The organism is Paenibacillus jamilae (assembly GCF_050482105.1).
Lineage (GTDB): Bacteria > Bacillota > Bacilli > Paenibacillales > Paenibacillaceae > Paenibacillus > Paenibacillus jamilae_B.
Genome location: NZ_JBCNHI010000014.1, coordinates 56862 through 172204, shown reverse-complemented (window position 1 = coordinate 172204; position 115343 = coordinate 56862). Strand labels below are relative to the sequence as shown.

Sequence of the window (115343 nt, the reverse complement as noted above, 5' to 3'; positions counted from 1 at the left end):
TCTATGTGCAGCAAATGCAATCATTTTTTTGGAATAAAAAAGCCCCTTTCGGTATAGAAAAGAGGACTCCATTGCATAACAATTCATTCCATATATTCAAGTCTTTTTAAGCTTCCAGTGCAAATAATTTAGAGCAACTTATCCGAAGCTTGTGGTCAATCTGTTCCAGCTCAGATAAAGTACGCGCCAGATTCCGCTCGTCAAGTAACGAATTAATGAGATTGTATACATCTGATATTTCATTTTCGACGTTCTGGTGCTGAAAAAGCTGTTGCAGTTCTTGCACTGTATTGCTATTTTCAAACACTAGCCTAGAGCCTTCCGCATTCTTTTCCATAATTTTGCGAACTGTACCTTCATTATAAAAATACACCATAGTGAATCCTTGATACACTCGGTACACCATACCTTCACCCTTAAAGCGAACAAATAGTCGGCGTATGAACAGGGTTAGCTGGGGATGAATTAAGCGGCAAGTCAATTCACAGACAATCGCTCCCTCTTTGGCTTCAAACAACAAATGAACTTCCTCACCTGCAGTATGCTCCAGAACGATTTCCTGTCTTCCGTGATCCAGAACTTTAATACGATAATGCACCTGGGGATCATCCACTGCCTGCAAAAATTCGTCCATTTGAGTTTCTGACAAGGTCAAAGTGGTTTTTACATACTCTGTGGCTAGCCGCTGTGCCATACCAATCTCCTCAATTCTTTCCTGAACCTTTATGTAAGCTTTATCCTTTATTATACATCACACCTGCAGTGCTTTTCTTGCACAACAAATATAGATATCCGCCATTCATCGGAAATAAACGGAAAATAACGGAGTAGTGACTACATGATCCACCATATGCTCACTTTTACACTTAAATCCCACGATTTCCTTTAGTGATTATACATTTTTCCTACCTATTTAGTGGTTTTTATATTCCCTTGAATTCAATATCATGAAAAAAGGACGTCCTTAAGGACGTCCCTAACCTTACAATTCCGTCTGCTCTTCGTCATCATTCTCTATATAGCTGGAGATGACCGACCACAGCTCTTCCTTGCCCATGCCTTCTTCGGATGAAAAGGGGATAAACAAACCCCCAGGAAGTATTCCAAGTTCCTGCTTGATTACCTTATAGTGCTTTTCTCGCCGTGTTTTAGGGATTTTATCTGCTTTTGTGCCTACGACGCAGACCGGAAGCCCGTTATGACGCAACCAATCGTACATCATGATATCATCCTTGGACGGTGGGTGGCGCAAATCTACCATTTGAAGCACCAGCTTGAGTGGCTCACGTTCCAGCAAATAAGACTCAATCATCTGCCCCCAAGCCTTGCGGGACGTTTTGGATACCTTAGCATAACCGTAACCGGGAAAATCGACAAAATAGAGTTCATCATTAATCCGGTAATAATTGAGTTGCTGGGTTTTACCCGGCGTAGAACTGGTACGAGCCAAATTTTTACGGTTAATCATCCGATTAATCAGCGATGACTTTCCAACATTGGAGCGCCCCGCCAGAGCAATCTCTGGCAAAGCGTCCACAGGAAACTGACTCGGGCCAACCGCACTTATTATAAATTCTGCTTTTGTTACTTTCATTATGTCCTTAATTCCTCTCTAATGTACCCTTGCCTGCTCAACCAAAGCATGCTTTAACACCTGATCCATATGGGCAACGGGAACAAATTCAACATCCTGCCGGATACTGTCGGGAATATCCTTCAAATCCCGTTCATTATCTTTGGGAAGCAGAATTTTTTTGTAGCCTGCCCGATGGGCAGCCAGCGACTTCTCTTTCAAACCACCAATCGGCAGTACACGACCGCGCAGTGTAATTTCGCCCGTCATCGCTACATCCTTGGATACATGACGATTGGTCAAAGCTGAAATCAATGCGGTAGCAATCGTAATCCCGGCAGATGGACCATCCTTAGGAATTGCTCCCTCAGGAATATGAATGTGGATATCATTTTTCTCATAGAAGTCCAATTCAATGCCCAGATCGACTGCTTTGGAGCGAGTGTAGCTGAATGCCGCCTGCGCGGATTCTTTCATAACGTCCCCAAGCTTACCTGTAAGAATCAGTTTCCCGCTACCAGGCACGACCGTCACTTCAATCATCAGTGTTTCACCACCAACCTCCGTCCATGCCAAGCCTGTAACCGTACCGATTTGATCCTCCAGCTCTGCTACACCGTAACGGAATTTGGCGATGCCCAAATAATCTTTCAAATTATCCGGTGTGATTTGAATTGGTCCTTCGCCACCGGATACAACTGACTTCGCTGCCTTTCGGCACAGAGAAGCCATTTGCTGTTCAAGATTCCGCACACCGGATTCACGGGTATATTCGCGAATGACACGCAGTAGCGTATCCTCCCCAACAACCAACTGTTCTTCTCCCAAGCCATGCTCTCTCTTCTGCTTGGGCAATAGATATCGATTGGCGATTTCCAGCTTCTCGAGTTCGGTGTAACCGGGAATATAGAGTGTCTCCATGCGATCCATCAGCGGACGCGGGATATTATGTGCAGCATTGGCCGTCGTTACAAACATTACATTGGACAGATCAAACGGCAACTCGACAAAATGGTCACTGAACGTGTTATTTTGTTCAGGATCAAGCACTTCGAGCAAAGCCGCGGATGGATCGCCTCGGAAATCGGAAGCCATCTTGTCGATTTCATCCAACAAAAAGACAGGATTAGATGTTCCTGCAGTCTTCATCCCTTGAATAATCCGTCCCGGCATCGCGCCGACATAAGTCCGGCGGTGACCACGGATTTCCGCTTCATCCCGCACGCCTCCGAGAGAGATGCGGACAAATTCCCGACCCATAGATTTGGCAATCGAGCGAGCCAGCGAGGTCTTGCCGACTCCTGGCGGACCTACGAGACACAGAATGGGTCCCTTGATAGTCTTCACCAGTTTGCGTACGGCCAAATACTCCAACACCCGCTCCTTGGGCTTATCCAGTCCATAGTGGTCGTTATCGAGTATTTCCTCTGCTTTAACGATATCGAGATCATCATCGGTAAACTTGTTCCAAGGCAAGCTTAACAGCCAATCGACGTAATTGCGGATGACACCACCCTCGGCAGAGCTTGCTGGCATTTTTTCCAGACGGTCAATTTCCTTTTCGATCTTCTCTTTGACCGGAACAGGCAACTCCCGTTCACTTAGCTGGTTGCGTAGTTCTTCAACCTCTCCCGCGCGACCTTCCTTCTCACCAAGTTCCTTCTGAATCGCCTTCATTTGTTCACGCAGATAATACTCCTTCTGCGTCTTTTCCATCTGCTTCTTCACACGCTGGTTAATTTTACGTTCCAGCTCCAGCACTTCACGCTCATTGTTCAAAATATCCATGAGCTTCTCCAGACGCTGAGTTACGTCGATCGTCTCCAATATATCCTGCTTTTCCTTAATTTTGAGCGTCAAATGGCTTGTGATCACATCAGCCAGCCGTCCTGGCTCCTCAATATCAGATACCGCAGCGAGAGTCTCCGGTGTTACCTTTTTGGACAAGTTGATATAATGCTCGAACTGAGTTAATACAGTGCGCATAAGCGCATCCGTTTCAGGCTGTACGTTTTCTGCCTCGTGCAGTTCCTTCGCCATTACCTCGTAATATTCTTCATTGTCCGTATATTGAATAATCTCAGCGCGTTCCAGCCCTTCCACAAGTACTCGAATGGTTCCGTTGGGAAGCTTGAGCATTTGGCGTACTTTGGCTACCGTGCCGACTCGAAAAATATCCTCTTGTGTGGGTTCTTCAATATTAACTTCTGATTGAGAACACAGGAGAATCAAATTGTCTTCAACCATCGCTTTTTCCAAAGCCTTGACCGATTTTTCCCGGCCCACATCGAGATGCAGAACCATGCTCGGGTAAACCAGAAGTCCTCTTAAAGGCAGCAAAGGAAAACGACGACCTTTTGTCTTGGTGGGTCCCATCGCTTTCGCACCTCCAGTGATTCTCAGGTTCCGGATTTTACAATCCTCACGTTGTTATCTTTCATATTTTATCAAATGTTTTATAAAAAAACCAATGAAAGACTAGTTCATTAGCAAGACCCTGTATCTGAAATCGTCCCATTATGCGTTCCATCCGCCTGTAACAAGGAGGATTGAGATGGGTGAAAAGTCTCAATTGGCGCATGTACAGGCGCCTCCGTGGTCATCTCTTCTCCAAACACATGACGGAACACTTCGGTAACCGACTGTACAGGGATGACTTTTAGACCCTCAATGCTGTCAAAAAGAGACTGCCAGTTGTCCTGCGGAATGATCACTTTTTTGGCACCAGCCTGAAAAGCAGCCTCCACCTTGGCTAATACGCCGCCAATCGGCTTCACTCGGCCATGGATGCTAATCTCGCCAGTCATGGCAATTTCATGATCCACCGGAATTCCCCGCATGGCCGAGGCAATAGCTGTTGCCATCGCAATCCCTGCCGACGGACCATCTACTGGCGTCCCCCCAGGAAAATTAATATGCAGATCGTAATTGGACGGAGACAAACCGAGCGTACGCAAAACAGTCAGAACATTTTCCACAGAGCCTTTAGCCATGCTCTTACGACGCAGTGTACGGGAGTTACCTCCAATCTCTTCTTCATCCACAACACCCGTAATGTTATAGCTTCCCTTTCCTTCGGGAACCGGAACCGCGGTAACCTCAATTTCCAGCAACATACCCATGTTCGGACCATATACAGCTAAACCATTAACGAATCCAATTTGCGGCAAGCCCGGTATTTTTCGATCAGGACGAGGTTGAATTTGGCTGCTACCCGCTACCCACTCTACATCCGAAGCATCGAGTCGTTCCCTTTTCTCGGTAAGTGCCAAACCAGCAGCAAGCTGGATCATATTGACTGCCTCCCGGCCGTTGGTCGCGTAACGCTGTACAACCTCGACTGCCTCTGGACAAGGGCCAAAGCCCAGCTTGTGTACGGCATCTTCAGCAATACGAGCAATCTCCTGTGGTTGCAGGGCACGGAAATAAATCTCCATACACCGGGATCGAATAGCAGGTGGCAGCTCATGCGGTGAACGGGTCGTTGCACCTACCAAGCGGAAATCCGCAGGCAGACCGTTTTGGAAAATATCGTGAATGTAGGCAGGCGTATGCGAGTCTTCTGAATTGTAATATGCGCTTTCCAAAAATACCTTCCGATCCTCCAGCACTTTCAGCAGCTTATTCATCTGGGTTGGATGGAGCTCGCCAATCTCATCAATGAACAGCATTCCTCCATGTGCCTTCGTTACAGCTCCGGGTTTAGGTTGAGGAATACCCGCTACCCCCATCGCTCCTGCCCCTTGATAGATTGGATCATGCACAGAACCAATTAACGGGTCCGCGATGCCACGCTCGTCAAAACGGGCTGTCGTGGCATCAATCTCCGTGAATTTGGCATCTCCCTTGAACGGGGAGGACTGATTTTTCTTAGCTTCTTCCAGCACCACACGTGCCGCAGCCGTTTTCCCTACACCGGGGGGGCCATAAATAATGACATGCTGCGGATTCGCACTGCATAACGCCGCCTTGAGCGCACGCAGTCCGTCCTTCTGACCGACAATATCCTGTAACGTAGCAGGTCGCGTGCGTTCAGCCAGCGGCTTGGTAAGTGAAATAGAACGTAATTTGCGCAGCTTATCCAGTTCCTTTCGGGATTCCCGATCCACCGCACTACGGTTCGTTTTCTGGCTCCGCAGAAGGTTCCAGAAATACAGTCCAATGACAATCCCGAAAAACATTTGCACCAGTAACAATATCATAGTCAAGTCCATCGTATTTCCTCCGTTTCTCATCTCAGCAATTTGAAAATGCTGTTCTATGAAAGACAGTATTTCCTTTTCCACGAGAGCTAAACGGCTGTCTTTCAAAAGATCAGAGAGAAATACAAAAACACCGTGAAGAACAGTTCTGTAGCAGAGCTGCTCTCCACGGCGCTTTAACGATGACAATAGCTTATGATTATACCTGTTTTAAAAAGACCGCTTTGGCCTACACCTTCTCAGCAGTGTGACGCTCTTCACGTCCCGGTATTTTACCTGTTTCCTCATAAGCCTTGACGATGATATCAATTTCTTTTTTCAATTCGTCAACCATTTCAGCCTCAGGGACTTTACGAATCATTTTTCCATAACGGAACAACAAGCCTTCTCCGCGCGCTCCGGCAATTCCGATATCGGCTTCCTTCGCTTCACCCGGACCATTAACTGCGCATCCCAGTACGGAGACTTTAATCGGCACCTTGAGTTTTGCAATGTAATCCTCTACCTCGTTCGCAATAGAGAACAGATCAATGTCGAGACGTCCGCAGGTCGGACAAGAAATCAATGTAGCTGCGTTCGTGATCAACCCAAACGTTTTGAGCAACTCCCGTGCTACCTTCACCTCTTCTACCGGATCGGCACTTAGCGAAATACGCATGGTAGACCCGATACCTGCTGATAGTAAGGCTCCCATACCCGCTGCGCTTTTGACCGTTCCAGTAAAGAGTGTACCAGCTTCGGTGATGCCCAAATGAAGTGGATATTTAATAATTTCAGCTGCCTTCGTGTAAGCAGCAATGGCCATCGGAACGTCCGAAGCCTTCAGTGATACGATAATATCATGGAAATCAAGTTCCTCGAGTATCCCAATATGGTACAGTGCACTTTCTACCATCGCTTCTGGCGTAGGGTAGCCATACTTATCCAGTAAGTGCTGTTCCAATGATCCGGCATTCACACCAATCCGAATTGGAATCCCTTTTTCTTTACACGCCTTAACGACAGCCTCCACTTTTTCACGTCGTCCAATGTTGCCTGGATTAATCCGAACCTTGTCAATCCCATTCTCAATTGCAAGTAGAGCCAGCTTGTGATTAAAGTGGATATCTGCAACCAGCGGAATATGAATCCGCTTCTTAATTTCCTTAATGGCTGCGGCAGCTTCCTCATTGTTGACGGTAACCCGCACTATTTGACATCCAGCTTCTTCCAAGCGAAGAATCTCAGCTACTGTAGCTTCCACATCTGCCGTTTTGGTTGTACACATGCTTTGGATGATGACTTCATTGCTGCCGCCAATCGTCAGATTCCCGACTTTAACGGGACGTGTGTCTTGTCTTAAGAACATGTACTTTTCTCTCCCATTAACGCCAAACCTCCACCCCATAAAACCTCATACGGGTTTAGTGAAGTGGAGATCTGGCTTCTCATATTGTAGAGATCGCGAAGTATCAATCCTTAGGCGCTCTCTTCTTGTTTTTTATCCTTATCTGTACCACCGAGTTCCGGTGCGATTTTGTCTTTTACGACCTGCTCGTTGATGACGCAAGTCGTCACATCATCACGGGAAGGAACTTCGTACATAACGTCGAGCATAATGCCTTCAATGATTGCACGAAGGCCACGGGCACCCGTGTTACGCTTGATCGCCTCACGAGCAATGGCTTCCAGAGCATCTTGCTTAAACTCCAGTTGCACATTGTCCAATTCCAGCATCTTCTGGTATTGCTTGGTCAAGGCATTTTTCGGTTCAGACAAAATACGAACCAATGTCTTCTCATCAAGCGGCTCCAGCGTAGAAATAACTGGTAAACGTCCTACGAATTCCGGAATCAGACCGAATTTCAACAGATCCTCAGGCAATACCATGGAGGTATATTCGCCTGGTTTCAGATCTTTTTGTTCGCTAGTCGCATTAAAGCCGATGACCTTCTTACCGATACGACGTTTGATCATTTGCTCCAGACCATCAAAGGCACCGCCGCAAATGAACAGGATATTCGTAGTATCAATTTGAATGAATTCTTGATGCGGGTGCTTACGTCCGCCTTGCGGAGGTACAGAAGCAACCGTACCTTCCAAAATTTTAAGCAACGCTTGCTGTACACCTTCCCCTGATACGTCACGCGTAATGGATGGGTTTTCGGATTTACGAGCTACTTTATCAATTTCGTCAATGTAGATAATGCCACGTTCTGCTTTTTCTACATCATAATCGGCAGCTTGAATCAGTTTCAGCAAAATATTTTCAACGTCTTCACCCACATAACCCGCTTCCGTAAGGGAAGTGGCATCTGCGATAGCAAAAGGAACGTTCAAAATTTTAGCCATCGTTTGCGCAAGCAACGTTTTACCCGAACCTGTAGGTCCAAGCATCAGAATGTTACTTTTTTGCAATTCCACATCATCAATTTTGTTTTGTGTATTAATACGTTTGTAGTGATTATACACCGCAACAGACAATGATTTTTTCGCTTGATCCTGACCAATAACATATTGGTCCAAAATTTCACGGATTTGCATTGGTTTCGGAATGTCTTTCAGATCTACTTCTTCCTCATGACCCAATTCTTCCTCTACAATTTCCGTGCACAACTCGATACATTCGTCACATATATATACGCCCGGTCCGGCAACAAGCTTGCGAACCTGATCCTGAGATTTACCGCAGAAAGAACATTTTAATTGTCCTTTTTCATCATTAAATTTAAACATAGAGCCACCCCTTTACAGATTAATCGGTTTAGACAGCACCTGGTCAATGATACCGTATGCTTTCGCCTCTTCCGCTTCCATGAAGAAATCCCGGTCAGTATCACGTTCGATTTTTTCGAGGGGCTGACCTGTACGCTCCACATAGATTTGATTCAGCTTGGCACGTGTTTTGATAATCCAGTCCGCATGAATCAGCATGTCGGAGGCTTGCCCCTGAATGCCGCCGAGCGGCTGGTGGATCATAACTTCACTATTGGTAAGTGCATATCTCTTGCCTGGCGCACCAGCTGTAAGCAATAAAGAGCCCATGCTAGCAGCCATGCCTACACAAATCGTCGATACGTCCGGCTTAATGAATTGCATTGTATCATATATACCCATGCCCGCAGTTACAGAACCGCCTGGCGAGTTAATGTACAAATTAATATCCTTCTCCGGGTCTTCCGCAGAAAGGAACAACAGCTGTGCAATGACGAGATTGGCGACATCGTCATCAATCGGGCCACTTAGGAAAATGATGCGATCCTTAAGCAACCGCGAGTAAATATCGTAAGATCGTTCTCCTCGATTCGTTTGTTCCACAACCATAGGGACGAGACTCATCACGACCAACCTCTTTTCTTTATTAAAATGAACACCTGTATTCATCCGCTTCCTTATGTCCCATTAAAACGAAAGCGGCAATCATGAAACGTGAACACCTTACAAAATATTTTAACATGTTCAGAGTCTCGTGTCATATTTGCCTGTGCTCATATATAAAATACAGGCTATTTACAGACGTCCTGCCGAGACCTTCTCATATTTAACCATGTTTCGTATGTATGTGCAAATGTACGGTAGTGACTTATGTAAAACAGAAAACACCATTCACAGCGCTTTCCATAAACGACTAAAATTTGGATTGTCTAAGGTAAAAATAAGGCACGTAACTTTCACTACGTGCCTTATCCTTATCTAATTACTACGTTGCAGCCTGTTACAGCATACACCGTATATTTTATCGTTTAAATTACTCAGCAGCTGCAGCTGGCGCTTCAACTTCTTTGCTGTTTTCAACCAGCAAAGTGATTGTTTTGCGCAGTGAGATCTCTTCTTTCAAGTTAGCGAACGAGCCGTTACTTTCCAGAATGCTGCGGATCTCTTCTACAGAACGTTTGTAAGCATCAGCCATGTTTTGCAGCTCTTCATTAATTTCCGTTTCGGAAACTTCGATGTTTTCTGCTTTAGCCACTTGCTCCAACACAAGGTTGTTGCGTACGCGCTTCTCAGCATCAGCTTTCATTTGCTCTTCCAGGTCTTCTTTGCTTTGACCGGAGAAGCCGAGGAACATTTCAAGGTTCATGCCTTGGCTGCGCAGACGGTTGTCGAAATCGCGAACCATGTTTTGCACTTCACTCTTAACCATTGCCTCAGGAATGTCGATTGTTGCATTTTCAGCAACTTTCTCCACTACAGCGCCCTCACGAGCTGCTTTTGCTTCGTTTTCTTTGCGATCCAGCAATTGCTTTTTCAAGTCTTCCTTGAATTCAGCAAGTGTGTCAAATTCACTTACATCTTTAGCAAATTCATCGTCCAATTCAGGAAGAACTTTGCGTTTCAGTTCATGAACTTTCACTTTAAATACAGCTTGCTTACCAGCGAGGTCAGCAGAATGGTAGTTCTCAGGGAACGTTACTTCAACGTCCTTGGAATCACCAGTATGCAAACCAATCACTTGATCTTCAAAGCCAGGGATGAAGGTATTGGAACCCAGTTCCAGAGAATACTTCTCAGCTTGTCCACCTTCGAACTGTACGCCGTCTACGGAACCGTCGAAGTCAATGATAGCTGTATCGCCGGATTGAGCTGCATCTTCATCAACGACAACCAATTCAGCATGACGTTGTTGCAGACGCTCCAGCTCTTGAGCCAGTTCTTCGTCGCTTACTTCGATTTTGCTTACAGGCACTTCTACGCCTTTGTAGTCGCCCAAAGTTACTTCAGGTTTAACAGTAACTTTTGCTTTGAATTTGAAAGTTTCGCCTTTAGCAAATTGATCAATTTCAACATCAGGGCTATCTACTGGGAAGATGTCTGTTTGCTCTACAGCTTGGCCGTAAGCTTCTGGCAGCAGGAAATCAATTGCATCCTGGTACAGACTTTCAATACCATAGCGTTTTTCAAAGATAGGACGTGGTACTTTACCTTTACGGAATCCTGGTACGCTTACTTGTTTAACCACTTTATTAAAAGCTTTGTCGAGTGCAGCGGCTACACGATCCGCGTCTACCTCAACTTCAAGAACCCCAAGGTTCTTCTCTATTTTCTCCCAAGTTGCTTTCATTTTATGCTTTCCCCTCCAACAAAATCTTCACTTAGTTTTCATTACAATCAACGCACACAAAATAACCACTATAGTATATCTAACATTACTGTCTTTTTCAAGAGCAGCCCTTGAATGCTTTAACAGGTAAACGTTTCCGGTCATTAAGGAGTGTTCATTCCCGCCGCTACGAATAATCGCATGGACCGATACGCCTGCTCAAAACGGAAGCGCAGTGCATCTGTAATGCCATAAATAGCACGGGTTTCTTCCTCATTATTGTTCCCGTTTAAACTTTCCGAAACAGTCTGATGGAGTGCTGCCGCCCAAATATCTGGCATTCCGTCCTCTTCTACCAACATCGATCTGTAATCTTTCGTACCGTACACGGCCATCACAAACTGTGACCACAGCTCCTGTGCAAAATAGAATAGCGTAGGCTCATGCACCTCAGTCTGATCGGCTACCCGTTCCAAAATACGCATAATCGCCTCTGGAAAATCATCCGGCTGTAACGGAACCGTTTCAATATCGATTTCCGTCTGTTCATCACCCCGTCTGATTTCTATCGTTCCTTCCATCCCGCGGCGTCTCAATGTCTGCAAAACACGGAATTGGAGAAGAGGATGGATTTCCCGTTCCGTAATCCAGCGAAGCAAAGCATCGTCGATCTCCGGCAGCTCCAAGTAGGATAGCTGCTCCAATGCGAGAATCGTCTGTTCGGACAACGGTTGATCCATAGCCATCTGCAAAAGCTTGTTACCGTAGCCTGCATCCTGTTCCTGCTTAAAGCGTGCATGACGGCGAGCCAACTCTACTTCACTGACTTCGTCTTCTTCCGCAGAATTCGTTACCGCCCCACTATCAGCGTACTGTGGAAATGCAGCTTCCAACCATTGTAATAAAGCATTCCATTCATCGTATTGTTTCTGCTCCTGCCCCTGACACTGCATTAAAAAGCGCAGCATCGCCATCGCTTCTCCATAACGTTCGTTTTCCAGCATCACCGTAAGTTGAATTTGATAGTAGTCCAGTGTCTTCGGAAACAATACGATATTATTTTCTTTTGTCGTCACCTTGGAGTCGTTTATTTTCAAGGCACCCCCTCTCCTCCGCAAGCTAAAGTATTTGTAGATTATATGAGAAACAGCAGCCGAAGTTCAACCACTCGTCTTCAACATATTCACCTGTATTCTAACATACCCTTTTATAAGGCAAAAAAAACGATGTGTAGCCTGAATTAATGTGGTGTAAAGCCTAAATAAGCGATATATACAAAAATAAAGCTTGAATCTTTTCCATCCATATGATATATTAATATTCGCTTGAATTTTATGTCCCAGTAGCTCAGCTGGATAGAGCAACGGCCTTCTAAGCCGTCGGTCGGGGGTTCGAATCCCTCCTGGGACGTATAGCCGAAGCTTCCTATTTAGGAAGCTTTTTTTATTTTCCAACTACGTAAGATCTATCATGGACGTTGGAACCTATCTTGTATTACAACCTATTTTAATGTAGAAAAGGCTGTTTCCGTCGTGCTGTCGAGCGCTTGTCTGGAACAGCCTTTTAATCTAGAATATGGCCATTACAACGCTTGACTGCGTGGAGTAGTAAGGAGTTTAGTCAAATGAAATTAATATCTTGGAATGTAAATGGCTTGAGAGCCTGTTTAAACAAAGGATTTTATACTTATCTAAAAGAAACGAATGCTGATATTTTCTGCGTACAGGAAACGAAACTTCAAGAAGGACAAATCCTCATGGAGAACATGGAGGAATACATGCAATACTGGAATTATGCTGAGAAAAAAGGGTATTCCGGCACAGCTGTCTTCACCAAAATCAAGCCGCTCTCTGTGCATTATGGACTTGAAAAAAATGAAGAACCGGAGGGGCGAACTCTTACGCTGGAATTCGAAAAATTTTATCTTGTCAATGTATACACACCGAATACGAAACGAGACTTATCCAGACTGCCATACAGGCTCGAATGGGAAGACCGTTTTCGCAACTATTTGCAACAACTAGACGCTCTGAAGCCTGTCATCATTTGCGGGGACTTGAACGTGGCTCATCAGGAGATCGATCTCAAGAATGCCAAAGCCAACTACGGAAATGCTGGCTTCACACCCGAGGAACGAGACCGCATGTCACAGCTACTCGACGCTGGATTTATAGACACCTTCAGATATTTTTATCCTGATCGAACAGATGTTTATTCCTGGTGGTCCTATATGCCAAAGGTGAGGGAACGGAATATCGGCTGGCGGATTGATTACTTCCTCGTCTCGGAGCGGCTTCGTCCACTATTAGTAGATGCGAGTATTGATTGCCATATTACAGGCAGTGACCACTGTCCTGTGATATTGAATTTGCAAAATATCTCCGCGTAATTCCGCACTAATACAAGAAATTAGGGTCTTAAAAAGCCGTCATGCTCTATTTGCAGCATGACGGCTTTAAAATGAATTAAAGCGAACTCTCCAGATGCACCTCGATACGAGAAACCAGCCGATTTCTCACATCCTGTGCCTCTTTTGGGTCTAATACAGCTTGGTTTATTGTCTTCTGTTCAGCGTTGCTGTAATGCAGTATATACTGTTTCACTATGCAGTCCTGCGCGTAAGTATCCATACGACTTGTATTATAATACGTCACTTGGCAGCTTCCAAGAAAGCAGAAGGTTAACTCACCTGTAGCTGTGAACAGCCAGCCTGGCAACTTGGGCTCCAGCTTCAAGGTAAGCCCCCTAGAATCATAGCCAAATGGCTGCCCACCTGTCATCATCCATAGCCACATATGAATAAATTCTGCTGTAGATCCACTCAGCCTCGCAATATATCCCGTTCCATGCAAACTTGCATCAGGATTGGCACTGCTAGCAATAAAGGAACTGTTTTCCAGCGTACTTCTTCCATAGATCGCAGCATCCATAAAAGGGGGTAGCACTTTTTGGATATCTGCAAAAAATTCAGTGTATAGACCCACCTTTAAACACTCAAGTAAATATTTATATTCCATATGCATAAATATCGATTCATTTTCCAGCCACCCTGGCGTAAAAGCTCTGGAACGGCCAAGCTCAAACGGCTGCCCCGCCAGACTCTCATTCACTTTATACATCCCTAGCTTTCTGTCGTAAAGCTCGCTCTGTCTGATTTGTCGATACAGCTTCCGCCCATTTACAATGTCGCCAGTTACTTTCATAGCCCGGGTTGGTCCTTCCAGAAAGAACGGTATATCCTTGCGTTTAAAGGAATGTATATTTACAAACACCCCCCCGTCCTCATCCTCCTGCGCCTCGAATTCTCTAGCTTCATAATAAAAGAAGGTTGGGTATATCCCTTTTCCTATATGCAGAGCCTTATCCATCCCCTCTTGAATCTTACGCTCAGCCCGCTGCAAAAACTCCAGCACATCAGCAAACGACAATGCTGCTTCTGTCCCTTCAAATCCAAAGCGAACCGTTTCACGATATGCTTCTCTAGCATCCGAAATTCGTGACCAGAAGCTATGATCCCTACATCTATTCCCAGGCTCCGCATCATTAAAATCGTGGTAGTACTCTTCAATTGCAAGCCCTAATTCTTGGATCAACCTGGCTACCTCTAGCGGTAGCCTCAGCACAAAGTCTGCCGAGAGCTTCATCTGTGCATGTATTAAAAATCTTACGAGTCGCTGTAACTCGCATAGCTCACTAAAGCCCGAAGCAAACAGGCCCGGAAGTCCATTCATGGAATCATTCCATCCCGGTTTCCCCGCCTCCATCTCAATTCCCAAGCCTTCTGGGTCTAATGTAGACAGCTTGATGGCAGCCAAGGACAGCAGCTTCTCGTACAAATTGGACTTGTAAATCTCTCCGTTGCCTCGTCCGGTTCGAACCCAGTGAACATCGCGGCTCCGCGTGTGAAGTTGAGCCTTCTTCTCCTTGCTTTCTATAACCGCTCCGTACTGACGAATACGTCCATCCTTCATCTGCACGTATTTGTTTCGGCGCGGCTGTACCCATGCCGGACTGTCGTAATACATGTACTCTCTGGTCATGAGCAGGAGTTCTTCTTGTTTGTCTGGAAAGATACTCAAATAGCTTTCGATTAGATCCATATTATAAGTCCAATGGTCGATCCAGAAGCCTTCCCCAAAATCAGCCTCATAGCATTGTTCGGAATGCTTGAGGGCTTCGGTCACAAATGTTTCCATCGTTTGCTTTAGTCCAATATTGTCATGAATGATGTGCTGAATCAGCTCGCCCGGAGTGAATGACGATTGAAAAAAAGCACGTAAAGACGAATGGTCCGCCACTTCCACCTGTTCCAGCAACGGTTCGAGCTCTCGTATTTGAAATCTACAGCCTTTTACAACAAGAGGGTTATAGCCGTCCGGCTGAATCAGGCTCATAAACAAACGAATATTAAAGTCTCCGACTCCCGGGTTAAACCACACATCATTTCTCCGATTCTGGTTCGCATCGCGGAAATTACCATTTCCTTGCGAATAATACCCCGGCTGGAGTTTGAAAAAATTATAGTCTCGTTCCAGATCTCCATGCTTGCGCGAAAATACATGGTACACAAAGGGTTGCTCCGTGCCATTGTCCAGCAATAATGGATAACCCCCACGTAGCAGATTATCCAGATAGCTTTGACGGCAGTATTCGTCAAACAATGGAATGGATGTCTGCGTGGCCATTCCATCCGTCAACTCTTCGATTAACGTTTTAGCTTCCTTCGCCTTTTGATCAATATAAGACATCGTTGCAATTTCTGTAATCCGTTCATTGATCAATTGAATATCATCCACATGCCCGATGACCGAACAGTGATTTACAGCTGTCCCTGCCGCCAATCGTGCCGTATAACCGCTAAACCCACAAGGCACTTTATTCGTCGTCACTGGCTGCTGTGATATCAGGTCTTCGACACGTGTATGGATAAAGCAATCAGGGAAAGTCAGGGACGTATTTTCACCAAATATAATGGACGGATCGACAATGGGACGTACTAGTCTGGCCTTGCCATCCTGCTCCACAAAGCTGTACATAAAATGTCCCGCCTCAATCTGATGAACCTCACTTGTATCCGCAGTACTTCCACGTACCTTATAGTAAGGTATGCTGTTATTGAGGTTATACACATCCATCCAGCTTTTCAGTGTATATCCAAGCTCCTTGTAAGCTGTATTGTCAATACCGAAGGGCAGCACAGCCGGCATGCCGTCCAGCACCTCCAGCTCAAGTTCTTGGTCGGAATGATTGACAATCTCAACCTTGCGTACTAGAGCAGCGTAGCTTTCATGAGGAAGCGTAAAATATTGCACACGCACCTCCAGCCCTATATCTGGATGAGAGCTATTGATTTCCAGCATATGGCGGGATATTAACATTTTTTGTTGCTCATGCTCTAAAGGACGCACAGCCGAAAATGGCTCCATATACCTCCACTCATCCTGCGTTTTTATCTTTAAAAAGGTACGGAAGCCGTGGATCGGTACGAGACTATAGCTGCGGTTAGCCGGAAAAAATTCCATGATCGCTCCATTTTTATCCTCCACACCAAAGCTCGCAATTCCTTGTCCACGATTAACATAATACGCCCACAGGGGAATCCCCTGAACACCAGCAATGCCGGGCAAGAAGCTGGAAAAGGGCTTGGCATGCGCAAAATTTTCAATCACAAAACGCCCTTGATTGTCAAAATAATACGGCTGCATCGTATCCCCCTTTTCTATTTAAAATCCGTTCTTCGCCATCATTTGCTTGAACCATAGCGCACTTTGTTTGGGAGTCCGTTCCTGCGTCTCGTAATTGATATACACAATGCCAAAACGCTTACTGTAGCCCCAGGCCCATTCAAAGTTATCAAGGAAAGACCAGACAAAATACCCCTTGAGCTGACCTCCCTCTTCAATGAAGCGATGACAGGCCTTTAAATGCTCTTCAATATAGCGCTGACGCCCGGTATCCTCAATCTGCCCATTTACCAGTTCATCCCTCATCGCTGCTCCATTTTCCGTAATCAGAATGGGCAAGCCCTTGCTAAAATCCTTTTCAATCCGCGTCAGCAGCTTATAAAAGGATTCAGGATGAATCTCCCATCCCATGTCCGTTACTGGCTCCTCCATGTGAACCTGCTCTACTTGCAGCAACGAAGCGTCGTTCGTTGATCGAATGATGCTGCGGGTATAATAGTTAATGCCCAAAAAATCCCCCGGCTGCTGAATCAGCTCCATATCACCAGGCTGTACAAAATCCAATCCATTCAGATACGTTCCGTACCACTCCACCATATCTTCAGGATACTTTCCGTTAAACAATGGCTCCGCAAACCAACGATTAATAAAGCCATCTCTTCTGATGGCAGCGGCCACGTCCTCAGGTCGCTCGGAAGCCGCATCCACATGTTCCATATTCAGCGTAATGCCAATCTTACCTGGCAAGCCTTTTTCCTTATGCAAATTGCTGGCAATCCCGTGACACATCAAAATATGATGCGCGGCAGTAAAGGCTTTCCTCCAGTTCTCATGACCAGGGGCATGCTCTCCCGTACCATACCCTAAAATAGAGGCGCAATAAGGCTCATTGATCGTATTCCACCAGTTTATTCGTTGGCCAAATCGATCCATGATTACAGAGGCATACGTTTTAAAATATTGGATAATTTCTCGCTGCGTCCATCCACCCTCGTCCTCAATCCACTGCGGTAGATCCCAATGATACAGCGTCAGCATCGGGATCAGTCCAGCCAACTCAATCTCATCCAGCAGATGCTCGTAGAAGAGCAACCCCTCTTCGTTAATAATGCCAGGCGCGGGCATAATACGTGGCCAAGCTACAGAAAAACGATAATGCAAAAAACCAAGCTGTTTCATTAATTTCACGTCTTCTTTAAAGTGGTGAAAATGATCACATGCTACATCTCCACAGTCCCCTCCGATTACCTTCCCGGGGATTTGACAAAAAGTATCCCAAATGGAGGGCGTTCTGCCGCCCTCATTTGTGCCACCTTCAATTTGATAAGAAGAGGTTGAAGTGCCCCACATAAACGTGGCAGGAAATACAAAGGTATTCTCGCTCATACACGGTACCGTCCTTTCAGGAATCAAGACTTCACAGCTCCAGCCATTGCACCGCCAACAATAAAGCGCTGGAGGAAAATATACAAAATAACCAGCGGTAGTGTAACAATCAGGATACCGCAAGCAAGCAGCGGCCAGTTGTTCATGTATTGTCCGTAGAAGGAGAACAATCCCTTGGTCACTGGCTGATATGCGGGATCAGACAAATAAATGGTAGGACCTATAATATCGTTCCATGCCCCAATGGCCGTCAAAATGATGCCTGTCGCCAACACGGGCTTCATCAGCGGTACAAGAATCGTAAACAAATAACGTGAATACCCGCACCCGTCCATTGCAGCCGCTTCATCCAGTTCTCGGGAGACAGACTTGATATACCCCACAAACATCAGGAAAGCGATGCCGGTACCTGTTGTTTTCAGCAAAATAAAACCAAGCTGTGTATTGTACAGTCCCAGACTATTAATAAGGGCAAATTGCGGAATTAGCGGATTAGGGAGATACATGGATATCAGAAAAAATACATAGAAGAAGGTGCTGAACTTAACATATCCCCGTGCCAGCGGAAAGGCGGCAAACACGGATATAATCAATGTTAATAACGTAGATACACCTGTATACAAAATACTGTTCCACATATATTGAGAGAAATTCCCTTTCTCCCAAGCATCTATGAAATTCTCCAAACGCAGACTCTTGGCTAGCGCTACAGGATCCATCAAATACTCGCTTTGCGTCTTCATTGATACGTTAAAAAGGTAGAAAAGCGGGAGTACATATAACGAAAGCATGAGCAGTACGATGGTGTAGCTCACTATTTTGGTTCCTTTGCTACTGCTCATTACATTTCCACCTCTCTTCTGCGCAAGTAATAGAGCGCAATCATTGATACCGTAAACACGAATACAAACTGGATCATCGCAACTGCGGAAGCAAGACCATAATCTGATGTCCCGGAGCCGAAGGCTGTGGCATATACATCAAATGCAAGGGTCGTCGTGTTGAATTTGCCGCCTGTCAGCACATAGATAATGTCAAAGGTTTGCAATGCACCGATAATGGACAGCAGCATATTGACGGTAAAGGACGGTGCAATCATTGGAAAGGTAATATTTTTGAACGCTTTCCATCCGGATGCACCGTCCATATAGCCCGCTTCATATAAATCACTAGGGATGGATTGGAGCCCAGCTAAGAAAATAGTCATCGAGTAGCCCATGTACATCCAAATTTGCACAAAAATAATGAGCTCAAATGCAATATTGTAATCCCCGAAGAAGTTGGAGCTGGTTCCGAAAAAGTTCATCAAGGCTTGCGCAGGCCCCCCAAGCGGGTTGGCTAACAGCTGCCAGATCAGACCGGATACCGTTACTCCGAGCACAACAGGCAGAAAAAATACAGAGCGATATAAAACATCACCTTTAAGCTTTTTGTTAATAAGGATAGCCATGAACAGCCCAACTGCGTTTTGAATCACCACCACCGCTACGGCAAAATATAAGGAGCGGCCAATGGAAGCAATGCGATCGCCAGAATCGGAGGAGGTAAAAAAGGTCATGTAATTCTCAAATCCGATAAAATTCCACGTCTGGCCGGGAACCCCGGTAGCATCTGTAAAGGAAAATAGTACGGTTACCATAGAGGGTCCAAAACCAAGAAGCAAATAGAGCAGCACCGGAATACTTAGCAAAAGATATGGCATTATCCGGGCAGCACCCTTTCCAAAGGGATACATGGGTCTCACACCTTTTTACATTATTATGGGAGCTTTACAGTTACTATTGGTGTTTTTGTCAAAGCCATAGATTATTTAGGCGCTGCCGCATCCCAGTCTGCCTGAGATTTCTGTGCAAGCTCCAAAGGCGTCTTTAACGGACCGGCAGGCGCCAAAAATTCCGCATGTACACTAGCCTCTTTAATGTACTGTCCGACATTTTTACGATTGATAAACAACTGATCCCAAGAGAGCTTGAAGTTTTCTAGAGAAGGCTGGATTTCATTAACAAAATCGCTGCTTATCTTCACATCGGACTGTGTAGGCAAAAAGCCGGCGGCATTCACAAAATCTGTGTAGTTCTGCTTTTCAGAGAGCATTTCAAGCCATTTGATCGCATACTCCTTGTTTGGTGATTTCTCTAATACCATCCAGGTCATATCATATTTGCCTGCAAGGTTTTTATTTTTGGCAGGATCGTTACTGCCTGGGATCGGGAAATAACCAAATTTCAGCTCTGGATTGGCTGTCTGAATCGTAGTTGCATCCCACGTACCATCTGCAATCATCGCTACACGCCCGGAAGCAAATAAGCTTGGCAAGGTTCCATAGTCAATCCCCATAAATCCGCCAATGGCGTTGTTCATCAAAATTTGTGTTTTTTCCAGCACCTCAAGCTGGACAGGATCAGTCAGTTTGGTCTTGCCTGTCCACAGCCCTTTGATATATTCCAGCTGATCATCATGGATAGAGGCTTGAAGTCCTTGGACTGCAAGATTAATAGGCCATACATCCTTACCGCCGAAACCAATCGGTTCCACGCCGTTATCCTTGAGCACCTTCATAACATTCACCAGTTCGTCCCATGTTGTGGGCACAGCAAGCTTATACTTTTCAAAAATCTCTTTGTTGTAAAACAGACCTGTCAGTGCCACCTTGCCCATATTCACACCGTATACTTTGTCGTTGTAGGTCATGGCATTTTTGACATCTGAAGGATTATAGTTTTTGATAAAAGCCTGGTCTGACAGGTCTGCAATGAGTCCTCCGTCAATCCACTGCTTCCACATCGGATCAGCAGCCCCCTTAGACCATTCCTGCGGCGCGCCTACAAAGCTGAATTTCAGAGGAATAATGTCTGCATCACCGGTTGAGCCCGCATTCATACGCGTTTGCATCAGTTGATCGTAAGTGGAGTCAGCAGGAACCGTTGTATATTCCACCTGAACATCTGGATACTTCTCTTCAAACCTTTTATTAAATTCCTTGATGTAGTTATTGATGTTCTCCTGCTGCCAATGAATAATCTTTAATGTGACCTTTTTACTCCCGTTCTGTCCAACTTCGCTGCCTTTGCCGCAAGCGGCTAACAACACAACTAAAGCGGTTACAATAAATAAAGAAAGACACTTTTTCAGCATTGCAAAATTCCCCCTGTAATCTTAGAATAGATGCATACACCTTTACGAAAGCGGTTTAGTTAATTACAGCTACTATTATGTATCGAATAGCCTGTATTTGTAAATAGCGATTTAAAAATTATTATAAAAAATACAAATCACCGTTACATTATCGTTATTACTCCTTAAAATATTAGGGTATATCCTTTAATAGCTCTGTTGACTCTCTTCTATGAGGTAGCATAGAATACGAGTAATCATTGAGTTTGAAATGTAAGATCAATTCAACTAAATCAGTTTAGTTACGGAGGATTCCATGAATATAAAAACAATAGCTAGCATGGCAGGCGTTTCAGTAGCAACGGTTTCGAAAATCATAAACAATTATACCGATATCAGTGAGGAAACCCGGCAGCGAGTCCTTAAAATTATGGAGGAAACAGGCTATAGACCCTCCTCCTCGGCTAAAACGCTTGCTACCAAAAAGTCCAATCTGGTAGGCGTTATATTCGCTGGCAAGCTGAATGTTGATTTTAGTCATCCTTTTTTTGTGGATATCATTAATGTATTTAAAAAGCAGATTGGCTTGCTCGGTTATGACCTGCTGTTTTTTTCAAATGAGAAATTTCTGGATAATGGTGAGGACTATTTGGCTCGCTCGAAATATTTTTCTGTGGACGGGTGCATTATTATTGCTGGAGACGAAGTGGAAAAAAGTGTTTTTGATCTCGACGCCAGCCCCATCCCCTGCATCGGTGTCGATATTGAGCTAACTGGAGCCAGTTCCTGTTACATCATGTCCGACAATCAGAAGATCTCAATGAAGGTTGTTGAACACTTTTACATGAATGGATACCGCGAAATGGGTTTTATAGGTATTGAACGCCCCTCCTTGGTTATTAAAGAGAGAGAGGAAGCATTTATCACATCACTAAAACGGTTTAGCCTTGATGTCAGACCTGAGTGGATCGTGTATGGTAAAGACTATGCGGCAGAGGATGGATACCAGATCGCGAAGGCTTGGATACAGCAAGGAGATTTACCAAGGGCTATTTTTGCGGCTACTGACCTGCTTGCCTTTGGTGCCATTCGTGCTTTCAAGGAGAGCGGCTTGAGGGTACCCGAGGATATTGCCGTAGTAGGATGTGATGATATTGAAGCCTGTCGTTATACCGATCCTCCACTGACGACTGTAAAACAAGACAAGCAAAAAATAGGTCGTCTGGCCGCTATGGTGCTGTTTGACCTGATGAATAAACAAATGGAAACGAAATGTATTAAAGTAGAGCCCGAACTCGTCATTCGAACCTCCTGTGGAGCCCGGCAAAATTGGAACCATACGAGGGTCAAGGGATAGCACATACCTAAAAAAGGTGACTTCTGTTAAATTCAGAAGTCACCTTTTTGCAGTTTAAATATCTAAAGATTCTTCGTTCAGGTTATTACTTGAAGGCCATCGTTGCATTCACGGCCTTTTTCCAGCCTTCATACAGGCTGTCACGTGTTGCTTCATCCATCGTAGGGGTAAAGGAAGTTTCCACTCTCACTCGCTTACGAAGCTCATCTGTACTCTTCCAGTATCCAATCGCCAAGCCTGCCAGACATGCGGCACCCAGCGCCGTTGTCTCATGGATAACTGGCCGTTCCACCGTCGCATCCAGAATATCGCTCTGGAATTGCATCAGGAAATTGTTCAACACAGCTCCTCCATCCACTCGCAACATTTTCACGGTAATACCTGAATCAATCTCCATGGCTGTAAGCACATCCTTGGTTTGATAAGCGAGCGACTCCAGGGTAGCGCGGATAAAATGCTCTTTTGTAGTCCCCCGCGTCAGACCAAACATCGCTCCACGCACCTCACTATCCCAGTAAGGGCTGCCTAGTCCGACAAAAGCAGGTACAAGATACACCCCTTCTGTAGAGGAAACACGGGCTGCATAAGGCTCACTGTCCTTCGCTTCACGGAACATGCGCAACCCGTCTCGCAGCCACTGGATCGCCGAGCCCGCAACAAACACACTCCCCTCAAGTGCGTATTGCACTTTGCCTTCCTCCAGTCCCCAAGCGATGGTCGTGATCAGACCGTGCTTGGATTCAACCGGCTGATCTCCTGTATTCATCAGCATAAAACAGCCTGTGCCGTAAGTGTTTTTGATCATTCCTTTTTCATAACAAGCCTGACCGAACAAGGCTGCCTGCTGGTCACCCGCAGCACCGGCGATCGGTACATTCTGACCAAAAAAATGATAATCCACGGTATACGCATATACCTCGGAAGAAGGCCTTACCTCAGGCAGCATAATTTTCGGAACACCCAGAATGTCCAGCAGCTCTTCATCCCACTTAAGCTCATAAATATTGTACATCAGCGTTCTGGCCGCATTGGAGTAGTCCGTTACATGGGCCTTTCCACCGGATAGTTTCCAGATTAGCCACGAGTCAATCGTACCGAATAATAAGTCACCTCGTTCCGCCTTTTCCCGCGCTCCTTCTACATGATCCAGTATCCACTTTACTTTGGTGCCTGAAAAATACGGGTCGATTAATAGCCCTGTTTTGCTGTGAAACAACTCCTCATGCCCTTGCCGCTTCAATTCTTCGCAAATATCCGAGGTTTGGCGTGATTGCCATACGAGCACGTTATACACGGGTAATCCTGTATTTTTGTCCCACACGGCCACCGATTCCCGCTGATTGGTAATACCGATGGCAGCAATTTGGTTTGCTTTTACACCGGATTCGGAAAGACAGGAGGCAATAACGCCCAGAATTGAACTCCAGATTTCATTCGCATTCTGCTCTACCCAGCCTGGGTGAGGAAAATATTGCGGAAATTCCCGTTGGGCTGAGTACACCACATCTCCTTCGCTATTGAACAAAATCGCTCTTGAACTTGTCGTTCCCTGGTCTAGTGACAAAATATATTTTCCCATGTTCATCTCTCCCCGTGTAAATCCATCGTTTTTACGCTGTAAGCTTGTGATCGATTTTGTGATTTTTATAAGTATGACTGATACGGTAGGTAATCAAGAGTACAACTACGATGACCCCTAATAAAATCCAGAAAGCCGGAGTCACACTCCCCTTAAAAACGGCCTGATAAAATGGCCCTGCGAAAGATCCCCCCAATAGCGGTCCTACAATGGGCACCCATGCATATTTCCAGTTGGACGTTCCCTTACCGGGAATTGGTAGCAAATAATGCATCAGACGCGGCCCAAAATCCCTCGCTGGATTGATGGCATAGCCTGTTGTGCCTCCAAGGGATAAACCGATACTGACAATCAGAAAACCAACAATTAGCGGTTTAAGGCCATCTGTAAACGAATTGGCACCAAACGACAGCAAAGCAAGAACAAAGATAAAAGTACCTATTATTTCACTAAGCACGTTACCAAACGGATGATCAATAGCTGGTCCTGTCGCAAATACACTGAGTTTGGCTGCTGTGTCCTCCGTCTCTTTCCAGTGAGGCCAATAATGCAAAATAACGATCACTGCACCCGCCATGGCTCCAAGAAGCTGAGCCACAATATAACCGGGAACATCCTGCCATGGAAAACTACCCTGAAATGCCAACGCGAGGGTAACTGCCGGATTCAAATGCGCTCCGCTAATTTGACCCACCGCATACACTCCAATAGCTACCGCAAGCCCCCATCCCATTCCGACCACAATCCAGCCGGACGCGTGGGCAAACGACTTTTTCAGGGACACACCTGCGCACACTCCGCCACCTAGGGCAATAAGAATCATTGTCCCTATGAATTCGGCTGCGTATGGCGACATACAACCAACCTCCTCAAATAGATCATCCGATTTTGATCGTTTTCATCGCGCAAAAAAAGAAAAGCCATCACAAACCAACCCTGTGCTATACCATGGGATGTCTGCGTGGCTCTCTCGTCTCCGTCACGATTATTAACTTAAATTTGATATTATATAAGCATGTAAGCGATGTCAACTGCGGATTTACGTCTTCTTATATCCTAAAATAATCGTTGACCATGTAAGACTGCCCGATTTATGATGTAAAAAAATGGCTGGATGTAAGGGTTTCAGGATGAATACGACACTCCCAAACTTGATGATGAAGGGAAGAATGTTATGCTGAAATTTCTGCAAAAAATCGGCAAGTCGTTAATGCTTCCAGTAGCTACATTACCCGCCGCAGGGATTTTGCAAGGACTAGCTCTCATTAATTATGAAACGGACATTCCGCTTGGCCCTGGAGTTGGTGGATTTCTGAATCACTATGTCACTCCTTTTCTGAATGAAGGGGCGGGTGCCATCTTCGGCAACCTGGCGCTCATTTTCTCCATCGGTGTTGCTATTGGCCTGGCAGGCGACGCGGTAGCCGCACTTTCGGCAGTCATTGCCTACTTGGTGCTAACCCGTATTTTAGCGGCCGTACCAGGCATATTCGCGTATATTCCAGATGATGTAAAGCTGGATATGGGCGTATTGGGCGGTATTTTTATCGGTGGATGGTCCGCTTATCTGTTCAAGAAATATCACAATATTCAACTTCCAGATTGGCTTGGCTTTTTTTCGGGCAAACGCTTTGTCCCCATGATTACAGCCTTCACCACCATGATTTTAGCTATTCTGCTTGGCATGATCTGGAGTCCGATACAAGATGGCATTGCAGCCTTCGGCAACTGGATTGTTGGCTTTGGCGGAATCGGGTCAATGGTGTTTATGATTGCCAACCGACTGCTGATCCCGCTCGGTCTGCATCATGTGTTGAACTCAATCGCATGGTTTCAAATTGGTGACTATACCAATGCTGCAGGCGAAGTTGTTCATGGTGACCTGACGCGTTTTTTCGCAGGCGATACATCGGCGGGTATGTTCATGTCCGGCTTCTTCCCCATTATGATGTTCGCTCTGCCAGCGGCGGCTCTTGCATTCATCCATACGGCCAAACCGGAAAAACGTAAAGCTGTCGCTTCCATCTTTATCGGCTCTGCACTAGCGTCGTTCCTGACCGGAATTACTGAGCCCCTCGAATTTTCTTTTATGTTCGTTGCACCTCTGCTTTATGGCGTTCATGCTTTGCTAACAGGTCTGAGCGGCCTAGTCGTATACCTACTGGATGTCAAACTCGGCTTCTCCTTTTCAGCAGGACTCATTGACTATCTGGTCAATATGAAGCTCTCCACCCATCCATTGCGAATGATCCCGATTGGGCTTGTCTTCGCCCTCGTCTATTATTTTCTGTTCCGCTTCATCATCCTCAAATTCAACCTAAAGACTCCCGGGCGCGAAGACGATATAGATGACAATCTCCTGTCTGAGGCGACTGAATCCGTACCCGTTGGAAAAGCAAGCGCCTCATCTGGCACTCAGCCCAGTCAGGCAAGCAAAGTCCTAAGCTATCTCGGCGGTCCAGACAATATTCAAAGCATTGATGCCTGCATTACGCGGCTACGGCTTGTTGTCAAAGACGACAAAGCGGTTAACGATCAAGCTCTTAAGCAGCTCGGAGCGTCAGGAATTATCAGGCTTGGGAACGGTACCCTACAGGTTATTTTCGGTACTCGATCCGAAGCTCTGAAAGATGAGATACAACGATTGATGTTATGAAGCTAATCCCCTGCCTTAAGCACGTGCGATCTTCCTATAACAGACGCACGTGCTTTTTATTATGAATAAACGTTTCAAATTTTTTGTTTTTGGTTAAGGCAATGCACATAAATGGGTAACAGCTTCATATGATTGTACTGGAATGTAGCACTACCGATTTTACGTCCTGCGTTCGCTTTTCTCGGCGCATTTACCTTTATAGGAGCTTGGAATGATTACTTATGGCCGTTAATCGTTTTAACGGATGAGCGCAAATTCACCCTCCAGATTGCATTGTCGCAGTTGAACGGGATTTACAATACGGATTATGCAATGGTCATTGCTGGCACCCTGCTGGCTGTACTCCCGCTTATTATTTTGTTTCTTTTCATCAGCCGCCAATTTATTTCCGATCTTGCCGCCGGAGCGATCAAAGATTAGCTTTGCTTGATTCCCCTTATTCTTTTCATGTATAATTGTTAATCGTCATTTCAAATAGCTTACATGGCCAAGTCAGATATTCTATGAGCTAGTCAAGATAAGAGATTACAATTTGAACATGAACTATAAACCGAGGGGAAACTTCCAGATGAACAAATTCACATATTATAATCCCACCAAATTAATTTTTGGAGACAATCAAATTGAACAATTGCAGCAAGAGCTGTTGAATTACGGCAAAAACATTTTGCTGGTATATGGAGGCGGAAGTGTCAAGCGAAATGGTTTGTATGACCAGGTATTAAACGCGCTGGAACCTCTGCACCTCAGCATTCATGAATTGGCCGGCGTTGAACCCAATCCACGCTTGTCCACTGTTAAGAAGGGTATCGAGATTTGCCGAAATGAAAAGATAGACTTCCTGCTTGCAGTGGGCGGCGGAAGTGTTATTGATTGCACCAAAGCCATCGCAGCAGGAGCTGAATATGACGGCGATGTGTGGGATATTATCAATAAAAAACATATGCCGACCCAGGCTTTGCCATTCGGTACCATCCTTACACTCGCCGCAACTGGTTCAGAAATGAACCCGGATTCAGTTATCACCAGCTGGGAAACGAATGAAAAATACGTGTGGGGCAGCGCGGTGACGCATCCAAAATTCTCGATTTTGGACCCGAAAAATACCTTCTCTGTACCACGTGATCAGACGGTGTATGGCATGGTGGATATGATGAGCCACGTGTTTGAACAGTACTTTCACAATGTCAAAAATACACCACTGCAAGATCGTATGTGCTTTTCCGTACTGCAAACCGTGATCGAAACGGCTCCTAAGCTGCTGGAGGATTTGCACAGCTACGAGCATCGCGAAACGATATTATATGCTGGGACCATTGCCCTGAACGGTACGCTGCAAATGGGTTACTTCGGGGATTGGGCTTCGCATACTATTGAACATGCATTATCTGCTGTATATGATATTCCTCATGCTGGTGGTCTGGCGATTCTGTTTCCCAACTGGATGAGACATACGGTGGATCAGGACACCGCACGCATGAAGCGGCTGATGCTCAGTATGTTTGACTTGGACACTGTAGGTAAAACAGACAGAGAAATTGCCTTGGAAGGTATTGACCGTCTAAGTGCGTTTTGGACAAGTCTTGGTGCCCCTTCTACCCTGGCCGATTACAACATTCATGATGAGCAATTGGAAAACATCGCTAACATTGCGGCCCGTGAAATGGAGCATGGAGGTTTCGGTAATTATCAAAAGCTAAAACAGGAAGATATTTTAGCTATACTGCGTGCATCGTTATAACATTCAAAAAGGAGTGCCCTCAAGCCTGTGATGGCTGAGGACACTCCCTTTTAGTATTATGAATTCACCGTTTGTCCTTTTTCTTCTACCTGAATAGCCGCCCCTACGTTGGCACCAGCAAGAATACCCTTGTTCTTATTAGGATACAAAGAATTCATATAGGTGCGGGTTTCGGCAACGACAATTCCCGATAAGCCAAGCAGAGCAATCAGGTTCGGAAAAGCCATCATGGCGTTAAAAATATCTGCCAGCAGCCAAATGGCATCCAGTTTAATGAACGCGCCCCCGCCAACCAGTACAATGAACAGATAACGATAAGGCTTGATCCACTTAACCCCAAGCAAGTATTCAACACAGCGCTCCCCGTAATAGTTCCAGCCAAGCATGGTGGTGAATGCGAACATAATCAGGATGATGGTGAGCAGTTCTGCTCCCAGCGGAAATGCACTGGAAAATGCTTGCTGAGTCATCAAGCCTGCATCGGTAGGCCCGCTCCACACCCCGCTAACCAGTAACGTCAACCCAGTCATCACGCAAATAACCATCGTATCAATAAACACGCCTGTCATGGAAATCAGCCCTTGTTCCGCAGGCCATTTGGTTTTGGCAGCTGCGGCTGCAATCGGTGCGCTCCCCAATCCAGCCTCATTGGCAAAAATACCTCTGGCTACCCCGCTGCGCATGGCCAGCATAATCGTAGCTCCTGCAAATCCACCCGTTGCCGATGTAGTTGAAAATGCTGAATGTAGCACAAGCGCGATTGCGGCAGGCAGCTGGTCAGCAAACCGAATCAATACAATGATACAAATCAGTACATATAGTCCTGTTTTAAAAGGAACGACCTTCGTCGATACCTTGGCAATACTTTTGAGTCCTCCAATGGTGACTAGAGCTGTAAGGATAGCAATCGTCAGTGCCGTTACAATCGGCGGAACGCCAAAACTGTTTTCAGTCGAAGATACAATTGCCTTGACCTGAGGAAATGTTCCGATCCCGAACAATGCTACCAGCATCCCCGAAAAAGCAAACAGCATCGCCAACGGTTTGAAACGACGTCCCAAGCCTTTTTCAATATAATACATCGGGCCTCCGGAAAATTGTCCGTTTCGATCCTTCACCCGGTATTTTACCGCTAGCACACCTTCCGCATATTTCGTTGCCATTCCAAAGAAGGCTGCAACGACCATCCAGAACAAGGCACCCGGCCCCCCCAGCTTAATGGCTGTCGCTACACCGACAATACTTCCTGTACCCACGGTAGCCGCCAGTGCCGTACTCAAAGCCGCAAAGCTGCTTACATCCCCGCTGCCTTCGTTCGGTGCCTTACCGATGAGCTTGATCGCCAGGGGCAGACGGAATACCTGCAACATTTTCAGACGTATGGTCAGCCATAACCCCGTTCCCATAACAAGGATGATAAGAGGTGCCCCCCATATCCAACTGCTAATCGTTTCTAACACATGTACCAAATTCATTTCAACCCGCTCCTCCAGCATATTAGAAAACAAAAAAGAGTCAAATCTGTTGATTCGACTCCTGGAGAGGTTAAAGGCACGAAAAAATACAACCATCTTGTGCAGGATTTCACCTTTAAAAGCTCATAAAAAGCCTAGGGCTATCCCTGTCACAGGTTATTCGCGTCTCTGTCCTTTTGCCTGAGAGTTTAAGCAGATGTGATTCTGCGGTGCACCTTCGGCGCCCAATTAAGGGTCTCTCCAGAGTTCTGTCCGTTTACGGTCCCTGCTCGTTGCTGTAACCAGCTTAAGCACCTGAGAGTTTTGCCCCTTCGGTCGGAACTTTCGTTCCATCTCCCGCAAACATCAACCAGACATATGAAATTTTTATTTATTATACAGAAAAATTTCAGCATATTACAAGTGAAAAATTTGTGAAGCCCTCTGACAAATCAATAGGATGTCTATACAAAAAAGCGGGTACAGCAGATTGCATCCTTCGGATTTTATCTGCCGTACCCGTCAAAGTGATATGCAATTACAATTCTTCACCATTGGTTGCTATCACATTTTTATACCAGTTAAATGAGTCTTTTTTGGAGCGTTTGAGCGTTCCGTTACCATCATCATCCAGGTCAACGTAAATAAATCCGTAGCGCTTGGACATTTCGGACGTAGACATGCTCACAAGGTCGATCGGACCCCAGCTGGTGTAACCAATCAGATCAACACCGTCAGCAATGGCTTCCTTCATTTGGGCAATATGCTGACGCAAGTAATCAATACGGTACGTGTCATGCACAGAACCGTCTTCTTCTACCTTATCATACGCACCCAAGCCGTTTTCCACGATGAACAGTGGCTTTTGGTAACGGTCATAAAACGTATTCAGTGTAACACGCAGGCCGATTGGATCGATCTGCCATCCCCAGTCGGAGGACTGCAAATACGGATTTTTTACACCGCCAATCAGATTCCCTGCTGCTTTCTCTCCCTCTGGCCCTGCCGATACAGTCAAGGTCATATAGTAGCTGAATGAGATAAAATCGACCGTGTTATTTTTCAAAATTTCGGCATCGCCGGGTTCTGTCTGGATCACAATATTATTTTCTTCAAAATAGCGGTTCATATAGTTGGGATATTCCCCACGAGCATGCACATCCGTAAAGAACAGGTTCATTTGATTTTCATGCTGTGCTTTCAGAATATCCTCTGGGTTACACGTATGTGGGTAGCTTTCAATGCGGGCCAGCATACAACCGATCTGAGCGCCCGGAATGATCTCATGTCCCCGCTTGGTCGCCAATGCACTTGCTACAAATTGATGATGCAAAGCTTGATATATCGCTTGTTGCTTGTTTTCTACTCGGTCAATAACCACACCGCCGCCTGTAAATGGGCTCATGGTCATCACATTGATTTCATTAAAGGTCAGCCAGTATTTTACTTTGTCTTTATAGCGTGTAAATACCGTTTCAGCATAATTTACGTAATGATCTACGACTTCGCGTCCCAGCCAGCCATTATACTTCTGAGTCAGACCTAGCGGTGTTTCATAATGCGACAATGTCACCAAAGGCTCAATGCCATACTTGCGCAGCTCATCAAATACATTGTCGTAGAATTGCAATCCTGCTTCATTCGGCTCGGCATCATATCCATTCGGGAAAATCCGCGACCAGTGGATCGACATACGGAATACTTTAAAGCCCATTTCTGCAAACAAGGCAATATCCTCTTTGTAGCGGTGATAAAAATCCACACCTTCACGCTTTGGAAAACGGGCGTTTACCTTCCCTGCCAAGATGTCCTCCAATCGTTCGGACGAAACTTCTATAGCATGATCGTTCTTACGTTCCGCTTTGGGTACATAGGCAATCATGTCTGCACTAGACAATCCCTTTCCATCTACGTCAAAAGCACCTTCCAATTGGTTGGCTGCAGTTGCCCCGCCCCATAGAAAGTTTTTCGGGAATCCTTTTAGCGTCTTCGTCATGGTATGAAAACCTCTTTCCTTAATTTAATGTTTTCACTTTAGTCAGTAACCCGTCAGGTGCTGCGATGCCAATCCATAACTAACGGTAACCGTTCTTCTTTGAAATGCATCGACAGATGCTTTAAAATAGACGTAATGCCCTCATAAAGCATCCTAATTGTTGTAACGCGTTTCATGTCAAGTATTTTTTTCTTAGGTGAGGAGAAGCATCATGTCGAATCTTGATCAAATTGCAAAACTGGCGGGCTTTTCCAAAGCTACGGTATCCAGAGTGTTAAATCAGTCCCCCCATGTAAGTCACGAAACTAGAGCTAAAATTTTAAAAATCATGCAGGAATTAGATTATGTTCCTAATCGGAATGCGATCTCTCTATCCAAGGGTCAGACGCTTCAGATTGGTATCATCACTTCAACTATTAATGAAATTGTTTTGGCATTTTTGGACAGCTTTGTGGAAATTGCGGGGCAATATGAATTCCAAACCATTATCTACACTTCGGGAGAAGACAAAAAGAAAGAGCTTCAAGCTTTTGAGGATTTAAAAAGAAAACGAGTCGATGCGCTAGTTATCATTTCCTGCGTGAATGACACTGATTTTTTGAGTACCTATTGCAAATATGGACCGATCGTGGCATGGCAACGCATGGAGCATACCGATATTCGCTCCGTCGCAATGGACCAGTATGAAGGATACATGTTAGCGTTAAAACATTTGATACAAAAAGGCTATACACGTATAGCCAATGCTTTTGGTCGTCCAAGCAGCATCAATACTCAAAGCAGACAGCGAGCCTATGAGCAAATTATGAGCGAACATAATCTGCCAGTGTTGCAGCATTGGAACTACTCTTCTATTTATAACATTCGTGACGGTGAACAGGTCGTGCGCAATTTGCTACAGCATCGGGAGGAATTTCCGGAGGCTATTTTGTGTGCTAACGATTATGTAGCAGTGGGCATTCTCTGCGAAGCGCGCAGACAACTGCTGAAGGTACCGGAAGACTTGGCGATTGTTGGGTTTGATAACACGGAGCTGGCGCACACCATGGGCATTACAACGGTTCAAAATCCCATTATGGCTCAGGCGGAAAACGCTTTTTTCATGCTTTCTCCTCAGCTGATTGGACGCCAGATGGAGCTTCATTCACTGGAATACAGTCTCATTGAGCGTACAACCACTTAAGAGGACTGTTGACTCGCAAACTAAGCAAATGGGCCTTAATATGAAATATTTTTTGTCGAAAGAGAATAAAATATGTTGAAATCGCTTTTTTTTGTGCTACAATAGCACTATATCGAAGGATTGTGACCGGTGATGCGGGCAATGCCTGAGTTCAATTGAGTGCTATTGCTAACAATAGTGTTGAATTGTGCTTGGGCATTTTTTATTGGTAAAGGATGGGAGGGGGAACTTCAATGATTATTGAGAAGGTGCTCAATAACAACGTCCTGTTGACTAAAAACGATAAAGGCAAAGAGGTCATCGTCATGGGAAGAGGTATTTCCTTCAAAAAGGTGGCTGGCGACCAAGTCGATGATCATAAAATAGATAAGATTTTCATGTTAAATGAAAACGAGTTCACGGCCAGATTAACTGAGCTGCTGAACGATATTCCTGTATCTCATCTGGAGGTCGTGAATGAAATCGTGACCCATGCAGCAGAAGTGCTGGATACGGAGTTAAGTGATAACATTTATTTAACATTGACCGACCATATTCATTTTGCCATACAGCGGGAAGAAAAAGGATTAGCACTCAAAAACGCGATGCTGTATGAAATTAAACGCTTTTACAAAAAAGAATTTGCAGTTGGACTCGATGCTCTGCAAAAAATTGAAAATACGCTCGGTGTAAAGTTGGGTGAAGACGAAGCGGGATTTATCGCATTGCATATGGTGAATGCGCGAATCGACGGTAACGAAATGAAGGCTACACTAAAAATGACTGAGATTGTCCAACATATATTGAACATTATTACGTACCATTACGGGATTGTGCTGGATGAGTCTTCTTTTAGCTATTCGAGATTTTTGACCCATTTGCAATATTTTGCAATGCGAGTGATTCGCAAAGAGGTCATTCACAGTGGTGAAGAATTTTTGTACAACCAGGTAAAGCAAACATATACCGAAGCTTTTGCTTGTGCTCAAAAAATTAATGAATATCTGGAAAAAACATATGATCAATATTTAAGCAAGGATGAATATGTATATCTAACGATTCACATTCATCGGGTAACTGAACGTAATAACATATCAGGCTAAAAACTTCATATCCTCATCGTTCATGGATTGTGACTGGTAAGGCAGGCAAAACCTAAACTGATGGTGAAATCAACGTTCCCTATATAGGAGGAGTGCGTCGTTTTCACCACGAGTTTAGGTTTTTCTTGTTTACAAGGTTAAAAAGATGCACGCCGGCGCATCTTAGCAACAAGTGTAAACGGTAAATCCTATCAGTAGCAAGAATAACACTTAAGGAGTTCTGAACATGAGTGATAAAGAGCTAGCCAAAAAAATCGTGACTCTCGTTGGCGGCGAAGAGAATGTCAATTCGGTATTCCACTGCGCTACACGCTTGAGATTTAAATTAAATGATCGCACAAAAGCGGACAAAGCTACGCTGGAAGCAACGCCTGGTGTCATTACAGTCGTGGAAAGCAGCGGCCAGTTTCAAGTGGTTATCGGTAACAATGTAGGTCAAGTCTTTGAACATATGATGGCAGAAACAAATTTGCAGGATGCGGACAATCCAAATACGAAAAACGATGAATCTTCCGAGAAAACGAATTTTCTTGGCAAAGCAGTCGATATTATTTCTAGTATTTTCTCCCCTCTCTTGGGCGCTCTTGCTGGAGCAGGTTTGCTCAAAGGGATTATGGCCTTAATTTCGTCGCTTCATTGGATTGATACTGCAAGTGGTACGTATCTAATTCTGAACGCTGCTTCGGACAGTGTATTTTATTTCTTGCCTATATTCTTGGCTATTACTTCGTCCCGTAAATTTAAGACCAATGCCTTTGTATCGGTCGCAGTTGCTGGAGCACTCGTCTACCCGGATGTTATAGCAGCGGTGGACAATCCGGCAAAACTGGCTTTTCTCGGGATTCCAATCATTTTAATTAAATACAGTTCCAGCGTAATCCCAATTATTCTTGCGGTATGGGTACAATCTTATGTGGAACGCTGGTTTAATTCCTTTGTTCATCAATCGGTAAAAAACATTATCGTCCCTATGCTATCGCTGCTGGTCGTTGTTCCATTGACGTTTTTGGCCTTTGGTCCAGTCGGTAACCTGATCAGTCAAGGCTTGGCGAACGGTTTTACATGGGTATACAATTTAAGCCCATTGATTGCCGGAGCTGTGGCCGGGGCGTTCTGGCAAGTATTTGTTATTTTCGGCGTACACTGGGGCTTCGTTCCAATCATGCTGTCCAACATTGCAACACTGGGTTATGATACGATGCTTCCAATGCTTACAGCAGCTGTGCTTTCTCAAGCAGGTGCAACACTGGGGGTATTCCTGAAATCACGAAATACTCAAATGAAGGCTTTGGCTGGTTCTTCTACACTGGCAGCTGTATTCGGGATTACCGAACCTACAATTTATGGTGTAACTTTGAAATTGAAAAAGCCTTTCATTTACGCTTGTATTTCAGGTGGTATCGGGGGCGCGATTATCGCTTCCGGCGGAGCAACTGCAAAATCCTTCTCCCTGCCTAGTTTACTGGCGTTGCCAACTTATTTTGGAGCTGGATTCTTATGGGTTGTTATCGGCTTACTGGTTGCCTTTGTACTCGCAGTTGTATTGGTTATGATTTTGGGCTTTGATGATCCAAAGGAAGAAGCTGCAAAAGCAGAAACAGCACCTGTAAAGAAAGAGGCAACAATCGAAAAAGAAATTCTTGTAAGTCCGCTTCAAGGTAAAGTGCTTCCATTGGAACAATCTTCTGATGTTGCCTTTGCTTCAGGTGCTATGGGGAAAGGAATCTTGATCGATCCTACAGAAGGTGTGCTGACATCTCCTGTTAACGGAACGATTACGACAGTATTCCCGACCGGACATGCCATCGGTATTACTTCCAATGACGGAGCAGAAATTCTGATTCACGTTGGTGTTAATACAGTGAAGCTGAAAGGACAATTCTTTGACAAGCGCGTCAAAGAGGGTGATGTGGTGAAACAAGGGCAGTTGTTGCTCGAATTTGATATCGAACAGATTAAGGCGGCAGGCTATACAACAACTACGCCGATCATCGTAACCAATTCCGCTCAATACCTGGACGTCCTGAAAACAATAGAAACAGAAGTGAAGCGTGAAGATTACTTGCTGACCGTTGTAGTCTAACGTTTAACTTGGAGACTAAAAGAAGCTTTCCAAATGGAAAGCTTCTTTTTTATGCATTATGAGACAAGTGTTACAGCTAATAATGGAAATATCATATATTGTAAGTTTGAGATTGTAAAAAAAGGAGGATTTCTGTGAAAAAAGGATATATCGCCGGGTTAAGTGTCATTGTGTTGCTTATCATTGGTATTGCTATTTCAGCTGTAGTTAAATTTCAAGATCTGGAGCAGGTAGTTCAGCAGAAAGACAATGAGATCCAGGCAAGCAAAAGCAATTACCCCGAAATATATGACCATTTGAATGCGGTTACAGTTGAGGGCTTTAAACAATTGATTCAGCAGGATCAAAGTGTATTTGTCTATGTTGGCAGACCTAGTTGTGGCGACTGCAATCGGTTTGAGCCTAACTTTAACAAGATGATTGAACAGTATAATCTGGGCTCCAAAATTACTTTTTTAAACGTTCACAAAATTCATAAGGACAAATCCCAATGGAATAAGTTCAAAGCAGATTACAACGTAAAATACACCCCCACGATTGCAGAATTCAGAAACGGCAAGCTGGTGGATAAAATAGAATGGACGCCAAAAAGAGATCTCAGTACAGATGCCGTAAAAGAATGGCTAACCTCCAAAAAGCTCATTTTATAAGCCTCTTTTTTATCCATTTCATTGAGAAGAATAGAGTTGTTCATGCAAAAAAGGTATTCAAGCGAACAACGCATGAATACCTTTTTATGGAGAATGTCCAAATCATCAAGCTGATTAAAAAATAGTTCCTAGCGCTCTTCACTGGCTTCGGATAAGCCTTGTTTACACCCATCCGTTCCTATATTGCAGACGCATTATACAGTACGAGCATCCATCAAATCGGGAAATTCATATCGGATAATATCTGTTTCGGATACGATATGTCCGATCTGTGACTCAATGAATTCCAAATCTCCCGCTATCGCTCTTATAAAATGCTGGGTACCAGGTTCTATAACGATGACCATACCAGGACTGACGGTCTGTGTCATCCCATTAATACAGACGCTTCCGGTTCCTGAAACGATGGTCCAAACCTCTTTGCGGAACTGATGCTCATGATAGCTGATAAATCTCCCGCTCGATATAACAACACGTTTGGTGACCGTTTGTAGCCCGCTCGCCGCTTGTTGATGGGATAAGACCGTTTGCCTCCCCCAAAAGCGCTCCTCAAAACGCGGTCCAATTTCAATTTCAGCCACCATATCCTTAATTCCCGTTGATGATTGTCGATCCGTCACCAGCACACCATCCGGACCAGCAACGACAATAATGTTCGGGACATTCCAGATGCTAACCGGAATTTCCAGTTCATTGATGATATGCGAGTCATGTGATGCTTCCGAAATATATCCGGGACCGCTCAGCTTTGAACTTACTTCCCGCACCAACGAATCCCACGTTCCCAAGTCCCTCCACTCTCCATGATATGGGAGCACAGAGAGCTTACGAGTGTGCTCTACTACCGCAATATCAAAACTGGTTTTAGGCAAGTCTGCGTAATTTGTCGAAAGGGTTTTATAATCGGCTGGTAAACTCATTTGCGCCAGCACATCCAATAAAAATCCAAGTCTAAAAGCAAACACTCCGCAATTCCATAAAGCTCCTTCACGGATCAATGCTTCGGATCGAATCAGATCAGGCTTTTCTACAAATGAACTCACCCTATAATATTCCTGGTCAAGTAAGGGATCTGAAGGCACAATATATCCATATTTATCTGAGGGCTCCGTTGGAACAGCCCCCATCAACGCGATATGGCTTCCTGATTGCTCTAATATGGAAGGAAGCCTGCGCAGGTGCTCGAAAAATTCATCCCCCGCATAGCCATCCACCGGCATGACCCCTATGATTTCGTCACGTGATGCGCCTGCAACGTCATGCAAGTAAGCCGTAGCCAGGGAAATGGCCGGAAAGGTATCCCGCTGAGTCGGCTCTTCAATTACTACAGCGTCTCCGCCAATTTGTCCCTGAATCAGTTCGGCCTGAGTTCCGCTCGTAGAAAAATAAGCTTGATCTGCCAAATTCGCCTCCTCTAACTGCCTCCATATCCGTTGCAGCATGCTTTCTGGTCGCTCGTCATGACGTAGGATGGAAAGAAACTGCTTGGGGCGGTTCACATTGGATAAGGGCCATAGACGTTTACCCGAACCTCCGGATAATAAAATCATTCGCAAAGATGCAACCTTCTTCCTTTAAATTCATATTTTTCTTGCATTATAGGACTGTTTGCTTTTCGTGCTTTTGCCGAATACATAAGTATGTAACATCGTAGAAAATACATAGTTATGCCATGTTAATGGTATCTTTGTCCGTACAGGAGATGTCCGTCATGTCTACAAAAATACTCATCATTGAAGATCAAAAAAGTTTGGCGGATATGATAGCTCTTCATCTTCAGGAGGAAGGTTATCATACCGAACTAATTTATGATTGTAAACTCGCAATTCCTACCTTAATGCACTTTAAGCCGGCCATTATTGTGACCGCCCTAATGTTTTCCGGTAAAGTCGAATGTGAGCTGATCAGTCACATCCGTCAATTTACTACAGTTCCTGTGCTCGTCATCTCTAATAACACCCAGCTGAATACAAGAATAAAAGCTCTAGACGACGGAGCGGATGACTTTTTATGCAAACCCTTCAATCTGCGAGAGTTAAATGCCCGCATCAAAGCCTTGCTGCGCCGCAGTGGCAGCAACATGCTCACTAAATCACAAGCGATAACCCAAGAGCTTAAAAAGGTAAGAGTTTGGGTGAATGATTACCGTCATAGCCTGTTGGTCGATGAACAAGAAATCGAAGTTACCCACATCGAATTTTCCATTATAAAAGAGATGTCCTGTAATCCAGGAAAAGTCTTCACCCGTAGCGAGCTAATGGATCGGGTCAAAGGCGGAGACGGCGCTTATCTGGATCGTACCATCGACGTGCATATCTCCAGCCTCCGCAAAAAAATTGAACGTGATCCTAAAAATCCTCAGCATATCCGTACTGTTTGGGGCAGAGGCTACAAATATGAGATGTAACCGTATCGTAGCTGTCTGGTTCTCTCTGGGCAGCTACTTCTTAGGGAAGCTTCCGCTTTGTCCATCGCCGATAAGGAAGAAAACAAGCTGCTCCACCCACTATCCCTATGACAAACAATACCCAGCCGAAACGATAGGCTGAAGCCAGAATAATGACAACCTTACCATTTCCGCTGCCATTCGTTATGAATCCGGTCGTTACTCCATTTACAGACAGACGCGCCCGCTGATTTTCGCTATCCAGTCTGAACTCCCATAGTGGATTAGGGGATTCAGTCTCCCGGATGAGCACCTGCTGATGCATGGGATTATATAACGTAAAGCTGCGTTCCATTGAATTTTCACGAGTAGCCTGAATGCTTTCGGAAGCGTGTGGTGCCATAAAAAAGGTATCCATATCCGTTCCCTCAAACAGCGTAAATTGATCCACTGTAATCATCGCTTGATAAGGGATAATGGAATATTGCTTCATTTGAAATAAGCCTGACTGCTTCTTGTGCGCATGCGCCAGTATCTGAAACTGCATTAAGGCGGTTCCTGCTGGCGCCTTCACTATTTGGTCATAATGGTTCCATTGCTCCTTATCTCTCTCCTCTACCTCATCAATATAGGAGGTTTGCAGAATCTGGGACGCTTGATTCAAAAAAATGACCTTCATATGCCGACTTCCAATTTGTTCAGATCGGGCATTCAGTTGCACGGCGTACTCTTGCAGTGGCTCCGCCTTCATTTTTGGGGACGCATAAATATTCCAGTCACAGGAATAACTAGGCGCATAACGGATAGACAGTTCTTTGTCCTTGATGGACAGATCCGTCTGACCAGGTCCAATATCTGCTACACATCCGACATCCGTGCTCAATGATTCCTTTGTGTCCTGCCCAGGCATGACAGTCACTTCCTGCCCATCCATTCGATGAATATCTTCAAAACGGCTCAATGACGGTACCTGACTGTCCAGGACAAGGGCTAAGCGATATTTTCCCTTGGTTAAGAACAGGTTTTTAAATTCGACTCGACCATAATCGTTCAGCAGACCGGGAATTTGTATGATTTTCTTGGCAAAGCCATCCTGATTGGGCACCGTTTCAATCACCTGCTTTTCGGATAAAGAGGTAGCGGGTAACCGCTTGTACAATTCACCCGTATGAATCGTTCTGATCAGCATCTCTCCAGTCTCTTCATTCCCCCATGTCATGGTTAACGATCCATTATATCCGGCAGGTAAATTAGCCAAAATTGCTGTGGTATAGGTTCCCGTTTTGGCGACTTCCACCTCTCTGCTTAACGTCCCTTTTTGGTAGCTGATTCCCCGTCCCATACTAAGTCTTGGCAACGCACGTTCCGTCTGCACATTCCCTTGGGCATTAAAATCGTTCTCTGCCTCCAAAGTGAAAAAGAGCTTGCCTCGCTTCAATGCCTGCTCCACCGGAAAAGATAGCTGATCCAGCTGATCCACAGGGACAATTGCAAATTGATTAACCGCATTAAAGCCTTGCAGGTTATTAACCGTAACCGGAGTATCTCCTTTGGGAAAAACATGCTCTCCCAGATCGACCCATTGAAATTGGTTTAATCCCTCATCATGGGTCTTGATGTTAACCACACCATCCGGCAGTGTAACCTGCAGTTTTCCGCCTGCCTTATTCATGAACACTCTAGCATATACATGCGAGGCTTGAGGCTGATCCAATTTTTTGTGCATCGTAAACGTGTTGGGCTTGCTGTATTGCCCCAAATCACGCAGCTGAATATCGTGAATCCACCAGTAATTTTTTTGCTGCGGTCGCTGTAGGGTTAGCAAATCCATTCTCATCCAATAGCTTCCAGGTGGTGAAACGTATTCCCCGTAAAATTTTACACTGTCAAAATTATAGCCCTCGGAAGGTGCCACGACATAGCTGACCCCCAGCTCATGCATTTGCTTATCATAAAACCTCATTTTTACATGCATTTTGTTCGTCCCGCGACCAGAAACAGTGATGTGGAACTGATACGGATTATTTTCCTTGGCTTCCAGTAATCCAGATCTGGCGACCTGCCATATATTGCTCGGATCTCCCTTCATAATCTCACCGTGCAGAGTGGGCACATTGTTTGATTCCTCACGGGGGTTAGCCTGCACACTGAACAACTGCGGATTATCAGCCTTGAAAAAGGTTTCCGTTCTCAGCATAGAGTCAAAATCCAGTACCGTGTTCCCTTCAATGCTGCTCATCTGATAGGGTGCTACATCCAGCTTTCTACTGGCAAAGGTGACCGCAATCCCTGCATCCATTTCCATATCGAACGGGAAGTTCCGTATATTTTGAGAGGATAAATACCACAACCAATCGTTGGTTGATGCAAAGGTTTTGGACCATTTCAAAAAAGCATTGCCATCCTCAATAGCATCAAAAGGCCGCAAGTAATCCTCTGCCGGGAGCTGGGACAATAGCAAGTCATTAAAGGAGGCTGCCTCCACATAATCCCCTTTGTTGACCGTTTGAATGGTGTTTAGCTCAGGCTTCAACGCACTGAATAGCACCCCAAAGCGGCTGAAATCAAAACCAGGCAGATGACTGTAGCTCTCCAGTCGGCTAAATCCGTAAGGTGTCACAATTTTACTTGCAAGAATATTCATATAAGGCGGTGCCTGATCAAGATTGAATATGGAAAATAAGTCGTTCTTGTACGTCCGTTTCAGCCCGGTCTGACCTTCCAGCTGAGACAGGTGAAAATCCTGCCGCTTCTCTTGTCCCTCATATTCGTCATGGTAAACCAACTGGTTGACCCCAAAAGTAGAGAAAAGCCACCCTAATCGCGAGCTTAATCCGTTGTCCATAACATACTGCAGAAAATTCATATAGTATGTAATACCGGGATCATTGCCTTCATGATGAAAGATCGTATTTTTAGGAGAAGAGTATACCTGAAAATCCCCAGTCGCCTTCTCCGTTGCCGTTTTTCCTTTATTCCATTTGGGCGTCGCTACTCCGTTATAGCTTTGAATCATATTATCAGCAATCGGAAAATAAAGTGCCTTGCTATCAAAACGATCTGAGTCAGTCAGCTTTTCAGCCATTTGACTATAAGCCTTCGGCACTTGTACTGGCTTGTAATACCCTTCAATGAACTGGGTACGCAAGGGAGCAAAATACACGCCCAGACACAAGACGACGATAACAACCGCCAGCTTTTTATACCCCCGCTGTAGCGGTGATGATCCAAACCATTCCATACATTGAATGACGCCAAAGGTCAGCAACACACCGAAATTAAGGGAAAGCAATCCAATAAATTTGTTAGGATCACGGAAAACCGAACCAATCACAGGGGTTTTCGTAACCAAAATAACAAACCACTTGGCAATGGACGGAAATGTCGTTCCAGTCGCTGCAACCATAAATAACAGCGTAAGGAGCGAAAAAATCAGAATAATCGGGTTTTTATGTGAACGTGTCACCATCGCATATCCGATCAATAGCAACAAAAATCCCCCACCTACATAAAACATCGCAGGCAATGAGGAAAAAGAGAACATGGGCCACCAATAGCTCAGTAAATAACCCACATTATATAAACTGCTATTACGGCTGAACAGAGACAACGTATCCACGACGTTGATATTATGCTGAGACGCTTGAGCGTCCATCAACATGCTACCTACATACAGGGACAACCAGTAAAAACTAAGCAGTCCGAAAAACACGCCAAAAATCATGCCTTTACGCAAAAAATTACTGTATAAGGGCTGTAAATAGGCGCGCCCGGCCTTACGATGAGTCCAGGTCAGTTTGAGCAGGAGCAGCATGGTGAATAATCCTAAATAAATCATCCCGAAGAAAAAATAATGAATGGCCGCAGCACTAACAGTGAATACTGCAGCCAGCAGGAACAGGTCAATCCAGTTCCTCTGATACAACTTATGGGGATGATAGTTTTTAATTTGTTGAATTTGAAACTTGGGGTCCACCGCACTGAAAAAGAATCGCAGCATTAACGGAAATAAACTATACCCACAAAGCAAATAAATATGCTGGATGCGAAAAATAACCCACGGATTCAGTGCGTAAAACAACGAACCAACCATGATGGCAAAAATACGGGTTTTCGTAAAACTTGGTGAATAATACACGCTGACCAGTCGCTTGGCAAAGGCATACATCGAAAATGCCGAGACAAATAACAAGCCTGTGATAAACGACTTGAGCAAGACCGGGCCGCTTTCGTCAAATAATAGTGAAAGTCCATAGAAGGGCAAGATGTACAGGATACGTGGAGCATTGAACAAGGTCGAGGTAGACCATCGTTCGTTCCATACCCCGGTTATTTCCTCCAGATACCGATGAGAGGTGGCTCCAAAGGCAATGTCACTGAATACGATTTGTCCTAATCCATAGATGGGGGCAAGATATGCGACAATCGCAGCCAGCATCAATAGGATTGCCGCCATATCGTAGCGGTAGCGAAATATCCACTTTTTCATGCTTGTCCCCCTCTCTTGAACTTCTTGTGTGTCTGCCGGTTATCTTAACCTATCTTCTCAAATGAACGATGGCCTGCAATCCCTGATCGGTGTTACGCAGCTTTAAGCGACCACCTATAGTCTTCAGATATGCATCCATGTGATACAGGCTGAATGTATGCTCCTGCGCATTTTGAGAATAATTCGGCTGGAAATAACTCCAACGCATTTTATCATCAATCCCGCCGCCTGTGTCTTCAATGATGACTATAATTTCAGCTTCTTCCAGCCGTGAGCTAACCTTAAGCATATGAGATTGCCGCTTGGACCGCAGACCCGTTCGGCCCCGTTCCTGATCCTCCAGCTGCTCTCCATCTTGGTTCATGGCCTGCACTGCATTTTCCAGCAACCCCTGTATCGTTTTGTACAGCATGGGTGCTTGTGCTGCAATGGATGGAACTGGCTCTTGCCGCAAGATCACTTGAATGTGCTTCATATTCAGCGAACGGTTCGCCCATTTCAGCGATTCGGACAATACCTCATTCATATCGGTGAAGCTAATTCCGCTATTATCATGCATTTTCTCTTCCAGCTCATCACGCAAACTACGGACGCCTGTCAGTAACTCTCCTAGTGAGGATTCCTGTCTGAGACGACCCTGAATGAAATTTTCATTCAGTTCGCGGAAATACTCCAGTTCCTCATGAGATGCTCCTTTTCCCTGACTGGAAGACACTTCAAAGCGGTTGGCTAGATCTTGATAAAATCCCAACAGCTTTAAATCATCGCCGCCTGTGAGACGGCTCGTCTGTTCTTGCAGCTCTTGCAGTTGTTGCTCAATCGTCTGCATTAACGGCAAATAATACGTGTCCTGCTGCTGGCGCATATCTTCATCCCGTCGCTGGTCACGCACTTGACTGTTCACGATAGCATCTTTCACAATCCGTTTGCGAAACTGGATGAGCATGGCCCACAGAATAATGAGTATTAGAGCCATCACCATCCATAACTGTTTGCGAAAAGTGCTAATTCGCTGGGCAGTGCCCTGGCTGGTATCCTTAACCGATATGTAAAGGGCCTCTTCCCCAATACGGCTGAATCCTATCCCGTACTTCTCTCCACGCTCTTCAACGATCCCCGTATTGCCCTCCAGCAGCCTGCGGGTTACACTCGTGATGTCCGTCCGGTTGATATCTGGAGTATTTCGGGAAGCTACGATCTTGAATTGGCCGTTATAAAATAAAGTCTCATGCTGATTCACCGGCTTACTTTTAATCATTCCACTAAGCATTTCAGCGTCAACTGTACGCACCATAAAACCGCCCGTTTGCGCCCCTTGAATCCTGCACGCCATGTACTGGGCTGGTTGATGGTCCTCAGTCACAAAAGAGCTGACTGCACAACCATTTTGCAGCCATTTGATCTGCTGGACTGCACTCTTCATCTCGCGATTGTCACGTCCGACCATCACATGATACTGTTCATCCAGCACATAAAATGACCCGCTCTCACGCTTAAACCCCTCAGCATACTGGCGTGTTCCCTGATTCAGCATTTCTCTGCCCAGACTGGACGACAGCTCTTTTAGCTCAGCCTGCCATGCAGCATAACGCTCCGTTATGCTGCCAGACAGCTCCTGTACCTCATACTGAAGCTGCTCGTTCTGAATTTCCGCCAAGTGACTGCTGAATTGCCGCATGACGAACCATTGTAGCACAGCGGCCAAGAACACTGTCACACATAGGACGATCAGGTACAGGATCAGCTTTTGCCAACTTGGTTTCAACAAAGCCCACTGCTTCATGCTCTGGCCCCTCCATTTTGTTCAAGACGGCTCAAAATCGCTTGCATCAGGCATTCCAGCTCGTAGCTGACCAGCGGTAGCCGTGCGCACAGCAACCGGGGAGTGCGACGCTGGAGCGCGGCAAACCTCGCAGCGGTTTCCGTTGCCCCGTCTGTCAGCAGGATCAACTCGCATGTTTTGGCGATATATAGACGATCCAATTCCTCCTCGCTGTATGCTCGCAGATCAACAACATAAATATCATGACGATCGTCCATATGCTGAAGTGCACTGGAGACGGCCAGGGTCACCCCTGTATGTCGCGCAGCATGATACTGGTGAAGCAGACGCATTCCCTTTTCCCAGAGCGCATGTTCAACCGAATCAAATCGTTCACAAAAAAGACGCAACGCCCGTTCTGTACTGACATCTTTTAAAAATGCCAAAACGCTGATATTATACATGTAGTTCCTCATTTCTTACTTCCTGATTGGAGTTGCGCAGTTCTTATGACACCCCAAAACATTCTATTTGTTGACGACAGCCCTATGGTGCTGTCCCTGCTAGAACGGACATTGACGCAAGAAGCATTCACCCTACATACCGCTCACACGCCTAAAGAAGCCCTGCAAGTGCTGGAAAAGCACCCGATTGATGTGGTCGTCTCCGATCTGCTTATGCCTGGTTTGGACGGGATTACATTCCTTCGTATGATTAAGAAGGATTATCCACATATCGTACGCATCATTTTGTCTGGTCACCTGCATACGCAGTCCATTTTATCGGCCATTAATCAAGTCGGCGTGTTCCGTTTTTTAACGAAACCGCTGGAGCTAGATGATGATACGCTAAAAAAGATGCTGTATGAGGCGCTCGATCAGGCTCGACTCAATCGAACAAGTCTTCATGCAGACCAGAACGTGGCAACTGACTTGTCGGTATTTATAAATAGCATTTTGAATGCTCCGTACCGACCGTATGTACTGCTGAATGAACAAGATATCGTAACCGCCGTACACATTGCACTTGCTGATCTGTATCCTGTTGGCTGCTCACTACGTCATCCTGATGGCGAAGGTATTCAGTTAACTCCGCATTCAGTATATATACCGGATGAGGAGTCGGAATCTTCCGATCCCGACTTGTACTCGCTGGATACGCTGAACCTCGGGCATTCATCCTTACGCCTTATCCGCCTTAGCGAGATCGCCTGAGTGACGGGTGCCGCCCTTTAACACGGCGGCTCCCCCAATCACTGTCAGGCAGGTATACATCCACAGCATCCCCGCCGTCAGCAGCGGATGGCGGATATAGTTTTTCACATTTCCCCATGTATACAACACCGGACGGAAGAAGTACCAACGTTCCAGCGCCTTTCGCAATCCGCCCTCTTCAGATGACATCGTACGATCCATTACTGAGAAGTAGTAGGCTTTTTTACGTAATACATCCTGCAGATATACCTGTTTTTCATCATGATATACCCGCGTAAATACCGCCCGGCGAATGACTCCGCCAGCCTCTATGTAGCGCAAGGTCGGCTGTATTTCTTCAAAAGCAATTTGCTCTGCATTAAATCCACCTGTTGATTCGTAAGCGCTCATTCGCCAGAAGCGAGCTGCTTCAATGGAGCGTTTTCCCAAGGTCTCTCCTGCGTTGTTAATTACATTCCGCTCGAAAACCTTCACTTTGGAAAAAAAATTATTTGCTTCCGAATATGCCTCTTCCGGTACAACCAAGGCACCGATATCCTGATGATCGTCAAAAAAGTCGATGCTTTGCTGAATCAGATGTTCGGCTAAAATCATATCGGAATCCAATACAAATATGTATTCGGCCCCCAAACGCTTCGCTTCCTCAACCGCTTTGACTCTTGCAACTCCCCGCTCTCCATGAGGAAGCTCTAGCACCGTTACGGGTACTGGACTCCCTGCTGACAGCATACGAATCGTCTCAATCGTCTTGTCATTGGAGCCATCATCAGCAATTACAATATGCAGATCCTTGTAATTTTGTCCCATACAGCTTCGCAAGCATGGCTCTATCGTACGTTCATTGTTGTACGTGGAGAAGAGAATGACCACTTTGTCCACTCTGTTCCGCCTCCTCTATCCAATCCTCCATCAACTGCTCAAACGCGGCAGCTGTATGATCAAAATGAAATCTTAGCGCATATTGGTACGCTCGCTCACGGATGGCCATGTAATCTTCGCCACCCTCTGCCGCTCTTTCCATTTGTTCAGACAATCCCCGAATATCGCCGTGAAAGCATAAATAGCCGCTTTTTCCGAAATCCGTCGCGTCCACCAGACCAGGAGAATTGCTGACAATGCTGGGTGTTCCAACGGCTGCCGCTTCGGTAATCGTCAACCCCCAGCCTTCACGCAGGGAAGGAAACACGAGCGCATGGGCACGACTCATCAGCTCCAGCTTATGCTCTGCTGAAACAAATCCGTAAAAGGTAATATCGGCTTGCGATTGCCCCTGTTCATCCGGGTCCCCATATGTCAATCCATACCGTTCTATAATCGGCAATAATTGTTCTGTCACATAGGTTTTATCGGTTTTTCCGGCAATCCATAACATAGCCTGAGGGAACTTTTCCTTGAGCTGCCCAAAGGCTTCAACGACCAGATCAATGCCTTTATATTTAACGAAGCGCCCAGCATACATAAAGGTCGGGTTAGACTCCTTCGTTAAAAATTGTTCACGCGGCCAATGATCAAACTCAATGCCTTCCGGTAAAAGGTGAACACGATCCGGATGAAAGCCCAGCTTAAGCAGATCATACCGGGTAGACGGAGATACGGTGAGCGTCCGATCCTTCCGTGCCAGCCTAAGCATCAGGGGCTCCATATGAAATCCAATCATGTTTAACGGAAACCGGGCATTTTCATACCATATTTCTCTTGTTAGCTGATGTATGAAAAAAATCCGCTTGGATGCCTCCACCCAAAATCGGGTAAAGAACTGATGCGTATTCGCCTGATTAATCACATAGGCAATCTGCTTGCGATGACGACGGTAATAGCGCATTGCATAATAAATAACACTGTATATGTTTCCTTTTCGAATATACGTAATACCGTCAATGACTTCATGCTCAGGCATCCCCTCAAATTGGGGTGAGAAATGAATGAACTGAAAACGGCCTTGCTGTGAGCGTTTCAGCATTTCATGGGTGAAAATTTCTGCTCCCCCGCTTTTCGGAGAACGAATGTCGCGCCAGGAAAGCAATAGAACTACGGTTTTATCGTTCTGTTCAAGTAGGGTATTCATGGGGTGATTCCTCCCCTTATCTTTATTTTGAACAAATACATATAGGCATCTACCACAAAGTAGAGAGACATAGCCCCGTACACAATGAACTCTGACAACAAAAAATCGATCGGGTCTGTGTGAGCCATATGAAAGGCTGCTAATAAGACTGCGGCTCCTGCCATCAGACTGAACATAAATGTGCGCCTGCCCACCAATACGTGCACATGCACAAAAAACAACACAATGGAAAAAAGCCAGTACACCCAGCCTCCCCATGGAATATAGGCCTCAGCCGACTGGTAAGAGGCTCCGAATAATATGGGAATAGAAGCTGGGAATATATAGGTCGTACCCACATACACACACAACGCGGCTACAGCCATTAATCCAGCATAGATTGCAATCAACTTACCCAAAGCTTGGCGGTCATGGCCCTGCGCACCGATCTTTGGAATAAAGGCAGCAATCAGGCTGTACGAAACGTAATAGACCAATTGGCTATACTTCAGCGCAATGGCATAGCTGCTGGCTTGTCCGGGAAAATAATGCTGTACATACAACATGTCGATAGATATACAAAACAGAATGAATAAATTTGTCATTAGGCTATCGGTGAAATCCTGACCTAGTGACTTCCATAACCCAGCAGGGATATGTTCTCCACTGGTTGTGAACAAGGACAAACCTCGGGCCGAAACGATCCAGCCGTGAAGCAATGACAGCAGCATTCCTCCACAGCTCGCTAATAGTAGGGCTTCCAGCCTTAACCCTAGTGCAGCCAGGACAAAAAACAGGCTTAGCTTCCCTAAGACCTCAATGTAATAGTTCACATTGAGCGCCAGCATGCGTTCCCTTCCCTGTAAATCTCCGCGGCACGAACTCACCAGAATATGCAATCCAATCAAGCCGTACAGCATGAACAGCGGACCAGACTCAACGCCTAATAGCGACCGCAGCAATGGATGAAGGAAAAGTAAAATGATCACGGCAAGCACAGTTAGCACCAGAGGTGCTTTTAGTAATAGAGAACCGAGCGGTAGGTTGCGTAGCGTAAGCTTCTTATCGCCCTTGGATACTAGCTTGGCAGTTAATAGCTGGATGGATAAGCCCAAAACAGACAAAAGTGCAAAGAGGGCCAGCAGCGCGTTCGCCTGACCATAGGCTTGTCCGGTAAGATACCAGCTCGCTGCAATGTGGAAGAAAAAATTGAATCCGTTAAGCAGCACGTTAAAGAGGGGAAACATCAACGAACGAAGTCGGTTGTTCACGTGGTTATCTCACCCGCCGATCCAGTCGCCAAATCTCGATGATAGAGCGCAAAAAACGAATGGAATCCTTCCAGACATGGATGTGCGAGCCCTCTCGATCAATGCATTTGACGGGTAGTTGCAGCACACGGAGCTGAAGTCGCTTGGCAATGAACATCATTTCCAGATCCAGCGCCAGTCCGAGTTGTTCCTTCAAATGTGGAAACATTCGCTTCACGGCAACCGAGCTCATTACTTTAAGCCCCGTCTGGGAATCTACCACACCTGTGGGTAAAAACGGACGGGACACGACCCGCTTGCCAAAGCTGACGATAGATCGCAATAAAGAACGATTTTCGGCGGTCATATCTTTGGTTCCGATCACAACATCATAGTAGCCCTGCTGAACAACATTAATCATTCTGGCGATATCCTCAATAAAAAAGGAATCGTCTGCGTCCACAAATACGTAGTAATCCGCACCGATGGTCCGCATTCCCTCCAAATACGTTCCTGCCTTGCGTGTATTGCGACCCAATTCCCTTGTTTGAAGCAGTGGACTCAAATTTGGGTTAATCCGGTTCACGGACAAGTCCGTTGCTGCCTCCAGCGCTTTAATCAAGACATTCGTACCATCATGGCTGCCATCATCAATGAGATAAATCGAACCCTCTATAATATGGCTACGGATAAAGGCTTGCAGTCGCTCGGCGAAGGTTTTGACATGAACAAAACGTTTCTCTTCGTTATATACAGACAAGATGAATGCAACATGTTGGCTTTTGGTTGAATACTCGGGATAGAGCAAGCTTTGTATTTCAGAAAGCATTTCTTCGGTATCATTGGCTTGCCAAAATAGTAGACGCAATCGGCCTACTCCGATAATCTGCACCAAATGCTGATCACTGAACGGACTGGTTACATCCGTCACCAGTAGCAATGGCATTTGTGGAAATTGGCTGCGGATCTGATTAGCCTTCCGTACTGCTTGTCCCGGCTCCCTATAATCTATCAGGCAGCAACATGCGCCCTCATAGACAGAAGCAGTCTCTGTGTCCTCGCACTGTATATATTGGTAAAAACAAATCACATTGGGATAATCAATAGCCCTGGTGTTATCGCTAAAAATGGCTATAGGTCCCTGCACACAAACCTCTCCTTTTCCTCCGAATAATTCTATTTTGTTGAAAAAGAATTAAAAATGTTTGCTCAGAAACATTAATTTAATCTCCCAATACTTCATATTTCCTTAACAAAATAGCTGACATCCCTTGATATATAAGCATTTAAGTGAAGAAAAACCAATTTTCATACTTGATAAAAATAGAGTAATTAGACCCAATTCATCAGAACTATAACCGCTTGAATTATAAGGTGATTAAAATTCAAAAATAGTTCTAAAGAATTAATTATAACGATAAAAATATGGTTATTTTGTCATGAATCCATAGACGAATAAAACCAATTCGAACGTCCATACTATGGACACCATGTCATCTTTCATCATGAATAATTCTCAAAATATAGAGAAAGAAGGTCTCACTATGGAAGCATTTTATGTCAATCGTGATGGGTCATTATCTACTCCCCTGCGAGGGAAGGATGTGCTGGCAAATCCTCTTTTAAACAAAGGTGTGGCATTTACGGAAGAAGAACGCAAAGAACTGGGGCTGGAAGGAATCCTTCCTCCCACTGTCCTTTCTTTGGAGAAACAGAGCGTACGCGCATATCAGCAATTTTTGGCCCAACCCACCATGCTGCGTAAAAATGCTTCACTGAACGACCTTCACAATCGAAATGTCGTACTCTACTATCGACTGCTAACCGACCATTTGAGTGAAATGTTACCGGTAGTCTACACACCGACTGTAGGAACCGCCATTCAAGAATACAGCCATGAGTACAATCGCCCTGGGGGCGTCTATTTATCAATAGATAATCCAAACGGTATTGGGCAGGCTTTCTATAATTCCGGTTTGAGTAGTGAGGATGTTGACCTGATCGTGGTCACGGATTCGGAAAGTATTTTGGGAATTGGTGACTGGGGTGTTGGAGGAATTAACATTGCTATTGGCAAACTTGCTGTATATACAGCTGCGGCAGGCATTCACCCCGGGCGGGTACTCCCCATTGTACTGGATATCGGCACGAATAATGAGAAGCTGCTGAATGATCCGTTGTACATCGGAAACCGCCATAAACGAGTTCGCGGAGAAGCCTATAATCAATTTATTGATATCTTTATCAGCAAAACGTTAACACAATTCCCGAAGGCGCTTTTGCATTGGGAGGATGTGGGCAGCGTGAATGCACGCCATATTATAGGGAAATATGGTCAAAACATTCTTACCTTTAATGATGACATCCAAGGCACAGGAGCGGTCACTCTGGCAGCGATTGTTTCGGCGGTAGATGTCACTAAAACTCCGCTGCGTGAACAAAAAATACTTGTCTTTGGTCCGGGAGCAGCAGGCATCGGTAACGCCGATCAAATACGGGGCGCTATGATCGAGGACGGGCTTGCTGAAGAAGATTCATTCAAACCGTTCTGGGCCTTTGATTATCGCGGGCTGTTGACGGACGATATGGACGATGTACTGGATTATCAGAAACCATATGTGCGTAAAAAAGAAGAAATTAGCTCATGGACCCGATCGGAAGACGGTAAAATACCGTTGCTGGAGGTCATCCGTCAGGTTAAGCCCACCATCTTGATTGGAACCTCCGGTGTAGCTGGTGCCTTTTCTGAAGAGATTATCAAGGAAATGGCAAAGCATGTGGAACGACCGATCATTATGCCTATGTCTAATCCGACCAACCTTGCTGAAGCGGTACCTGAGGATTTGATACAGTGGACTGATGGCAAAGCATTGATTGCTACAGGAAGTCCCTTTGAGCCCGTCAGCTATAACGGTACGGAATTTGAAATTGGCCAGGCGAACAATGCCTTTGTTTTCCCGGGACTGGGTTTGGGCGCGATTGTGGTCAAAGCAAAAAGGATCACTCCTGCGATGTTTACAGCCGCTGCACATGCCGTTGCGAATGGAGTCGATTCGAATAAGCCTGGCGGTGCACTTCTCCCTCATATTCGCAAATTACGCGATGTTTCATTCGCGGTTGCGGTTGCAGTAGCGAAAGCCGCGATTCAGGATCGGGTGGCTCAGGTACACATTTCAGATATTGAACAAGCTGTACGAGATGCCATGTGGAAGCCGGAATATGTAAAGATCAAAGCCGTGGAAAGTGTAATCCAACACCCTCACTAATCCTTCACCAGAAATCAATGCGGTTTGACATAACGTAGGAACGAATGTACAGTATTAGTCAAAAGAATAGGAAAGTCCACTAGGGGAGCCACTATGGCTGAGACAAGAATGAATCTTGGACCCTTTGAACCTGATCTAGTTCGTACTAGCGTAGGAAAGTGGAGCCTTCGTATACAAGGTCTCAAGCGTTTTCTACGCATTGGGCCTATATGGAAGCCGCTCCAGTTTTCGGGGCGGCTTTTTGACGTTGTTCCGGGAATTGTATCTTACGGGACTTCTTGTTCTCCATTTTGTTGGAGGTGGGGAAAATGAGTTTTTCGCAAGAGCTCCGTCGACAGGCGGATGGCATTTTTCAAGCCATTTATGAGCATCCCTTTGTGAGGGGTATTGCTGAGGGAAATTTAACAAAAGAACAGCTGATTCACTATGTAAAACAAGACTTTGAATATTTAAACGCCTACATACGTATTTACGGCATCGCAATCTCGAAAAGCACGAGCCGGGAGGATATGGCTGTATTTAACGAACAGATCTCTTTTATTCTCAACAGCGAGGTGCATCCGCATCAAAATTTTTGTGCTATCGCAGGTGTCACCTACGAAGAGATGCAGGGTTATCCACTTGCTCCATCTGCTCATCATTATATCCGCCACATGCTGACCGTCGCGCATGAGGGTAGTCTTGGGGAAATTATGGCCGTGCTGCTGCCTTGTCCGTGGACATATCTTGAGATTGGACGGAGGCTAATGGATGAGGTAAAACCGGATGAATCTCATCCGTTCTATGAGTGGATTTCCTTCTATGGCAACCAGATTGAAGATGTGACTTCCAAGTACCGAAAGCGTGTGGATGCTTGGGCGCAAGTTGCCACAGCTAGCGAGCGAAAGCGGATGATGGAGCATTTTATGCTAAGCTGCCAGCTGGAATATATGTTCTGGGATATGGCTTATAAGCAGGAACAATGGCCCGTCCAGATGCGCGCTACAGTTTTAGAATAACCAGTATACATGAGAGAGGATAAACATGATGAATATATGGGAACAAAGTTATTCGGAGCTCCTGGCAAAGGTACAAAACAGCAACCCCCTCGTTCATAATATTACCAATGTGGTGGTCACCAACTTTACAGCCAACGGCCTGTATGCGCTAGGTGCTTCCCCGGTGATGGCTTATGCCCCTGAGGAAGTAGCAGATATGGCAAAAATAGCAGGCGCCGTCGTGTTAAATATCGGTACGCTGACCCGCGAGCTGGTGGACGCCATGATCATTGCTGGACAATCGGCGAATGCTCATGGTGTTCCAGTTCTGCTAGATCCGGTCGGTGCAGGAGCGACTAGCTTTAGAACCGAGTCAGCACTGCGAATTCTAAAGGAGGTTAACATCTCACTAGTACGAGGCAATGCAGCCGAAATCGCTCATCTGATCGGAGAAGCCCGAGAAATTAAGGGGGTCGATGCAGGCGACAGTGCTGACAGCGGTAATGTCGATTTGGCAGTTCGGGCTGCGCAGACACTCCGTACCATGGTTGCCATCACCGGAAAAGAGGACGTCATCACCGATGGAGTCGAAGTACGCTTGATTAGCGGCGGAGACTCTCTGCTTACGAAGGTAACCGGCACAGGCTGCCTGCTGACCTCCGTGTTGGGCGCCTTTGCAGCTGTTGAACCCAACCTGTTGCTTGCAGGTACAGCAGGTTTGGCTTTTTACAGTGCAGCAGCTTCCCGAGCCGCAGCGCATACCGCAAAGCTGGGGCCAGGCAGCTTCCAGATTGCCTTTCTTGACGAGCTCGCCAAACTGCATACCGGTTCGCTGGAGGGACATGTCACGATCCATGAAGCCGGAACAACCACAGCAGGTGGTGCGCAATGAGAGACGTACATGTACCGAGAGCGCTGACGATTGCCGGTTCGGACAGCGGCGGCGGAGCCGGAATTCAAGCCGATCTCAAAACCTTTCAGGAGCTTGGCGTATACGGTATGTCAGCTATTACGGCCATAACGGTACAAAATACCTTGGGAGTTCACGGTGTATATCCGCTGCCACAGGAAGCAACAGCAGAACAGATCGAAGCTGTAGGATCAGATCTTGGAGTCGACGCCCTAAAGACTGGCATGCTGTTTGATGCAGACATCATCCGCCTTGTAGCCGAGCAGATCCGAAAGTTCGGCTGGAAAAAGGTTGTCGTCGATCCTGTAATGATTGCCAAAGGGGGCGCAAAGCTGCTGCAACCAGAAGCGGTGCAGGCTTTGAACGACGACCTGCTCCCCTTGGCCTTGGTCGTCACACCCAATATACCAGAAGCGGAAGCCTTAACCGGGATAAGCATTCGTACGATGGAGGACCGCCGCGAGGCTGCGAGAATTATGAGCAGCCTCGGCCCCAAGTTCGTTGTGATCAAGGGCGGCCACGATGAGGAGAGCGAAAACAGCGGCCAGGTTGTTGATCTGCTCTTCGACGGAACAGTCTTTACAGAGCTGGTCGGCAAGCGGGTGCGGACTGTTCATACACATGGGACAGGATGTACGTTCTCAGCAGCCATTACCGCTGAATTAGGGAAAGGCGTGTCAGTACCGGAAGCTATTGTGAATGGAAGAGCCTTCATTCAGGCGGCAATTGAGGATACATTGTATTTGGGACAGGGACACGGCCCAACCAATCATTGGGCCTATCGCCGTCGTCAGGAGATACTCCAATGAGCAACCGAATATTACCTGATACCATGCGCCGGCATTTACAGATGTATCTGGTTCTTGGAAGCGTGAACTGCCTTGCGGAACCAAGTCGGGTCGTGCAAGAAGCTCTTGCTGGTGGTACAACCATGATCCAGTTTCGAGAAAAGGGCCGTAACGCATTAACAGGGGTGCCTATGTTCGAACTTGCGCGTCAGCTGCAAGATCTGTGCCACCGCGCTGGTATCCCCTTTATCGTCAATGACGATGTAGAGCTGGCTCTTGAGCTCAACGCTGACGGCGTCCATATCGGTCAGGACGATGAATCAGCTGATTCTGTGCGCGCGCGAATTGGAAACCGAATTCTTGGCGTCTCCGCCCATACGATTGAGGAAGCACGACGAGCCATCCTGCAAGGTGCGGACTATCTCGGCGTCGGGCCCATCTATCCTACCATCTCGAAGGATGATGCTCACGCCGTGCAGGGTCCGGCCATTTTGCATGAGATGCGCAAAGCAGGAATTGATCTGCCGATCGTTGGGATCGGGGGCATTACGATAGACCGTGTGGAGGAAGTGGTAGGTGCGGGTGCCAATGGTGTAGCGGTGATTTCGTCCGTGACGCAGGCAGAACAGATTCGAACTGTTACAGAGAAAATAAAGCAAAAGGTAGTGCTAAGCATTTACCATCCGGGGATGTCCCCAAAACTATAAAGTGCCTTTAATAGTTCACGCAAGAGCCTCATTTACACTAATAAAGTAGAGATGAGGCTCTGTGCTACTGATTTTTAAGCTTCCTATTCCCAGTACACTTGAGCTTGTTGAATACCCGATTAACTGTGAATATATGTCAATCATCTTTTCTAGTATTCGTATAGCATTCGAGAGCAATTAGAAAACGATATTTAATGATATTGGTTTTTGGTTCCCCACTCACATAACCCTTCTAAAACAGGCAATAGTGTTTCCGCCTTTTCTGTGAGACTGTACTCGACTTTAGGCGGAACTTGAGGATACTCTTTCCGGTTCACCAATCCATCCGCTTCCAATTCCTTTAGCTGTGAACTCAAGGTTTTATATGTAATAGCACCGATTTGTCTTTTCAGATCATTAAATCGAATTACTTTGTGTTCTGCCAGAAGATAAATAATAACCATTTTCCACTTGCCACCAATAACTGACACCGTATAACCAAAAGGTGTATCTTCAATTTTCTTAACTTTACCTTTAAATTCAGCCATACTCATATTCACACTATCCTTTCGGGTAGTACCTATCAAATTAGTGCGTACTACGTTTTTATTTGCGTTCAGTTTATACTAACCGTAATTTGAAGTAAAGGAGAGAAAAACATGACTAAAACAATACGCCTCTTAATGCCGCAATGGCAAGGAGGAAACAATCCTAACTACTCTTTTGGAGCTGAACTGCTGGCTTGGCTAGCCCCAGACAATGATCAACCCCTTATTCATGTTCCGGTTCAAGCTTATGATGGAACTCCGCTTGACAACGAGAACGGTATGAATGGGAGAATACAGCTACTTGAGCAATTAGAGGCTGCTCATCATCTCATTGACGCTCATAAGCCAGATCGCATTGTAATGTTTGGGGGTGACTGCTTAGTCGAACAGGCCCCGTTTGCCTATTTAAACGAACGATACGGCGGGGAATTAGGGTTAATTTGGATCGATGCCCACAGTGATTTAGTTAGATATGTAGGCTATGATAACGGACATACATTACCGCTTGGAAATCTATTAGGAGAGGGAGATGAGGAGTTCGCAAAACATGTCAAAGTTCCTCTTAAGCCTGAAAATGTCTTTATCGCTGGATTAGCAACTCCTACAGAAGAAGAGACAAAACTATTTTCAGAAACATTTCAAAAGCTAGGTGTTACCACTCCAGAAACAGATACTGAAGTGATTCAAAGATTAGGGATTCGAACTGCTGAAACCCAAGAGTTAACGAACAGTACCGTATCTATAAAAGAATGGATTAAAGAAAACGATATCAAGCACCTGGCTATTCATCTTGATTTAGACGTACTTGACCCAAAAGCATTTCGTTCTTTATTATTTGCCAATCCTGAAGCTCCCTATAATCTTTCACCTGCGGGAACAATGCAAATGCCTCAACTACTTCATCTGATTAAAGAGCTAACTGAAGAAACCGATGTAGTTGGATTAGGTATAACCGAACATATGCCGTGGGATTCCATTAACTTGAAGAATCTGCTTGGGGAAATACCTATTTTAAATCAATAATTCTACTTACGAACTGTGCATGTATCTTGATGTTAATTTTCGCAATGGAATTATGAGAGTCCGGAATAGAGTATATGCAAAAGAAGGACTCCTCTGGAATTTATTCTGTTATGGAGTCCTTTTCTATTTTTATTTACTAATTCTTGAATAGCACACCACCAACAATAAAAAAGAATAACCAGGATTTTAGGTGGTCGCTCGCTCTACTAATTTGAATTCCAAGGGATGTAATTCTTCCTGAAGCCCCTCTAGGGCATTTCGAATCATAATGAAAGCATTTTCCGCTTGCTTGTCAATCGGGTAATGAATGGTGGTTAAATCAAGCAAATGCGAAATTTCGATGTTATCAAAGCCTACCACTGCAACATCACTCGGGACAGAAACACCGAGCCTACGTGCCTCGGTCAAAATCCCTGCAGCTAAACAATCGGTCGAACAAGCGAAGGCATCCGGCTTGTTGGGCTGTTCACCCCACCAGTGGGCAATTTGTTCACCCGCTTCAATTGAATTTAAACCATAAAAATGCGGAAAGGCATCGGCGTTCAGATCATATTTTTTGCAAAAATCATGATAGGCCCGTATGCGCTCCTTCGTATTCAGTCCCTTCATATTCCCATATACATTCACAATGCTGCGGTAACCTCTGGTATACAGATGCTCCAGTGCAAGCATGTACCCCTGATACTGATCCATAAATACAGACGGGATGGCCTCAATGTTTACACGCTGCCACGTCACAATTGGACCATATTTGGTGTAGTGCTCAATCACACTCCACTCATTGACGCGAATCATACAGACCAAGGCGTCCAGTTGCTTTCTCCGTAACATTTCCAGTGCTTCAAGCTCCCGTTCCTTTTCTCCATTCGTAATAAATAGCGCCATATTAAAACCATGCTCCTGAGCATAGGTTGTAAATCCACGCACAAATAAACCCAATGAATCATTAAAAGAAATTGAAATAATTCCTATGAGCTTGGTCATGCCCTTTTTTAGTGAAACCGCATTCAAATTGGGAACATAATCCAGTCGGTCTATGACCTCCTGTACACGTTGCCTTGTCGGTTCACTTACGTATGGATGGTTATTAATGACACGGGACACCGTTGCCGAGGATACACCCGCCAGCTTTGCAATTTCATGAATATTTGCCACATTTCTCACCTCGTTCTTTTATTTTAGCATGTTCGTGTTTAGCATGTTTCGTGGCCTCGCCCTATAATTGTCACCTTCTCCAAATAAGTTTTTTAAAAGCGCTTGACCTGTAATGCATTACAGGGATTACAGTGAATTTGAGCTTAGGAAAGCGGTTTTAAAAAACATACTCAGGAGGCACTAACCATGAAAAAAGGCATAAAAATCGCAACTATTGGCGGAGGCTCCAGCTATACACCAGAATTAGTAGAAGGCTTCATCAAACGTTATGCAGAGCTTCCCATCCGGGAATTATGGCTGGTAGATATTGAGGCAGGACGCGAAAAGCTGGAGATCGTAGGAGCCATGGCCCAACGGATGGTGAAGGCCGCTGGTATTGATTGTGAGGTACATTTGACGCTGGATCGTCGGGAAGCGTTGAAGGATGCCGATTTTGTCACGACCCAATTTCGGGTAGGCTTGCTGGAAGCACGGATCAAGGATGAAAGCATTCCTTTGAAACACGGCATGATCGGTCAGGAAACCAATGGGGCTGGGGGGATGTTCAAAGCCTTCCGTACCATACCTGTTATCCTCAGTATCGTCGAAGATATGAAAGAACTGTGTCCGAATGCATGGCTGATTAATTTTACTAACCCTGCGGGCATGGTCACTGAAGCGGTGCTTCGTTATGGTCAGTGGGATAAAGTTATCGGATTATGTAATGTTCCAATCGGCGCGATCAAGAGTGCATCGGCTGTGCTGGACAAACCGGAAGAAGATCTGTTCTTTAAATTTGCAGGCATTAACCACCTTCATTGGCACAAAGTTTATGACAAAACCGGTGAAGAATTAACAGAGCAAGTTATCGAAGGACTATACGCGCCTGGCGCAAAACCGGAGAAGGTCGTTGAAAATATTAAGAACATGCGCTTCCTGTATGATCAGGTTCGTCAATTAAAAATGCTGCCTTGTCCGTATCATCGGTATTACTACATGACTGATAACATGCTCAAGGAAGAATTAGAGGAGGCCAAAAACGAAGGAACTCGGGGCCAAGTCGTCAAACGTCTGGAAGAGAGTCTATTTGAACTGTATAAAGATCCGAATCTGGATTACAAACCGGAGGAACTATCCAAACGCGGCGGTGCGCATTACAGCGATGCTGCCTGTGAAATCATCAACTCTATCCACAATAACAAAGGCACACTGATGGTGGTTAGCACACGTAACAATGGTGCGATTGATGATGTCCCTTATGATAGCGCCATTGAAGTAACCAGTGTCATTCGCGCGCATGGTGCGGAGCCCGTTAACTTTGGCAAATTCCCGCCAGCACAACGGGGGCTGCTGCAAGTGATGAAGGCGATGGAAGAGCTGACCATTGAAGCGGCGGTTACTGGTGACTATGCGACAGCGCTGCAAGCCTTCACCCTGAATCCGCTCGTTCCAAGCGGGGATATCGCCCAAACTGTGCTGGATGAAATGCTGGAAGCACACAAAGAGCATCTACCTCAATTTTTTGCTCATAAAGAGAAGGCGACAGTATAAGACCAAAATCAATGATACTGCCGGAATAAAAAAAAACTTCCTACATGTAGGAAGCTTTTGCTATACGTCCCAGGAGGGATTCGAACCCCCGACCGACGGCTTAGAAGGCCGTTGCTCTATCCAGCTGAGCTACTGGGACAAAATGATAATTCATAAAACCTTATGTATTCAGTGCATTAATGATTATATCACATTTTGGGCAACTGTCAAAAGCATTTTTTCATTATACAGGAAAGCAGGCTGCAAAAGGAATCATTTGGACGCTAACGGGGTATTATGTACAAAGAACGATGCCAAAAAGGAGGGGTTAATCCGTGAGAGGCCTTCTGTCTTCACTTTGCTATTTCAGCATTTTTTTCGCACCTTTTCTAGTGCCGGTCATTGTGTGGATTGCAGTTCGGGACGAATATGTTCAGGGACATGCGAAAAAAGCCGTTTTATCGCATATTTTCCCCATTATTGCGGCGATTCCGCTAGTGTATTTTATTATAACGGCCAATCATGCAGGTTCGGTTATCGGGTTTGTACTGCTCTTTGTAGTGGTCTATCTCGGCGTGTTTGTCTATAACATCTACAAAGGGATTATGACGCTGCGTGAAGCGGCTTAATTCAAAAGAAGCCTCTCGTATTCGCAAATTTGACGAATACGGAGGCTTCTTTGGGATCATTTATAAATGAGCGTTACTCAGTTTTATGACTGTTTATTTATTACCGAAGCGTCTAGGACTTCTTCGCACCTCATGCCTTACATTTTTCTCCATTACTTCTTCTGCGAACTCATTGTTATGAATATAACTGCTGCCTTTGTTCTTCTTATACTTCGTTTTGCCGTCTATGATTTCCCCCTCCTTTCACGCTGATTTGGTGATGGCGCTGGTGTCCAAATTAACAAAAGTCGAGGTATAGCACACCATATCCTCATGCCCCGAACTCCTTGGCAAATTCTGTACTAAGCTGCCCATAGGAGAGCAATTCCCTTTTGAACTTTTCCCGTTCCTCACCAGCGGTAATATGCGTAGAGTCTGTAAAAGCCTTGTCTGTCACTTCCTCAAATGCCGAATGCAGATTATTGTCGTACCAATCCAACTCCAGATCGGCATCATTGCGGATGATCCGTACCATGTCATAGTCAGGCTGACCTTCCTTCTGATCCGTGGCTGTAATATAGACCAGCAGCTCGGGGTCATCTGCGGCACCGGGTCGCACTTCTACCTCAGCGCAGCGCACTCCGTCAAGCTCAGTGAAGCGGCGAATTTTGGCATCCTTGATGTAGTACATTGTCTCCCTCCTTCCTCACGAATAGACGGGTTGCCCCATTTGTAGTTTTCGGAACGGACAGACATTTTATGCTTCTTTTCGGCATATATACTGATGAACTGGGGATTTGGTTTTGATTCATTCCAACACTGGATGAACACGACAAAGAGAGGATGAATAGACATGTGCGGAATTACAGGTTTCATACAGTGGAACGGAGACTTAATGCATCAATCTGAGCTACTGCTGAATATGACGCAAACGCTCTCCGATCGCGGACCGGACGCTGCGGGTACCTGGATATCCAACCCGTGTGCCTTCGGACACCGAAGACTAAGCGTAATGGACCCGGAAAACGGCGCTCAGCCCATGATCCGGCAGCTTGAGGATATCACTTATACGATTGTATATAACGGGGAAATATATAACGCACCTGAGCTGAAAAAAGAGCTGCAGCAACGCGGACATTTTTTCCGTACACAATGCGACACAGAGGTACTGCTGGAATCCTATATCGAATGGGGACCGGATTGTGTAGATCGGTTGAACGGCATCTTTGCCTTTGCCGTCTGGGATAGCGAGCGGGAGCAGGTCTTTCTGGCACGAGATCGGCTGGGCGTGAAGCCGTTATTTTACAGCCAAACCGAAGATGTATTCGTATTTGGCTCCGAACCTAAAGCATTGCTTCAGCATCCAGCGGTGGAGGCAGCAGTAGACGCCGAGGGCTTGGCAGAAATCTTTATCATTGGGCCTGCCCGTACTCCCGGACACGGCGTCTATTCATCCATGAAGGAGCTCCGTCCCGGACATACCCTTACCTACAGCCGTGACGGCGTACGCATTCAAGCCTACTGGAAGCTGGAAAGCATTGCGCATGAGGATAACACCGAAGAAACGGCACTCAAGGTACGAGAGCTGTTGATGGATACCGTAGAGCGGCAGCTTATTTCAGATGTACCGGTATGTACCTTATTGTCTGGCGGGCTAGATTCAAGCGCCCTGTCCGCATTAGCCGTCGATTATTACAAACGCACCGGGCAGGGACAAGTTCATACGTATTCGGTCGATTATGTGGATAACGACAAGCATTTTAAAGCCCATGCGTTTCAGCCCGGAGCTGATGCCCCATGGATACAGCGGATGGTCGATGAATTGGGGACAAATCATCACTGGATTGAATTCGATACACCGGAAGTTGTAGCCGCTCTGAACAACTCTACGCTAACGCGGGATTTACCCGGTATGGCAGACGTGGATTCGTCACTGTATCTCTTTTGCCGGGAGATTAAAAAGGGTGCTACTGTTGCCATTTCTGGTGAAGCAGCGGATGAAGTGTTTGGCGGATATCCATGGTTTCACCGGGAGGATATGCTGAATTCGGGTACATTCCCGTGGGCGGTTGCTCCCGATATGAGGGCCAGTCTGCTATCCCCCGAGGTTCGAGACTGGATCAAGCCGCTGGAGTATTTGAACGATCGCTACTCAGAAGCAATCGGAGAAGTACCGAAGCTACCGGGGGAAACAGGAAAAGCTGCGCAAATGCGCATCATGTCCTATTTGAACATCACCCGTTTTATGCCTACCCTGCTGGATCGTAAGGACCGGATGAGTATGGGGGTCGGACTCGAAGTACGGGTGCCGTATTGCGATCATCGGCTGGTGCAATATGTATGGAACATTCCGTGGAGCATTAAGATGACAGGCGGACGTGAAAAAGGTATTTTGCGCAAAGCGCTGGAGGGCGTATTGCCGGATGATGTGTTATATCGCAAAAAAAGCCCGTATCCCAAAACGCATAACCCCTCCTATCTTGCCGCTGTGAAAAAGCAGGCGCTACAACTGCTGGATGATTCCTCTTCCCCACTGCTCAAGCTGATTGATGTGCAAAAGGTACGGGAAATTGCCGCCTCACCGGAGGCATCCACCAATCTGCCTTGGTTTGGTCAGCTAATGTCGGGTCCGCAGTTGTTTGCTTACTTGACCCAAGTGGATAACTGGCTGCGCACTTACAAAGTGGCTATTCGATAAAATGTGCTGACTGCTTATGTCGTAAAGTACGAAGTGGCAATCGCCAGTGTTTCTTCGATCCGTAATATACAAAGAATAAAAGGTACCAAAAAGGCTATCCGCAGCCTATGACTGACGGATAGCCTTTTTTCATATATAACAGGCTTATAATTCGCCTGCTGTCCAACTATTCCTGTGGGCTACCTAGTTTAGTGGCCAAATTACGCAGGGCTATGCCTCGATGACTGATAGCCTGCTTTTGTTCCAACGTCAGCTCGGCCATCGTCTTTTCAAACTCTGGCAAATAAAACAGTGGATCATATCCAAACCCACCGCCGCCCGCGGTTTCAGTTGTAATCCAGCCCTCCACGGAGCCCGTCGATTCCAACGTCTCCCCAGTCTGTGGATTATACAAAATCAAGGTACAGACAAATTGAGCCGGGCTCAGTAAAGGCTGTCCAGTATCATCACCAAGCTGCTTCGATTCCAGAACGTCGAGCAGCTTGATATTGTTTTCGTGATCGCTGGCACCTTCCCCAGCATAACGGGCTGAATATACCCCCGGCGCACCGTCCAGCAAGTCCACGCACAGGCCGGAGTCATCGGCCAGCACTGGCAATCCGAGCGCATCTCCTACCGCTTTGGCTTTTTTCAGTGCATTTTCGGTAAAGGTTGTGCCATCCTCAACGACATCAGGAATGTCTGGATAATCGTACATACTTCTGACTTCCTTGCCAAACGGTGCAAAAGCATGTGCAAATTCCCGCACCTTCCCTTTATTCTTCGTAGCGACAATGACGACCGGACCATCCAGACGCATTAGGCCCCAGCTCCTGTACGTCCAGCGCCGATCTTATCGGCAATCGGTCCGAGCACTTCTTTTTGGCGCTCGATCATTTGCAGAATCCCTTGTTCGCCCAAGCTAAGCAACTGATCCAATTCCTGACGGTCGAATGGGCTTTCTTCCCCTGTACCTTGCAGTTCAACGTACTTTCCACTGCCAGTCATGACGAGATTCATGTCTACCTTGGCCTTGGAATCCTCTTCATAATTCAAATCCAGCAGCGCCTTTTCGCCAACAACCCCTACGCTGACGGAAGCTAGAAAATCCGTAATCGGGAAAACAGGCAACTTGTGCTGGGTCGCAATTTTATTTACTGCAATCGCCAACGCTACGAAAGAACCGGTAATGGAGGTTGTACGTGTCCCGCCGTCCGCCTGAATGACGTCACAGTCCAATGTAATCGTCCGTTCACCAAGCGCCTGCAAATTGACAACCGAACGCAACGCTCTTCCGATCAGACGCTGAATTTCCATAGTACGGCCTGTCAGCTTGCCGCGCGCAGCTTCACGCTGATTACGGCTATGTGTCGCCCGCGGAAGCATAGAATATTCTGCGGTCACCCAGCCTTTTCCTTGGCCCTTCATAAAGGGCGGAACGCGTTCTTCCACCGTTGCTGTACAGATGACTTTCGTCTCGCCAACCTCTATAAAAACAGAGCCCTCCGCGTATTTATTTACTCCTGCTGTCAATTTCATCGGGCGCAGCTCATCACTGTTTCGTCCGTTAGATCTATTCATGCTTTTTCCTCCTACGTCGTATGCAACCTGTTCTTATATGTTTATTTTACCAAAGTGTGCAGGCAAAAGCACCCCAAGGACGATTCCCTGTCCCTAAAGAGGAATTTCGTTAATGTGTTGCGGCTTGGCTACTGGCTCTCCATAATTTTGATTATTTTGACCCATCACGCTTTTCTCACCATTTAATTCAATGCGAACTTTCGTTTTGAGCGCATCATCCGAATTGTCCGTCGCTGTCAGTACGACTGATTCCAAAAATTCAGCAGGCACGGCTTCCCCCTTGGCAAACATATCATCCGAGAGTGATACCGTAATAACGTTGTCCTTGGAGCGTTCTACCGATTTCAGCGCCGTCTCTCCTGTCATCACTTCCTGCAATCCATCCTTGGTTTGCGGACCTTGAATTAATTGGTGCAGAGCGGACTGGACACGATCCCTTTCCGGACTGACCAGTCGTGTTACAGGTACATAATATTGAACTCCAGCAGGAGAAGATGAAGAGAAATACACAGTGACCGGACTGGAATCCAGCGGGGTCACGCCCTGCCCGACCTCCAAATTAATCCCTACTGCGCGCGTCAGTGGATGATCCAGCGGTGTGCCGCCCACAGGCATTTCGTTTAGCTTTTTGCCATCCACCCAAATTTGTACGCTCTTAATATCGGGACGATCGGTCAGGGTCCAGGTCAAGCTTTCCATTAATTTACGTTCTTCCTGCGGCTTGTAGCTGGCGAAAGATTTGTTGAATTCGATAACAGCCAACTTGTTGCTCTTGTCCACCGTCACACTTTTCACTTCCGTACCCTGGGGCAGTACACCTTTAAATCCCTCTGGTAATAAGCCGGCATATGGCCCACCCTCAACCAATGTTTCCAGCGCCGACTTGGCATCTGTCTGTACATCACCTGTAGCAATCGGCAAAGATACTGGCGCCAGCAACCCGTTTTGATCTTGCAAAAAAACAGCCCTCAGTTGCCCGGTCGTGGCAGGTGCTTTTCCGGTTACAGCCTTGATCATGGACTGCTCTGTCGTGGACGGCGGTGGGTCAATGGACGCAGCTTCATTGCCGAAAAGGCTGCATCCGGACAACAACAGGGGCAGGGATAGCAGTCCGGCTACAGAGGTCATACGCCATGGGTGTTTTATGTTCATAAATGAAGTTCCTCCCTAACAATATTGTACAGATTGTACTAATATGTATACGAGCCCCGCGTAAAAAATAACTACTTTTTCAGCAGACTGGACACACTGGTCATAATTGCAGTAGAAATTAGATCTACAGAGGAGGGCAATTTCAACTTTATGAACAAGAAAAAAGTACCTTACAGCCTGAATAGTAAAAAGGTAGCCGATGCCACCCGCGAGTGGCTGCACAAACGTGGTGTAAGCATGACTGAGATCGCTGAACTGGTTATGCTTCTACAGAAAAAGTATTACCCAACTCTAACAATGGAAGAATGTATTGAAAATGTGGACAAGGTGTTGATGAAGCGCGAGGTGCAAAATGCCGTGCTTACGGGTATTCAACTGGACATCCTTGCCGAACAGGGTGCGCTTCTTCCCCCATTGCAGGATATGATTGAGAATGACGAGGGATTATACGGGGTGGATGAAATTCTCGCCTTCTCCATCGTCAATGTGTATGGCAGCATTGGATTTACTAATTACGGTTATGTCGATAAGCTCAAACCAGGTGTGCTGGAACGCCTGAACGATAAGAGCCTTGGGCCGATTCATACGTTCCTGGACGATATTGTAGGTGCAATCGCAGCCTCGGCCAGCAGTCGTATCGCCCACCGCAAGCAGGCCGAGCGCGAGCAGGAGCTTGGAGAAGAAAGCGCACCGAATACAACACGCTAACAACGATACCCTAATTACAAAAAATGCGATGGATGCACCAGATATATACAGGGTAAGAGGAGAACTGGACATGGCATACGTAGCTGAAGGATATACATTCCGTACGATGCAGGCTGACGATTATGATCAAGCTATTGCACTGTGGAATGGCTTAGACGGATTAGGATTGAGCGAGGCTGACTCACCGGAGCGAATTGCACGCTTTTTGCAGCGGAATGAAGGACTTAGCTTTGTCTGTGAATACGCTGGAAACATCATAGGCACGATTTTAGCAGGCCATGATAGTCGCAGAGGGTTTCTGTATCATCTGGGTGTAGCCACAGAGCATCGTGGTCATGGGATTGCGCCCAGATTGGTGGATAGAGCCTTGTCTGCTTTGCTCAACGAAGGCATTGATAAATGTCATCTGTTTGTGATGGAGCATAACACAGGAGGCCAACGTTTCTGGTCAGCTAACGGCTGGGAGAAGCGAGATGGGATTTTATTATATTCGCGAGGGCTGGCATAGGATCATGAATACTTGATCTATGTAAATTGGACGCCGGGTCTGATTCAAATTGAGCTAGGAATGATGGACAGACCCGGCGTATAAAATCCAGCTTATTGAGTGGTGGTCCTGACGATTGAAGGGAGTCTACCTTCTACCTCCTACCTTCTACTATATCTTGCGGATTGCAATCAATGTTGAGGTCGCAATGTACGTTCTACAATGTTCAGTGTGGATTGGCGAGAGAAAAATCGGGATACTTGAGCTACCCAATAGTTTTGTCGACCAGATATCATGTGACTGCGCCCCTTTTCAAATGCTTTTAAAGCGTTATGGACAACAGTTTGTGGGGTTTCTCTGGAACCTACAGAAGCTTCACTGGAGCCTACTACATCAAAAAATGAGGTTTCGGTTGCACCCGGACAGAGGGCGAGCACTTTCAGCCCCCGTTTTCGATTTTCGGCCCACAGCGCTTCGCTAAACGAAAGCACGAATGCTTTGGTTGCTCCATATACAGCCATATAGGGATCTGGCTGAAATGCGGCCGTGGATGAGACATTAATGAGCCCGCCATCCCGGTTACGCAATAAATCAGGCATGAATGCGTGTGTGATGTCAACCAAAGCAGCGACATTGAGCATGATCTCCTCATGCTGTCGTTCTCCTGAAACCTGTTCAAAGTACCCATAGGTGGCAAACCCGGCGTTGTTAATCAAAAGATCTACCTTGAGTTGTTGCTTTTGAACTTCCTGATGCAAAGTTTGAGGGGCACCTGATGTGGAAAGATCCAGCGCAATCACTGTTGCTTTTACGTTATATTGGGCCGAGAGCTCTTTCGCCAGTGCTTGTAATTTGGTTTCATTGCGCGCCACCAAAATGAGATTACATTTCTTAGCTGCGAGCGAATAGGCAAATGCCTCGCCAATCCCGGATGAAGCTCCTGTAATTAGTGCTGTTTTGTTTGCATACATAAACATGATGATGACCTCCATAGTTTCGTTGTTTTATTTTAGAAACATTGTTACCAATACTCTATAATGAACTGAAGCCATCACGATGACGACCTCAGCACACTTCATATTTACGCTGGAGATGATGAGGATTTACACACATCAAGCGTATTTTTCAGTGTAAATGCATACACTTCTTGCGCCATGTCCACAGTCAAAAAATGACCTGCAAATTGTAGGTGTATCACCCCGTGTAAAGCTGACCACAACATTCGGACAACCAGTAGCGGGTCCTGCTCTTTCAGCGCTCCCTGCTCCATAGCGTGTACAACGGTTTGCAGAATTCGTGATAATGCCGTGGTGGTGCCCTCCAAGCTCTGTTCATCCGGCTTAAAATCAGATAATGCCCCGCCAAACATCATTTTGTAATAGGCTGAATGAAGCCGCGCAAATTCCCAATATGCCCAGCATAAAGCTTCCAGATCAGTGAGTACGTTTTTTGTAACAGGTACTTGTTGAAAGGTTTCAGCCAATAGCCGGCATCCATCCAGATACATCTCATTGGCAAGACCGTCCTTACTGCCAAAAATACTATAAATGATCTTAGTGGAACAATTTAATTTCTGTGCAACTCGCCGTACAGTCACAGCCTCAGGCCCTTCTTCTACAAGAAGGATGCATGCGGCATCAATCACATTTTTACGGAGCAATTGCTGCTGCTGTAACTTTACCTCAGAATAGGTTTTATAAGGTTGCGATGGCTCAGACATCATTCAATGCACTTCCTTTGTTTATTTCGGTAACACTGTTTCCTTACAGAATCATAGTATTCCATCCTTGTATGTTTGTCAAATAAAAAAGAGCGCCACATAAGTAGATACACTTACTGCGCTCTGGTCGGATGTTTAAAGATAAAGCTATATTTTGCGTTCCACGATCAATAGGCAATGCCCACCCTTGCACGAATAAAATCGTAACTTGTCCACTGACGATAGGTAAAATCAGCTGTATCCGCAGTGGTAATCTGTGAACCGTCTTCGGGCAAAAAATCTTTTTCCACGCGATATACACCTGTACGTTCGCCATCCGGCAGATAGGTCGGACATACGATTGTCCAGTCTAATGCCGATTCACGCAGCAATTCGTACACCCGCCGATGTTCTTCGGCCGCACGGGTGCTGCGTCGCCGGGTATCGGAGGACTCGTACCGATATAGGCTCGGTTCGGTCCGGCTTTGCAAAATCCCTGCCGTTCCCACCGTAATAAGCCGATGAATGGACTGCTCCTGCATTTGCCGAATCAACAGACCTGTACTCACAGATAAGGTGGTGGTTCCATCTGTATTTAGTGCGCTGATTACAACTGCTGGCCCGTCCTTCAGCGCTTTCGCAATATCCTCCTCATTGGTGGCATCCCCTTGTATTATTTGCAGCTGTGTCCCATATTGAGATGCAAAATCCTCCAACTTGTCTGGTGAACGAACTAGGACAGTTACGGTATGACCATCCGCTAACGCATAATTTAATATATAACGGCCCACACGTCCGGTGGCTCCCAGCAGCAGCAAATTCATAAAGTTCTCTTTTCCCGGCATACATGCCGCTCATGTTGTTCTGTCATGTTGCATTGTCATATCACTGTACTCGCTCGTTAACTCCCCGGCATTATTGATAGCACAGAGGATAAAAGCGCGTGATAGGACGCTCCTCACACATAGATGCCCGTTCACGGCGCACCAGTTCCACCAGGTGAGCCAGCGTCTCCGACATGGCAAACCTTAGCTGGTGAATCCCCAGCTTGTCGCCGAACACGGCAATGCACAGCTCATAGGCTGTGCTGCCCTCCGGTTGGATGAGCTGCTGGAATTTCTCCAGCCGTTCTTCATGATGCGCCAGCAATGCTTGCGTCCGCTCGCGAAAATATCCAAACGGATTGCGGTGCCCGGGATAGGCCCATGCGACCTCCAGCTCACCTAGGCGCTGCAAGCCGTCTATATAAGACTTCAGCGGCTGGGCGTCACTGCCCGGCAGCAGACTGATATTAGGAGAAATCTGCGGCAACACCGCGTCACCGCACAAAATAATGCCGCTATTTGGCTCATATAAGGACACATGTCCAGGCGCATGTCCTCCAGTCTCTATGGGCATCCATCTACGTCCTCCACATTCCAGACAAGCGTCCGTTCCGGTTGGAATGAAGGTAATCTCAGGCTGTGGATTCACTTGCAAATAAGCCTGCTGCATATGTACTTCCAGAGCTGATACCTGCTCCAAAGGAAAGCCATGCTGCACAAACAGGCTGGGCAGCCTCTTCTCCATAGCAGTCGTCGATTCTGGATCACCCCACATCATCACCGCTTCCTTATGGCTGCGAGCTGACATATGTACGCGAGCCTGGCCTTGCTGCTGCATCCACCCCGCCAATCCATAATGATCAGGGTGATGATGTGTCACCACAATGTCCGAGATATCCCCAAAGGACATTCCGAGCTGTTGGAAGACATATGCCCATTCCGCCTCTGTATCCAGATTGCGCGGCCCTGGATCAACAATCGTAAAACCGTGCTGTCCTTTAAGCACATAACTATTCACCCAGCGAAGCGGAAAGGACATGGATATTTTGACCTGAAAGCCTCCATCTATTCGCTCACACGGCGTAAGCTCTGGCAATTTCATGGCTTCCCATCCGCCTTTCTGGTTCAAGCCCGCACACCGACAAAAATCATTCGAGGCGAAGCATCTTCTATATATTGATCTTCATCATAACTTCCGTGCACCTGCTCTACGGACAGCCCTGCTTGTTCGAGCAATTCACGGAACTTTTCATACGGATATAGCTTTACTCGCTCATCGTACACACGCGCAGGTTCTGCATCAGCATGAGTCGTGCCTAGATCAGAAGCTGCTTCTGTGGTCGTCACCGTTGCGGCTGACCGGATGGCAATTTGCTTTTTCACAAATCCATCTTCAATGACTCGGTGCTCCTCAATCCAATTTCCTTCATCCTCCCGGGACGAATGCGGCACCAAATGAGCAGCTACGTAGGAAGGGTTCAAATAATCTATAATAAAGCGGCCTCCCGGTTTCAATAGCCGATAAATTTCCTTTAATACTTTAAGCTGCTCCTCATCCTTCTCAAAATAACCGAAGGAGGTAAACAAATTGACCACCGCATCAAAGCTTTCTTCCAGCGGCACCGCTCTCATATCCCCTTGATGCCAGCTTACCCGCCCTTCGGTATCCGCTGCACGGGCCTCTCTCAGCAGTACATTGGAAAGGTCCACACCGGTCACGGTATAACCTGCATCGGCGAGTGCAAGCGAATGACGTCCCATCCCACAGCATAAATCCAATACGCTGGAGCCTTGCGGTAATTTGAGCCAGGAGATCATTTTTTGCACTTCCTGATAGGCTCCCTGAAAGTCGCGATGCTTGTATACCAATAAATAATCTTCCCCAAAGCTTTGCTCGTACCATTCTGCCATATCGTTTCTCCTCCATGAACTCATTTCGCTCTATTACATACTATATTAGCTTTTTCAAACTGGAAACTCAAAAACATTACGAATAAGCATTTTGCAAAATCACAAAGCTTACGTCATGAGAGCATGTTACAATAACCGTATTTGGGCTTAAATAATCATAGGAACTACATACCCACTTCATGTGATTTACTCCATTTTATCATTAAAATGAATCATGGGAACGCCTTACAGAGGTTTCATGCAGGAAAGGAGCGGCAAAGTTATGATTCAAATTGGACTGACGGGCTGGGGCGATCATGATGATTTGTATCCGACCGGGACTAAAGCTAACCAAAAACTAAGGGTCTATGGAAGCCATTTTCCAGTAGTAGAGATGGATAGTTCTTTTTATGCGGTACAGCCTACGGATCGTATGGCACGCTGGGCGGCGGAAACTCCGGACTCCTTTTCATTTCTCGTCAAGGCCTATCAAGGCATGACCGGCCATACCCGCGGCAAACAGCCTTACTTCAAAACAACGGATGCGATGTACGAAGCACTACATGCATCCATATTGCCTCTTCGTGAAGCGGGCAAGCTCAAGGCCGTGCTGTTTCAATACCCACCCTGGTTCGACTGTACACGTGAGAATGTCGCCATACTGCGAGACACAAAAAATAGGATGGGAGAGGTCCCATCCGTACTTGAATTCAGACATCAAAGCTGGTTCACACCAGAATTTCGGAAGCAAACGCTGGCATTTATGCGTGAAGAAGGCTGGATACATAGCGTATGCGACGAGCCGCAGGCAGGACTCGGGTCGGTTCCCATTGTGCCGCAGGCTACAGACAGCAATCTGACCATCGTACGTCTCCACGGACGGAATATATCGGGTTGGAATCAAAGCTCCGCGCCTAATTGGCGGGAGGTTCGTTATCTGTATCGGTACAATGAACAGGAATTGGCCGAATGGAAAGACCGATTGCTGGAGCTGGAGCAGCAAAGCCGTGAGGTATGCGTTATATTCAACAACAACTCTGGTGGAGACGCCGCTGCCAACGCCAAACAGCTCATGACCATGCTGGGTATGGAGCCTAAGCCTTTTCCACCTCGCAAGCCACCTGAAGCGGATCAAGGGCCAGAACAGCTTGAACTATTTTGAGGACGGACGGTCGATGAGAGATTGGGAATAGCCTGCCTGAGCTTGCATTCGTTATCCAGCAAATGCGGATCAGCAGGCAAATAACGTAAAGCGTCTTGGTTATGCTTATACGAAGCTTCCAGCTTACCTACATGGGCGTAGCAATGGCTGAGCCGGACATGGGGGAACCAAGAGTAGCATGGTAGCGGGACAGGTCGCATCCCCGGAAGATGATGCTGTTGCTCCAATGCCTGGTTATACCAGTATGCAGCAGTGCTCCATTCGCTTCTTGTGAAAAACCAGTCTCCGATCATGCAGCACAAGTCTGCTTGCGGCACCCCGTATCGAAAAGAGCGTAGCAGACGATCCAGCTGTTGCTCGGGCTTCCCGAGATGAAGATAGCATTCAGCTGCTCGCGCACAAGCAGTAATGCGATCTTCCCGGTAGCCGCTCGGCTCCTTCAGCAGATGGTCGAAGGCCTCTGCTGCCTTGGCATATTCCTTGCGGTCAAAGCATTCATTGGCGTGAAAATACAACAGACGCCCTTCCAGCTTACCGCTTTCGCTAATCCACCGGGCGAGAATACGCTGGTTACGAAGGGTATGGTCTTGCATTCGGCGATGTGTTACTGCCACATCCGCATGCACGATTCGCCCCTGAGGTATCACCAGATCCTCATGCAGACGCCCTTCCCAGCGGTATTGTCGCTCCCGCTTCACAAGGCGAATACGGCGTGAGCTGAACAACGGTTCACCTTGGTCACCCTCTGCCAAGTGAAGTGGCATCACCACCGCGTCGATATTTTCGGACAAACGCTGTTTTAAGGAACGCAGACGTTCACGATCGGATTCCAGCAGCACATCATCCGCATCCAGCCACATGATATAGGAACACGTTGCCTTGGCAAACGATTCATTACGTGCAGCGGCAAAGTCATCCTTCCATTCAAACGTATAGATTCGATCCGTATAGCGGGCTGCTATCGTCTTCGTCTCATCCGTTGATCCTGTGTCCACAACGATAATTTCATCCATCAGGTCTGCGACCGAATCCAGACACCGGGACAGTGTTAACTCCTCATTTTTTACAATCATACACAAGCTAAGGGTCATTGGATGCTCAGTCATGAAATCACGTCATCCCCTTTACTGTTGGCTAACTCTTCCGTTGCTTTTCCGGTAGACTTGCCATCAGTATATGCACTTCTCCTCTCAGACTGCGTCTTGTCTATCTGCTCGACACGCGTACTCCTTTCGGACGGCAACAGTTGTTGCTCCATATACCGGATTCGCTGTACCGCCTTGTCGAGTGCAGCCTTTCTCTGATTCATCTTGCGAACATGCTGCTGCTCTACCTGCTGAAACTGCCCCTCATCCAGTTTCATCCACTCATTCAGATGCTCTGCCCCTGGCTTAGCCTCCCGCAGCTCTTTCGGCTTCTTACGACCTGCAAAGCACAAATATTTGTGCTGCACCTCCAGCACTTGCTCTTGAAAGTAAGGATACAGCACACGGGAGAGACTTCCGGCATAGTAAGTCCGTTTGTGATCATGAAATGGATGGTATCCATAAGGTACAGACAGGACGAGCGTCCCTTTTTTATTCAACAAGCGGTAAGCATGAGCCAGCAGAGTGTCGGGATGCGCAAAATGCTCCAAAATCTCTCCTAAAATAATAGTGTCAAATCCACCAGGAGGACGCTCAAATTGTGAAATGTCTTTTAACAGAAAGTGAACTCTTCCCCGTACAGGTGCGGATTCCTGGCGAAGTTCTTTTTTTGCATATGAAATACTGCCCTCTTCCAAATCAATGGCCGTTACCTCAAAGCCTTCCCGCGCGAGCAAAATAGATGTTATCCCCTGACTGCATCCAACATCCAGCACGGTACGTCCCTGTACATGGCGGCAAATCCAGTGAATTCGATTGCGGGTGGCTTCATGAGATTCCTCCGAATTGATCTGCCCGTAATAACGTTCGTTTACCTGATCACGGTTAGCCAACAGCGGCGCCCCCTCCGTCACCAGGATGCCCCAAGATTACGACATGGCCACCAGTGCAATGTGCAGTCGCATTACGTGTATCGAAGACCAGCGGGGCATGGTCAACCAACTGTTGGTAGTTCACCACTGAATGGTCTGTCGTGATGACTACAATATCTGCACTTTCCCACAGCTGGGCATTTGCCGTCCGCGATGGAATTTCTTCACCGTTCAGCTTAAAACTCGATACATACGGGTCGGTAAAGCTAACCGAAGCGCCCATTTTAGTTAGATGCTCGAACAGGACAAGCGCCGGAGATTCCCGAACATCATCAATGTCCTTTTTGTAGGCCACACCTGCCAGAATGATGCTGGCCTTGTTTATGGCCTTCCCTTCCTGAGCGAGCATGGATTCGATTCGCTCCGCGATATACAGCGGCATACGCCGATTCATACGGTCTGCCAGATCCACGAATTCTAGTGGAAATCCATGCTGCTCTGATTTCCACGACAGGTATAGCGGATCAACCGGGATACAGTGCCCCCCAATGCCTGGGCCTGGATAAAAGGGCATGTAACCGAACGGCTTGGTTGCCGCTGCATCCAATACCTCCCATATATTGATGCCAATTTTCTCACAAGCGGCTGTCAGCTCATTGACCATCCCAATGTTGACACTGCGGAACGTATTTTCAAACAGCTTGGCGGCTTCAGCCACGGTTGTCGAGCTAACCGGAACAATCTGATCCAAAAAGGACCCGTAAAAGCCTGCTCCCGCTGCCAGACAACTCGGTGTGCAACCGCCGATCACCTTGGGAGTGTTGCGAATGTTAAAATAGACGCTGCCCGGATCGACACGTTCCGGTGAAAAGCACACATAAAAATCCTTACCTACCGTCCAGCCCCTGCGCTGCTCTATCACTGGCCGAATCAGTTCCTCGGTCGTTCCCGGATAAGTCGTGCTTTCCAGAATCAACAGGGTTTGTCTACGCAAATGAGGTATGGCCTGATCAATTGCCTTCTCAATATAGGACGTATCCGGCTGATGTCCGTTTGTCAGCGGTGTAGGCACACATATCACGACGATATCCGCATGCTCCAGCACCTTGATATCCGTAACTGGATGCAATTGCTGCCCGATTAGGCCTGCCAGTGCATCATCGCCAATGTCTATGATGTACGACTTTCCTTGAAGCAACTTGGCCACTTTGACAGGATCGGAATCTATACCATATACATCATAACCAGCCTTCGCCATTTCCACTGCCATGGGCAGTCCTACATAGCCGAGACCGATCACTGCCACCTTTACAGTTCCTTTTGTGATTTTTTCCATAAGCTGCAAAATACCCACCTCTTTCTTCGTTACTCCATACCTTGCAGTAACTCAGCAATTCCAGCGCGATCCATTAACTCATCGTCCGAGCGATATTGTCCGAAGCTTACCCGCTCCAATCCACCATATTGACTCAACAAACGCTTGTCTGCTTGCTGAGGAAGAATAACAAAATAACGATCATCATAGCGATACGTATGCGGAACCTCATAGGGCGAAATCAGCACCTCATGCAGCTTTTCCCCACCACGTATACCAATTTCCTTCACTTTTAACTTAGGCTGTCCCGCCTGTTCTTTCATCACTTCTGCCAAATCCGCAATATTACAGCCCTTCATTTTCATGACTAGCGTCTCTCCACCAATCGCCATAACAGAGGCCTTCAGCAGCAAGCCAATCGCCTCTCCAAGCGTGAGGAAGAAGCGTGTCATATCTGGGCTCGTAAGCGTTAAATCCTGACTTTCCGCGATCTGGCGTTTGAACAGAGGTACGACACTTCCACTCGTCCCTAGCACATTGCCGCCGCGAATACACACAAAGCGCGTGCGCTCACTTAAGGCGTTGGCACGGATCATCAATCTTTCGCCAATCGCCTTGGTCATGCCATATACATTCACCGGGTCTACCGCCTTGTCTGTAGAGACATCAATGACCTTGGCGACTCCCTGCTCTATGCTGGCCCGGATCACATTTTCCGTACCATGTACATTCGTCTTGAAAGCCTCTTCCGGCTGTTTCTCACATACAGGGACATGCTTTAAGGCCGCCAAATGAAACACATAATCTACCCCGCGACAAGCTTCCTGCAATGCCTGAAGGTCCCGAATATCTCCGATTATGAAATTCAGCCGGGGATCAGACTGAAATTGCCGCTGCATGGCAATCTGTGCAAATTCGCCGCGTGAGAAAATACGGATTTCCGTCGGTCCCTCCTTCAGCAATTCAGCCGTCAGGCGTTGCCCCCAAGATCCCGTTCCTCCGGTCACCAGCAGTTTTTTTCCTTTGAACAATATAATCTCCTCCTGACCGTTACGAATTGGCAATGCCTGTGCCCAAAAATTCAGCCAGCACCGTATTCATTTCATTTTCTGAGAGTCGATCCTTCGCCGGCACCTTTTTCACCGAAGTATTGGCGGCATGAATGACATTCACATAGTTGCGAAGCGGAATCACCTCATGCGGCAGCTCGGTTACATATCCGTGCGTGCCTTTTCCAGGAATAACGACACGGTAATCATTCAGAAATTCCTCTACTTGATAACGAAACACATAAAAGGAAGGCGAACGGTGAAATACCGGTGCCATCTGTCCCTCAACCGCATCCCACAAGTACCCCATTTGGTTTACCAGCGCAACCGTATCCGGTTGAAACTTGTAATCATGCAACTGCTGTACAAATGACTGGTGGTATAAATCGTCGGAATCAATTCTAGCAATGAGCAGTTCGTCTGCGCCTTCGATATACGCATGAATACGACGTTTACTTTCAATGCTCGTACCAAAACGAATATGTTCGGGAATAGGCTCCCGTTGAGCCAGTTCCTCTTCCATAATGTCGCTGCATCCGCCCGCCAGCTTGACGACAGATAAGAAATCGGCGTTCGTCTGATTGAGTAGACTGCGTAGCGTAAAAGTTCTGAAAATATCCAGTCGCTCGCTGATCCACTCGCGTGTCAGGCGGTTGGGATTCATCCCATAGTTATTAAAATTAATTTCAATCACAATCTTGCGATTCATTGAACTTCCTCCCTTTCATCCGTCTCCTCTCAAGTTATGAAGACGCTCCTGAAACGGCACGTACAAATGCAACAACTCTTGCAAAAATAGGTAGAATCGAAAAAGAATAGTTGTTCATACAAAAACCTTTTTACTTTCGGCATATGATAGAATACGAAGCTTGTTGCTCCACTTGAAAAGTTGAACAAGCAGGACTGACAGGGAGGAAACAGGATATGACGAATCCAAAATATCTGGAGATTGACGAGGTATTGAAACGTTTGAAGCTGGCACTTGATCAGCACCAGCCCTTCTCGCTTATACGTATTGGAGATGGAGAAAATTTGGTGTTGGCTCAAGACACCGTCTGGCCGATGGAAAAGGTGTTACAGGAACGCTGGGCGGTCAAAGCCAATCTCGGCCAAAAGGGATTATTTCTGCCCAATACGGAACTACGAGACGCAGTGGCAGTGGCAGTGAGCAAAGCCAGCATCGCAGGCATTTTGCCATATGATGACGAATCTATCAAAGCACCGTCTTATATGAAACGAGAGCTGACCGATCAGGTCTTTGCTCACTATGCTCTTTCCCCCGCTCTGACTTGCCACGCCTGTCTGAACCGATATTTGGCGGAGACCCCCGCATTCTGGGACATCCTAAAAAATCGACGCATTCTGCTGGTGACCCGGACGGCAACTGAAGTCAAGCCTGTTCTTGAAGCAGAGCCGTACAGACTGCATATTGCACACACGATCGCATTTCATCAATATGAACAGATGCCGGAAACACTCGGGTGGATCGCAGCACACAAAGATGACTTTGATATTGCGCTGTTCTCTTGTGGTGTCAATGCCGTGGTATTGGCGCAAAAAACAGCAGAATTAACTGGCAAAGTGGGTATAGACTTCGGCAAGGCGATTAATATCGTCATGTTCGGCAAAGCTAATTAAGGAATAAAAGAAATAATCTGAATAAAATCAACCGTGGAATCTATGCTCTCTCTGTATACCAAAAAAAGCATCAGCAAAATGAAACCCGCTGGTGCTTTTTGCTATCAACATTGCCCCAAACTTACTTGAAAATAGAGTTTGAGATTACCTGTCTCTTCTTTTACAATATTACAGAAACTAGCATTCATTCGAGATCATGAGGAGGATGTTGAATATGTCGCATAACAAGAGATTGAAGACATATCCACTTGCAAAAGCAAAGCATGTAAAGGTTCATGGTCGAACTCCCCCGACACTCACCCCTCTCACTCTGTTTTGGACAGGCAGCGGCATTGAATTGAATATGAAAGGCTCAGAGCTATGGATTGAAATAGAGGCCGATTATCAGCTCTATGAGTCTTGGATCAGTATTATCGTCAATGGTGTCCCGATGAGTCGCTTGATGGTGACCGCTGGACGGCATTGGATCTGTCTTCTAAGAGGTTTGAACTCTGACACAGTCAAAAATGTTCGTGTGGTCAAGGATGTCCAGCCTATGAGCTCGGACCCGCGCTGCTTGTTGCAAATTCATGCCATTAAGGTTGACGGAGAAATGCTACCCGTCCCTGATAAGCCTCTTAAGGTAGAATTTATCGGTGACAGCATTACCTCGGGAGAAGGGACAATTGGAGCGAAGGAGGAGACTGACTGGGTTCCCATGCTGTTTACCGCCCTACGCAATTATACAGCCCTAGCAGCCGAGGCATTGAATGCGGACTACCGAGTGTTCTCACAAAGCGGATGGGGTGTGCTGACAAGCTGGGATAACAATCCACATGGGAACATACCGGCATATTATGAGCAGATATGCGGTGTGCTCACTGGCGAAAGAAATGAAGCCTTAGGAGCATTTGCGGATCATGATTTTACCTCCTGGCAACCGGACGTGGTCGTAGTGAATTTGGGGACTAATGACGGGGGAGCCTTTTATTCTCCTGCATGGACGGACCCGGCAAGTGGGAAAGTGTATAAGCAACGCTTGAACGAAGATGGCACGTTTAATGAAGAAGATTTACAAGCTTTTGAAAACGCTACCGAACGTTTTCTTGTCAAGCTTCGGACCTGTAATCCTGCCGCCCATATTGTGTGGGCCTATGGAATGCTTGGTACTCCAATGATGCCAGCGATCTACCGGGCGGTAGACGCGTATAAGAAGAGAACGAAAGACCGGAAGGTGTCGGTATTCCAACTGCCTAACACGACAGAAGCAACGATAGGATCCCGCAGCCATCCCGGACTCCTCGCCCATACCAAAGCAGCAGATGAGCTGACTCAGTATTTACGAGAAATTTTAAAGAATTAGAAGCCAGAACAAGCAAAATAAACTCTGTTTTACACACTTATGAAGTAATCCCAACAACCAGGTTCTCGATGTTGCCAAGGAGCATAGCCACAAGCCTACGGCAAATTTCTGCCCTAGGCTGTGGCTGATAGGTTGGGAGCACAGCCGCCTAGTCAAGGAAAACTATGAACAGGCAGTGGGCTCTTAAGCAGGGAATGCTTTTATGAAATATTTTATAAAAACGAAGTCGAAGCGATGCCCGTGAATACTTCCGGACCATTGCGAACAGTGGTCGATACACCCGAAATATAAGAAGAATATACTGTTTGTATTGCCCAAGGAGCAGACAGATCCTGTGCATTAAAAGCTTGTGTTTCATTCGACCCTGTCACGCCCAATACCCCCTCGGCGCGGTAGACTACCTCGCTCGGATCATAGTCAGCACCACGCACGATTTCTACCGCATACGTATCACCAAGCTCACCGATCAGACCAATCGAACCACTAAAAGTTACGATCGGACTCGGTACTAGAAAGGTTCTCAGTGTAATCAAACCGAATCGCTCCGGTGCAGGACTTAATTGAATATCGGGGCCCTCACCTGTCTTTGATGAATTGGTGGAGCTTCTCATATCCAGAAAAAAACCCATACCTTATCCCTCCAGATTGCATGATACTCCATGCTATGCAAGCAATTCTTTGGTGTATTGGACAAATTAGCAATAAATCTATCAATTCAGCTCCAAAAAACCGATAGTAAATACATATGGTGTAAGCTTTTGAAATGAATATATAGTTAGAAAGCAGGGGTTAGATGAAACAACTGAAACGACTGAAAACATTAACACTACGCAAGAAATTGACAGCAGCATTCCTGCTGGTCATGCTCGTTCCTAGTATTATAGTAGGCTCTTTCTCTTATCAGGCAGCGTATAACCAGACAGATCGTCAATTACTAGACAGTGCGACATCCAGCGTTACCGCAGCTGATCGCGCAGTTACTCAAACGATTCAGGCCAAAATCGCTGATCTCGAATATTACTCTACAACGTTGACAGCGAGTGATGACAGCGCTGAAGCAGATGATGCCATTCTAAAAAGATTACAAGTATATTTGAAAATGCATGCGGAAGTTGTTGATATGTTTGTAGGAACTCCCGAAGGTAAGCTCATTATTGGTAAAGCCGTGGGCTCCACCAACGATCCCCGTGAGCGTCCGTGGTACAAACAGGCCATGGAGAAACCGGGGCAAACCGTAATCAGCCCTGTCGGACTTAATACGGCTAAGGTCCCTGTTGTGTATATTTCACGTACACTTCCCGACAGCAGCGGTGTTCTCGGTCTTTCTCTGAATCTGAATAATTTAAAAGAAATCACAAAGCTAAGAATCGGACAAAATGGCTATATTGTGATATTCGATGGTACCAAACGTATCGTTACCCACCCGACAGAAGTCAGCGGGAGTACCCAAATGGGAGAAAAAACGCCTGAACTGTTTGCTTCCAAGGAGGGCAGCTTCGATCACAATGATGCTGGCGTAGCTAAACACCTGATTTTCAAAACCAATGAGTTGACAGGCTGGAAAATTGCCGGAACGATGGACAAATCAGAAACCCGTGCCTCCGCCCAACCGATTCTTCTCACGACAATCGTAGTGTTGGTCATTGCAGCCATCATCATTGGTGTGCTCACAATGTGGCTAATCAGCAGTATCCTTAAACCCATTCATAGATTGCGTAATTCCATGGATGCTATCAGCCAAGGCAATCTATCGCTTAACGTGGCTACGAACAGCACAGATGAAATTGGTGAACTATCAAGATATTTCCAACAAATGGTGGATAACCTGCGTAACATGATTAGAGAAATTCAGGCAATGACAGGCAACCTGTCAGCATCCTCGCAAGAGCTTGCCGCAGGTGCAGAACAAACGACCCGTGCCATTGAGCATGTGACCGTAGCCATTCAAGATGTAGCCGCAGGCAGTGAACGTCAGGTGGACAGCGCTAAAGATAATCAGGAACGAGTTAGCGGCATGTCTGCTGACATTACAGCTATGACCGACACCATGGCAGAAATGACCACTTACTCCGAACAAGCTATTCAAGCGTCGGATGCAGGCAGTGAGCATATCGGCAATAGTGTCATCTCCATCGACGGTATTCGCACTACCGTGGAAGAGCTCGATGCGATTATCAGCGCTTTGAGTGACCGATCCGGAAGAATCGGAACGATTGTCACCGTCATTACGGAAATTGCTAGCCAGACTAATCTGCTCGCACTGAACGCTTCTATTGAAGCAGCACGAGCTGGAGAGCATGGCAAAGGTTTTGCTGTCGTAGCCACAGAGGTCCGCAAGCTGGCTGAAAACTCAGCTTATTCCGCTCAGCAAATTCGCGAACAGATTCAAGGGATACAGAGCGGTGTATCTGAAGCACTGATTGCTATGGAATCTGCCAAAGAACGTGTAACCGAAGGTATTAATTCCATTGATCTATCCGGTCGCTCCTTCTCGCGCATCCGTAGAGCAGTAGTCAAATCAGCGAAGCAGCTCGATAATGTGGCCGCTTCTACTGCCGGAGTTGCCAATGGAACGAATGCAGTCGTTAGCAGCATGGAGGAAATTACACGCATCGCTGAAGAAGCAGCATCTCATACAGAGACTGTGTCCGCAGCCGCAGAGGAACAGCTTGCCTCCATGGAAGAGATCGGTTCGTCTGCCGCAGACCTGACCCGTCTGGCAGAGCAGCTTCAAGATTTACTGGCACAATTCCAATTGGATGAAACAAAATAACCATTCCTACCGATAAACACAGAGTAAGTAAATTTCCAAAAATGAAGGAGGATGGAACATGGATATCGCAGCATTATCCACAGGTATGAGTCAGGCCAGCTTGGCTCAAGCCGTAAGTGTGAAGGTAATGGGTATGGCTAAAGATCAGGCCAATGAACAAGGGCAGGCTTTGGTACAGATGATGGAAAAAAGCGTACAACCACATCTTGGGGGTCAACTGGACATCCGGGCATAAGTACATCCTATTCATGATGAAAGGCGATTCTACTCAGGTCTGTACAGACCTGGGCAGAATCGTTTTTTTATCTCCCTATTTTTCGTTCAGCTTAAAACGTAGTAAACTAGACATATCGTCCACAACCTCGGTTCGGAGGATAGCGCAATATAAACACGATTTACATTTAAAAAGGAGGATACATAGTTTATGAGTTATACTGAATATTTTGAAAAAGCCAGAGAACAACAACTGGGCGAACTACAGGAATGGCTATCCATTCCGAGTATCTCCGCATTATCGGAGCACAAAAAAGACATTAACCAAGCAGCCGAATGGCTAGCGGCCAAACTGACTGCTGCCGGCTTGGAAAACGTTGAAATTATCCCGACCAAAGGCCACCCGCTGGTGTACGCCGACCATTTGCATGCACCTGGCAAGCCCACCATCCTCGTGTATGGACACTATGATGTACAACCTGTGGACCCGCTTCACCTGTGGGAAACGCCACCGTTTGAGCCATCCATTCGCGATGGAAAATTGTATGCGCGCGGAGCGACAGACGATAAGGGGCAAGTTTTCTTGCACATTAAGGCGGTTGAGGCCATTTTGAAGCAGGAAGGTAAATTGCCGCTAAACATCAAATTTTGCATTGAAGGCGAGGAAGAGGTATCCAGTCCGAACCTGCTTGAGTTTTTGCACACCGGTGCTGAACGCCTGGCAGCCGATGCTGTACTGGTATCCGACACCTCTCTGATCGAAAAAGGGAAGCCTGCAATTTGCACAGGCTTGCGCGGGCTATGCTCACTGGAAGTCGCCATTCACACGGCGAACACGGATCTGCATTCTGGCTCCTTCGGTGGCGGTGTGCCGAATGCCTTGCATGCTCTGGTGTCCCTGCTGGCAACTCTGCATGACGACAAAGGCCGTGTTAGCGTCGAAGGCTTCTACGACGATGTTGCTCCGTTATCGGCAGAAATGAAAGCCGAATTCGTAAAGCAAGGCTTCAATGAGAGCAAGCTGCAACAAGATCTCGCACTTGATTCCCTTTATGGCGAAGAAGGATTCAGTTTCGTGGAACGTGTTGGGGCTCGTCCTACACTGGAACTGAACGGTGTATATGGCGGCTTCCAGGGTGAAGGTACGAAAACTGTCATTCCGAAGGAAGCTCATGCGAAAATTACATGCCGCTTGGTAGCTAATCAGAATCCGCAAGACATCCTAGACAAAATCGAGCGCCATTTACGCGCACACGTTCAGGCAGGAGCTACTCTGGATATTCAACAAGGTGAGAAAGCGAATGCCTTTAACATTGATCCGTCACATGCGTTTTTACAAGCAGCAGCGGATGCCTTTGAGAAGGTATACGGTGTACGTGCCCTATTTACCAAGGATGGAGGCTCCATTCCGATCGTGGAAACCTTCTCCCGTGTGCTGAGTGCTCCCGTTGTATTGATGGGCTTTGGCTTGCCAGATGAGAACCTGCATGCGCCAAACGAGCACTTTAATTTGGAGAATTTCGACAAGGGTCTGCTGACAATTGTTGAGTTTCTGAAATCTGTGTGAGCATATGACAACTTATAATGACTAAGTTATAATTAGAGAGGGCGAAAGCCCTTTCTATTTTTTTTGAGGAGCGCTGCACAATATGATTATTCAGTTCATTCGTTTACGGTAATGTGAGGTACAGTTCATGACAAACTCAACCATTTTTTCGAAAAATGGGTTGGGTCTATTTGACTGTGCCTTTTTTCATTCACCAAATACGAATGAACGAGGTGCTTTTCTATGTCCACATGGAATAAACACGAGATGAAGGCTGGCTTGATCGGGAAGCATCAGCATCTTTTTAGTTGTCCTGTATGCTCTCAGCCCATGCGTATGGTGGAAGGCAAAAGCCTCCTATGTGCGAATCAGCATTGCTATGATCTTTCAAAACTCGGGTATTTACATTTAGCCGCCCGGTCCCATAAGACCAAATATGATAAACAACTATTTACCTCCAGAAGAATCATGTGCCATAACGGATTCTTTGATCCTTTAAATGAAGCTATAAGCAACACCATGATGAAGTTTATGAAACCCCTGTTCGATCAAAAATCACACCTGTACTTGCTGGATGCAGGTTGCGGGGAAGGCTCTCATTTGAGCCACATTCAGGACAAGCTTACCTGGAAGGGAATTACCGAGCTTACAAGCGTAGGTATGGACCTGTCTAAAGCAGGTATTGTGGCCGCAGCCAAAGCATATCCTCATGCCCTCTGGTGTGTTGCCGATCTGGCTCATTGCCCGTTTGCAAACCAACAATTTGACGGGGTACTCAATATTCTATCCCCTTCCAATTATACTGAATTTAAAAGGATTCTTTCGAAGGACGGCTGCATCCTAAAGGTCATTCCCGAATCATATTATCTTCAGGAATTGAGATGCTTGTATGAACAGAAAAAGCCAGCTTATTCAAATGACAATATATTAAGCCGATTTAGAGATCAATTTAATCTTCTATCCGCCGAACGAGTAACCTATCGCTTTATGTTAAATGCCGACCTCGTGGAGCCTTTGCTTCATATGACTCCCTTATCGTGGGGAGCGACGGAAGCAGACTGGCAGCGAATACAGAACATAGATTTACCCTATGTTACAGTAGATTTGCTCATCTTATGCGGTAAAAAATAACATACCAAAAAGCATTCACAGCATGTGATTACACATGTTTTGTGAATGCTTTTTTTTTACATTAATACCATCAATCAAGAAAAACGAGTATAGCGCAACAGGTGCAGGAGCCGATTCAACCGTTCTATCTCACGATCCAGCTCATGCAGTGGCTGCCCTGCCAAAGCAGCGTTCGCTCTCCGATCACCTAGCGGGTTTATTTTTCGATTAATGAGTTTCAGCACGGTGGCCTTTCCCATATTATTCACCACCACATATTGCGTTAGCGGATCAAGCTCAATCCACAGTACATGATGCTCTTGAAAAAAAGACAGTAATTGCTTTTTTAACTGCTCCAGTTCATGAGGCTCACCTGCAATTTGCGGATGATGATGAAAGGCTACATAGCCCATCAATCGCAGGTCGCTTATGATTTGTTCCAAATGAAGCGTTTCGTTTATGTATACTTTATTCGTGCTGATGCGGTTTCTTGCACCATTCGTATGATGTTCCCGGATGACATTCACCCCCTGACTATCGTTATATCAAGATGTATCTTTCCACTTTTTCACTGTAACGCAATCGGCTTTAAAAAAGTCAGAACGTATACAAGCCTTACGAATAAAAAAAACAACCGGCTTATACGCCAGTTGTTTCCCGTTCCACAAAATACTTATTGGTCATATAATGAGCCTTGCCTCTGGAAGTATCAACCATACCCTTTTTGTTGTCGAGAAAAACAATCTCCCGGCATTTGGTGCAGTACCACTTGGTCCGCTTGAAAGGAGATTCTGTTACATACGATGTACCACATTTGCAATCTACTTTAATTAAGGTTTCTGTTGATTTGTAAGCTTGAGATAGCTCTCTTAAGCCAGTATCCGGCTGTTGAATCGGGATAATGACCTCCTGATAGCTTGAATACTGATTGTGCACTTTAAAGTCAGCCACCAGTTCCGCATGCAGTCCAAAGTACTCTTTGCCAATCTCAGTTACAAATTTCTTGCCGATTCTGTAACACTCAAGCCATTCCTGTATCTGTTGATTAGACAAAGGCACCGTGCCCTTGATACCACTATTTAATGTGTAAGTCATGATGTATAAAGTATCATCTTGTCTATGTCCGTACATGAGAAGCCTCCTTATAATACACTTGATAATGTACTACAAAGCGTAAAAAACATCAATTTTATTATTTGGCAAAAGATATAGTAGCATTTCCAGGTATGGATTTAATATATGGTGAAAAATATACAAAGACGCGTGCAAGTCTGCTAGAAAAGCAACTGACAATCTGTCAGTTGCTTTGTCTTTCTACATAGTATTTGTTGGTCATGTACCAGGCCTTGCCTGTATTCGTATCCACCATGCCCTTTTTACGATCAAGGAATACAATATTGTTGCATTCCTTGCATGACCACTTGGTTCTCTTATGAGGTGATTCTTCTATATAGGAAGCACCACATTTACATTCTACCTGAATTAATGTTTTATACTGACTATACGCTTCTACCAGTGGGTCCAGATCTACAGCTTTGTGTTCCATTACAGGCTGTATCATGGATATGTGCTCTCTCTGCTCCGAGTATTCATTATGTACCTTGAAATCTGCTACCAACTCAGGGTTTAAACCAAAATATTGTTTGCCCACAACCGTTACAAATTTACTGCCAATTCGGTATGCTTTAATCCATTCCTGCACCTGTTTAGTGGTCAGGTCGACAGTTCCCTTTATACCGCTGTTCAGCGTATAAGTCATTAAGTGTTGGTTGGGTGTCATGTGTCTTATTGTTCACCTCCGATCAAGAATATACCACAGGTAGTCCTACACAAAAGCCGATTCATCTTCCATCCTGTCGTCATGCTGAACACCGCTATTCAAGGGTATATATGTGTACTTCATTCTTAGACTATCACCAGATGCATTTCTATCTAAATACAACTTTGTGGTACAGCTTCTACCTAAATTACTCTTATTATCGGTGAACGCATGGTATTTTCTTCCTTATCTATATAGTACACCACTTACACACAAATTCCCACCTATTTCAGCGGTTTAATCGTTTTTTTCGTCATTTACTCACCTTTGCTAGTTTAGATCTTTGTATGCTTAATCTGGCTGAACATAATTGCTACAGGTGGCTTATGCCGAATCATATAAATTGGAATACTATCACGCTCTGCCCGTAGATGCTTTAACCCTTGGAATTTCTGCGGGCTGAGCCTTTTCCCAAGGGAGCGTGATAATAATGAAGCCTAACCCAAAAAATCGTAATCAAGCTTATTTTAGACATCACAGAAAGCGTGTTATTCGCCGTAAAAAACGGCTTTCATCTCACTGGGGATGGATCGTCAAATTCGAAGGTACCTTTTCTAAAGGAAAGATCCATTGTTCTTGCTGGATGTGTAGCAACAAAACAAAACGACTGGGCTATCCCAAATCAGAGCAAGCAAGAATTGCTAGCTGTCAGGAACAGCTTCAGGATTATCGTTTCTAAACTAAAAAAAGATCAACACAAGCGAATGTCTATTGCTAAGACATTCGCTTGTGTTACGTTCACAGTTCACTTTGCTGCTACTCTCCTAATTTTAAGTAGGACAAATTCACTTGGATTGATCAGCTGGTTTATCACAAAACAAAAGCCTTCCCGACCATCCTTCATTGTTGAAGGATGATCGAGAAGACTTTGTACCCCGCAAGGAACGAGAGGTCAGATTTTTAATTCGCCAAGCCTGATTAATTCTACGACCGCCTGTGAACGACCTTTTACGTTCAGTTTCTGCATTACGTTTGTATCGTGTTTTCAAGCACACAAAAAAAGTCAGACCTTTCCCAATACAGAATGAATGTCTACATCCCCGTCCTCACTAACATTTATACGGTCAATCAGCCTCATGAGTATATTCCTTGTTTGATCTACACTGTCATAATCATTTAAGGCAGTTAATTGATTAAGCGCCTGGGAAACTTCCGTCCTAAGCTTATCCTGATTTTTGTGGGCTAACTCCTTCTTGCTCAAAGAAGCTATTTTTTTCATGGAAGCAGATATTTCATCCTCATACATTTCCCGTTCAAAGTCATATTGTTCATCAGTTACTTGTCCAAGCATGTGCTGCCTTCTAACTTCAAAAAGCAACTTTCTATTGGCGTTAACCAATTTTTCAATGCTTTTTATCTCTTCCGAGTAAGTGTTTGCTGTGAATACTGTATTATCATGTATTGAACGTTCGACCCCTTCAAGTTCAACTGCCCTTTTCAGACGATTTACAACCGATTTTATGACCTCATCCCTAAATGACTTATACGGAATCCATGTTTTATTCGTACATCCTGTTTTTCCTTGTCTGCGCCTCTTACTACACATCAAATAGGTGTATCGCTTGCCGTTAGAAGTGCTTATACTGCTCATGGCCACCATTGCTCCTCCACAATGCTTGCAGAATACCAATTTCGCAAAAGCGTTCACGAACGTCCTACGGCCCCCACGCTTCCCTCCCCCGTTGAGTTCCCGAATACTCTGAGCTTTCTCGAACATTTCTGTGCTGATAATAGCAGGGTGAGCATCACAATCTGTTTTCTCCCACTCATCCTCTGGACGCAGTTGCATTTTTTTACGCCGATTCTGTAAATTGTCTAGGTCTTCATAAACTTGCACAGTTTCAAATTTGGAGAATACCACACATCCTGTATAATGCTCATTTTGGAGAATCTTTTGAACTGTAGTAAGTCCCCAGGCTCCTCCTTTGGGGCTCTTGATTTCCGTCTCTTCGTTAAGAAACGTGACAATCATTTTTTCCCCCATTCCCTGGTTAACATACAAGTCGTAAATTAGACGAACTACCTTAGCCTTATCGGGGACAATTTCTAGAGTCTTTCTTCCATCAATCTTCACTTTTTTATATCCGAAAGGTGCAAAAGCGCCAGTGAATTCTTTTCGTTTAGCAGCTTGGCGCTTGCCGCGTCTGACCGATGTGCTTGTGTTTTCAGATTGTTTCTGATTGACAGAAGAGATAATTCCGAAAATCATCTCATTGTCTTCTTTTGCTGAGTCGTACAGATCTTCAATTGAAACTAGGCGAATACCGAGTGCATTTACCAGAGTACGTTTTAGTGATAAGGCGTCTAACGTATCACGGCTAAATCTGGACAATGAAGCAAAATATATTGTGTGAAACTCTCCACTTTTGGCATCCTCTATCATTTGCTTTACATCTTCCCGACCAGTTATATTTGTGGCCGTTCCACGATCTTGATAGACATGTTCTATTTCTATTTCTTCATGAGATGCTTCTTCACGTATCAGCCCCTCTTGATGCTCCGGGCTATCCTTTTGCGAAACTTGTAAAGTAGAAACGCGGACATATGCCCGCGCTTTTTTCGTCTTTCTTTTTTTTGCTCTTACGTTCTGCATTACACGTTACCCCTTTACATGGTTCCTTAAAATCTCGGTTAACCCCATCTTAAGGCTCGCCCCATGCTTTGCCAATATAGAACTTATATTCGGTTCAAGTGCTTTACCGATAGTTTCTATTACATCGCCTTCAACCGGAATAAAATTAATGTTTAACTTTATGCGCTTTTCAGATTTATTTTTTTTCATGAGCATCACCCGCTATTATGCTATGACCGGGGGCTTGGTCATGTTGCCCCTCAGTCGTTCTTGTTGTCTTTGGTAATCATTAGATTAAGGTATGATGCCAGCTTGTAGAATGCTCTCCAACGAATCTTACTGTATGTTGGTTCTGAGATTGGAGGCTTAAACACGAAGCTATATACCCGTTGATCGGTAATGTAATCATGCTCTGTGGTCATGTAACGTTCTTCAATCAAGAATCGTTCCAGACGCGGCATGCGCTTTACAGCTCGTTCTATCCGCTCACAATACTCTTCACGAAATGCCTGAGAATCCACGTTGTGAATAGCAATGTTGGCTGTCTGATCGCTTGTAACATTCGTCGGGCTACTACGTGGCATGTCGCTATAAGCGGCTGTTGTGCTTGCCTCCCGTTCTTCATACGTAAGGTACTTGTACATCCTATATTTCTCCAACGCGTCCTCGACAGCGGCCTGTGTACGTTTCCGGTCGATCTCCGGTAAAAAACTTTGTTGCCCCACTTGGTAATCACCTCATGCTGTATTAAATAAGTTCCCCGACCGAAGCCGGGGAGTATATAAGTGCGTTCTTCTTAGAAAGGCAAATCGTCGTCAGGGTTATCTCCACCTGCAGCACTGGCGGCAATCTCAGCGGCTGCAGCCTCTTCATCATCAATAGGAAGCTTGGCCTGATTCGGATCGTTAATGTCAATTGTCCCGTCAGGATGGATATAACCCTTCACGCCTTCACGTGGCTCAGTCGGCTTGTCCTCTGGTTTCTGTTCGGCCGCTGCAGCAACATCCTCAATGGTGAGCTGGTTGGTTTCCGTCAGAGCTCTGGCAAGGCGCTTCACATCCTCCGTGATTGCTCCATGACGTTTGATAACCTCTGTGAAGCCCTCAATGTCAGGTGGAAGGGTAGTAAGGAGCGGACGACCGTCCGCAGCCTCTACGACACAATCATGCTTGTCGTATTTAGGTGTAATCGTATAAAGAGCATCATCGAGTATATACCGCTTCTGTGGATCGCTGAGGGCCAACCACATATCAGCGTTCAGATAAAGAATTGCGTCCTTGTTAAGCGTGCGGCGCAGATCGTCAGCCAGAACCTTAAACTTACTGAATACCGTTTTCCCCTTAGTCTTCCATCCTCCATGCTTGAAGAGAATTAGAAACGATGTGTCTTCGAGTCGGTCATGATGTTTCTCTATCATATCCTCCAGTAATTCATAGGTTTCTTTAGATGCTTCGGAATGAAATTTTTGTGCTTTTGCCACGGGTGGTTACCCCTCTCAGTTGATTTATTGAAAAACAGTTAGTATCGACAGTGCAATGATAGAAGCAATACAGATATAGAACATGTCACGGATAAATTCCCTATTTCGTTCTCTATCAGCGAAGATACACAGGAAAGAGATTACTAGAATTGAGCCCAGCAGGATCTTAAACCACATACTTGACGGTCACTCCTTCCGCTGATCTTTAGGAGCGAATTTATTTTTATATTTTTTGGACAGCTCGTGAATCACTCGCATTTTGGAGACTCCGACCTGCTTTGCGATATCTGAACGAGATACACCCGCCTTGGCTAATCTGTGAATTTCTTTGACAGTATTTTTAGGAATAGGATCACTCAGGCTATCTAACAGTAAGTCCGGCACCGGAGTTGGAATATCCCAAGCACTTGAGCCCGGCAATTTTGGACCCATACTGCGCTGACGCTCCTGTACCTGACCGCCTGTGCGGTGCTGACGCTTGCTCATCCTTTACCGCCTCCATTCTCGTCCTCAAAATACCAGGTGAATTGTTCGCCTATCTCCTGCCATACCCAGTCTGTATAGGCTTCGGTTATGTCCGCCTCTGTTGCATCGTCGTCGAAATTCACAACTTCCTTATATGGCTGACTGCCCGGACCAGGATTGCGGTAGAATACTACTCGTTTCATTCCTGACTACCTCCTTGGGGCTGTAGCAGCTCCGGGTTATCGTGTATACTCCCAACAATCTCATAACTGCATTTAGGATCTAAAAACTCAGATAGGTTATTTGTGGCGTGATATGGTTTATCACTTGCCTTGCCATCTCCCCAAAAATATGAAGGGTATGAAGTGCTTTGATCAGTGTAGACGTACCATGATACAGCCCCGTCCATCGGGTATTTTTCAGGTGTCCCAAATCGAACTTCACCGACTACCAAGATTTCAGAAGTAACGGCGTATTCGTTGTAGGTTCTACCAACTCTTCTTCGTGTGGTGCCAGTCCGTACGCTGCGTACCCGAGCTACCAAGTGACCGCCATAAATTTCCTCACCGTTCTTATCCTTGAGTCCGGTATATTGACCTACTGATTCGGGATGCACTTCATCCGCGCTAAAATTGTCCCCGATTCGTTTTACGATCCAAGCTTTATCCCCATCAAATACAGGCACACCATAAATCCATTCGCCGTAATTGATCTTTTTACCACGGAATTTACTATCTCTCATGCTTATTTCCCCTTTGCTTTATAGGTATAGGGTAAGAGGCTGTTATACCACATATATTAAAATTTCAAGAAAATTACTCCTACGTATTTTCTCCCGTCATCACATGTCCACTTTTTTAAAAACTCAGCCAGCTCATCCACTTTTGAAATTTCTTTCGTGGTGGCCGACACCCAGTTGACGGGTTCCCTTTTTAAACTCCTAATTTTGCAACTGGGGCAATCGCAATATTTATATAGTCCGTACAACTTCGTAGCTTTTACTCGATCCCAATTGTCATAACAAACCCTATAATTTGAATGCTTGGGTGTTTTCACTGGGTGTTATCTCTCCTTTATAGGTAGTAGGGGGTGTATCCCCTAAATCGGTTTTGATAAGATCCGATATCGCGTATCTGTCTGACCATCGATCCATATTGTCCATAGGCACTCCATTGTCGGGCTTCCGCCTCGCTCACCCTCCATGAAGTCAGGCCGCCAATTAAGAGCCAGCACATAGGCTGGTGGATGCTGCTGGAATAACTCTGTCCGTTTGGAAGCATGCCAGAATTGTGATTTAAGCAGCATCGCCACAATATCCGCTTCCCCTACCGCTTTACGTATAAACTGAGCTGACAAGCTAAATGGTGGGTTGGTTATGATTGCATCACAGCCTGTACCCTCTACCGTCAAATAATTTATGCCCCCGTTGCCAAATCCCGTATACCGTATGTCTGACGAAGCGACATGATATCCCGCTGCTTCCAGTACCTGTGACATCGATCCATCTCCGCAAGCCGGCTCCCATACATTAAGCGGCAACGTGGTTACATTCTCATGCAGGAATTTTATAAGTGCAGTCGTTACATTTGCTGGAGTCGGGTAATAATCCAGATCCCTACGTTTGCTTGTTGCAGATCCGTTCGCTAAATTAGTACCATTCATATGTCTATCCCCCTTATGGAGGGCTGTTCCCTCCTTCTTATCCCCTATGGGGCCTTAATTTCCTCGATTTCAACGTTCAAGATTTCAAGAGCTTTGCACATGCCAAGTTGGAAAATTTCCTCGTCAGTATAATCCGTAAAAATTCGCCCGCGTCCAAATTCAAGAATCATTTTCTCAATCCGTTTCTTTGAAAGTTTCATGTGTTTGTCCTCTCTGCCCTTGGGGGCTATGCTTCCTTACTTACTGAGCCTACATTTATACCTTCAATTTCCTTCCCAAGAATACTCAGGACCCAACGGACACCAGCGCGCCATCCGGTGTTATGTTCGCTCTTGATGCTGTATGAATCTTGATAGATTGCTAGCAGAGTTTCTTCCGTGGTCAGTTCCACTTCGTACCCTGTGATAAGCGCCTGAGCCAGCAACCAAACAGACATACCGTTAAGCGCCTCTGCAGGTGTTCCGCTCTTCCAGCCAAGTGGGGATTTAGCGTGCTCTTGCAATAGCTCTTGTTTTCCCCATCCAGAAAGCAGATACTTTATCGCCTCGTCCTCTGCCTTGGTCAGCACAGGTTTATAAGGTTCATCATCTTCACCTGATTCCTCCTGAATGAAAGGCTCCGTTTTTGCTGCAACCTCTTCAACAGGATCAGCAGGCGTTGGATCTTCCTTCGGCTGAGGGTCGCGAGACTCCTTAAACCGAGCTATCACCACTTCTTCGGCCTCTATTGAGTTAATGCCCCATTTGGGTAACCAGTAAGAGTTAAGGCTATTCGGTGTAATACCCAGCTTCTTAGCTGCGTTTGAACGGGATAAAGCTTCTGCACGGAGCTTTAAATAATCATTTTTTGATGCTTTTGCCACGGGTGATTCCTCCTTGATAGTCTTTGTCTTGGCCCGGAATGTCAGCGGCTTTGTGTGTGACTTTGGTATTGGCTTACCAACAATCTTTTCGAGTTCTTCCGGGCTGAGGGTGTACGTTTTAACGTCACCCTGACCCTGCGAAGACAACTCATTTTTCCAATTTGGGACGGATGTTCCCATGAAATGCCCCTCTCTGAGCGTTTTTGGGCGCAGCTACCCGCCGCAGGACCCAATAGCCCCGGGTGTTATGCCTTATTTAAGATGGATTCTATGACTTCGATTTGGTACGGCTGAGTGTCCAGCAGTGGCATGTATTCGCGCATTCTATACAGGTTGAGCGCTATGCGGGCAATGATGTATGCATCCACTACGTCATGGCTGGGATGTGTATATCCAAAGTGTAATTTGGCTGCGGCTGCCATTGCCTTTTTCTTCTCCGCATCTTTCAACCGCCGCTTTTTGCCTGTCTCTCCAGTCCATCCAGTAACAGCAACATACTTTTTAACAGCGCTGGGCATTACCAGATTGAAACTCAAGCCTTTACGATGAATAATGGTCCGCAAATTTCCGTGAATCATCCCGGTTGTTATACCCTTTTGGGTACCAGGAGCGGCATCCTCTTTAAGAATTTCGTCCCCAGGATGGAGCAGCTGATAAAGCTGATTCTGTAAGGATACAAGTTGCGGAGTTGTTATCCCTCCGGGTATCTTAGGTCCTTTACCTCGGATAGCTGTCTGTAACAGCACGTTAGCCTCGATGTCCAAAGCAACAACCCCTGTTGTCGTCGCTGGGTCGATTCCTACAAATCTCATAGCCGGATCTATATCCAAAAGATTCATCGCTGCGCCGCCTCCCAACTGCGCTGCCGCCCATACTCTGTAATCTTGTACAGATGGTCCTGGTTGGCTCGGGCAATTACATTTTGAAGGACCTTGGTAGCTTCCCCGGGCGGTAGGGTCTCACGCGCCTGTTGTCGGATCAGGCCTACCGTTACCTGCAGCACATCGAACAGTTCTGAAAGAGTATGGCGTTGGTCGTAGTCCTTGGACTCCACTTCCTCGATCGGCTCATTAACTTCCTCGTGAAGCTTGACCCGCATATCTCCCGGCTGGTACCCATAAACCGGATAGTCCAGTACGGGAATTGCGAAAACTATGAATTGTTCGCTCATGACTTGGCCTCCTCGGTTTCCTTATCCCGCTTTTCATTCAACCAGTCACAATATGCTTGGCATTCTTCTTCTTTTTTGAAGAACACCCCGTGTTTTTGTAAATCTTCGAACTTCATCCCCTCTTGGTAAAGCTGCTTGAGCATTGTGGTTGAAGCAATTTCTGCGTAGTCGTCTTCACTATCACTTTTGGACTTTGATACTTTGTACCAAGCCAACATTTCACGATTCCGTCCAAACTTAAATTCAGTGAGTGTGTTTTCTCTCGGTTTGTAATACACTACACTTTCGTCGCAAGTACATCTTTCGTACGACTCCCTTCCAAGTGGTGTTTTGTAGTGTATTCTTCTTTTTTCATCGCACTTGTCACATTTCGGCAGCTTCACAAAGTCCATATCAGCACTGAACAGAGTAACTCCGAAACTTTCAAGAAGCGTAGATAATCTTAGGTGACGGACCTTGCTTTCAGCTTCCTTAATTTCGCGGTTTAATTCTCTCTCTTTCATTTCGTAGGTAGATTGCAACGTCTTTAAAGTGCGTTTCACTTCCTGCAACTCGGCGTTTTCCTTGCGGAGCCGCGCAACTTCATCTTTGTGGTCCTGCTTCACGCTGTCCATAAGCGATTCTTTGAGTTCTTCCATTTTCTGATCGAACTCGCTTGGCTCATCGTAAAAATCGTCATAATCATACATGTGGTCTGGTTCGTAAGGCATACCGTTCATCCTCTCCCTATTGAAATTAGTCCAACCAGCCTGATAGATTCGGCATAGCTTTTGGCGGCTCTGGTGGCGTTTCTGGAGCCTGCTCCTGTTCGGTAGGTGTGTTGGTTGGTTCATCCTTTTCGGTAGGTATATCGAAGGCTGCTGCGCCTCCAGTGCGATACTTGCGGGCCACTTCTACAAGAGAGTCATACAGAGGCATAAGATTTTCACGTCTCTCTGGCGTAGTAAGCGGATGGTCCAGCGTCTCGGCCCCCTTCACGATCCGTGCCAGAATCTCGTTATACTGCTCGTCATTTTCGATTCGTTCGGGAACCCTTGCCGCCATTGTCCTGCGCCGCCTCTCTCTTCTGGAGTTCTACATAACGTTGGTGCCACCAACGAAACTCGTACCTGAACCTATTAGTGCCTACGTTCCGACCTTTCGCAAAAATAGAGTCAATGATTTTCTTTGTAGGGTCCTTCTGGTTTTTCACATCATGGTAAAGGAACTCAACCACATCCGCGTCCTGCTCAATAGAGCCCGACTCCTTCAAATGCTTTAATTTCGGTTCTTCATCGTCAACGGCTCGATCAAGCTGCGACAGCATAATGAATACGAATTTGTGGCGGCGGGCCAGACTCTTAGCTGTCCGAGTCACGTTACCGATTGCCTGCGCCCGTGTTTCTGATCGTTTTTGCGGTATTTCCATGATCTGTAGATAATCCACAATGACCGCAGCTATTTTGCCGTACTTCTTTTTGAACTGCTTCACGGTGGATCTGATTTCATCAATCGTTACACCAGCAGAATCCTGTACAAAAATATTGAGCAGTTCAATTTTTTTATAAGCATCGTAAATTTTTGTCCATTCCTCATTAGTGAAACCTTCTGGACCGCCTTTATTTATCAAGCGCGGATAATTGATTTCAGCCACCATTGCAACAAGCCGATCCATTAACTCGTTCTTGTCCATCTCCTGCGAGAAGATGAGTACGGGTCCAGCGTCAGGATTCATGACCGCTATACCATGGGCGAGTTGTAGAGCCTTTGCCGTTTTACCCACGCTAGGCCTTCCAGCAATGATATACAGCCACCCGCGCCATAACTGGGCCCAACTATCAAACTGTTTGAAATGTCCTGTTTTAAGCTTCTCAGGGCTGCTCTCAATGTGTTCAAAATACCTCTCCCGAGAATCCCGCATGCTTTGCATTTTCGCAACGTGGCTAGGCCGCAAATCGTCAATAATATCTTCTACTGCAGAAAAATAATCTTCGTCAGATTCAAAGTTTTCGTAAGATAGGTTCATGATCTGAGCGCCTTTGTCGCTTCCACGTCTGCGAATAGCCTTGGACCGTACAATATTGGCGTAATAAGCAGCATTCCGGGCAGTCGGTGAAGACTGCGCTAATTTAGCAAGATAACTAACCCCGCCCATTTCCTCAGTCCTGCCAAACTTCACAAACTCCTGAGTGACCGTAACAAGGTCAATTGGGATATCTCTTTCGTTCAAGTAGCGCATAACTTTATAGATCAATTGGTGTGTAGCTGTTGAAAAGTCCCGTTCTTCTAAAAAACTGATTTCGTCAATCACGCTGGAATCAAGGAACACTGCCCCAAGCGTAGAAAGCTCTGCCTGAATATCAATCACGCTCGAATCTAAAGTCTGCTGGGTCATTACCTTGCATCACCCACTCTCTAATGGCATCCTCATAGTCAAGCTTTTCATCTTTAGTCATCTGACCAGGATTATTGTCCTCTTGTTCTGTTGGCTGCTGATTAAGATAATTATCAAAATTGCTAGGCCGGAACAAAGTAGCTGGACGAAGGTACTGGCACATTTTCGGGTCATTAAGCCAATGACTGCATTTAGTGTCAATCACGTATTTAAAATCATCTATGGTTCGGCCTTCGCTAATCCTACCGTTGATTAGTTCCTTGTTGGTCTTTACCTTGGAGCTGTACCTTTTACCTGTCTTTTTATTGAGGTAAGATATGATTTCTTCATGAATGTTGGGCATGTCTATCTCACCTTTCTTTATAATTTTCTTTCTTTCTTTCTTGGGTGGACGATTGCCCCCCTCTAGCGGGGGAGAGTTGTCCACCGGAAGGGGGTGTAATTCTCCACCAGTAGATTCGTCTGATTCTGGCAGTTGCGGTGGAGGATTACACCCCACTAGCCACTGTTCAGAATATTTATTAAATCCGATCATGCGACCATGTTTGCCCTGAGCTTGTCTGAACACTTTCAGGACATTCATTTCAAAGAGTTTTTTTAACTCCTTTTTAATACCGCTCAAGTCACTACGAAGGGCAGTAGCAAGGAACGTGGCAGACAACTCGGCTGACTTTCTCTTGAACCCGTAGGTGTAACGCCAGACGATCAGGAGCATTCTCAGTTGTATGCCGTTAAATTTCCGCATTGCCACCTCTTCATAAATCTCATTCGCTACACGGGTATATCCGTCTTCGAGCTCTGGTCCTGCCATTCCGTTTCACCTGCTTTAAATAGTCACTGCTTCGCCTGCAGTTTCCCGTTCCCTGATAAAATCACATATTTGCTCTGCCAAGATCTTTGTATCATTATCTGTAGCAGGACTGTGACTCCATGTTTCCACAATGGTAGTCACACTTTCCAAGATGGTGGCAGCCTCGTCCTTTTCTGGCGCTGCTGTGTAACCTAACACCACTGACTCGGCAAGTCTCAAGCAGTCACCATTGAAATGCTCTTTAATATGACGTGCTGGTGAGGTCAGTTCACGGAATGAAGAACAAAGGATATTTAATAGGGCTGCTGCTTTTTCTTCCCTTCTGCGATCATTCTTGAAATAAGTATCCATCGCTTTAACCGTTACATACGGCAACTCAACGGGCTTCAAAGTGGAACTTACATCCTCCAGTTCTGAGTGTAAGGATTTAATCATTTCATCGCGGCCCTGCGCGATTGTCTCCAACTCCCGGATACGCTGCAGAAGCTTTTCGGTGTTTAGTTGCTCGTCCACTTCTCGTTCAATCGTCTGGAGCAAAGCCTTCTTTGATCGCTCTAAATCTTCGTTCATCGTTCGTAGAAGCTCTATATCTTCCTGAGCTTTTCGAAGGTCGTCTTCCGCGATTTCCAGCTTGTCCAGCAGTTCACCATTCTGCTTGGCTAGTTCGTCGAATTGCTGTTGAGTTGGCTGCGGCTCGTCTGGCAGAACCAAAGCGAGTTTGAACGGTATTTCCTCCGCTGCAAATGGTCCTTCGATTATTTGGAAAGAGGGGTGAAAATCGAGAATCTTTTCCGGTAATCTGCGAGCTTCGAATATTTCTCCCTGAGCGATCCACTGTTTAGTGCTGGTCTGGATTTTCTTAATAACCTTAATTTTCATTCGCTGACAACCTCCAATGTGTAATGTTCTCCTGCTATAAATCCCCGTTGCTTGAGCGCGGCCTTTACAGTCATTTCAGCCAGCGTGGGCATATTGTTTTTACTTGATAAATGCGTAAGATATATTTGCTCTCCACGACCACGTATAAGCTGCTGGAGCGCTGCTGCTGTCTGTTGATTGCTCAGGTGTCCAAGATCCGAGAGAATGCGAGATTGGACGCTGGTAGGGTAATCAGAAGCCTCTACCATGTCAGGCTCGTGATTCGCTTCAATGAGGACGTAAATACTGCCCTCCATCACGTTCAGCATGTCCTGATCGTATTTTCCAGTATCGAATAACACGCAAGCCCGTTCCCTGCTGTCGTCCTCAATGGCATAACCAACTGGCTCGTAAACATCGTGATGGGTTCGGAATGGATATATCCAAGTGTCACCCAGCTTGATAGTTTCATATTTTCCGTAGCGGGTTTCAACAGTCCGCCGCAACTCTTCATCAACGCCCGATATGCCTTTCCACTCGCCCTCACTGGCCCAAACCGGAATGCGGTACTTGTTCGACATCGGTAGGCCCTTAATGTGGTCGCCGTGAGCGTGGGTAATGAATATGCCCGTAATGTGATCAGGCCGTACACCAACGTCCAGCAGCCGCTTTTCTATTTTTGTCTTGGCAATGCCTGCATCTATAAGAATCGTTTGGTCAGAAGATGTTAAGGTGATGCAGTTGCCTTTTGAGCCGGATGCCAGGATATCAACTTTCATATAGCCCTCTCCCTCTTAATCCGATCTTGCCACTCTTTAAGGTGTGGACATCCCTTTGCTGGTTCCTCGTAATGTCTGCGCCCCAAGACAAAGGACACAAACATATCCGTGCTCCGTTCATAGTACATTCCGTTCAACACTGGGCCAGTAGGTTCAGCAGGAAAGTCGAACAGGTCCATTTGCTCCATGTCCTCGGGCAAATCTACCAACTCCCCTCAGCTCTCCATAGCACTGGGGGCACACTCGCAAATCGCGAATGTACTCTTCCCGGCCGGGATTTATCTCATTGCCGCAAACGTGACAGTCTTCACAGCGGACGTATATTTCAACTTGGTTAGAGTGGAAGCTCGTCATTCGCCTGCTCCTGAGCGGCTTTCTCGGCAAGGTGTAGGTCCATTATCTTTATCAGACCCTTGAGCTCTGCCAATGTAGGCTTGTCAGCCTTCGGTTTAGCATGCTTCTGGATATAGGCAGCCTGATCTTCCCTTTCAGTAATACCAAGCTGTTTAAATTTAAATTTCATGTCTGTTAAGGCTTGTTCAACAGGTGTTGGTGCTTCTTCGGGACTTCCGTCAGATAGCGGCTTGTTCCCCTGTTTGGCTGCCGCTGCTGCTGCGTCCGTTTCAGCGGTAATGTCCCGGCGCTCATAAGAAGATACGTTATCAATAGAAGGATTCGCACTCGTTGGCTCATCTTCCGAAACCTCAATTCCATATTGGCGCTTGAATGCTCTCTTAATTGCGTGCTTCACGATCATGTCGTCAAAGTAATCCTTCCACATCTGACCATTTCGGCCTTTAATGAGGTGTTCCACCTGATCCCTTCGCACGATAACAAGGATGTTAGGTGCATCGTCGCGATATGCGATGCAGTAAGCCCCCACTGTCTCCCCCGGGTTCATCACATCCGGTTCATGTTCGACCTCACCCGAATGCATCTTTGCAGTGAAGTGGTCGTTAGCTCTGATTTCAGAAGCGATAAACCCCTTGTATTGCGGGTGTTTCTTGGCAAGAGCTACAATGCCCTCCACTGCAATCTGCATACTCATAACAGGGCCGTCTTTGCCGTTGTACACGATGCAGAAGATTTGATTTAGGAAAGGGTCAAGTCCAGTACGGACGCAGGTTTGAACAAAAAGCGCAAACTGCTCATTGCTGGTTCCCTTGGCGATAGTTGATTTCAAGGTATCAAGATGCTTTTGAGTGTAATTTCCGACTACTACTTCCTCCTGAATTGCTTGGAGCTGGTTGTTTGTATTTGCCATGGATGATTGGCCTCCTATGATTGGATGATTTGGGTCTTGCCAGAAATGCGGTGTACGATATGCAAGGCAGCCGGTTCGACTTTAAACACGAGCCAGTTGTCAGGATTTAAGTTGGCTTCTGTGATTGCAATTTGCTGGCGGCGGTTAGGATTCTTTCCGTTCTTCAAGACTGCCCACCCCCTAGGCGTGCTGTAATGCCCTGAGCGGAGACTATATGAAGGGCTTGGGCTTCGCTGAATCCTGTAGAAACCAGTTGATCGAAGTACGCTTTGGTGGCAAACGCCACTGGCCCATACATCCCCAGCAAAGCAGGAAGTATCTTCAACATATTTTCCGCCGATAGTTCAGCCTCAAGCTGTTCATGTGGCTTCATTCCGCATTACCACCCATCTGTTTAATTTCTAAAGGTGCATCCTCGACGGCCTTGACTAGAATAAGTTGACCGGAAGGCTGCTTGATTTTAAACACACTCTCGCTGTTATCCACGGCTACCGGAGCAATGACACCACTCTGTTCGCTGAGGACTTCCCGAAGCTCCAGACCAGCTCTGACGGACTCTGACAGTGACAATAGCGGATACGCCTTTCCGTCCATCTCAATCACAAAGTCAGGCTTCCGTTCCCCATTCTTTTGTTCTTTAAATAAAGAGATTGATAGAGTTGTGAACAGGCTTTGAACCTTGGCGGCCTGCAACTCGGCTTCCTTCGCCTCAAACGCCTTGATTGCGTCCAGAACAAAGATAGAGTCATTCCGGCTGGCTAGTGTCTCGGCTTCGTCAGCGCGGGCTTTGTCGATGTCGGCCTGCATGCCTTGGCGTGCTTTATAGCCGCCTACCGCTTCGGCTGTTGCATCGCGTTTAACTTCCAATGCTCGCATCTGTGAAATTTGTTCGGATACGTCCACTGGCTCAATAGCGGCAAGTTGTACTTCTAGTTCCTTGCGCTCGTTGATAAGCTTTTGATGATCGGCCCGTAGTTCATCTTTGCGAGTTTCTTTGGAAGCTGTAACAGCATCAATAGATGCCTTGTCCAATTCTCGTTTACATGTCGGGCAATGTTCCTCGATAGGCTCGTTGTAGACCTTCATATACCGATCTTTGGCCTGTGCAATTTGACGTTGCAGTGATTCAATGTTGCTGCTCAGGACAGTGCGTTTCCGGTTTGTCTCTCCAGCAAGATCCGTTTGGGCTGCCAGTGCCTTTATTTGCTCAAGCAGCGCGGCATCTTCGGCTTTCACTGCTTCGATATCATCCGGTGCAGGTGGCAGCTTACTGAGCTGATCGACAAGCGCCTCTGTACGCCCTTGAGCCCGCTTATAGGCCGTGTCCTTGTCGTTCTTGTTCTTCTTATGGATTTCCCCCAGCTGTTGCAGCGTATGTTTCTTCACCAGCTCTGACAGCTTGGCAGCTTGGGGGTTCAGTTTTATGTCCTTAGCTTTTTCGTCCGGGCTTGTCCGGCTCATTTCCGTAAATACTTCTTTATTCGATATTGGAGTCACGTAACGAAGTAGCAGGTCCCGTTGATCATCCTTATGAAGAGTGAAGAAATAGGACGGGTTATAAAGAGACAAGAATAAATCTTTATCAAATAGGGACTTTACAATCTCGTCAAAATCGCCGTATTTACTAGGAACCTCGTTAATGTAATAAGTGGCTTTTCCCTTCTCGATTCCACGACCTAACAGGACTTGCTTACCGTCAATGTCTAGCAGAGTTTCAGAAAGCACATGATCGTATTCATAGTTGGTAGGTGTAGGATCAAGCTTGCCACCCATGGTATCTGTGCCGTACAATGTCCACGAAGGTAATTCCAAAGTAGTGGACTTGCCTGACCCATTGTCGCCCGTGATCTGTGTCGTGTCGCCAAACTCAACAGTCAGGTCACGGTGCGCTTTAAAGTTATGCGCCTTCGCACTTATTATTTTTATTTCCATGTGTTACCTCCAAATTGTATTTGCGCTCCAGCATGTTCATTTCACCCAACAGTGTTTCCCGAGCTTTCGGGTCCTGCTCGTCCAAGTACATGTCATACACAAACAGATAATGCTTAATGTCCCGCTGCACTGCCGGGGCAAGAGAGTTGTAGAATTGAAGGAATAACTGCTGTTCGTGATTCTGCAATGTGTTCACCTCCCTCCAAGGGATAATCTGCCGTCATTTCCGTAATGCACGGTCTACATACTTCCCGATCATTCCAGCGGCGTAGAAACTGCTTATGCATTACGTTTCCGCATATAGCACAGCAAGCGTCTTTACCTGACATCAAAACCTTCATGCTGTCCACCGCCCAACCAACTGCCGATGGTATTTGCGATACTGGCCCCGAGCGTGTAGAGCTACCAGAACACGACCATTCTCTAACATCCGGCGTTCCATTTTGCCGAAGAATTCGCATAGTTCCCTTAACCTTTCCTCGTTATTGCGCATGTGTGTGCATGCTCCCTTCCAAGATATTTACTTCTCATATAAAATAGATTTAACTTTGCAGAAAGCAGGTGTATTAAGTGAGAATTTACGCTAATCTCATAGGAACATGGACCGATATAACAGAAACTGGTTTAATCCAAAACACTGATCCTGTAACTTATTACGCTAAAGAGTGGAGCACCATTTTTGAACTCGATTTTGTGAATATCAGATTTGGCAATAAAAACTATCGAATTCATCCGTCACATTTGCAGATTGTTATGGATTGAACTTTTAATGAATGTGTTTGTCGTAAATCGTTTGAGATACCGCTATATCCAGCCCAAACCGCTCTTTGGTGCCCATTAGATCGACAGTATCCTCAAGAATCTCCTGCCTGCTAACCAGCATGTCTGGTGTCATTTGGTCTTTCTTGATCATTTTCGGGTGACCGTATTTACTTGAGACAGCTTTGTTTGCGATGGTGTTTGCCTTGATAAAGTCCACGCGGACAGGCCGTTTCAAGCTGGAGCGCAGTTTCCTCATGGCTTCCTTTTGGTGGTCCTTGTCCAACATTCGGAAGATCTGAAAGCCTTCGAGTCCGGCTGATTGGCGAAGCAGCTTGAGCAAGCCCTTAACCCATTTCTTAAATTCCTTCGCTTCTGGACGCTTGCTATTGAAAATTGCTTCGTAAATACCAGTCTCAGAAATAACCGCAACGTTCGGATTACCTCGAAGAGTATTTCTATCCACTAAACGGATAGTATCTTTTTCATCAGGGTCAATAAGTCTGACCATGTGAGGCGCAATTGAATAGCCGAGTGCCATCGAAACATCCTTCGCTACTGCCCACCACTCACCCGGTACCTTCTCGACAAAGCGAATGGTGTGTCCAAGCCAGATTTCAGTTCGTATGTTCACCCTGTTCACCAGCCTTTGGTTTTCTGTACTTTAGCATTGTGGAGACAACAGCATCGACAATTTCTCTGGCTGCCTGTGCTTGGCCTGTCGTCAGTCCTTGTACATTACTGACACCCAATGAGTTACGAACGACTGTTGATAGTGCATTGACGACTTGATACCGATTGTAGGTTACCAAGTGTCTGAGACGGTGCAATGCTTCGTCTCTTATAGGGGGCCATACACTGAGGCTTACCGAAGCTGATTGTTTTCGGCTTTCTTCCTCTACTTGAAATTTGATTTTTGGCTCTAGTTCACGAATAAGACTTTCCTTAAAATCAGCAAACTGTTCAGATGTCATCACGATTGCACTAGGGTTCATTTGTGGTCTTTCCTCTCTTAGGAATAAAAATCATTCTATTGGTTCACACCGTTTTCGTCTTGTATTTCCGTCATTAGAAGCGTGTTTAAATCTATTTCCAGACACGAAGCTATCTTAACTAAGGTTCCTACACTCGGCATATATCTTCCATTTTCGATATCAGAAATATAATTCCGGGATAGTCCAGTTTCTACAGCCACTTCATTTTGGCGCTTTTTCATCACCTTACGTTTTTCCTTTATGGCCGCAGCTATAAGTCGTTTGTCCATTAGTTGTTCACCTCCGATGAACAAATTGTATTGTATTTCCGTCTTTTTTGTCTAACTCCGAATTAGGGCATATTCAAGCATTATGGAGATAAAACGAATAAAATACTTGTAAAGCCGTCATTTTACTCTTATTTACTTGTATTTCCGTCATTTCACAACTTGTATTGCCGACATGCGAAAGGTAGAATAAAGTGAATCTATTGTGAAGGAGTCTGGACATGTCTATTGGTCAAAACATTAAGACGCTTAGAAAACAAAAAAAGCTAACTCAAGTTGAGTTAGCTAAGAAGGCAAATATGTCTAGGTCTTACCTTGCGGATGTCGAAGGTAATCGGTACAATCCCAGTCTTGAAACTTTGCGTTCTATTGCTGACGCGCTAGGCGTTTCAATTTCTGTTATTACAGATGATGAAGATGTCACAATCTCAACAGAACGTTACAAAGCGGCGAGAGAACTTCCTAGTATCCTAAAGGTGCTCACTGATAATGGTGGATTTTTTTACGAAGAACTGCGTGAAGATATATTCTTAGCTATAATTAATTCAGGGCTATATATGTCCCCTGCATATCATCAAGCATCTAAGGGTGATGAGTACGAAAGGTTTTTTTATGAATATTTCAACTCTGAAGAAAACCATTCAAGTAGTGAGGAAGTTGAATTTGTAGAAGAGTTCAATAAAGCTTACGAACTTAGAACAATTATGGCGGCTTTTGAGCAGAATAGTGAGGACACTCAAGAACGATTTATTAAAGAACTCAAAAACGTAATAGAAAAACACAATATAACAAACCCCCTCCCATCTTCCGATGTGAAGGAGTTTGTTTCTAAAATTGATCTGACTGACGAGGAGCTTTTGGAACAATTTACGATAGCGGTTGACGGGAAAAACCTTTCCGAGAAACAGATTCAAAAGATAATTGCACAGGTACGCTTGGATCGAGAGTTTGACAAGTAGTATCCGAAATAAATTTAAGGTAGTGCTCTGGTGTTTTCTTCATATAAGCGGCCAGCTCATATAAATCGATTACTTTTTTCTGAATAGGTCATCACTCCTAGATGTAATAATTTCCGTTTGAGAGGTTAAATCGAGTATAACACAGCATTTTACAAACTAGAACAAAAATGCGAACAAAATACGAACACATCATTAATAAGTGTGACTTTATATGTAGGAGAAGCTGAATTGTAACAAGGCCCGAGTAGATTCCCTACTCATCTACAACTGGAATTTTACTCATACGGGCCACCATTCTTCCATACATCATTCAGCCTCATTAATGCGTTTAACTCCTCTGCGATTCCATCCAAAATCATCTCCTTTAATAGAATATAAGAACGCAAAAAGGCCACCACAGTGTAAGTAGAATAATAATAAAAACGCGTCACTCATTGTGTACCAATGTGCGATAACGCACATTGAAGCGTTTTTTTTAATTACCCTACATTAATCCTGTGGCGGCCATGACTCACTTAAGAGAAATACTACCGCTATTAGGCAGACTTAACCCACTAAGGGAAATGTCTCATTCAATGAACTGCTCTTCGCTTGACTACTGTCAGCAAAGAATATTAATAAAACCGTATTGAAATCAATATAGCACAAAGTAAAACAGACTGCAAACTTTTCCAATTAACTTCGCATAGGGATTCTTTTATCCCTAAATGATTCCAGCCCTTTCTGCTTTCATGATCAAATAGTTTACAAAAGCAGAGCAAGCAACGAGCATGTATTTTGCATCTTCAAAGTATATTTCCTTTTCCTCTGACATTGCATGACGTATACCACCTTCATCACTTGTGTAACCGTAAATTGAAGAAAACCCAGCTTTTAAACCATTATGCAATCCAATTTTATCGGATAGGACTTTTAACGCTTTTCCAAGCTCAGCTTTACGATCTCCTGAAATAATTTTAGATATGGATTCAACTGCCGAGATAGACTCTTTAATTGAATTTCTATAGTCTGGAGACTTTCTGTCTGAAAGCAGGGAAAGAGCCGTGCTCAAATGGACATAGACAGATTTTAAGTGAGGTACCGCCGAATTAACTAAGCTCTCCTCAATTTCTTGAATTTCATTTTTATCTGTCATCTGGGTTATTTCTGTGCCAACAATTCTGTACGCAGACAGTTCTTTTTCTAATACCTTATTACAACTATTGAAAAAAATTCGAGGCAATCTTTCTAGTGAAGTTTTTGTTTGTAAAACAAACTCTAAAAAGTCATAGACCTCATACCACTCCATTCGAAAAAACTTCCCCTTCAAATATTCCTCAGTCTCATAATATTCGTCGGGCAACTTATCAATGGTTTCTTTAAAAAAATCTGTCCAGAGAGATTCAAAAAAAAGAGATAATTTAGTTCCTGATGTAGGAAAAGGCCTAATTGGGCTAAGATATGATTGATAAAAACAATTCCACAATCCTTTTCTCAGATCATCGTCCATAGATTCAATTTGTATATCAACCTTAACAGGTGTTACTCCTATCCTTTGAGAGAACTTCAATGGAATTCCTCCAGTATGTAGATATTTAGAACAAAATAAGATTAAAGATACTGATGTCAATGCCCTGTAATTCTAAATGAATTGGTTCGTTTTGTAAATAAATATAGAAATATTTTCCTAGGTCTGATAGACTAGGTTTATCCAAATTACGACGATAAAAAGGGGTTAATTCCAATGCGCTATCTGTTAGCTATTATCCTCCCGCCACTTGCAGTGCTATTCTGCGGTAAACCAGGGCAAGCATTGTTAAATCTTATCCTTTGCCTTTTTGGGTGGTTACCAGGAATCATACATGCCATCGTAGTTGTTAATAACCACAAGGCTGATAAACGTACTGACAGACTTATTGAAGCTATTCAACAAGGACAACATAGGTAACAAAAAGCCCCGGAGCAATCCGGGGTTTTAATATTCTGTGAAATACCTATTTGCATTTGTTTTGATCGTGAGTAGTTCTTTTTGTTGGAGGTTAGGTACTTCCAGTTGGAGTAGTTAACAGACTATATACGAGGTGCAGGGTTTCTCATAGTATGGAATATAGGTAGTTATTTCAATTTAATCACTAGGGATGGCGATAATGATGTTTTGGAAAAACCCAGATGTGTTAAACGAAGACCAGATGAATTCTACAAAGGAATTGCTAGAGAAATGGCTAATATTAATTAATAGGATAAAAGCAAGTCTTCTTCAAAACGCAACCATTCTTGAAAACAATAAGGACCTTACAAACCAAAGACACGTAGTACTTTCAGAGTTAAGTATGGCTCAATTTTTCACTTTTAGTTCTATATCAACTTTGATAGAGAATGCACATTATTCAGATGCTTTCACCTTACTAAGAGTATTATATGAAGGTCACTTACATTTATGGAATTTGTGGAACTGTGATGATGAAGAGTTTCAGAGATACCTAGCTTTAGTTGTAATGCATGAATGGGGAGTAACAAACGAGGTTCTCTCTATAGAATCTACTATACTTAAAGAAGAATATTATAGTGACGAGAGATTAAGTGCTTTAAAACGACGATATGATGAGGCAAGATTGATATTTAATTGCAGAGAGGGCAAGATTCCAAAAAATTATACCACTAAGACGATATTAAAGCTGGCTCAAGAAATTGATGCATTTGAAGGTGGCACACCATTTAGGCGGCTAATGCACAGTAGGTTATATTCATCCGGATCCGAATATGTCCATCGGAGTTTCTATGGATTGCGGGAAGGTTACGCAGTAGTGGAACACAATGGAAACCATGTTTTGTGCCCCAATCCACGTAGAGGATTGGAAACTTGTTGGTGGGCGACATCTATTGAGCTAGATACTGTAATATGGCAATCATCTTTCTTGGGAGTAGAGAGTGTTAAAAATATAATGGAAGAACTCAGGAATGAAGTAAGAGAGCTGGCTAAAGAATGGTTACTGTGAAGGCATTGTTCCAAAATTTATCACCCCTATATCGAAGAGGTTAGTTTAATGTAAGACAAAAGAGCTTTGCTAGCGATTAGCCAGCAGAGCTTTTGATGTCTGTTCTAAATTCAAACTGATTACGAAAGAAATAAGATCCATTAATCTTAACCGATTCAGGTGTAATCTTCTCCACTGCTCCACCGTAATCCACAATATCTATCAAAGCCTCACCCAACGGCTGAACCACGTATACTCTTACATGGCTTAATGCAGCTGCAAATAGTTCTATATCCGACTTTAACACTTTATATGTATGGTTCATGCTGATCACCTCGAATAAGCTATTCTGGCTAAATCGCAAAAAATCCTTCTATAAGTATTCATACCATTCCGTAATTTATTAAAAATAAGAATATTCGACACATAAATATGAAATACAACAAACAAAGAAAAGGAAAAAAGTTTGCCAAGATAAAAGGATTACAGTACGAAACTGTTAATGAGCGACAGAAACAGCGTGTAAAGAAAGGGATTTTTCATATTCAATACGTTAACAACTTCCTTAGCCGTTTAAAGAGTTAGATCGAACGTTTCCAAGGTGTCGGAACGTACTATTTGGACAACTATCCCTATTAGTTCCGCTGGCTCGAATTAAGCAAAAATGTAGCATTTGAAAAACGAGTAGAACAAATGCTTATTTCAGCGTGTCGAAAATCTAATTTAATAACTGTTGAGGTGTTAAGGAGTGCATAATAAAAGACCTCTACCATTAAGAGGTCAAGGTGCTACCAATTCAACCTTAATTCTATCTGGGTCTTCAAAATAAACAGCATAATGTTTTTCCCCACCCGCAAAAGGATGCTTATCGCTATAAAGGATTTTAACACCTTTGCATTCTAATTTTTTTGTCATACCATCTACTTGTTGACGGGAACTTGCGTGAAATGCCAGATGGTTTAGACCTACCCGACATCTATGGTAAGGTATGTCCATAAAACGTTCTTCCGCTTGAACAAAAACAATATATGTCTCTCCTAATTTCCAACTATGACCACTTTCCCACGATTGAAAAGAATTATATCCTAACTCCTCTAAAAACCAACCCCAAAAGTCGATTGAACTTTTTAAATCTGAAACATATATCTCCATATGGTGGATAAGTCCTTTTGACAACGGATGACCTCCTTTTATAATCTATAATAATTATTTTATCAGATAATTTTAGTGTTACAATTATTTATCATAAAAGCAACAATCTTTGAGAAAACAGCCTATCAGTATAATTGGTTTGGAAATTTGTAAACGCAATATGTATGGTTCATGCTGATCACCTCATATTGTAATACGTTCCACCTTTTCTGAAGTACCTTGGGTTATTACTTTAACCTCATCTCCAACTATTAAAATGCCATATTCATTTTCCTGTACTCTGACTTCTTTCCTATCCGATCCTTCAAATTGGCATGTAATAAAATAGTTTTTTGTTGAAGAATTCTCCACCCAATCTACTCTTTTATCAATTATTTTTGCGATTCGTTCAATTTTTGGTAGTCTTGAATTTCTTGCGTTTTCGCGTTCTACAGATATTATAGCAGGCACTAAAACTGCCATTACTAAACCGATCATTGTAAGTACAATTAGAAATCCTTCGATCATGTATTATTCACTCCTTAAATTCCATCAATAAATTACTATGTTCCAAAACACAAAAACACCCCACCGGCTTGAGCCAGCGGAGTGCTACCGATGCTTTCGGATTTATATAGAAAGTATATACCGCTTGGTTGATTCTGTAAATATCCTGATGACCTTACGCTACTAAGCGTTCTACCCAGTCCCAAGTACCTTGACTTGTTACTTTTATTTTATCTCCTACAACAAAAAGACCGTATTTATCGTCCCTAACTATAATTTCTTTGCGCTCATTATTTTCGAACTCGCAGGTTATATAGAATGTTTTTGAAGACGATCCTTCAGTCCAATCTACACGCTTATCAACCACCTCACCTATACGTTCTATTTTCGGTTGTTTACGATTATTGCTTGCAATCCGAGAACCCCCTATAATTGCTGAAAGAATAAGTCCCACGACTACAAGTACAAGAATCCAAAAGACCATCTATAATCCTCCTAAGTATTCATTCGTTGGTAATTATGATATCGGATTTTCAACTATTTATTTTGATATCCAATGAAAACTAATAGAAAAATACCCCACCAGCGTATGCCAGCAGGGTATCACCGATGCTTTCGGATTGCACAACGGTGCTTCCGTATGTGTTGTTATCAGTATAATTAGTTTGGGTGATTTTGTAAATATATATAGAAAAAATCTCCTAGGCCTGATAGACTATATCAAAAACATTGTAATCTATGGATATTAAAAAGGTTGATTATTTGAGAAAGGAACTGCAAACATGAACGGTTTATCACTTACTACAATAGTTGGAATTTTTGGCGCTGTTGTTGGAGGAGCTTTAGGTATTTATTTCAGTTCGTATACTGATGTAGTATGGCTAAGTTACATTATAAGATTGTCACTCGCTGCCCTGTTCGGCTCTCTTTTTTCTTTTCTTGGTTGGTACCTAAACAAAGAGGGTTTTTTAGTTAACATATTTCAACTTATAAATTTATTAGTAGGGCTATTATTATTCTATTTATTATTTTGTGTAGTTTCTTTTATTGTGTTGTCTTTTACACCTTTCTCTAAAGAACTTATAAATATTTATGGAACCTATGCTCCAATTCCCTTGTCCTTTCTAGCAATAATAATATATATAAAAAAGAAAAAAATTAGCTTCAAAAAGTCGTATGATACAACAGAAGACGATATATATTATTAAAAAAGCTGCCCTACCAGCAAAAGCGGTAGGGTATTTGCTTTACCTTACTCCGTAGTTACAGGCATTTGAACAGCTTCTAACGGCGCTGAAATAGGCCCAGGTTCAGATTGCACCTGAGCAGGAACAGTATTGGCTACCTCTGCCGTAGCCTGAGCCAAGAAATCATTAAGCTTTGCAGCCAGACCAGATACAGCTTCCTTAGCTGCTACCTGTGCTGCCTCCTCGTTTGGCTGTGCTTCAGTAGCGAGTACTGCTTTTGTTTTGGTCTTATACTCCAGATATGCCTTTTCGATAGCCGCTTGTAACTCCGTAGGCGATACCACAATTCCTTGTTCCGTCAGTCTCAAGGATGCATACTGTAAAGCCTCTTGCATCTTACGAACACCGCCTACATCTTTGAACGTAGTCTGAGCAAGTGCGAATGCCTCTCCTGCTACTTTATGGATTACCTCTCGCTGTGCGTCTGTTGTACGCGCCTCTAACCACACGTTAACCTTAGTCTTGAGTTTGTTTAGACCTCCTAAAACAAACGCTGTAAGTACACCCGCAGCGGCTGTGACAATGGTATTTACGTAAGGTTGTACATTTTCAATAATGGTTTGTGTTTGCATGATTATTTATCCCCTTTCGTTTTCAACGATGCGATTTTATTTTTTGAATCCCAGGACACTACAGCGCCGTATGCCTCCGCAACGGGTCTAAGCTGCACGTATGCCACTCCTTCGACCAGTTGGATAAATTGCAGCTTGGCTCCATTTAAATAAGCGACCTTGAGACTGGTGTCCCAATGACACGATAAGCCCAACACAGTAGCAAGCACACGCAGCGGAACATACGTCCTGCCACTAAAGAGCAGCGTCTTCCCTACCTGTTTGCCATTTACGATGAACGTACCGGACGTGACTGTCTCCGGCTGCTCAGGGCGCTTTGTGAAACGTTCACGCAGCTCGTCCGCCGTACCATTGTACTCGTTAAGATCCACTGGCCCAGCAACGCCATTGACCCGCATTTTTCCGTTCGGTAGCGTCCCGCCATACTGACCATCGGAGTATTGCCAAAAGTCCCAACGTGTCCAGCCGGATGCATCTGCTGGGGCCTTTGTGGCGTGGTACCGTGCAATCCATAGTGGATAACCGAATAGCCCCAAAAAATTCCCAATAAATGATGGGTACGTGTAAATAATCGGACGCACTCCAGTAAGGCGCTCCACTTCCTCCAGAAACGCCTTAGCGACCGCTGTAATCGCCGTTTTGCTAAGGTTGGACTTATTGGACTCATAATCCATAACAGGCGGTAAATCAAACGTGGACACGCTTCCAGCGTCCTTGATAGCAGAAACAAAGTTTGCTGCCTCTTGTCGGGCCATCTCTGGTGTTGTAGCAGAGTCGTCAACGTAATGGTATGCGCCTACCAGTAGGCCAGCGGCCTTCGCATCCTTCACAAATTTAAGAAATGTTTTGGAGCGAAATGACTTGCCTTGCGTTGCCTTTATAAAAACGAACGATATGCCGTCAGCAGCTACTTTTTTAAAATTTATGTCGCCCTGGTGATGGGACACGTCGATCCCCTGCGCGTTACCTTTTTTTCGTGCTTGCAAAATAATTCCCCCTATACAGCAGGCTTCTGCTGGTCTTTGTCTTCCGGATTTTGCTCTGGCATATTTGGATTTTTAGGAGCTTGTGAACGTGACTCAAAAATTTTAACCGCATTCCTGAGTACATCTGGCATCGGAACACCCATGCGACCTACATTTTCTATAATGGACAACAACTCGTTCGCCAAATAGAAAAAGATCACTGCGTCCTGAAAATAATGTAGGTTGCCCAACGCCACATCTATGAAATGCGCCACCACCACGATCAAGAAAATGACTACCTTACGCGCTATGCCGTGATACCCTATCCGGCTGCGTAACTCCCCTCGAATCCATGCAGCAATCCATCCGGTCAACCAGTCCGCAATCACTAAAATAAAAAGCAAATGTATCATGACACTCCACTCTCCAAGCAGGTAGCCG

At 45.5% G+C, this 115343-nt stretch carries 115 protein-coding genes, 2 tRNA genes, 3 pseudogenes and 2 riboswitches (1 of these 122 only partly in view); of the genes and pseudogenes, 36 read left to right on the top strand and 84 right to left on the bottom strand.

Annotated features, from left to right (window positions below):
* Nucleotides 1-106: 106 nt before the first annotated feature.
* From ABEW32_RS12010 to ABEW32_RS11970, 9 genes are all read right to left on the bottom strand, one after another.
* Nucleotides 107-694 (bottom strand): non-ribosomal peptide synthetase module, encoded by a 588-nt coding sequence (locus ABEW32_RS12010; protein WP_430187976.1) that lies wholly within the window; start codon nt 692-694, stop codon nt 107-109.
* 288 nt (nt 695-982) lie between these two features.
* On the bottom strand, nt 983-1594 hold the full coding sequence (gene yihA, locus ABEW32_RS12005; RefSeq protein ID WP_305166592.1) for a ribosome biogenesis GTP-binding protein YihA/YsxC: 612 nt from the start codon (nt 1592-1594) through the stop codon (nt 983-985).
* 18 nt (nt 1595-1612) lie between these two features.
* Nucleotides 1613-3949 carry an endopeptidase La gene (gene lon, locus ABEW32_RS12000; protein WP_430187974.1) on the bottom strand — a complete coding sequence of 779 codons (2337 nt, stop codon included), beginning with the start codon at nt 3947-3949 and terminating at the stop codon, nt 1613-1615.
* A 110-nt stretch (nt 3950-4059) separates the two neighbouring features.
* Nucleotides 4060-5787 carry an ATP-dependent protease LonB gene (lonB, locus tag ABEW32_RS11995; protein WP_430187972.1) on the bottom strand — a complete coding sequence of 576 codons (1728 nt, stop codon included), beginning with the start codon at nt 5785-5787 and terminating at the stop codon, nt 4060-4062.
* 217 nt (nt 5788-6004) lie between these two features.
* Nucleotides 6005-7123: a flavodoxin-dependent (E)-4-hydroxy-3-methylbut-2-enyl-diphosphate synthase gene (gene ispG, locus ABEW32_RS11990; RefSeq protein ID WP_063212213.1), complete on the bottom strand. Its 1119-nt coding sequence runs from the start codon at nt 7121-7123 to the stop codon at nt 6005-6007.
* A gap of 110 nt (nt 7124-7233) precedes the next feature.
* Entirely contained in the window at nt 7234-8490 is a 1257-nt protein-coding gene (gene clpX / locus ABEW32_RS11985; RefSeq protein ID WP_013372695.1) for an ATP-dependent protease ATP-binding subunit ClpX, read from the bottom strand.
* Between the two features lie 12 nt (nt 8491-8502).
* On the bottom strand, nt 8503-9093 hold the full coding sequence (gene clpP / locus ABEW32_RS11980) for an ATP-dependent Clp endopeptidase proteolytic subunit ClpP (RefSeq protein WP_016324659.1): 591 nt from the start codon (nt 9091-9093) through the stop codon (nt 8503-8505).
* A gap of 409 nt (nt 9094-9502) precedes the next feature.
* On the bottom strand, nt 9503-10816 hold the full coding sequence (gene tig / locus ABEW32_RS11975; protein ID WP_430187970.1) for a trigger factor: 1314 nt from the start codon (nt 10814-10816) through the stop codon (nt 9503-9505).
* Between the two features lie 143 nt (nt 10817-10959).
* The gene (locus ABEW32_RS11970; RefSeq protein WP_430187968.1) at nt 10960-11892 is read right to left on the bottom strand and encodes a hypothetical protein; all 933 of its coding nucleotides are present in this window, start codon (nt 11890-11892) and stop codon (nt 10960-10962) included.
* A gap of 239 nt (nt 11893-12131) precedes the next feature.
* Between ABEW32_RS11970 and ABEW32_RS11965 the strand changes: the two genes are divergently transcribed.
* Both ABEW32_RS11965 and ABEW32_RS11960 read left to right on the top strand, forming a co-directional pair.
* Nucleotides 12132-12205: transfer RNA gene (locus tag ABEW32_RS11965), tRNA-Arg, on the top strand.
* 214 nt (nt 12206-12419) lie between these two features.
* Nucleotides 12420-13184, top strand: coding sequence for an exodeoxyribonuclease III (locus tag ABEW32_RS11960; protein WP_430187966.1), 765 nt, complete (start codon nt 12420-12422; stop codon nt 13182-13184).
* A gap of 76 nt (nt 13185-13260) precedes the next feature.
* On the opposite strand, the gene ABEW32_RS11955 is transcribed toward ABEW32_RS11960, so the two are convergent.
* From ABEW32_RS11955 to ABEW32_RS11935, 5 genes are all read right to left on the bottom strand, one after another.
* Entirely contained in the window at nt 13261-16500 is a 3240-nt protein-coding gene (locus ABEW32_RS11955) for a cellobiose phosphorylase (RefSeq protein WP_430187964.1), read from the bottom strand.
* A gap of 18 nt (nt 16501-16518) precedes the next feature.
* Nucleotides 16519-17865, bottom strand: a complete 1347-nt coding sequence (locus ABEW32_RS11950; protein ID WP_430187962.1) for a GH1 family beta-glucosidase — start codon at nt 17863-17865, stop codon at nt 16519-16521.
* Between the two features lie 23 nt (nt 17866-17888).
* Nucleotides 17889-18707 carry a carbohydrate ABC transporter permease gene (locus tag ABEW32_RS11945; protein ID WP_430187961.1) on the bottom strand — a complete coding sequence of 273 codons (819 nt, stop codon included), beginning with the start codon at nt 18705-18707 and terminating at the stop codon, nt 17889-17891.
* On the bottom strand, nt 18707-19600 hold the full coding sequence (locus ABEW32_RS11940) for a carbohydrate ABC transporter permease (protein WP_430187959.1): 894 nt from the start codon (nt 19598-19600) through the stop codon (nt 18707-18709). Before ABEW32_RS11940 ends, ABEW32_RS11945 begins: the two co-directional genes overlap by 1 nt.
* A gap of 71 nt (nt 19601-19671) precedes the next feature.
* Nucleotides 19672-21000 (bottom strand): ABC transporter substrate-binding protein, encoded by a 1329-nt coding sequence (locus ABEW32_RS11935; RefSeq protein ID WP_430187957.1) that lies wholly within the window; start codon nt 20998-21000, stop codon nt 19672-19674.
* A 295-nt stretch (nt 21001-21295) separates the two neighbouring features.
* On the opposite strand from ABEW32_RS11935, the gene ABEW32_RS11930 reads away from it, so the two are divergent.
* Nucleotides 21296-22336 (top strand): LacI family DNA-binding transcriptional regulator, encoded by a 1041-nt coding sequence (locus ABEW32_RS11930; protein WP_430187955.1) that lies wholly within the window; start codon nt 21296-21298, stop codon nt 22334-22336.
* 85 nt (nt 22337-22421) lie between these two features.
* Here ABEW32_RS11930 and glpK read toward each other — a convergent pair whose 3' ends face one another.
* Complete coding sequence (glpK, locus tag ABEW32_RS11925; protein ID WP_430187953.1) at nt 22422-23915, bottom strand: glycerol kinase GlpK; 1494 nt, start codon at nt 23913-23915, stop codon at nt 22422-22424.
* 31 nt (nt 23916-23946) lie between these two features.
* Nucleotides 23947-24771, bottom strand: a complete 825-nt coding sequence (locus ABEW32_RS11920; protein WP_430187951.1) for an MIP/aquaporin family protein — start codon at nt 24769-24771, stop codon at nt 23947-23949.
* Nucleotides 24772-25089: 318 nt separating this feature from the next.
* Between ABEW32_RS11920 and ABEW32_RS11915 the strand changes: the two genes are divergently transcribed.
* The 3 genes and pseudogenes from ABEW32_RS11915 to ABEW32_RS11905 all read left to right on the top strand — a co-directional run bounded on the left by ABEW32_RS11915 (nt 25090) and on the right by ABEW32_RS11905 (nt 28312).
* Complete coding sequence (locus ABEW32_RS11915) at nt 25090-26571, top strand: PTS transporter subunit EIIC (protein WP_430187949.1); 1482 nt, start codon at nt 25090-25092, stop codon at nt 26569-26571.
* 132 nt (nt 26572-26703) lie between these two features.
* Nucleotides 26704-26991, top strand: a pseudogene (locus ABEW32_RS11910) (ABC transporter permease subunit); the annotation flags it as partial.
* Between the two features lie 148 nt (nt 26992-27139).
* The gene (locus ABEW32_RS11905) at nt 27140-28312 is read left to right on the top strand and encodes an iron-containing alcohol dehydrogenase (protein ID WP_430187947.1); all 1173 of its coding nucleotides are present in this window, start codon (nt 27140-27142) and stop codon (nt 28310-28312) included.
* Nucleotides 28313-28368: 56 nt separating this feature from the next.
* On the opposite strand, the gene ABEW32_RS11900 is transcribed toward ABEW32_RS11905, so the two are convergent.
* Together ABEW32_RS11900 and ABEW32_RS11895 are read right to left on the bottom strand one after the other, a co-directional pair.
* A complete protein-coding gene (locus tag ABEW32_RS11900; protein WP_430187945.1) occupies nt 28369-29787 on the bottom strand; it encodes an alanine/glycine:cation symporter family protein in 1419 nt (472 codons plus the stop codon).
* A gap of 158 nt (nt 29788-29945) precedes the next feature.
* Nucleotides 29946-30041: riboswitch (glycine riboswitch) on the bottom strand.
* 263 nt (nt 30042-30304) lie between these two features.
* Entirely contained in the window at nt 30305-31762 is a 1458-nt protein-coding gene (locus tag ABEW32_RS11895) for a glycoside hydrolase family 1 protein (protein WP_430187943.1), read from the bottom strand.
* 211 nt (nt 31763-31973) lie between these two features.
* On the opposite strand from ABEW32_RS11895, the gene ABEW32_RS11890 reads away from it, so the two are divergent.
* From ABEW32_RS11890 to ABEW32_RS11875, 4 genes are all read left to right on the top strand, one after another.
* Entirely contained in the window at nt 31974-32945 is a 972-nt protein-coding gene (locus tag ABEW32_RS11890; protein ID WP_430187941.1) for a LacI family DNA-binding transcriptional regulator, read from the top strand.
* Between the two features lie 233 nt (nt 32946-33178).
* Nucleotides 33179-34027 (top strand): BglG family transcription antiterminator LicT, encoded by an 849-nt coding sequence (licT, locus tag ABEW32_RS11885; protein ID WP_016818607.1) that lies wholly within the window; start codon nt 33179-33181, stop codon nt 34025-34027.
* 226 nt (nt 34028-34253) lie between these two features.
* On the top strand, nt 34254-36110 hold the full coding sequence (locus ABEW32_RS11880; protein WP_430187939.1) for a beta-glucoside-specific PTS transporter subunit IIABC: 1857 nt from the start codon (nt 34254-34256) through the stop codon (nt 36108-36110).
* A 134-nt stretch (nt 36111-36244) separates the two neighbouring features.
* The gene (locus ABEW32_RS11875) at nt 36245-36760 is read left to right on the top strand and encodes a thioredoxin family protein (RefSeq protein WP_430187938.1); all 516 of its coding nucleotides are present in this window, start codon (nt 36245-36247) and stop codon (nt 36758-36760) included.
* Nucleotides 36761-36954: 194 nt separating this feature from the next.
* Here ABEW32_RS11875 and ABEW32_RS11870 read toward each other — a convergent pair whose 3' ends face one another.
* Nucleotides 36955-38310 carry a sugar phosphate nucleotidyltransferase gene (locus ABEW32_RS11870; protein ID WP_430187937.1) on the bottom strand — a complete coding sequence of 452 codons (1356 nt, stop codon included), beginning with the start codon at nt 38308-38310 and terminating at the stop codon, nt 36955-36957.
* 161 nt (nt 38311-38471) lie between these two features.
* Here ABEW32_RS11870 and ABEW32_RS11865 point away from each other — a divergent pair, with 161 nt between their 5' ends.
* Entirely contained in the window at nt 38472-39167 is a 696-nt protein-coding gene (locus ABEW32_RS11865) for a response regulator transcription factor (protein WP_430187935.1), read from the top strand.
* Between the two features lie 40 nt (nt 39168-39207).
* On the opposite strand, the gene ABEW32_RS11860 is transcribed toward ABEW32_RS11865, so the two are convergent.
* Genes ABEW32_RS11860 through ABEW32_RS11850 form a run of 3 tightly spaced genes read right to left on the bottom strand, consistent with a single transcriptional unit; the run spans nt 39208 to nt 45861 of the window.
* The gene (locus tag ABEW32_RS11860) at nt 39208-43635 is read right to left on the bottom strand and encodes a hypothetical protein (RefSeq protein WP_430187933.1); all 4428 of its coding nucleotides are present in this window, start codon (nt 43633-43635) and stop codon (nt 39208-39210) included.
* 49 nt (nt 43636-43684) lie between these two features.
* On the bottom strand, nt 43685-45418 hold the full coding sequence (locus ABEW32_RS11855; RefSeq protein WP_430187931.1) for an ATP-binding protein: 1734 nt from the start codon (nt 45416-45418) through the stop codon (nt 43685-43687).
* Nucleotides 45415-45861: a hypothetical protein gene (locus ABEW32_RS11850; protein ID WP_430188028.1), complete on the bottom strand. Its 447-nt coding sequence runs from the start codon at nt 45859-45861 to the stop codon at nt 45415-45417. Before ABEW32_RS11850 ends, ABEW32_RS11855 begins: the two co-directional genes overlap by 4 nt.
* Nucleotides 45862-45906: 45 nt before the next feature.
* Here ABEW32_RS11850 and ABEW32_RS11845 point away from each other — a divergent pair, with 45 nt between their 5' ends.
* Nucleotides 45907-46611 (top strand): response regulator, encoded by a 705-nt coding sequence (locus ABEW32_RS11845; RefSeq protein ID WP_430187929.1) that lies wholly within the window; start codon nt 45907-45909, stop codon nt 46609-46611.
* On the opposite strand, the gene ABEW32_RS11840 is transcribed toward ABEW32_RS11845, so the two are convergent.
* From ABEW32_RS11840 to ABEW32_RS11825, 4 genes are read right to left on the bottom strand one after another with little or no spacing between them, the layout of a single operon-like run.
* The gene (locus ABEW32_RS11840; RefSeq protein ID WP_430187927.1) at nt 46579-47490 is read right to left on the bottom strand and encodes a glycosyltransferase family 2 protein; all 912 of its coding nucleotides are present in this window, start codon (nt 47488-47490) and stop codon (nt 46579-46581) included. The genes ABEW32_RS11845 and ABEW32_RS11840 overlap by 33 nt on opposite strands.
* Nucleotides 47450-48676 (bottom strand): glycosyltransferase family 4 protein, encoded by a 1227-nt coding sequence (locus ABEW32_RS11835; protein ID WP_430187925.1) that lies wholly within the window; start codon nt 48674-48676, stop codon nt 47450-47452. The genes ABEW32_RS11840 and ABEW32_RS11835 overlap by 41 nt, the downstream gene beginning before the upstream one ends.
* A complete protein-coding gene (locus tag ABEW32_RS11830; RefSeq protein ID WP_430187923.1) occupies nt 48673-49926 on the bottom strand; it encodes a polysaccharide biosynthesis protein in 1254 nt (417 codons plus the stop codon). Before ABEW32_RS11830 ends, ABEW32_RS11835 begins: the two co-directional genes overlap by 4 nt.
* A 4-nt stretch (nt 49927-49930) precedes the next feature.
* Entirely contained in the window at nt 49931-51052 is a 1122-nt protein-coding gene (locus ABEW32_RS11825) for a glycosyltransferase (protein WP_430187921.1), read from the bottom strand.
* A 397-nt stretch (nt 51053-51449) separates the two neighbouring features.
* On the opposite strand from ABEW32_RS11825, the gene ABEW32_RS11820 reads away from it, so the two are divergent.
* The 5 genes from ABEW32_RS11820 (at nt 51450) to thiE (ending at nt 56553) form a co-directional block, all read left to right on the top strand.
* The gene (locus ABEW32_RS11820) at nt 51450-53171 is read left to right on the top strand and encodes an NAD-dependent malic enzyme (protein ID WP_430187919.1); all 1722 of its coding nucleotides are present in this window, start codon (nt 51450-51452) and stop codon (nt 53169-53171) included.
* A 71-nt stretch (nt 53172-53242) separates the two neighbouring features.
* Nucleotides 53243-53345: riboswitch (TPP riboswitch) on the top strand.
* Between the two features lie 134 nt (nt 53346-53479).
* Complete coding sequence (tenA, locus tag ABEW32_RS11815; RefSeq protein ID WP_430187917.1) at nt 53480-54169, top strand: thiaminase II; 690 nt, start codon at nt 53480-53482, stop codon at nt 54167-54169.
* Nucleotides 54170-54194: 25 nt separating this feature from the next.
* Nucleotides 54195-55040, top strand: a complete 846-nt coding sequence (gene thiM / locus ABEW32_RS11810) for a hydroxyethylthiazole kinase (protein WP_430187915.1) — start codon at nt 54195-54197, stop codon at nt 55038-55040.
* Nucleotides 55037-55867: a bifunctional hydroxymethylpyrimidine kinase/phosphomethylpyrimidine kinase gene (gene thiD, locus ABEW32_RS11805; protein ID WP_430187913.1), complete on the top strand. Its 831-nt coding sequence runs from the start codon at nt 55037-55039 to the stop codon at nt 55865-55867. The genes thiM and thiD overlap by 4 nt, the downstream gene beginning before the upstream one ends.
* Entirely contained in the window at nt 55864-56553 is a 690-nt protein-coding gene (gene thiE / locus ABEW32_RS11800) for a thiamine phosphate synthase (RefSeq protein WP_430187911.1), read from the top strand. The genes thiD and thiE overlap by 4 nt, the downstream gene beginning before the upstream one ends.
* Before the next feature lie 191 nt (nt 56554-56744).
* Here the strand turns inward: thiE and ABEW32_RS11795 are convergent, their stop codons facing one another.
* Nucleotides 56745-57086: a winged helix-turn-helix transcriptional regulator gene (locus ABEW32_RS11795; RefSeq protein ID WP_430187909.1), complete on the bottom strand. Its 342-nt coding sequence runs from the start codon at nt 57084-57086 to the stop codon at nt 56745-56747.
* 105 nt (nt 57087-57191) lie between these two features.
* Between ABEW32_RS11795 and ABEW32_RS11790 the strand changes: the two genes are divergently transcribed.
* Complete coding sequence (locus ABEW32_RS11790; RefSeq protein WP_430187907.1) at nt 57192-58103, top strand: arginase family protein; 912 nt, start codon at nt 57192-57194, stop codon at nt 58101-58103.
* A gap of 186 nt (nt 58104-58289) precedes the next feature.
* On the opposite strand, the gene ABEW32_RS11785 is transcribed toward ABEW32_RS11790, so the two are convergent.
* Nucleotides 58290-59258 carry a LacI family DNA-binding transcriptional regulator gene (locus tag ABEW32_RS11785; protein ID WP_430187905.1) on the bottom strand — a complete coding sequence of 323 codons (969 nt, stop codon included), beginning with the start codon at nt 59256-59258 and terminating at the stop codon, nt 58290-58292.
* Between the two features lie 186 nt (nt 59259-59444).
* Here ABEW32_RS11785 and ABEW32_RS11780 point away from each other — a divergent pair, with 186 nt between their 5' ends.
* A complete protein-coding gene (locus tag ABEW32_RS11780; RefSeq protein WP_430187903.1) occupies nt 59445-60788 on the top strand; it encodes a 6-phospho-beta-glucosidase in 1344 nt (447 codons plus the stop codon).
* Nucleotides 60789-60853: 65 nt separating this feature from the next.
* On the opposite strand, the gene ABEW32_RS11775 is transcribed toward ABEW32_RS11780, so the two are convergent.
* Nucleotides 60854-60927: transfer RNA gene (locus ABEW32_RS11775), tRNA-Arg, on the bottom strand.
* A 175-nt stretch (nt 60928-61102) separates the two neighbouring features.
* Between ABEW32_RS11775 and ABEW32_RS11770 the strand changes: the two genes are divergently transcribed.
* Nucleotides 61103-61396 (top strand): magnetosome magnetite crystal formation protein family, encoded by a 294-nt coding sequence (locus ABEW32_RS11770; RefSeq protein WP_430187901.1) that lies wholly within the window; start codon nt 61103-61105, stop codon nt 61394-61396.
* 310 nt (nt 61397-61706) lie between these two features.
* On the opposite strand, the gene ABEW32_RS11765 is transcribed toward ABEW32_RS11770, so the two are convergent.
* Nucleotides 61707-62066, bottom strand: coding sequence for a hypothetical protein (locus tag ABEW32_RS11765; RefSeq protein ID WP_430187899.1), 360 nt, complete (start codon nt 62064-62066; stop codon nt 61707-61709).
* Nucleotides 62067-62228: 162 nt separating this feature from the next.
* Here ABEW32_RS11765 and asnB point away from each other — a divergent pair, with 162 nt between their 5' ends.
* Nucleotides 62229-64073 (top strand): asparagine synthase (glutamine-hydrolyzing), encoded by a 1845-nt coding sequence (asnB, locus tag ABEW32_RS11760; protein WP_430187897.1) that lies wholly within the window; start codon nt 62229-62231, stop codon nt 64071-64073.
* Nucleotides 64074-64239: 166 nt separating this feature from the next.
* Here asnB and ABEW32_RS11755 read toward each other — a convergent pair whose 3' ends face one another.
* From ABEW32_RS11755 to ABEW32_RS11745, 3 genes are all read right to left on the bottom strand, one after another.
* Nucleotides 64240-64872: an XTP/dITP diphosphatase gene (locus ABEW32_RS11755; protein WP_430187895.1), complete on the bottom strand. Its 633-nt coding sequence runs from the start codon at nt 64870-64872 to the stop codon at nt 64240-64242.
* On the bottom strand, nt 64872-65633 hold the full coding sequence (rph, locus tag ABEW32_RS11750; protein WP_430187893.1) for a ribonuclease PH: 762 nt from the start codon (nt 65631-65633) through the stop codon (nt 64872-64874). The genes ABEW32_RS11755 and rph overlap by 1 nt, the downstream gene beginning before the upstream one ends.
* Before the next feature lie 93 nt (nt 65634-65726).
* Nucleotides 65727-66785: a GerMN domain-containing protein gene (locus ABEW32_RS11745; RefSeq protein ID WP_430187891.1), complete on the bottom strand. Its 1059-nt coding sequence runs from the start codon at nt 66783-66785 to the stop codon at nt 65727-65729.
* 150 nt (nt 66786-66935) lie between these two features.
* On the opposite strand from ABEW32_RS11745, the gene ABEW32_RS11740 reads away from it, so the two are divergent.
* Nucleotides 66936-67493 carry a phosphatidylglycerophosphatase A family protein gene (locus tag ABEW32_RS11740; RefSeq protein WP_430187889.1) on the top strand — a complete coding sequence of 186 codons (558 nt, stop codon included), beginning with the start codon at nt 66936-66938 and terminating at the stop codon, nt 67491-67493.
* Between the two features lie 70 nt (nt 67494-67563).
* On the top strand, nt 67564-68001 hold the full coding sequence (locus ABEW32_RS11735; RefSeq protein ID WP_430187887.1) for a GNAT family N-acetyltransferase: 438 nt from the start codon (nt 67564-67566) through the stop codon (nt 67999-68001).
* A gap of 170 nt (nt 68002-68171) precedes the next feature.
* Here the strand turns inward: ABEW32_RS11735 and ABEW32_RS11730 are convergent, their stop codons facing one another.
* The 5 genes from ABEW32_RS11730 to ABEW32_RS11710 all read right to left on the bottom strand — a co-directional run bounded on the left by ABEW32_RS11730 (nt 68172) and on the right by ABEW32_RS11710 (nt 72414).
* Entirely contained in the window at nt 68172-68957 is a 786-nt protein-coding gene (locus ABEW32_RS11730; protein WP_430187885.1) for an SDR family NAD(P)-dependent oxidoreductase, read from the bottom strand.
* 104 nt (nt 68958-69061) lie between these two features.
* Nucleotides 69062-69700: a TetR/AcrR family transcriptional regulator gene (locus tag ABEW32_RS11725; protein WP_430188027.1), complete on the bottom strand. Its 639-nt coding sequence runs from the start codon at nt 69698-69700 to the stop codon at nt 69062-69064.
* 167 nt (nt 69701-69867) lie between these two features.
* Entirely contained in the window at nt 69868-70503 is a 636-nt protein-coding gene (locus ABEW32_RS11720; protein ID WP_430188025.1) for an NAD(P)-dependent oxidoreductase, read from the bottom strand.
* Nucleotides 70504-70594: 91 nt separating this feature from the next.
* Nucleotides 70595-71605 carry an MBL fold metallo-hydrolase gene (locus tag ABEW32_RS11715; RefSeq protein WP_430187883.1) on the bottom strand — a complete coding sequence of 337 codons (1011 nt, stop codon included), beginning with the start codon at nt 71603-71605 and terminating at the stop codon, nt 70595-70597.
* A 23-nt stretch (nt 71606-71628) separates the two neighbouring features.
* Entirely contained in the window at nt 71629-72414 is a 786-nt protein-coding gene (locus ABEW32_RS11710; RefSeq protein WP_430187881.1) for a class I SAM-dependent methyltransferase, read from the bottom strand.
* 262 nt (nt 72415-72676) lie between these two features.
* Between ABEW32_RS11710 and ABEW32_RS11705 the strand changes: the two genes are divergently transcribed.
* Nucleotides 72677-73555 carry a DUF72 domain-containing protein gene (locus ABEW32_RS11705; protein ID WP_430187879.1) on the top strand — a complete coding sequence of 293 codons (879 nt, stop codon included), beginning with the start codon at nt 72677-72679 and terminating at the stop codon, nt 73553-73555.
* Here the strand turns inward: ABEW32_RS11705 and ABEW32_RS11700 are convergent.
* Genes ABEW32_RS11700 through ABEW32_RS11680 form a run of 5 tightly spaced genes read right to left on the bottom strand, consistent with a single transcriptional unit; the run spans nt 73525 to nt 78585 of the window.
* Nucleotides 73525-74661, bottom strand: coding sequence for a tetratricopeptide repeat-containing glycosyltransferase family 2 protein (locus ABEW32_RS11700; protein ID WP_430187877.1), 1137 nt, complete (start codon nt 74659-74661; stop codon nt 73525-73527). The genes ABEW32_RS11705 and ABEW32_RS11700 overlap by 31 nt on opposite strands.
* Nucleotides 74658-75533 (bottom strand): class I SAM-dependent methyltransferase, encoded by an 876-nt coding sequence (locus tag ABEW32_RS11695; protein WP_430187875.1) that lies wholly within the window; start codon nt 75531-75533, stop codon nt 74658-74660. Before ABEW32_RS11695 ends, ABEW32_RS11700 begins: the two co-directional genes overlap by 4 nt.
* Nucleotides 75526-76848: a nucleotide sugar dehydrogenase gene (locus tag ABEW32_RS11690; RefSeq protein WP_430187873.1), complete on the bottom strand. Its 1323-nt coding sequence runs from the start codon at nt 76846-76848 to the stop codon at nt 75526-75528. The genes ABEW32_RS11695 and ABEW32_RS11690 overlap by 8 nt, the downstream gene beginning before the upstream one ends.
* A 29-nt stretch (nt 76849-76877) precedes the next feature.
* The gene (locus ABEW32_RS11685; protein WP_430187871.1) at nt 76878-77858 is read right to left on the bottom strand and encodes a polysaccharide biosynthesis protein; all 981 of its coding nucleotides are present in this window, start codon (nt 77856-77858) and stop codon (nt 76878-76880) included.
* 19 nt (nt 77859-77877) lie between these two features.
* Nucleotides 77878-78585 carry a glycosyltransferase gene (locus ABEW32_RS11680; RefSeq protein WP_430187869.1) on the bottom strand — a complete coding sequence of 236 codons (708 nt, stop codon included), beginning with the start codon at nt 78583-78585 and terminating at the stop codon, nt 77878-77880.
* Between the two features lie 215 nt (nt 78586-78800).
* Between ABEW32_RS11680 and ABEW32_RS11675 the strand changes: the two genes are divergently transcribed.
* Nucleotides 78801-79514: a GT-D fold domain-containing glycosyltransferase gene (locus tag ABEW32_RS11675; RefSeq protein WP_430187867.1), complete on the top strand. Its 714-nt coding sequence runs from the start codon at nt 78801-78803 to the stop codon at nt 79512-79514.
* A gap of 214 nt (nt 79515-79728) precedes the next feature.
* On the top strand, nt 79729-80856 hold the full coding sequence (locus ABEW32_RS11670) for an SGNH/GDSL hydrolase family protein (protein ID WP_430187865.1): 1128 nt from the start codon (nt 79729-79731) through the stop codon (nt 80854-80856).
* Between the two features lie 212 nt (nt 80857-81068).
* Here the strand turns inward: ABEW32_RS11670 and ABEW32_RS11665 are convergent, their stop codons facing one another.
* Nucleotides 81069-81485 (bottom strand): hypothetical protein, encoded by a 417-nt coding sequence (locus tag ABEW32_RS11665; protein ID WP_430187863.1) that lies wholly within the window; start codon nt 81483-81485, stop codon nt 81069-81071.
* 164 nt (nt 81486-81649) lie between these two features.
* On the opposite strand from ABEW32_RS11665, the gene ABEW32_RS11660 reads away from it, so the two are divergent.
* From ABEW32_RS11660 to ABEW32_RS11645, 4 genes are all read left to right on the top strand, one after another.
* Entirely contained in the window at nt 81650-83629 is a 1980-nt protein-coding gene (locus ABEW32_RS11660; RefSeq protein ID WP_430187861.1) for a methyl-accepting chemotaxis protein, read from the top strand.
* Between the two features lie 58 nt (nt 83630-83687).
* Complete coding sequence (locus ABEW32_RS11655) at nt 83688-83864, top strand: YjfB family protein (RefSeq protein ID WP_064797435.1); 177 nt, start codon at nt 83688-83690, stop codon at nt 83862-83864.
* Nucleotides 83865-84053: 189 nt separating this feature from the next.
* On the top strand, nt 84054-85409 hold the full coding sequence (locus ABEW32_RS11650; protein ID WP_430187859.1) for a dipeptidase: 1356 nt from the start codon (nt 84054-84056) through the stop codon (nt 85407-85409).
* A 222-nt stretch (nt 85410-85631) separates the two neighbouring features.
* Entirely contained in the window at nt 85632-86519 is an 888-nt protein-coding gene (locus ABEW32_RS11645; protein ID WP_430187857.1) for a putative RNA methyltransferase, read from the top strand.
* Nucleotides 86520-86593: 74 nt separating this feature from the next.
* On the opposite strand, the gene ABEW32_RS11640 is transcribed toward ABEW32_RS11645, so the two are convergent.
* The 3 genes from ABEW32_RS11640 to ABEW32_RS11630 form a co-directional block, all read right to left on the bottom strand.
* Entirely contained in the window at nt 86594-87025 is a 432-nt protein-coding gene (locus ABEW32_RS11640; RefSeq protein WP_430187856.1) for a hypothetical protein, read from the bottom strand.
* Nucleotides 87026-87137: 112 nt separating this feature from the next.
* Nucleotides 87138-87629 carry a hypothetical protein gene (locus ABEW32_RS11635; protein WP_013372771.1) on the bottom strand — a complete coding sequence of 164 codons (492 nt, stop codon included), beginning with the start codon at nt 87627-87629 and terminating at the stop codon, nt 87138-87140.
* A 166-nt stretch (nt 87630-87795) separates the two neighbouring features.
* Nucleotides 87796-88278, bottom strand: coding sequence for a hypothetical protein (locus tag ABEW32_RS11630; protein WP_430187855.1), 483 nt, complete (start codon nt 88276-88278; stop codon nt 87796-87798).
* 469 nt (nt 88279-88747) lie between these two features.
* On the opposite strand from ABEW32_RS11630, the gene ABEW32_RS11625 reads away from it, so the two are divergent.
* Entirely contained in the window at nt 88748-88996 is a 249-nt protein-coding gene (locus tag ABEW32_RS11625) for a hypothetical protein (RefSeq protein WP_430187853.1), read from the top strand.
* A gap of 213 nt (nt 88997-89209) precedes the next feature.
* On the opposite strand, the pseudogene ABEW32_RS11620 reads toward ABEW32_RS11625, so the two are convergent.
* The 29 genes and pseudogenes from ABEW32_RS11620 to ABEW32_RS11480 all read right to left on the bottom strand — a co-directional run.
* Nucleotides 89210-89299, bottom strand: a pseudogene (locus tag ABEW32_RS11620) (helix-turn-helix domain-containing protein); the annotation flags it as partial.
* A 21-nt stretch (nt 89300-89320) separates the two neighbouring features.
* Entirely contained in the window at nt 89321-90910 is a 1590-nt protein-coding gene (locus tag ABEW32_RS11615) for a recombinase family protein (protein ID WP_430187851.1), read from the bottom strand.
* A gap of 6 nt (nt 90911-90916) precedes the next feature.
* Entirely contained in the window at nt 90917-91099 is a 183-nt protein-coding gene (locus tag ABEW32_RS11610; RefSeq protein ID WP_430187849.1) for a hypothetical protein, read from the bottom strand.
* A gap of 50 nt (nt 91100-91149) precedes the next feature.
* Nucleotides 91150-91614, bottom strand: coding sequence for an ArpU family phage packaging/lysis transcriptional regulator (locus ABEW32_RS11605; protein ID WP_430187847.1), 465 nt, complete (start codon nt 91612-91614; stop codon nt 91150-91152).
* A gap of 71 nt (nt 91615-91685) precedes the next feature.
* On the bottom strand, nt 91686-92369 hold the full coding sequence (locus tag ABEW32_RS11600; RefSeq protein ID WP_430187845.1) for a putative metallopeptidase: 684 nt from the start codon (nt 92367-92369) through the stop codon (nt 91686-91688).
* Between the two features lie 186 nt (nt 92370-92555).
* Nucleotides 92556-92855 (bottom strand): hypothetical protein, encoded by a 300-nt coding sequence (locus ABEW32_RS11595; RefSeq protein ID WP_430187843.1) that lies wholly within the window; start codon nt 92853-92855, stop codon nt 92556-92558.
* Nucleotides 92852-93037: a hypothetical protein gene (locus tag ABEW32_RS11590; protein WP_430187841.1), complete on the bottom strand. Its 186-nt coding sequence runs from the start codon at nt 93035-93037 to the stop codon at nt 92852-92854. Before ABEW32_RS11590 ends, ABEW32_RS11595 begins: the two co-directional genes overlap by 4 nt.
* Entirely contained in the window at nt 93034-93576 is a 543-nt protein-coding gene (locus tag ABEW32_RS11585; RefSeq protein WP_430187839.1) for a YopX family protein, read from the bottom strand. Before ABEW32_RS11585 ends, ABEW32_RS11590 begins: the two co-directional genes overlap by 4 nt.
* Before the next feature lie 356 nt (nt 93577-93932).
* Nucleotides 93933-94496 carry an SAM-dependent DNA methyltransferase gene (locus ABEW32_RS11580; protein WP_430187837.1) on the bottom strand — a complete coding sequence of 188 codons (564 nt, stop codon included), beginning with the start codon at nt 94494-94496 and terminating at the stop codon, nt 93933-93935.
* Nucleotides 94497-94540: 44 nt separating this feature from the next.
* A complete protein-coding gene (locus ABEW32_RS11575; protein ID WP_430187835.1) occupies nt 94541-94696 on the bottom strand; it encodes a hypothetical protein in 156 nt (51 codons plus the stop codon).
* 26 nt (nt 94697-94722) lie between these two features.
* Nucleotides 94723-95358, bottom strand: coding sequence for a hypothetical protein (locus ABEW32_RS11570; RefSeq protein WP_430187833.1), 636 nt, complete (start codon nt 95356-95358; stop codon nt 94723-94725).
* Nucleotides 95359-95603: 245 nt separating this feature from the next.
* Nucleotides 95604-96197, bottom strand: a complete 594-nt coding sequence (locus ABEW32_RS11565) for a hypothetical protein (protein WP_430187831.1) — start codon at nt 96195-96197, stop codon at nt 95604-95606.
* Nucleotides 96194-96529 (bottom strand): hypothetical protein, encoded by a 336-nt coding sequence (locus tag ABEW32_RS11560; protein WP_430187829.1) that lies wholly within the window; start codon nt 96527-96529, stop codon nt 96194-96196. The genes ABEW32_RS11565 and ABEW32_RS11560 overlap by 4 nt, the downstream gene beginning before the upstream one ends.
* Entirely contained in the window at nt 96526-97239 is a 714-nt protein-coding gene (locus ABEW32_RS11555) for a hypothetical protein (RefSeq protein WP_430187827.1), read from the bottom strand. The genes ABEW32_RS11560 and ABEW32_RS11555 overlap by 4 nt, the downstream gene beginning before the upstream one ends.
* A gap of 25 nt (nt 97240-97264) precedes the next feature.
* Nucleotides 97265-97573 (bottom strand): ERF family protein, encoded by a 309-nt coding sequence (locus ABEW32_RS11550; protein WP_430187825.1) that lies wholly within the window; start codon nt 97571-97573, stop codon nt 97265-97267.
* A complete protein-coding gene (locus ABEW32_RS11545; RefSeq protein WP_430187823.1) occupies nt 97539-98903 on the bottom strand; it encodes a replicative DNA helicase in 1365 nt (454 codons plus the stop codon). The genes ABEW32_RS11550 and ABEW32_RS11545 overlap by 35 nt, the downstream gene beginning before the upstream one ends.
* Nucleotides 98869-99714: a conserved phage C-terminal domain-containing protein gene (locus ABEW32_RS11540; protein WP_430187821.1), complete on the bottom strand. Its 846-nt coding sequence runs from the start codon at nt 99712-99714 to the stop codon at nt 98869-98871. Before ABEW32_RS11540 ends, ABEW32_RS11545 begins: the two co-directional genes overlap by 35 nt.
* 15 nt (nt 99715-99729) lie before the next feature.
* Nucleotides 99730-100593, bottom strand: coding sequence for a hypothetical protein (locus ABEW32_RS11535; protein WP_430187819.1), 864 nt, complete (start codon nt 100591-100593; stop codon nt 99730-99732).
* The gene (locus ABEW32_RS11530) at nt 100590-101351 is read right to left on the bottom strand and encodes an MBL fold metallo-hydrolase (RefSeq protein WP_430187817.1); all 762 of its coding nucleotides are present in this window, start codon (nt 101349-101351) and stop codon (nt 100590-100592) included. Before ABEW32_RS11530 ends, ABEW32_RS11535 begins: the two co-directional genes overlap by 4 nt.
* Nucleotides 101348-101539, bottom strand: a complete 192-nt coding sequence (locus ABEW32_RS11525) for a hypothetical protein (protein ID WP_430187815.1) — start codon at nt 101537-101539, stop codon at nt 101348-101350. Before ABEW32_RS11525 ends, ABEW32_RS11530 begins: the two co-directional genes overlap by 4 nt.
* Before the next feature lie 146 nt (nt 101540-101685).
* On the bottom strand, nt 101686-102615 hold the full coding sequence (locus ABEW32_RS11520; RefSeq protein ID WP_430187813.1) for a RecT family recombinase: 930 nt from the start codon (nt 102613-102615) through the stop codon (nt 101686-101688).
* 14 nt (nt 102616-102629) lie between these two features.
* Nucleotides 102630-102782 carry a DUF6906 family protein gene (locus ABEW32_RS11515; protein ID WP_430187811.1) on the bottom strand — a complete coding sequence of 51 codons (153 nt, stop codon included), beginning with the start codon at nt 102780-102782 and terminating at the stop codon, nt 102630-102632.
* Nucleotides 102779-102988 (bottom strand): hypothetical protein, encoded by a 210-nt coding sequence (locus ABEW32_RS11510; RefSeq protein ID WP_322174987.1) that lies wholly within the window; start codon nt 102986-102988, stop codon nt 102779-102781. The genes ABEW32_RS11515 and ABEW32_RS11510 overlap by 4 nt, the downstream gene beginning before the upstream one ends.
* Nucleotides 102985-104547: an AAA family ATPase gene (locus ABEW32_RS11505; protein WP_430187808.1), complete on the bottom strand. Its 1563-nt coding sequence runs from the start codon at nt 104545-104547 to the stop codon at nt 102985-102987. The genes ABEW32_RS11510 and ABEW32_RS11505 overlap by 4 nt, the downstream gene beginning before the upstream one ends.
* Nucleotides 104513-104734, bottom strand: coding sequence for a hypothetical protein (locus ABEW32_RS11500; protein WP_430187806.1), 222 nt, complete (start codon nt 104732-104734; stop codon nt 104513-104515). The genes ABEW32_RS11505 and ABEW32_RS11500 overlap by 35 nt, the downstream gene beginning before the upstream one ends.
* A gap of 150 nt (nt 104735-104884) precedes the next feature.
* Entirely contained in the window at nt 104885-105040 is a 156-nt protein-coding gene (locus tag ABEW32_RS11495; RefSeq protein ID WP_430187803.1) for a hypothetical protein, read from the bottom strand.
* 273 nt (nt 105041-105313) lie between these two features.
* Complete coding sequence (locus ABEW32_RS11490) at nt 105314-105940, bottom strand: BRO-N domain-containing protein (protein ID WP_430187800.1); 627 nt, start codon at nt 105938-105940, stop codon at nt 105314-105316.
* Nucleotides 105924-106301 (bottom strand): hypothetical protein, encoded by a 378-nt coding sequence (locus ABEW32_RS11485; protein ID WP_430187797.1) that lies wholly within the window; start codon nt 106299-106301, stop codon nt 105924-105926. Before ABEW32_RS11485 ends, ABEW32_RS11490 begins: the two co-directional genes overlap by 17 nt.
* A 35-nt stretch (nt 106302-106336) precedes the next feature.
* On the bottom strand, nt 106337-106570 hold the full coding sequence (locus tag ABEW32_RS11480; RefSeq protein ID WP_430187794.1) for a helix-turn-helix domain-containing protein: 234 nt from the start codon (nt 106568-106570) through the stop codon (nt 106337-106339).
* A gap of 218 nt (nt 106571-106788) precedes the next feature.
* Here ABEW32_RS11480 and ABEW32_RS11475 point away from each other — a divergent pair, with 218 nt between their 5' ends.
* On the top strand, nt 106789-107526 hold the full coding sequence (locus ABEW32_RS11475) for a helix-turn-helix domain-containing protein (RefSeq protein ID WP_430187792.1): 738 nt from the start codon (nt 106789-106791) through the stop codon (nt 107524-107526).
* 703 nt (nt 107527-108229) lie between these two features.
* On the opposite strand, the gene ABEW32_RS11470 is transcribed toward ABEW32_RS11475, so the two are convergent.
* The gene (locus tag ABEW32_RS11470; protein ID WP_430187789.1) at nt 108230-109075 is read right to left on the bottom strand and encodes an AbiJ-NTD4 domain-containing protein; all 846 of its coding nucleotides are present in this window, start codon (nt 109073-109075) and stop codon (nt 108230-108232) included.
* Nucleotides 109076-109249: 174 nt separating this feature from the next.
* Between ABEW32_RS11470 and ABEW32_RS11465 the strand changes: the two genes are divergently transcribed.
* Nucleotides 109250-109453, top strand: a complete 204-nt coding sequence (locus ABEW32_RS11465; RefSeq protein ID WP_430187786.1) for a YqaE/Pmp3 family membrane protein — start codon at nt 109250-109252, stop codon at nt 109451-109453.
* A gap of 199 nt (nt 109454-109652) precedes the next feature.
* Nucleotides 109653-110501: a DUF5677 domain-containing protein gene (locus ABEW32_RS11460; protein WP_430187784.1), complete on the top strand. Its 849-nt coding sequence runs from the start codon at nt 109653-109655 to the stop codon at nt 110499-110501.
* A gap of 76 nt (nt 110502-110577) precedes the next feature.
* Here ABEW32_RS11460 and ABEW32_RS11455 read toward each other — a convergent pair whose 3' ends face one another.
* The gene (locus ABEW32_RS11455) at nt 110578-110805 is read right to left on the bottom strand and encodes a hypothetical protein (RefSeq protein ID WP_430187782.1); all 228 of its coding nucleotides are present in this window, start codon (nt 110803-110805) and stop codon (nt 110578-110580) included.
* Between the two features lie 134 nt (nt 110806-110939).
* Between ABEW32_RS11455 and ABEW32_RS11450 the strand changes: the two are divergent.
* Nucleotides 110940-111236 (top strand): annotated as a pseudogene (locus ABEW32_RS11450) (IS1595 family transposase); the annotation flags it as partial.
* A gap of 24 nt (nt 111237-111260) precedes the next feature.
* Here the strand turns inward: ABEW32_RS11450 and ABEW32_RS11445 are convergent.
* From ABEW32_RS11445 to ABEW32_RS11435, 3 genes are all read right to left on the bottom strand, one after another.
* On the bottom strand, nt 111261-111656 hold the full coding sequence (locus tag ABEW32_RS11445) for a VOC family protein (protein ID WP_430187780.1): 396 nt from the start codon (nt 111654-111656) through the stop codon (nt 111261-111263).
* 159 nt (nt 111657-111815) lie between these two features.
* On the bottom strand, nt 111816-112139 hold the full coding sequence (locus ABEW32_RS11440) for a DUF2500 family protein (RefSeq protein ID WP_430187777.1): 324 nt from the start codon (nt 112137-112139) through the stop codon (nt 111816-111818).
* Between the two features lie 154 nt (nt 112140-112293).
* Nucleotides 112294-112602 carry a DUF2500 family protein gene (locus ABEW32_RS11435; protein WP_430187774.1) on the bottom strand — a complete coding sequence of 103 codons (309 nt, stop codon included), beginning with the start codon at nt 112600-112602 and terminating at the stop codon, nt 112294-112296.
* Nucleotides 112603-112900: 298 nt separating this feature from the next.
* Here ABEW32_RS11435 and ABEW32_RS11430 point away from each other — a divergent pair, with 298 nt between their 5' ends.
* Nucleotides 112901-113326 carry a hypothetical protein gene (locus ABEW32_RS11430; RefSeq protein WP_430187772.1) on the top strand — a complete coding sequence of 142 codons (426 nt, stop codon included), beginning with the start codon at nt 112901-112903 and terminating at the stop codon, nt 113324-113326.
* 44 nt (nt 113327-113370) lie between these two features.
* On the opposite strand, the gene ABEW32_RS11425 is transcribed toward ABEW32_RS11430, so the two are convergent.
* The 3 genes in view from ABEW32_RS11425 to ABEW32_RS11415 are tightly spaced (at most 11 nt apart) and all read right to left on the bottom strand, a layout consistent with a single transcriptional unit that may run on beyond the window.
* Nucleotides 113371-113937 (bottom strand): phage holin, LLH family, encoded by a 567-nt coding sequence (locus ABEW32_RS11425; RefSeq protein ID WP_430187770.1) that lies wholly within the window; start codon nt 113935-113937, stop codon nt 113371-113373.
* Nucleotides 113938-113939: 2 nt separating this feature from the next.
* Nucleotides 113940-114923 carry a GH25 family lysozyme gene (locus tag ABEW32_RS11420; protein ID WP_430187767.1) on the bottom strand — a complete coding sequence of 328 codons (984 nt, stop codon included), beginning with the start codon at nt 114921-114923 and terminating at the stop codon, nt 113940-113942.
* 11 nt (nt 114924-114934) lie between these two features.
* On the bottom strand, nt 114935-115343 hold the 3' portion of the coding sequence (locus ABEW32_RS11415) for a phage holin family protein (protein ID WP_430187765.1). It continues 59 nt past the right edge of the window; 409 of the gene's 468 nt are visible here — the last part of the coding sequence; the start codon falls outside the window, past its right edge; its stop codon occupies nt 114935-114937.

What these genes read in the sequence shown, in the direction of transcription:
- ABEW32_RS12010 (WP_430187976.1), bottom strand. Translation starts at nt 694, where the DNA reads ATGGCACAGCGGCTAGCCACAGAGTATGTAAAAACCACTTTGACCTTG.
- yihA (WP_305166592.1), bottom strand. Translation starts at nt 1,594, where the DNA reads ATGAAAGTAACAAAAGCAGAATTTATAATAAGTGCGGTTGGCCCGAGT.
- lon (WP_430187974.1), bottom strand. Translation starts at nt 3,949, where the DNA reads ATGGGACCCACCAAGACAAAAGGTCGTCGTTTTCCTTTGCTGCCTTTA.
- lonB (WP_430187972.1), bottom strand. Translation starts at nt 5,787, where the DNA reads ATGGACTTGACTATGATATTGTTACTGGTGCAAATGTTTTTCGGGATT.
- ispG (WP_063212213.1), bottom strand. Translation starts at nt 7,123, where the DNA reads ATGTTCTTAAGACAAGACACACGTCCCGTTAAAGTCGGGAATCTGACG.
- clpX (WP_013372695.1), bottom strand. Translation starts at nt 8,490, where the DNA reads ATGTTTAAATTTAATGATGAAAAAGGACAATTAAAATGTTCTTTCTGC.
- clpP (WP_016324659.1), bottom strand. Translation starts at nt 9,093, where the DNA reads ATGAGTCTCGTCCCTATGGTTGTGGAACAAACGAATCGAGGAGAACGA.
- tig (WP_430187970.1), bottom strand. Translation starts at nt 10,816, where the DNA reads ATGAAAGCAACTTGGGAGAAAATAGAGAAGAACCTTGGGGTTCTTGAA.
- ABEW32_RS11960 (WP_430187966.1), top strand. Translation starts at nt 12,420, where the DNA reads ATGAAATTAATATCTTGGAATGTAAATGGCTTGAGAGCCTGTTTAAAC.
- ABEW32_RS11955 (WP_430187964.1), bottom strand. Translation starts at nt 16,500, where the DNA reads ATGCAGCCGTATTATTTTGACAATCAAGGGCGTTTTGTGATTGAAAAT.
- ABEW32_RS11950 (WP_430187962.1), bottom strand. Translation starts at nt 17,865, where the DNA reads ATGAGCGAGAATACCTTTGTATTTCCTGCCACGTTTATGTGGGGCACT.
- ABEW32_RS11945 (WP_430187961.1), bottom strand. Translation starts at nt 18,707, where the DNA reads ATGAGCAGTAGCAAAGGAACCAAAATAGTGAGCTACACCATCGTACTG.
- ABEW32_RS11940 (WP_430187959.1), bottom strand. Translation starts at nt 19,600, where the DNA reads ATGTATCCCTTTGGAAAGGGTGCTGCCCGGATAATGCCATATCTTTTG.
- ABEW32_RS11935 (WP_430187957.1), bottom strand. Translation starts at nt 21,000, where the DNA reads ATGCTGAAAAAGTGTCTTTCTTTATTTATTGTAACCGCTTTAGTTGTG.
- ABEW32_RS11930 (WP_430187955.1), top strand. Translation starts at nt 21,296, where the DNA reads ATGAATATAAAAACAATAGCTAGCATGGCAGGCGTTTCAGTAGCAACG.
- glpK (WP_430187953.1), bottom strand. Translation starts at nt 23,915, where the DNA reads ATGGGAAAATATATTTTGTCACTAGACCAGGGAACGACAAGTTCAAGA.
- ABEW32_RS11920 (WP_430187951.1), bottom strand. Translation starts at nt 24,771, where the DNA reads ATGTCGCCATACGCAGCCGAATTCATAGGGACAATGATTCTTATTGCC.
- ABEW32_RS11915 (WP_430187949.1), top strand. Translation starts at nt 25,090, where the DNA reads ATGCTGAAATTTCTGCAAAAAATCGGCAAGTCGTTAATGCTTCCAGTA.
- ABEW32_RS11905 (WP_430187947.1), top strand. Translation starts at nt 27,140, where the DNA reads ATGAACAAATTCACATATTATAATCCCACCAAATTAATTTTTGGAGAC.
- ABEW32_RS11900 (WP_430187945.1), bottom strand. Translation starts at nt 29,787, where the DNA reads ATGAATTTGGTACATGTGTTAGAAACGATTAGCAGTTGGATATGGGGG.
- ABEW32_RS11895 (WP_430187943.1), bottom strand. Translation starts at nt 31,762, where the DNA reads ATGACGAAGACGCTAAAAGGATTCCCGAAAAACTTTCTATGGGGCGGG.
- ABEW32_RS11890 (WP_430187941.1), top strand. Translation starts at nt 31,974, where the DNA reads ATGTCGAATCTTGATCAAATTGCAAAACTGGCGGGCTTTTCCAAAGCT.
- licT (WP_016818607.1), top strand. Translation starts at nt 33,179, where the DNA reads ATGATTATTGAGAAGGTGCTCAATAACAACGTCCTGTTGACTAAAAAC.
- ABEW32_RS11880 (WP_430187939.1), top strand. Translation starts at nt 34,254, where the DNA reads ATGAGTGATAAAGAGCTAGCCAAAAAAATCGTGACTCTCGTTGGCGGC.
- ABEW32_RS11870 (WP_430187937.1), bottom strand. Translation starts at nt 38,310, where the DNA reads ATGATTTTATTATCCGGAGGTTCGGGTAAACGTCTATGGCCCTTATCC.
- ABEW32_RS11865 (WP_430187935.1), top strand. Translation starts at nt 38,472, where the DNA reads ATGTCTACAAAAATACTCATCATTGAAGATCAAAAAAGTTTGGCGGAT.
- ABEW32_RS11860 (WP_430187933.1), bottom strand. Translation starts at nt 43,635, where the DNA reads ATGAAAAAGTGGATATTTCGCTACCGCTACGATATGGCGGCAATCCTA.
- ABEW32_RS11855 (WP_430187931.1), bottom strand. Translation starts at nt 45,418, where the DNA reads ATGAAGCAGTGGGCTTTGTTGAAACCAAGTTGGCAAAAGCTGATCCTG.
- ABEW32_RS11850 (WP_430188028.1), bottom strand. Translation starts at nt 45,861, where the DNA reads ATGTATAATATCAGCGTTTTGGCATTTTTAAAAGATGTCAGTACAGAA.
- ABEW32_RS11845 (WP_430187929.1), top strand. Translation starts at nt 45,907, where the DNA reads ATGACACCCCAAAACATTCTATTTGTTGACGACAGCCCTATGGTGCTG.
- ABEW32_RS11835 (WP_430187925.1), bottom strand. Translation starts at nt 48,676, where the DNA reads ATGAATACCCTACTTGAACAGAACGATAAAACCGTAGTTCTATTGCTT.
- ABEW32_RS11820 (WP_430187919.1), top strand. Translation starts at nt 51,450, where the DNA reads ATGGAAGCATTTTATGTCAATCGTGATGGGTCATTATCTACTCCCCTG.
- tenA (WP_430187917.1), top strand. Translation starts at nt 53,480, where the DNA reads ATGAGTTTTTCGCAAGAGCTCCGTCGACAGGCGGATGGCATTTTTCAA.
- thiM (WP_430187915.1), top strand. Translation starts at nt 54,195, where the DNA reads ATGATGAATATATGGGAACAAAGTTATTCGGAGCTCCTGGCAAAGGTA.
- thiD (WP_430187913.1), top strand. Translation starts at nt 55,037, where the DNA reads ATGAGAGACGTACATGTACCGAGAGCGCTGACGATTGCCGGTTCGGAC.
- thiE (WP_430187911.1), top strand. Translation starts at nt 55,864, where the DNA reads ATGAGCAACCGAATATTACCTGATACCATGCGCCGGCATTTACAGATG.
- ABEW32_RS11795 (WP_430187909.1), bottom strand. Translation starts at nt 57,086, where the DNA reads ATGAGTATGGCTGAATTTAAAGGTAAAGTTAAGAAAATTGAAGATACA.
- ABEW32_RS11790 (WP_430187907.1), top strand. Translation starts at nt 57,192, where the DNA reads ATGACTAAAACAATACGCCTCTTAATGCCGCAATGGCAAGGAGGAAAC.
- ABEW32_RS11780 (WP_430187903.1), top strand. Translation starts at nt 59,445, where the DNA reads ATGAAAAAAGGCATAAAAATCGCAACTATTGGCGGAGGCTCCAGCTAT.
- ABEW32_RS11765 (WP_430187899.1), bottom strand. Translation starts at nt 62,066, where the DNA reads ATGTACTACATCAAGGATGCCAAAATTCGCCGCTTCACTGAGCTTGAC.
- asnB (WP_430187897.1), top strand. Translation starts at nt 62,229, where the DNA reads ATGTGCGGAATTACAGGTTTCATACAGTGGAACGGAGACTTAATGCAT.
- ABEW32_RS11755 (WP_430187895.1), bottom strand. Translation starts at nt 64,872, where the DNA reads ATGCGTCTGGATGGTCCGGTCGTCATTGTCGCTACGAAGAATAAAGGG.
- rph (WP_430187893.1), bottom strand. Translation starts at nt 65,633, where the DNA reads ATGAATAGATCTAACGGACGAAACAGTGATGAGCTGCGCCCGATGAAA.
- ABEW32_RS11745 (WP_430187891.1), bottom strand. Translation starts at nt 66,785, where the DNA reads ATGAACATAAAACACCCATGGCGTATGACCTCTGTAGCCGGACTGCTA.
- ABEW32_RS11740 (WP_430187889.1), top strand. Translation starts at nt 66,936, where the DNA reads ATGAACAAGAAAAAAGTACCTTACAGCCTGAATAGTAAAAAGGTAGCC.
- ABEW32_RS11735 (WP_430187887.1), top strand. Translation starts at nt 67,564, where the DNA reads ATGGCATACGTAGCTGAAGGATATACATTCCGTACGATGCAGGCTGAC.
- ABEW32_RS11730 (WP_430187885.1), bottom strand. Translation starts at nt 68,957, where the DNA reads ATGTTTATGTATGCAAACAAAACAGCACTAATTACAGGAGCTTCATCC.
- ABEW32_RS11725 (WP_430188027.1), bottom strand. Translation starts at nt 69,700, where the DNA reads ATGTCTGAGCCATCGCAACCTTATAAAACCTATTCTGAGGTAAAGTTA.
- ABEW32_RS11720 (WP_430188025.1), bottom strand. Translation starts at nt 70,503, where the DNA reads ATGAATTTGCTGCTGCTGGGAGCCACCGGACGTGTGGGCCGTTATATA.
- ABEW32_RS11715 (WP_430187883.1), bottom strand. Translation starts at nt 71,605, where the DNA reads ATGAAATTGCCAGAGCTTACGCCGTGTGAGCGAATAGATGGAGGCTTT.
- ABEW32_RS11710 (WP_430187881.1), bottom strand. Translation starts at nt 72,414, where the DNA reads ATGGCAGAATGGTACGAGCAAAGCTTTGGGGAAGATTATTTATTGGTA.
- ABEW32_RS11705 (WP_430187879.1), top strand. Translation starts at nt 72,677, where the DNA reads ATGATTCAAATTGGACTGACGGGCTGGGGCGATCATGATGATTTGTAT.
- ABEW32_RS11700 (WP_430187877.1), bottom strand. Translation starts at nt 74,661, where the DNA reads ATGACTGAGCATCCAATGACCCTTAGCTTGTGTATGATTGTAAAAAAT.
- ABEW32_RS11690 (WP_430187873.1), bottom strand. Translation starts at nt 76,848, where the DNA reads ATGGAAAAAATCACAAAAGGAACTGTAAAGGTGGCAGTGATCGGTCTC.
- ABEW32_RS11680 (WP_430187869.1), bottom strand. Translation starts at nt 78,585, where the DNA reads ATGAATCGCAAGATTGTGATTGAAATTAATTTTAATAACTATGGGATG.
- ABEW32_RS11675 (WP_430187867.1), top strand. Translation starts at nt 78,801, where the DNA reads ATGACGAATCCAAAATATCTGGAGATTGACGAGGTATTGAAACGTTTG.
- ABEW32_RS11670 (WP_430187865.1), top strand. Translation starts at nt 79,729, where the DNA reads ATGTCGCATAACAAGAGATTGAAGACATATCCACTTGCAAAAGCAAAG.
- ABEW32_RS11665 (WP_430187863.1), bottom strand. Translation starts at nt 81,485, where the DNA reads ATGGGTTTTTTTCTGGATATGAGAAGCTCCACCAATTCATCAAAGACA.
- ABEW32_RS11660 (WP_430187861.1), top strand. Translation starts at nt 81,650, where the DNA reads ATGAAACAACTGAAACGACTGAAAACATTAACACTACGCAAGAAATTG.
- ABEW32_RS11655 (WP_064797435.1), top strand. Translation starts at nt 83,688, where the DNA reads ATGGATATCGCAGCATTATCCACAGGTATGAGTCAGGCCAGCTTGGCT.
- ABEW32_RS11650 (WP_430187859.1), top strand. Translation starts at nt 84,054, where the DNA reads ATGAGTTATACTGAATATTTTGAAAAAGCCAGAGAACAACAACTGGGC.
- ABEW32_RS11645 (WP_430187857.1), top strand. Translation starts at nt 85,632, where the DNA reads ATGTCCACATGGAATAAACACGAGATGAAGGCTGGCTTGATCGGGAAG.
- ABEW32_RS11635 (WP_013372771.1), bottom strand. Translation starts at nt 87,629, where the DNA reads ATGTACGGACATAGACAAGATGATACTTTATACATCATGACTTACACA.
- ABEW32_RS11630 (WP_430187855.1), bottom strand. Translation starts at nt 88,278, where the DNA reads ATGACACCCAACCAACACTTAATGACTTATACGCTGAACAGCGGTATA.
- ABEW32_RS11625 (WP_430187853.1), top strand. Translation starts at nt 88,748, where the DNA reads ATGAAGCCTAACCCAAAAAATCGTAATCAAGCTTATTTTAGACATCAC.
- ABEW32_RS11615 (WP_430187851.1), bottom strand. Translation starts at nt 90,910, where the DNA reads ATGCAGAACGTAAGAGCAAAAAAAAGAAAGACGAAAAAAGCGCGGGCA.
- ABEW32_RS11610 (WP_430187849.1), bottom strand. Translation starts at nt 91,099, where the DNA reads ATGAAAAAAAATAAATCTGAAAAGCGCATAAAGTTAAACATTAATTTT.
- ABEW32_RS11595 (WP_430187843.1), bottom strand. Translation starts at nt 92,855, where the DNA reads ATGAGCAAGCGTCAGCACCGCACAGGCGGTCAGGTACAGGAGCGTCAG.
- ABEW32_RS11590 (WP_430187841.1), bottom strand. Translation starts at nt 93,037, where the DNA reads ATGAAACGAGTAGTATTCTACCGCAATCCTGGTCCGGGCAGTCAGCCA.
- ABEW32_RS11585 (WP_430187839.1), bottom strand. Translation starts at nt 93,576, where the DNA reads ATGAGAGATAGTAAATTCCGTGGTAAAAAGATCAATTACGGCGAATGG.
- ABEW32_RS11580 (WP_430187837.1), bottom strand. Translation starts at nt 94,496, where the DNA reads ATGAATGGTACTAATTTAGCGAACGGATCTGCAACAAGCAAACGTAGG.
- ABEW32_RS11575 (WP_430187835.1), bottom strand. Translation starts at nt 94,696, where the DNA reads ATGAAACTTTCAAAGAAACGGATTGAGAAAATGATTCTTGAATTTGGA.
- ABEW32_RS11565 (WP_430187831.1), bottom strand. Translation starts at nt 96,197, where the DNA reads ATGAATCTTTTGGATATAGATCCGGCTATGAGATTTGTAGGAATCGAC.
- ABEW32_RS11560 (WP_430187829.1), bottom strand. Translation starts at nt 96,529, where the DNA reads ATGAGCGAACAATTCATAGTTTTCGCAATTCCCGTACTGGACTATCCG.
- ABEW32_RS11555 (WP_430187827.1), bottom strand. Translation starts at nt 97,239, where the DNA reads ATGCCTTACGAACCAGACCACATGTATGATTATGACGATTTTTACGAT.
- ABEW32_RS11550 (WP_430187825.1), bottom strand. Translation starts at nt 97,573, where the DNA reads ATGGCGGCAAGGGTTCCCGAACGAATCGAAAATGACGAGCAGTATAAC.
- ABEW32_RS11545 (WP_430187823.1), bottom strand. Translation starts at nt 98,903, where the DNA reads ATGACCCAGCAGACTTTAGATTCGAGCGTGATTGATATTCAGGCAGAG.
- ABEW32_RS11540 (WP_430187821.1), bottom strand. Translation starts at nt 99,714, where the DNA reads ATGGCAGGACCAGAGCTCGAAGACGGATATACCCGTGTAGCGAATGAG.
- ABEW32_RS11535 (WP_430187819.1), bottom strand. Translation starts at nt 100,593, where the DNA reads ATGAAAATTAAGGTTATTAAGAAAATCCAGACCAGCACTAAACAGTGG.
- ABEW32_RS11530 (WP_430187817.1), bottom strand. Translation starts at nt 101,351, where the DNA reads ATGAAAGTTGATATCCTGGCATCCGGCTCAAAAGGCAACTGCATCACC.
- ABEW32_RS11525 (WP_430187815.1), bottom strand. Translation starts at nt 101,539, where the DNA reads ATGGAGCAAATGGACCTGTTCGACTTTCCTGCTGAACCTACTGGCCCA.
- ABEW32_RS11520 (WP_430187813.1), bottom strand. Translation starts at nt 102,615, where the DNA reads ATGGCAAATACAAACAACCAGCTCCAAGCAATTCAGGAGGAAGTAGTA.
- ABEW32_RS11510 (WP_322174987.1), bottom strand. Translation starts at nt 102,988, where the DNA reads ATGAAGCCACATGAACAGCTTGAGGCTGAACTATCGGCGGAAAATATG.
- ABEW32_RS11505 (WP_430187808.1), bottom strand. Translation starts at nt 104,547, where the DNA reads ATGGAAATAAAAATAATAAGTGCGAAGGCGCATAACTTTAAAGCGCAC.
- ABEW32_RS11495 (WP_430187803.1), bottom strand. Translation starts at nt 105,040, where the DNA reads ATGCGCAATAACGAGGAAAGGTTAAGGGAACTATGCGAATTCTTCGGC.
- ABEW32_RS11485 (WP_430187797.1), bottom strand. Translation starts at nt 106,301, where the DNA reads ATGAACCCTAGTGCAATCGTGATGACATCTGAACAGTTTGCTGATTTT.
- ABEW32_RS11480 (WP_430187794.1), bottom strand. Translation starts at nt 106,570, where the DNA reads ATGGACAAACGACTTATAGCTGCGGCCATAAAGGAAAAACGTAAGGTG.
- ABEW32_RS11475 (WP_430187792.1), top strand. Translation starts at nt 106,789, where the DNA reads ATGTCTATTGGTCAAAACATTAAGACGCTTAGAAAACAAAAAAAGCTA.
- ABEW32_RS11465 (WP_430187786.1), top strand. Translation starts at nt 109,250, where the DNA reads ATGCGCTATCTGTTAGCTATTATCCTCCCGCCACTTGCAGTGCTATTC.
- ABEW32_RS11460 (WP_430187784.1), top strand. Translation starts at nt 109,653, where the DNA reads ATGATGTTTTGGAAAAACCCAGATGTGTTAAACGAAGACCAGATGAAT.
- ABEW32_RS11455 (WP_430187782.1), bottom strand. Translation starts at nt 110,805, where the DNA reads ATGAACCATACATATAAAGTGTTAAAGTCGGATATAGAACTATTTGCA.
- ABEW32_RS11440 (WP_430187777.1), bottom strand. Translation starts at nt 112,139, where the DNA reads ATGATCGAAGGATTTCTAATTGTACTTACAATGATCGGTTTAGTAATG.
- ABEW32_RS11435 (WP_430187774.1), bottom strand. Translation starts at nt 112,602, where the DNA reads ATGGTCTTTTGGATTCTTGTACTTGTAGTCGTGGGACTTATTCTTTCA.
- ABEW32_RS11430 (WP_430187772.1), top strand. Translation starts at nt 112,901, where the DNA reads ATGAACGGTTTATCACTTACTACAATAGTTGGAATTTTTGGCGCTGTT.
- ABEW32_RS11425 (WP_430187770.1), bottom strand. Translation starts at nt 113,937, where the DNA reads ATGCAAACACAAACCATTATTGAAAATGTACAACCTTACGTAAATACC.